Here is a 113,348-nt window from a genome sequence, read left to right on the forward strand (position 1 = left end):
TTTCGGCCGGGGGGGGGGGTCCGGGGGGGGGGGGGGGCCCCCCCCCCCCCCCCCCCGCGTCCGATCAACCCCCCAGCGGGACGTTCGTGGTCTGCACCGGCTCGTCGTAGATCTTCGCGATCTCGTCGGCGAAGTCCTTCAGGATCACGTTGCGCTTGATGGACATCTTCGGTGTGAGGTGACCGCTCGCCTCGGTCCACTCCTGGTCGAGGATCGTGAACTTGCGGATCGACTCCGCCCGCGAGACGTGCTTGTTCGCGCGGTCGATCGCCCGCTGCACCTCGGCGCGGACCGTCTCGTTGCGCGCGGCATCCGCCAGCGACATGTCGGCGGGCAGGCCGTTGTTGCCCAGCCAGGTCGGCAGCATCTCGGGGTCCAGGGTGATCAGCGCCGAGATGAACGGTCGCTGGTCTCCGACCACCACCACCTGGCCCACGATGGGGTTGGAGCGGATGGGGTCCTCGAGCACCGCGGGCGCCACGTTCTTGCCGCCGGCGGTCACGATGATCTCCTTCTTGCGACCGGTGATGGTGAGGAAGCCCTCGGCGTCGATGCTGCCGATGTCGCCGGTGCGGAACCAGCCGTCGCGGAACGCCTCGGCGGTGGCCTCGGGGTTCTTCCAGTACTCCTTGAACACGTTGATGCCGCGCACCTCGATCTCGCCGTCCTCGGCGAGGCGGATGCCGACGCCGGGGAGGGCCGGCCCCACGGTGCCGATCTTGGACTTGTCGGCGAGGTTCACCGTCGCCGGGGCCGTCGTCTCGGTCAGGCCGTAGCCCTCCAGGATCACCACGCCGAGGCTGTGGAAGAAGTGGCCGAGACGCGGGCCGAGCGGGGCTGAACCGGACACGGCGTACTCGACGTTGCCGCCCATGGCGGCACGCAGCTTGGAGTACACCAGCTTGTCGAACAGCGCGAACTTGACCTTCATCCCGAACGGGATCTTCTTGCCCTCCTCGAGCAGCTGCGAGTGCTCCACCGCCACCGCTGCGGCGGCGCGGAAGATCTTGCCCTTGCCGCCCGCCTCGGCCTTCTGCTCGGCCGAGTTGTACACCTTCTCGAACACGCGGGGGACCGCCAGCAGGAAGGTGGGCTTGAACGATCCGAGCGCCGGGAGCAGTTGCTTGGTGTCGGGCTGGTGGCCGGTGCGCACGCCGGCGTGGATGTTCAGGATCGAGATGAACCGGGCGAACACGTGGGCGGTCGTGATGAACAGCAGCGTCGACGCGCCCCCGGGGGCGTCCAGCACCTGGTGCAGCGCCTTCGCGGCGTTGCGGCACAGCTCGACGAAGTTGCTGTGCGTGAGCACGCATCCCTTGGGGCGCCCGGTCGAGCCCGAGGTGTAGATGAGGGTGGCGATGTCCTCGCCGCGGGCAAGGTGGCGGCGCCGCTCGATCTCGGCGTCCTCCACGCTCGCACCCTGCGCGGTGAGGGTGTCGATCGCACCGAGGTGCAGCTGCCACACCTCGCGCACCAACGGCAGGTCGCTGCGCACCTCGTCCACCCGCGCGAAGTGATCGGGGGACTCGACGATCAGCGCGGTCGCGCCGGAGTCCTCGAGGATCCACTGGATCTGCGCGGGCGAGCTGGTCTCGTAGATCGGCACCATGACCGCGCCGGCGTAGAACAGGGCGAAGTCGACCAGGGTCCACTCGTACGTGGTGCGCGCGATGAAGCCCACCTTCTCGCCGGGCTGGACGCCGCCGGCCACGAAGCCCTTGGCGAGCGCGATGACCGCGGTCTGGAAATCACGGGCGGACACGTCGCGCCAGCCGGCGCCGTCCGGCACCGAGAACAAGGCCCGGTCGGGGGTCTGCGCGACGCGATCGGCGAGCAGATCGGTGATGTTCGCCTCCGGGTCGGCGGGGACGATCGCGGGGACTTCGAACTGGACCACGGCAGCTCCTTCGGTACCGGAAGTACGGATATGCAACGAGTCTAGGCTATGGGATTCAGTCGCAGACAAAATGAAACTCAGTCGCAGGGACGGGGGCGGCGCTAGACTGCGAGGCGATGTTCTACTGGCTGATGAAGTACGTCGTTCTCGGCCCGCTGATCAAGGGGATCTTCCGCCCGTGGGTCGTGGGACGCGACAACGTGCCCGTCAGCGGCGCGGCCATCCTGGCCAGCAACCATCTGTCGTTCGCCGACTCGATCTTCCTGCCCCTCATGATCGACCGACCCATGTCGTTCCTGGCGAAGAGCGACTACTTCACCGGGCGCGGCCTGAAGGGCTGGGCGACCCGCTTCTTCATGAGCGCCACCGGCCAGATCCCGATCGACCGCTCCGGTGGCAAGGCATCGGAGGCGTCGCTGAACACCGGCCTGCAGGTGCTCGGGCGCGGGGACCTGCTGGGCATCTACCCGGAGGGCACCCGCAGCCCGGACGGCAAGCTGTACCGCGGCAGGACGGGGCTGGCGCGCATGGCGCTCGAGGCTGGGGTCCCGGTGATCCCGGTCGTCATGGTCGACACGGACACGGCGATGCCGATCGGCACCCGCATCCCGAAGGTGATGCGCGTCGGCGTGGTGATCGGCGAGCCGCTGGACTTCTCGCGCTACGCAGGCATGGAGAACGACCGCTACATCCTGCGGTCGGTCACGGACGAGATCATGGTCGCCCTGCAACGGCTCGGCGCGCAGGAGTACGAGGACGTGTACGCCTCGACCGTCAAGGACCGCCTGCCGGTCAAGCCGTCGCGACGCCGCTGAGCGAGCGGCTCGCACCTGTCGTCACAGGGCGCTGGGCGCGTTTCTGCGCCCACTAAGCTGGAGGGATGCTTCCCTCGCACCCTGATCTCGACGCGTGGCGGTCTCTTCCCATCAAGCAGCAGCCCCAGTGGCCGGACGCCGAGCGGGTCGCCGAGGTCTCCTCCCAGATCGCCGCGCTGCCGCCGCTGGTGTTCGCCGGTGAGGTCGACAACCTCCGCGACCGCCTGGCGCGCGCTGCCTCCGGCAACGCCTTCCTGCTCCAGGGCGGCGACTGCGCCGAGACGTTCGCCGGCGCCACCGCCGACCAGATCCGCAACCGGATCAAGACCGTGCTGCAGATGGCGGTCGTCCTCACCTACGGCGCCTCGATGCCCGTGGTGAAGATGGGGCGCATGGCCGGCCAGTTCGCCAAGCCGCGCTCCAGCGACACCGAGACCCGCGGCGACGTCACCCTGCCCGCGTACCGCGGCGACATCGTCAACGGCTACGACTTCACCGAGGGCTCCCGTCAGGCCGACCCCGGCCGGCTGCTGCAGGGCTACCACACGGCCGCGTCCACGCTGAACCTCATCCGCGCCTTCACCCAGGGCGGTTTCGCGGACCTGCGCGAAGTGCACTCGTGGAACAAGGGCTTCGCGCAGAACCCGGCCAACCAGCGCTACGAGCGCATGGCTGTGGAGATCGACCGCGCCATCAAGTTCATGGAGGCGGCCGGCGCCGACTTCGACGAGCTCAAGCGCGTCGAGTTCTACACCGGCCACGAGGGGCTGCTCATGGACTACGAGCGCCCGATGACCCGCATCGACTCCCGCACGAGCACGCCCTACAACACCTCGGCGCACTTCCTGTGGATCGGTGAGCGAACCCGCGACCTGGACGGCGCTCACGTCGACTACTTCTCGCGCATCCGCAACCCGATCGGTGTGAAGCTCGGCCCCACCACGACGCCCGAGACGGCGCTGGCGCTGATCGACAAGCTCGACCCGGAGCGCGAGCCCGGTCGCCTGACGTTCATCACGCGCATGGGAGCCGGCAAGATCCGCGACGCGCTGCCGCCGCTGCTCGAGGCGGTCAAGGACTCCGGCGCGACACCTCTGTGGGTCACCGACCCGATGCACGGCAACGGCATCACGACGCCCACCGGCTACAAGACCCGTCGCTTCGACGACGTCGTCGACGAGGTGCGCGGGTTCTTCGAGGCGCACCGCGCCGTGGGCACGTTCCCCGGCGGCATCCACGTCGAGCTCACCGGCGACGACGTCACCGAGTGCCTGGGGGGCTCGGAGCAGATCGACGAGGCCGGCCTCGCGACCCGCTACGAGAGCCTGTGCGACCCGCGTCTGAACCACATGCAGTCCCTGGAGCTGGCGTTCCTGGTCGCCGAGGAGCTCGAGCGGCGCTGACCGGCACACGACAGCGGCCGTCCCGGTGATCGGGGCGGCCGCTGTCGTGTGCGCGGGAGCGGGGAGCCGGCGCGGGTCAGAACGGGTTGCTGCGGATCAGCAGGCGGACCTCGGCGCCCTTGCGGCGCATCTCGCCCTCGCCGGGATCCGACCCGGTCACCTCGGTGAAGTCGTTGGGGAAGGCGCCCCACACCGCGCTCCAGGTGGGCTCGAAGCCGGCGTCGCGCAGCTTCTGCGCCGCCTCGTCGCGGGTGAGCCCCTCCACGCCCGGGACCTCGAACAACTGCGGGCCCTTCGACACGATCAGGGTGACGGTGTCGCCCGTCTTCCAGAGACCCTCCTGCTCGCGGTCCGCGATGCCGATGACCAGGCCCTCGTCGAGGTCGTTGTGGAACTGTTCGATGCGCTCCTCGTTCACGACCAGTTCGGCATCCGTGAGCACGTTCGTCGCGTCGCCCACCGACTTGCCGGTGACGTCCGGAACGGGCCCGACGGAGATCTGCACCAGGGCCGAGTCGGCCTCGTGCAGCGTGCAGCCGCCACCGCACGCGAACGGGTCGCCGCCGTCGCGCGGTGTGACGCGCACGTTCAGCACGTGACCGGCGTCGAGCTTGTCGAAGTACTTCTCCGGCTCTTCGGCGACCTGGACGTTCGCCTCGGCGAGGATGTCGCGCACCTCCTGCTCGGTGCGGCCGGTGAGCTCGGGGATGGTGTGCTCGGCCGGCCCGGCCGACACGATCACCGCCACCTCGGCGCCCTTGTCGAGGCGCTCGCCCTCACCCGGCTCGGTGTCGATCACAGTCCCGGCCTCGACCTCCGTCGAGTTGCGCTCCGTGCGGTGCGGAGCGAAGCCCTCGGCCACCAGTTCGGCCGCGGCGGCCTCGTAGGTCATCCCGGCGACGCCGGGGACGGCGATGAGCGAACCGGGGCCGGAGCCGAACCACCAGCCGACGCCGCCGGCGAGCACGGCCAGCAGCAGCACCAGGGTGAGCAGGAAGGCGCCGCGCGCGCGGCGACGGGCGGTGCGCCGACGCAGCAGCGTGGCGTTGTCGGAAGCCTGTCCGACCTCCGCCGTCGCGTCGGCGGTCATCAGCGACGCGCCGGGCAGGATCTTCGTCACCGCCCCGGAGTCGTACTCGGCGGAACCGGGGGAGGTGGTCGTGACGACCGGTGTGACGCCCAGTTCGCGCTCGATGTCGCGCAGGCGCTCGAGCATCTCCCTCGCGTCGACGGGGCGCTCGTCGGGGGACTTCTCCGTCGCCCAGAGCACCAGCTCGTCCAGTTGCTCCGGCACCGACGGGTTGCGCACGCTCGGACGCGGCACCTGCTCCGTGGCGTGCTGGAACGCGATCTGCATGGGCTGCTCGCCCTGGTACGGCTGCTCCCCGACGAGCATCTCGTACAGCATGATGCCCAGGGCGTAGATGTCGCTGCGGGCGTCGGCGGTGCCGCGCGTGACCAGCTCTGGTGCCAGGTAGGCGATCGTTCCGAGCAGTTGCGCGCCGGTGGCGGTGTTCGCGGTCGTGGCGCGCGCCAGGCCGAAGTCGCCGATCTTGATGCGGCCGTCCTCGGCCAGCAGCACGTTCTCCGGCTTCACGTCCCGGTGCACGATGCCGGCCTTGTGCGCGGCGGCGAGGCCCGACAGGATCGCGTCCATGATCGTGATCGTCTGCGCGACGGTCAGCCGCTTCTGCTCGCGGAGCAGTTCACGCAGCGTGATGCCCGGCAGGTACTCCATCACCAGGTAGGCGAGCTCGCCGTCCTGGCCCTGGTCGAACACGTTGACCACGTGCGGGTCCGCGAGGCGCGCCGCCGCTCGAGCCTCCTGGATGAAGCGGCTCTGGAAGGCGGAGTCGTCGCTGAGATGCGCGTGCATCACCTTGAGGGCGATGCGACGCTCCAGGCGCATGTCCGTGGCGACGTACACCGTCGCCATGCCGCCGCGCGCGATGCGCGCCCTGACCCGGTATCGACCGTCGACAAGCCGCCCGATGAGCGGGTCGGCCTGCTGGTTGGTCGTCACAGGGAGAGTCTATGAAGAAGCGGCTGTGAGCCCGGGGAACGGCTCGCCCCCGTCGCATCTCGAAACGGTGACGACTGGCGTGTCATCCCAGGGTGGCGAGCCACTGCCGCGCCTGCTGCTCCCACTGCCCGTAACGGTCGGGGAACGCCGAGATCTGCACGGCCTGCGCGGCGCCGGTGAACGACTTCGTCTGCCAGCCGGGGATGTCGAGCAGTCCCCGCGTGGTCGAGCCGTTCGGGTCCTGCGCACCGCCGTAGAACACTCGGATGCTGCGGTCCGCGTCGAGGATCTGCGCAGCGGTGCCCCAGCCGTAGCTCGGCCGCTGCTGGAACAGGCCCAGCGAGTCGCGGTCGCCGTAGTCCAGGTTGCGCAGCGACGACTCCACCATGGCGGTGGCGAGCGCGATGGCGATGCCCCGGTCAGGGACGCCGAGCTCGCGGCCGATGCGGATGATGCGCACCGCATTCGCCTTCTGAGCGGCGTCGAGCGACGCGAAGCGCTGGCCGGGCGTGGGCGGCGCGAGGCGCAGCGTCTGTCCGGGGTAGATGATGCTGCCGTTGCCCAGGCCGTTCGCGGCGAGCAGGGCCGAAACAGTGGTGCCGTACTTCTTCGCGATCCCGTACAGGGTGTCGCCCGCGACGACCTTGTGCGCACCGGTCGCCGCGGGAGGTGCGGCCGGCTTCGAGACCGCCGCGGCGGGCACGGGGGCGGCGGTGGGAGCGGCGGTCGAAACCGTGAGCTTCTGGCCGGGATAGATGATCGCGCTGCGTCCCAGGCCGTTGGCGGCGATGATCTTCGCCACGGTGGTGCGGTACTTCTTGGCGATCGCGTACACGGTGTCGCCGCGCACCACCGTGTGGGTGGTGGCCGCGGTCGACGTCGCGGCTGGGCGCGGCGCAGGAGCGGATGCCGGTGCCGCGGCCGCCCCGGTGAGGCGCAGCCTCTGGCCGGGGTAGATGACCGAGCGCGGCGTCAGTCCGTTCCAGCTGAGCACGTCGGCGGTGCGCAGCCCGTACTTGCGGGCGACCGCCCACACTGTGTCACCGGGCTTCACGACGTGGGTGGCGGGCGACGCGGTCGCCGCGGGGCGCACGGCCACGGCCACGGCCTGCAGGGGTCCGGCGGCAGCGGGCGTCGAGCGCGGAGTCATCGCGGAAAGGGCACCGCTGCGCGGCTCCTGCGCCTCGGCCGGGGCCGCGGTGAGAACAGCCGCGAGCGTGCCGATCACCGCCGCGGGTGCCGTCATCGTCGCAGTCATCGTGCGTACTCGTGCTGCCGTGGAACGTGTGCTCATATCGCCTTCTCCCCCTGGATCGCTGTTGACACGCTGGCACGGTTGTAAAGAGTTGTCAACAGAAGTGACCTCTGATGCCGATGTGATTGGTGTGGTTTGCCCCGTCACACTGCGTCCTTCACGCTCGCCCGGTGTCGTGGGGTCGATGTGGGAGTGAGATAGTGGAGGCGTGTCTGAGAACGTCAGTGACCCCACCGCTTGGCTGACCGTCCCCGATCTCGTCGAGGTGCTCGGCGAAACGCCGGGCCGGGTCCGCCGGCTCCTCGACGAGCACCACCTGATCGGCTCCCGGCGTCACGGCGCCTTCGCGGTGCCGGCGGTGTTCGTCGTCGACGGTCGCCCGCTGTCCTCGCTTCGGGGCACGGTCATCGCGCTGAAGGACGCCGGCTTCACCGACGACGAGGCGATCGACTGGCTGCTCGCCGAGGACGACACGCTGGGACGCACGCCGATCGCCGCCCTTCTGGACGGGCACAAGAGCGAGGTCCGCCGCATCGCGCGCACGCTCGCCTGAGCCGTTCCGCTCTCAGGCGGTGCGGCTGATCGCGGCGTCCGCGAGCGCCTGCAGCTCGGCCACGGCCGACCCGTGCAGTTCCGAGGACCGCAGCGCGGCGTCGGCCTGCGCGGTGTAGTCGGCGATCATGGCCTCGACACGCTCCAGCGCTCCGGTGCGCCGGATCACCGCCTGCAGCGTCTCCACCTCGTCGGGGGAGAGCGCGGGGTCTCCGAGACGGGTGTCCAGCCGGTCGCGTTCGTCGGGCGCGAGCCGCTCCCGGGCGAGCGCGATCAACGCGGTGCGCTTCCCCTCGCGGAGATCGTCCCCCGACGGCTTGCCGGTCACGGCGGAGTCGCCGAAGACACCGAGTACGTCGTCGCGCAGCTGGAACGCCATGCCGACCGGAGCGCCGAACGCGCGCAGAGCGCTGAGCTGTCCGGCATCCGCGCCGGCGAGCAGCGCGCCGAGCGCGAGCGGCTCCTCGACGCTGTATCTCGCCGACTTCAACGACACCACCCGCAGCGCGCGCTCCAGCAGGTCGGCGGGAGGGCTCACGCTCCACGCCGACTCCTCCGTGATGTCCAGCAGCTGGCCGACGGTGACGTCCCGGCGCATACGCGCGTACTCCGCCCGGACAGCGCCGGCATGCGGATGCCCGGTGACGGACTCCTCGAACAGATCGTCGCTCCAGGCCACCAGCAGGTCGCCGAGCAGCACCGCCGCGGATCGGCCGAACGCCTCGGCATCGCCGGCCCACCCGGCCGCACGGTGCGCCTGCTCCAGAGCGCGATGCGAGGCGGGGCGGCCCCTGCGGGTGTCGGAGTTGTCGATGAGATCGTCGTGCACCAGTGCGGCGGACTGGAAGATCTCCAGCGCCGCGCACAGCGACCACAGACTGTCCGGCTCGCCGATCGCGGGGTCGGCGCGGCGGGCGACGGCGGCCCAGCCGGCGTGACAGAAGCGCGCACGCAGGCGCTTGCCGCCCCGGAGGGTGTCGCTCGCGGCATCCAGGAACAGCACGGCGTCGGGGCCGTATTCCGCACCGGCGCGACGGGTGCGCTCGAGGAAGTCGCTCAGGCGGGAGGCGACGGCGTCTGCGACAGGGGAGGAGGCCACGATTCCCAGCCTAGATGCAGGTATCCGACCGCCTTCCGGTAGCCGCCCGGCTCGAGCGCGAGTAGACTGGAATGATCGAGACGAGGGGGACGGAATGCCTCTTTCCGAACAGGAGCAGCGTCTGCTCGACGAGATGGAACGCCATCTCCTCAAGAACGATGCCGATGTCGTGACGGCGCCGTCGGGTGACCGTGCGCTGAGCTACCGCAACCTGGTGTACGGCGCGCTGCTGTTCCTGGCGGGCATCGGCGGACTGATCGCCGCGGTGGCCGCCCGCGAGTCCCTCGGAGCCGCCGGCAGCATCGTGCTCGGCGTCATCGCATTCCTCGCCATGCTCGGCGGTGCGATGCTCGCCTTCACCCCCGTGCGGCGTCCGCAGGCCGCCGCCGAACCTTCGCGACGATCATCCCGCTCCAAGGACTCGTCCTTCATGGACCGCATGAACGACCGATGGGACCGCCGCCAAGAGGATCGATGATCCCGCAGAGCGCCCTCCGCTCGCACTGAACTCGAAAGCCCGGATGCCATGCATCCGGGCTTTTCGCATGTCCGGCATCCGAGCGGCGCGTCTTCCTCCACCCGCCCTCCACCACCCCTCCACCACCCTCCACCCCCGTGTTTCCGCGAGAACACGGGGGTGCGCTGCGTCCGCACGGGCCGTTGGCAGGAACTCGGGGAGATTGTGCGTAGGAAAGTGGGGGGAAGTGGAGTAAAGTGGTGCGCACCTCGAGTCAGGCCGGAACACAGAGGGGGTGATGGCCGATGTTGCTGGGTACTCACACGCCGAAGCTCGACGACAAAGGCCGTGTGATCCTCCCGGCGAAATTCCGTGAAGACCTGGCAGGCGGCATCGTCGTCACTCGAGGGCAGGAACGCTGCCTGTACGTGTTCAGCACGGCGGAGTTCGAGACGCTGCACGAGCGCATCCGCCAGGCGCCGCTGAGCAACAAGCAGGCCAGGGACTTCCTGCGCCTGTTCCTCTCCGGCGCCAGCGCCGAGATGCCGGACAGCCAGAACCGCATCACCATTCCCGCGCACCTTCGCCAGTACGCGGGGCTGGAGAAGGAGCTGGTGGTCACCGGCGTCGGAGCCCACGCCGAGATCTGGGACGCGGCCGCCTGGAACGCGTACCTGGAGAGCAACGAAGAGACCTACGCAGATCTGGAACAGGAGGTGATTCCCGGATTGTTCTGACCACGGCTGTGATGCCTCGCCGCTCCGCCCCGACACACTTCCCCGGTGCCGGGTCGAGCGGAGAGGAATCAGAGCCGGAGGTCACGGGAAGAGATCATGAGCCTCCGCGACATCCACACCCCCGTCCTGCTCGACCGCTGCGTCGAGCTGCTCGGCCCCGCCCTCCGGCGCGACGGCGCCGTGCTCGTCGACGCCACCCTCGGCATGGGCGGTCACTCCGAGTCCTTCCTGGAGCGCTTCCCGAACATCCGGCTGGTCGGTCTGGACCGCGACACCGACGCTCTTCGCATCGCGGGGGAGCGGCTCGCGCGGTTCGCCGACCGGGTGACCCTGGTGCACACCGTGTATGACGAGATCGGCCTGCACGCGCAGGGCGCGTCCGGCATCCTGTTCGACCTCGGGGTGTCGTCCCTGCAGCTCGATGAGGCCGACCGCGGCTTCGCCTACTCGAAGGACGCGCCGCTGGACATGCGGATGGACCAGACCCGCGGCATCACCGCCGCGCAGATCCTGGCCGAGTACAGCGAGGGGCAGCTGCGTCGCATCTTCGAGCGCTACGGCGAGGAGAAGCTCGCCGCCCGGTACGCGCGGTTCATCGTTCAGGCGCGGGAGACCCGGCCGCTCACTCGTTCCGGCGAACTCGTCGACCTGCTCGTCGAGGCCACCCCCGCGGCCGCGCAGCGGGCGGGGCACCCCGCCAAGCGCGTGTTCCAGGCGCTGCGAATCGAGGTCAACACCGAGCTGAGCGTGCTGGCCGACGCGATCCCCGCGGCGATGGATGCACTCGCGGTCGGCGGGCGCATCGCCGTCATGTCGTACCAGTCGCTGGAGGACCGCCTCGTCAAACAGGCGTTCGCCGCCGCGTCGTCGTCGACGGCACCCGCCGGCCTCCCCGTGGAGCTGCCGGAACACGCCCCCCGCTTCCGCGTCCTCACCAAGGGTGCCGAGCTGGCGGGCGAGGAAGAACGGGCGCGCAACCCGCGCGCCATCCCGGTGCGTCTGCGCGCCGCCGAGAAGCTGAGGGAGACGGCATGAGCCTCCAGGCACTGCGCGCACAGCCGCGCACCGAGCCGGCGAAGGCACCGGAGCGACGCCTGCGCCCGGTGATCGAGCCGGACCGTCGGCACCGTCCGAAGCTCGCATACGCGGTGGTCGCCCTCGGCGGCGCCCTCGCGATCGGCGTGGCGCAGATGGCGCTCTCGCTCGCCGCGACGCAGGACTCGTTCGTGCTCGCCGAGCTGAATGCCGAACACCGTGCGCTCGGGCTGGAGAAGCAGGCGCTGAAGGACCAGATCGTCGGGCTCAGCTCGCCGCAGTCGCTGGCCAGCAAGGCCGACGCCCTCGGCCTGGTGGTCGCGGGGTCGGCATCCTATCTGCGACTCAGTGACGGCACCGTGCTGGGCGCGGGGGAGAGCGCCGACTGGACCTCCACCGTCGACCCGAACGGCGCGAGCGCGGTGGGCAACGCCCTGCTCGTGCCGCCTCCGGAGCCGGAGAGCAGCACCCCCGCCGACTCGACCGCGCAGGAGGCGACCGCAACGCCGCTTCCTCCGGCCGTCACCGACGGCCTCCCCTCACCGACCACCCGCTAGAGACCGCTGAGAACCAGGACGGAGAACCGGCATGACGACACGAGCCGACAGAGGTCCGCGCCGGCGCACCGTCGCGGCTCTCGCCGTCATCCTGGTGGTGCTCGCCGCGTTCATCGTCCGCCTCGTCGACATCCAGGTGGTGAGCGCCGCCGAGCACGTCGCCGACTCGGTCAACACGGGCAAGCTCGGCGTCACGCAGCCCATCCACGGCGCGCGCGGCGACATCGTCGACGCCACCGGCACGGTCATGGCATCCACCGTGCTCGTCTACGACGCCCAGCTCGACCCCAAGCTCATCCAGGACAACGAGGACGAGGACGACTCGGCGAAGAAGATCGCGCCGCCGTGGTCCGAGGTGAGCGATGAGATCGCGCACATCATCGGCAAGAACGGCGACGACGTCCGAGCCCTGGTCGCCGACGCACTCGCCGAGAACGAGTCGTCACGCTACGCCCAGCTGGCACGCGGGCTCTCCACGGCGCAGTACCTCGAACTGAAGGACCTCGGCCTGCCCTACCTCGCGATGCCGTCCCGCTCGGTGCGGGTGTACCCGAACGGCGCCGTCGCCGGCAACACCATCGGCTTCCTGAACGGAGAGGGCGCCGCACAGTACGGCGTGGAGCGGATGGCCGACGAGTGCCTGGCGCCCACGAACGGCGAGGAGTCGTACCTGCGCGGAAAGGGCGGCGTGAAGATCCCCGGCAGCGAACGGATCACTCCGGCCGTGGACGGCGGCACCGTGCAGCTGACGATCAACAGCGACCTGAACTGGTACCTGCAGCAGATGATCGCCGAGGAGGCGCGCCGTCAGGGCGCCAAGGCCGGCACGGTCACCGTCGTCGAGGCGAAGACCGGCAAGATCCGCGCCGCCGCGGAGTACCCGGCCGTGGACCCCAACGACATCAACGCGGTCGATCCGGCCTACTGGAAGTCGCACATCTTCTCCGATGAGTTCGAACCAGGCTCGACGTTCAAGGCGATCACCGCCGCCACCGTGATCGACCAGGGCGCGGCGACTCCGACCTCGCACGTGACCGCCCCGAGCCGCGAGCGGTTCCCGAACGGTGCCGTGATCAACGACCCGTTCGGGCACCCGGTGTACGAGTACACGCTCGCCGGGGCGCTGATCGACTCCTCGAACGTGTCGCTGTCGAAGTTCGGCACCATGGTCGATCCGCAGACCCGGGTCGAGTATCTCAAGCGGTTCGGCGTCGGTGAGAAGACGGCAGTGCACTTCCCCGGCGAGGCGGACGGCGGTGTGCGCGACGCGAAGACCTGGGACAACCAGACCCTCTACACGACCACGTTCGGGCAGGCCTTCACCGTGACCACCGCTCAGCTCGCCGGCGCCTACCAGGCGCTCGCCAACGACGGCACGAAGATCGATCTGTCGCTCATCGAGTCGTGCACGGACGTGGACGGCACCGTCAAGAAGGCGCCGGAGCCGGACTCCCACCAGGTGATCAAGCCCGACACCGCCGCGCAGGTCCAGCGGATGCTGGAGAACGTGGCGGTCCAGGGCGGACTGTCCAAGACCATCGACGTCCCCGGTTACCGGATCGGGTCGAAGACCGGAAGCGCGCAGAAGTCGAACGGGCACGGCGGGTACAAGCAGGGCGTCTATTTCACCAGCATCGTCGGCATGGCCCCCATCGAGGACCCCCAGTACGTCGTGGTGGTCACCATGGACGAGCCGACTAAGATTAGGTCTTCCGCCGCGACCGCGGTCGCCTTCCAGAAGGCCATGACCCAGGTGCTGAAGACCTACCGCGTCGCGCCGTCCTCGCAGCCCATGGACGAGCTGCTCCCCAAATTCGACTAGCCGGCGATCCGCCGCGCATGGAGATGTCACATGATCGCCCTGTCGCTCGCTGAGATCGCCGCCATCCTGGACGGCGAGCTGCGCCTCGCCGCGGCGGATGCGCCGGACACCGTCGTGTCCGGATCCGTCGACACGGACTCCCGCGCCATGCAGCCGGGATCGATCTTCGTCGCCAAGCCCGGTGAGACGACCGACGGCCACCGCTACGTCGGCGCCGCCGTCGACGCCGGCGCCGTGCTGGCCATCGTGGAGCGTCCCGTCGACGTCGAGGTGTCCCAGATCGTCGTCACCGACGCCGTCGAGGCGCTGGCCGCCCTGGCCCGCGCGGTAGTGGCGCGGGTGCGCGCCGCGGGGGAACTGCGCATCGTCGGCATCACCGGTTCGAACGGCAAGACCACCACCAAGAACTTCCTCGCCCGCATCCTCTCCGACGAGGGCGAGACGGTCGCGCCCATCAAGTCCTACAACAACGAGGTGGGTGCACCGCTCACCATGCTGCGGGTCACCCCGACCACCCGTTTCCTGGTGTGCGAGTTCGGCGCGGCCGGGGTGGGCAGCATCGCCCGGCTCGCCGGCCTGGTCGAGCCCGACGTGGCGGTGGTGCTGATGGTCGGCATGGCGCACGCCGGCGGCTTCGGCGGCATCGAGCAGACCGCTCTCGCCAAATCCGAGCTGGTGAGCGCCACGCGCCGCGGCGGCACCGCAGTGCTGAATGCCGACGACCCGCGCGTCTGGGCGATGCGCGCGATCGCCGAGGAACGCGAGATGGACGTCGTCGGCTTCGGGCAGGGCACCGCGGCCGACGTGCGCGCCGAGGCGATCGAGGTCTCCGCATCCGGCACCTCCTGCACGGTCGTCGTCGACGGCGTGTCCGCTCCGCTGCGGCTGAGGGTGCTCGGTGCGCACCACATCGGCAACGCGCTGGCCGCGATCGCCGCCGCACGGGTCCTGGGGGTCGCCGCGCCGTCGTCGATCGCTCGTCTGGAGACCGTCGAGATCGCCGAGCGGTGGCGGATGCAGCCGATGGGCAACGACCGCGTGCGCATCATCAACGACGCCTACAACGCCAGCCCGGACTCGATGGCGGCGGCGCTGCGCACGCTCGCCCAGATCACCAGCCCCGAGGAGCGCACCGTCGCCGTCCTGGGCGCCATGAGCGAGCTGGGGGATGCCGCCGGCGAGGAGCACGACCGCATCGGCCTGCTGGCCGTGCGGCTCAACATCCAGCGCATCGTCGTGGTCGGCCCCGAGGCACGCCGGCTCTACCTCTCCGCGATCGGCGAGGGCTCCTGGGACGGCGAGGCCGTGCACCTGCCCGACCAGGACGCCGCGTTCGAGTACCTGAAGGGCGAGCTCCGCGACGGCGACCGGGTGCTGGTCAAGTCGTCCAATTCCGTCGGGCTCCGGCACCTGGGCGATCGTCTGGGAGAATTGTTCTCGTGAAGTCCCTCCTCATGGCGACGGCGATCTCGCTCGCCTTCTCGCTCTTCCTCACACCCGTGTTCCTGAAGGTCTTCCGCAGGATCGGGTGGGGACAGGTCATCCGCACCCCGGAGGACATCGCGAACCCGAGCCACGAGGCCAAGCGCGGCACCCCCACGATGGGCGGCGTCATCTTCATCGCCGGCACCATCGTCGGCTACTTCGCCGGCGTCCTGTTCGGCGGCAGCACCCCGGCGCTCTCGGCGATGCTGGTGCTGTGGCTGATGGTCGGCTTCGGCATCGTCGGCTTCATCGACGACTACATGAAGGTGCGCAGCCAGCGCAGCCTTGGTCTGTCCGGCTGGCGCAAGATCGTCGGCCAGCTGCTCGTGCTCATCCCGTTCGGCATCCTCGCCCTGAACTTCCCGAACCGGTTCGGCCAGTACCCCGCCAGCGGGTACGTGTCGCTGTTCCGCGACATCCCTTGGCTGAACCTGTTCGCCTTCGGCGCCGTGCTGGGCTGGATCCTGTACCTGATCTGGATCTCTGTGATCGGCGTCGCCACCTCGAACAGCGTCAACCTCACCGACGGGCTCGACGGACTCGCGGCGGGCGCCGGCGTCGTCGTGGTCGGCGCGTACAGCCTGATCGCGTTCTGGCAGTTCCAGCAGTCGTGCGTCGGCTCCGACACGGTCCTGGCCGGATGCTACGAGGTGCGCGAACCGCTCAATCTCGCCACCGTCGCGGCGGCGTTCGCCGGCGGCCTGGTGGGGTTCCTGTGGTGGAACGCGCCCAAGGCGAAGGTGTTCATGGGCGACGTCGGGTCCATGGCCATCGGCGGCGTCGTGACCGCGATGGCCATCCTCACCCGCACCGAGCTGCTGCTGTTCGTGATCGCGGGCATCTTCGTGATCTCGTCCGGTTCCGTCATCCTGCAGCGGCTGTACTTCAAGATCACCCGCGGCAAGCGCCTGTTCCTCATGAGCCCCTTCCACCACCACCTGGAGATGCGCGGCTGGCAGGAGGTCACGATCGTCGTGCGGCTGTGGATCATCGCCGGCCTGCTCGCGGTGTCGGCCGTCGGGCTCTTCTACGTCGACTGGCTGAGGCTGGCCGAGGGATGAACGCGAACCGACTGGACACGCTGACCAGCTGGCACGCCGACTGGTCGGGGCTGCGGGTGGCGGTGCTCGGGCTGTCGATGACGGGCTTCTCGGCGGCCGACACCCTCACCGAGCTGGGTGCCGAGGTGCTGGTGCTCTCCGAGGACGCCTCCGAGGAGTACGCCCGGCTGATCCCGGTGATCGGCGCACGCCTCGAACTCGGTGCGCTCGATCCGGTTCCGGCGGCCCTGATCGACTTCGCCCCCGACGTGGTGCTCGCGTCGCCCGGCTTCGCCCCCGCGCACCCGGCGATCCGCTGGGCGCAGGAGAACGAGGTCCCGCTGTGGGGTGACGTCGAACTCGCCTGGCGGGTGCGCGACAAGGTCACCCGCGCCGACGGCACCCCGGCGGACTGGGTGCTGATCACCGGCACCAACGGCAAGACCACCACCACTCAGCTGACCGCGTCGCTGCTCGTCGAGGGCGGGCTGCGCGCCGCACCGTGCGGCAACATCGGTGTGCCCGTGCTGGACGCGGTGCGCGACCCGGCCGGGTTCGACGTACTCGTCGTCGAGCTCTCCAGCCACCAGCTCTGGTACATCGGGCAGTCCTCGCAGGCCGGACAGCTCGTCCCGCACGCCTCCGTCTGCCTCAACCTCGCCGACGACCACCTGGTGTGGCACGGCAGCGCCCGCGCCTACCGCGACGCGAAGGCCGTCGTCTACCGCAACACCCGCGTCGCGTGCGTGTACAACAAGTCCGACGCCGCGACGATGGAGATGGTCGAGGAGGCCGACGTCGTCGAGGGCGCCAGGGCGATCGGATTCGACCTCGGCACACCAGGTCCGAGCGACCTCGGCATCGTCGACGGCATCGTGGTCGATCGCGCGTTCCTCGACGACCGGCGCACCAGCGCGCTCGAGCTGACCACCCTCGACGAGCTGCGCGCCGCGGGGCTCGCCGCGCCGCACATCGTGCAGAACATCCTCGCCGCCGCCGCGCTCGCCCGCTCGCTCGAGGTCGCGCCCGAGGCGATCCACCGGGCCCTGCAGGGCTTCCGGCTGGACGCCCACCGCATCCAGGTGGTCGCCGAGCACCGCGGCATCCGGTGGGTGGACGACTCGAAGGCGACCAACCCGCACGCCGCCGCCTCGTCGCTGCGGGCGTACCCCGGCGCGGTGTGGGTCGTCGGCGGGGATCTCAAGGGCGTCGATCTGTCCGAGCTGGTTGCGACCGCCGGGGGCACCGCGCGCGCCGCCATCGTGATCGGGGTGGAGCGCGAGCCCGTGCTCGGCGCATTCCGGCGACACGCGTCGCACGTGCCGGTCTTCGAGGTGGTCCCTGGGGACACTGGAGAGGTCATGGACCGTGTCGTGGAACTGGCGACCGGGATCGTCGACGGCGAGGGGACGGTGCTGCTGGCTCCCGCCGCGGCCTCCTTTGACCAGTTCACCAGCTACGCGGACCGGGGAGAGCGCTTCGCCCAGGCGGTGCGCGCATGGATCGAGCGGGGGAGCGCGGATGACGCAGACGGCTCACCCGCCGCGGACTGACGGCGGCGGTCTCGCCGCGCGGGTCTCGCTCGGACGGCTGTTCACGCTGCCGTCCAGCGAGTTCGTCCTGATCGGCTCGACCGCCACGCTGCTGACCGTGTTCGGCCTGGTGATGGTGCTCTCCGCCACGAGCGCCAACCCGACCGCCCCGTTCGAGGGTGCCATCCGCCAGGGCATGTTCGCGCTGGCCGGCATCCCGCTGATGCTGGTCGTGAGCCGGATGCCGGTGGCGTTCTTCCGCAGGATCGCGTGGTTCGCGCTGATCGGCGCCATCGCGTTCCAGCTGCTCGTGTTCGTCCCAGGACTCGGCGTCTCCTCGTACGGGAACCAGAACTGGATCCGCATCGCCGGCACCCAGCTCCAGCCCTCCGAGTTCCTCAAGCTCGCCCTGGCGATCTGGATCGCCGCGGTGCTGCTGCGCAAGCAGGCCCGGCTCGGGATCTGGCACCACGTGTTCATCCCGGTCGTCCCGGTCGCGGCTCTCGCGATCGGCACGGTCATCGGCGGCGGCGACCTCGGCACCGCGATGATCCTGGTGCTGGTCGTGCTCGGCAGCCTGTTCTTCTCCGGCGTCAGACTGCGCCTGTTCATCCTGCCGCTGCTGATCGGCGGTGCCGCCGTCGCCGCGTACGCGCTGTCCAGCGAGAACCGCATGAACCGTATCATCGCGGCGTTCAACCCCGACGACTGCGACTACTTCCGGGAGTGCTACCAGTCCACGCACGGAATCTGGGGCATGGCCAACGGCGGGTTCTTCGGCGTCGGGCTGGGCAACTCGCAGGAGAAGTACGGCTGGCTTCCCGCCGCCGCGAACGACTACATCTTCGCGATCGTCGGCGAGGAGCTCGGGCTCATCGGCTGCCTGCTCGTGCTGGCCCTGTTCGGATGCTTCGCCGTCGGCGCCTTCCACATCATCCGCAAGACCGCGGACCCGTTCATTCGCGTCGCCACCGGCGGCATCGTAGTCTGGATCATCGGCCAGGCGCTGATCAACATCGGTGTGGTGCTGCGGGTGTTCCCGGTGCTCGGCGTGCCCCTGCCGTTCATGTCCCAGGGCGGCACGGCGCTGCTGTCTGTGCTGCTCGCCTGCGGAGTGCTGCTCGCCTTCGCCAGGACGATCCCCGCACCCGAGAAGGGCAAGGTCGCCAGGTGACGACGTACCTCCTGGCCGGCGGAGGCACCGCCGGCCACGTCAATCCGCTGCTCGCAGTCGCGGACCTGCTGCGCCGACGCGACGACGCCACGGTGCTCGTGCTGGGCACGAAGGAGGGCCTCGAGGCCCGGCTGGTTCCGGCGCGCGGCTACGAGCTGCTCACCGTCGACAAGGTGCCGTTCCCGCGGCGACCGAACCGCGCAGCGCTGGCGTTCCCCGGACGGTTCCGTCGGGCGGTGGCGCAGGCGCGCGCGCACATCCGCGCGCACTCCGTCGACGTGGTCGTCGGTTTCGGCGGCTACGCGTCGGCTCCGGCCTACGTCGCCGCGCGCCGCGAGCGGGTGCCGTTCGTGGTGCACGAGGCGAACGCCAGGCCCGGACTCGCGAACGTCCTCGGCGCGCGCCGCGCCGCCGCCGTCGGCGTCGCGTTCGAGGGAACGCCGCTCAAGCGCGGAGAGGTCGTCGGGATGCCGTTGCGCCGTGAAGTCGTTGACCTGGACCGTCGGGCGGCGCGCGCCGATGCCGCCGCGGAGTTCGGTCTGGATGCCGACAGGCCGGTGCTGCTGGTGTTCGGCGGCTCGCTCGGCGCGCAGCGGCTGAACGACGCACTGGCCGACTCGTGGGGTGATGTGCTCGCCGCCGGCTGGCAGCTGCTGCACGCGACAGGGGAGCGCAGCGAGCAGGTCGATCCTGGAGTCCCCGGCTACACCATGCGCCGCTACATCGATCGCATGGACCTCGCCTTCGCGCTGGCAGACGTCATCCTGTCGCGCTCCGGCTCCGCCACCGTGAGCGAGGTCAGCGCGCTCGGCATTCCCGCCGTGTACGTGCCGTACTCGGTCGGCAACGGCGAGCAGCGTCTCAACGCGGCATCCGCCGTCGCCGCCGGCGCTGCGATCCTGCTCGACGACCCCACCTTCAACGGCGACGCGGTCCGGACCGAGGTCATCCCGCTGCTGCGCGACCGGGAACGGCTGGCGCGGATGACCGCCGCGGCCGAGCGGGTCGGCACCCGCACGGGCACCGAGAACCTGGTGGCGCTCATCGACCGGGCCCTGGCCGGTGGAAAGTAGACTGAACCGGACATGATCAGACCCGACCTCTCCCTCCCGATCCCCGAGTCCATCCGCTGCGCCCACTTCATCGGCATCGGCGGTTCGGGCATGAGCGGACTCGCCCGGATGTTCCTGGATGCCGGCATCCGCGTCTCCGGCTCCGACCGCGCCGACAGCGACAACCTGCGCGCTCTTGCGGCGGCCGGCGCCGAGGTGCACGTCGGGCACGACGCCGCCCACCTGGGCGACGCGGACACCGTGGTGCACACCGGCGCGATCTGGCCGGAGAACCCGGAGTTCGTCACCGCCAAGGAGCGTGGCCTGCACGTGATCCACCGCTCGCAGGCACTGCACTGGCTGGTCGGCGGGCGACGCCTGGTGTCGGTGGCCGGCGCGCACGGCAAGACCACCTCCACCGGCATGCTGGTCACCGCGCTGCAGGTGCTCGGCGCCGACCCGAGCTTCGTCAACGGCGGGGTGATCGAGCAGCTCGGCACGTCCAGCGCCACCGGAACCGACCCGCTGTTCGTCATCGAGGCCGACGAATCCGACGGCACGTTCCTGCTGTACGACACCGCCGTCGCTCTGATCACCAACGTCGACCCCGACCACCTCGACTTCTTCGGCTCCGAGGGCGCCTTCTACGACGCGTTCGTGCGCTTCGGGAACGAGGCGTCCGAGGCGGTCGTGATCTCCAGCGACGACCCCGGCGCGCAGCGCGTGCGCGCGGGTCTCACGCACGGCACCGTCGTGACGTTCGGCCGGGCGGCGGACGCAGACCTGCGCATCGACGACATCGTCACCCGCGGCCCGGTCTCGGCGACCCTCGTGCACGGTGAGGAGAGCGTCCGCATGCAGCTGCGGGTGCCAGGCGCGCACAACGCGATCAACGCCGCCGGCGCCGTCGCCGTGCTGCTCACCCTCGGCCACGGGCTCGCCGACTCGGTGCGCGCCGTGGAGGGATTCGGTGGCACCGTGCGTCGGCTGGAACTGCACGGCGAGGCGCGCGGCGTGCAGGTCTACGACGACTACTCGCACCACCCCACCGAGGTGCGCGCGGCGCTCGAGGCGATGCGCACCGTCGCCGGCGACGGCCGCATCATCGCCATCCAGCAGCCGCACACGTACTCGCGCACCCAGCACATGTACCGGGAGTTCGCCGAGGTGCTCGAGGAGCTCGCCGACCACACCGTCATGCTCGACGTGTACGGCGCCCGCGAGGACCCGGTGCCCGGGGTCACCGGCGAACTGGTCAGCGGCGCGTTCGGCGACCAGGACAAGGTGCACTACGTGCCCGACTGGCAGGAGGCCGCCGACTACACTGCGCGGGTCGCGCGCGACGGCGACTACGTGGTCACGCTCGGCTGCGGCAACGTGTACCAGATCATCCCCCAGGTGCTCGAGTCGCTCCGGCGCACCCCCGAGGACTGACATGCGACGCCCGGCACCGCTCCCCGCGTCCGCGGACGAGCCCGAGGAGGCCGGTGACCGGCCCGCGGCACCCGCGCGGCGCACCGCCGCGGCGCGGGAGCGCGTCGCGCCCCGTCGGCCGGTGCATGAGACGTCCGTCGAGTCCGCCGACCCGGCGCACCCGACCGTGCCGATCGACGAGGCGCTGCCGCCGCGCGTCACCGTGCCGGCGGCGGAAGCGTCCGCAGGCCCCGCCCGCGCGGGCAGCACGGCCGGCGCCGGAGCGGATGCCGTCGCGGGACCCGCCGCCGCCGCGCAGGACCTCCGCAGCATCGACGTGTGGCGCGCGGCGCGTGCCAGGCGCAAGGCGCTGCGCGCCGAGATCCGCCGGTTCACGCAGCGGTCTCGCCGTCGTCGCCTCGTCTGGTGGGGCTCGCTGGGGGCGGTGGTCGCCCTCATCGTGGGCAGCGTCGTCGCCGCGTACAGTCCGCTGTTCGCTGTCGAGAAGATCACCGTCGCGGGCACGAGCACCCTCGACCCGGCATCCGTCGAGAAGGCCCTCGACGAGCAGCTGGGTGCGCCGCTTGCGCTCGTGGACGCCAGCGAGGTGAAGGCGGCGCTGGTCGCCTTCCCGATCATCGAGTCGTACGCACTGGAGGCCAGGCCCCCGCACGAACTGCTGGTGCGCATCGTGGAGCGCACCCCCGTCGGGGTGATCCGGTCGGACGCCGGGTACTCGCTCGTCGATGCCGCCGGTGTCGTGCTGGCGACCACCGAGCAGGTCCCGCAGGGTCAGCCGGTGCTGAAGATCTCCGGCGGCACCGGCTCCTCGGCCTTCCACAGCGCCGGCCTCGTGGTGCGTTCGCTCCCCGCCGATCTGCGCACCGCGCTGGTCGAGGTGCACGCCTCCTCGGCGGACGACGTCACCCTCGCACTGCAGGGCGGGCGCACCGTGGTGTGGGGGAGTGCCGACGACTCCCCGAAGAAGGCCGCCGCTCTCGTCAAGGTCATGGCGGCGGCACCGGACGCCCGCTCCTTCGACGTCTCGTCGCCCTCCGTCGCCGTCGTCCGCTGACGCGCACGCCCCGCCGTGGATCGGATGCCGGAGGGATCGGCCCGACACGCCGTGTCGCTGCAGGCGCGCGCGACCGGCTGGCCTACCGTCGATCAAAGAACGCAATACCGGGAAATAGTTTAACCCTCTTCTTGAGGTTTAAGGTTTATCCCTCGTCAGGCTCGAATAACGGAGGCCGGCCATGAGCCAGAACCAGAACTACCTCGCCGTGATCAAGGTCGTCGGCGTCGGCGGTGGCGGCGTCAACGCCGTCAACCGCATGATCGAACTCGGCCTGCGCGGCGTCGAGTTCATCGCCGTGAACACCGATGCCCAGGCGCTGCTGATGAGCGACGCCGACGTCAAGCTCGATGTGGGCCGCGAGCTCACCCGCGGGCTCGGCGCGGGAGCCGACCCCGAGGTGGGTCGCCGCGCCGCCGAGGACCACGCGGAGGAGATCGAACAGGCGCTCACCGGCGCCGACATGGTCTTCGTCACCGCGGGCGAGGGTGGTGGCACCGGCACCGGAGGCGCCCCCGTGGTCGCCCGCATCGCGAAGTCGATCGGCGCGCTCACCATCGGTGTTGTCACGAAGCCCTTCTCCTTCGAGGGTCGCCGCCGGCAGAGCCAGGCGGAGGCCGGCGTCGCCAAGCTGAAGGAAGAGGTCGACACGCTCATCGTCGTGCCGAACGACCGTCTGCTCGAGATCAGCGACCGCGGCATCTCGATGATCGAGGCGTTCGCCACGGCCGACCAGGTGCTCCTCGCCGGTGTGCAGGGCATCACCGACCTGATCACCACGCCGGGTCTGATCAACCTCGACTTCGCCGACGTGAAGTCGGTCATGCAGGGCGCCGGCTCGGCGCTCATGGGCATCGGCTCGGCCCGCGGCGCGGACCGGGCGATCAAGGCCGCCGAGCTCGCTGTGGAATCGCCGCTGCTCGAGGCGTCCATCGAAGGCGCGCACGGCGTGCTGCTGTCGATCCAGGGTGGCTCGAACCTCGGCATCTTCGAGATCCACGATGCGGCCGACCTGGTCAAGGAGGCCGCGCACCCGGAGGCGAACATCATCTTCGGAACGGTCATCGACGACACCCTCGGCGACGAGGTCCGCGTCACGGTCATCGCCGCCGGCTTCGACGGCGGCGAGCCTGCTCCGCGCCTGGAGCCCATGGTCGTCGAGCGTCCCGCCGCGAACCCGCTCCCGGAGGTGCGCCTCGAGGAGGCAGAGCCTGCACCGAAGCGCGAGGAGCCCAAGCCCGTGGCATCCGCTCCGGTGTCGTCGAGCATCGAGCCGGCGTTCGCCGACGAGGATCTGGACATCCCCGAGTTCCTGAGGTGAGGCGCACGACCGGCACCACGGGGCACACCGGCCATGACTGATCCGACCCTGGCGGAGCGGCTGTCGGCGATCGACGAGCGGATCGCCGACGCCGCCCGTCGTGCCGGCCGCGACCCGCGGAGCATCACGCGCATCGTCGTCACCAAGTTCCACCCCGCCTCGCTGGTGCGCGACCTCGCGGCGCTGGGCGTCACCGACGTCGGCGAGAACCGCCAGCAGGAGCTCAGTGCGAAGCGTGCCGAACTCGGCGACCTCGCCGTGCGCTGGCACTACATCGGCCAGGCGCAGACGAACAAGGCGGCGGCGATCCGACGCGACGCGGATGCCGTGCACTCGGTCGACCGCACGCGGCTCGCCGATGCCCTGCATCGGGCCGCGGCGGATGACGTCCTGGATGTGCTGGTGCAGATCAACCTCACCCAGGACCCCGGTCGCGGAGGAGCGGCACCCGACGACGCGGAGGCCCTGGCAGAGCACATCCTCGGTCTGCCGAGCCTGCGGCTGCGCGGCGTGATGGCGGTCGCACCGCTGGACGAGCCGCCCGCCCCGGCCTTCGCGCGACTGCGTGAGGTGGCGGATCGGGTGCGGCTGCTCGCCCCCGATGCCGCCTGGATGTCCGCCGGGATGACCGGCGACTTCGTCGAGGCGATCGATGCCGGTGCGACACACCTGCGGATCGGCTCGGCAATCACAGGACCCCGGCCCGCCCGGGGTTAGCCTTTCAACCAGACCAGCCCGACACGTTCGAACCGGAGGACACGATGGGTAACCCGCTGAAGAAGACCATGGTGTATCTCGGCCTCGCCGACGAGGAAGAGGTCTACGAGGAGCAGCCGGCTGCGGCGCCCGCCCGTGCCACCCGGGAGCGCGAGGAGCAGGCGCCGGCCCCCGTCACGCCGCTGCGCCGTCCCGTCGAGGTCCGCCAGCCCGCCGCGGGTGCCGTGAACGAGATCCTCACCGTGCACCCCAAGCAGTACCGCGACGCCCAGGTGATCGCCGAGAACTTCCGCGAGGGTGTCCCGGTGATCATCAACCTGTCGCAGATGAGCGACGCCGACGCGCGTCGTCTGATCGACTTCGCGAGCGGACTGTCGCTCGGCCTGTACGGGCGCATCGAGCGGGTCACCAGCAAGGTGTTCCTGCTGTCACCCGAGAACATCGCCGTGTCCGGACAGGGCACTCTTGCGCAGGCGGAGTCCGCCTCGTTCGATCACTCCTGATCAACGGTGGGCTCCGTTCTCAGCATCATCGGCGGCATCGTCGAGCTGGTGCTGACTCTGTACATCCTGGTGCTCATCGCGCGGTTGATCCTGGACTACATCCCGCTGTTCAACCGCGAATGGCGTCCCAAGGGCTTCGGGCTGGTCGCCGCTGAGGCCGTGTACACCGTGACCGATCCGCCGATCCGGTTCTTCCGACGGCTGATCCCGCCGCTGCGCATCGGCACTCTGGCGCTCGATTTCGGTTTCGCGCTGACCATGCTGTGCGTGCTGATCCTGATGTCGATCGTCCGCGGCCTGACCTGAGCCGTGCACCGGGGCGACATCGCGTCGCACAGACTGGGGGACTATGCTTGGCTCCCAGGCGCGCGCCCCGGGTTCGCGTCGAACGAACCACCCGCGCCATCTCTCAACGACTGGCCACCGAACTCATCGAAAGAGGAGCCGCACATGGCACTGACCCCGGATGACGTCGTCCACAAGGAGTTCCAGCACGTCCGCTTCAAGGACGGCTTCGACCCGGAAGAGGTCGACGACTACCTCGACGAGATCGTCGTTGAATGGCGCAAGACCATCGAGGAGAACAACGAGCTGAAGGCCAAGCTCGCCGCGTACGAGTCCGGTGAGAACGCCCCCGCGGCCGCCGCCGCACCCGCTGCCCCGGCCGCCTCGGGCCCCGTGGAGGCCACCAGCGCCACCGCCGGCATCATCGAGCTCGCCCAGCGTCTGCACGACGAGCACGTCGCCGAGGGCGAGGCCAAGCGCAAGCAGCTCATCGAGGAGGCGGAGGCCGAGGTCAGCCGCATCCGCAGCGAGGCCGAGGCGAAGCAGCGCGAGGAGACCGCTCGTCTCGAGCGCGAGCGCAACACCCTCGAGGGTCGCATCACCGAGCTCCGCGAGTTCGAGCGCGACTACCGCGGCAAGCTGCGCGCGCTGATCGAGGGTCAGCTGCGCGAGCTGGACCAGAAGGGTTCGTCCAGCGACGCGACCCCGGTGTCCGCCATCGGCCTGTAGGTCGTCTTGGCAGGACGTCGCCCCATTCGTCGGTCGGCGGCCGGTGCCATCGTCGCGGTTCTCGCGGCGATCGTGCTGGCCGCCGATCAGTTTGTGAAGCACCTCACGGTGCAGAATCTGCCCGAGAACGAGGCCGTGCCCGTGCTCGGCGAGTTCCTGCAACTGCACTTCGTGCGCAACTCGGGTGCAGCGTTCTCGATCGGCGCCGGCATGACATGGATCTTCACCATCGCGCTGGCGGTCGTGACGGTCATCATCGTCTGGAAGGCGCTCGACATCCGCTCGCGCATCTGGGCGGTCGTCCTCGGCTGCCTGCTGGGCGGCGTACTCGGAAACCTCACGGACCGACTGTTCCGTGAGCCGGGCTTCGCCGTCGGTCACGTGGTGGACATGATCTCCATGCCCTGGATGATGCCCGCGATCTTCAACGTGGCCGACATCTTCATCGTCTGCGGGATGATCGTCGTCGCGCTCCTCGTCGTGATGGGGCTGCGGCTCGACGGCACCCGCGAGCGCGATCACGTCGCGCCGGCGGATGCCGCACAGGAGAGCTGACGGTGGATCACCGCACACTGCCCGTCCCCGACGGTCTCGACGGCACGCGCGTGGACGCCGCGCTGGCGAAGATGCTGGGGTTCTCGCGCACCTTCGCCGCGGAGGTCGCGGAGGCCGGCGGGGTCAGCCTCGACGGAGTCGTGCTCGGCAAGTCGGACAGGCTCCGCGCCGGCGGTTGGCTCGAGGTGAGCTGGCAGCCGAAGGAGGAGCCCCGCATCGTCCCGATCGCCGTGCCTGAGCTCGGCATCGTCCACGATGACGACGACATCGTGGTGGTGGACAAGCCCACGGGCGTGGCCGCGCACCCCTCGCTCGGCTGGGAAGGCCCGACCGTGGTCGGAGCCCTCGCCGCGGCCGGCTTCCGGGTCGCCACCAGTGGCGCGCCGGAACGACAGGGCGTCGTCCACCGGCTGGACGTCGGCACCAGCGGCCTGATGGTGGTCGCGAAGACCGAGTCGGCCTACACGGCGCTGAAGCATGCGTTCAAGGACCGCACCGTGGAGAAGATCTACCACACGGTGGTGCAGGGGCACCCCGATCCGCTCGCCGGAACCATCGACGCGCCCATCGGCCGGCATCCGCACCACCAGTGGAAATTCGCGGTGACCCCCGACGGCAAGCCGTCGGTCACCCACTACGAGACGCTCGAGGCGTTCCCCGGCGCCTCGCTGCTCGAGATCCATCTCGAGACCGGACGCACGCATCAGATCCGTGTGCACATGGCGGCCCACCGGCATCCGTGCGTCGGCGACCCGCTGTATGGAGCCGACCCGACCATGTCGGCCCGGCTGGGTCTGAGCCGTCAATGGCTGCACGCGCATCAGCTCGCCTTCGCCCACCCGGCCACGGGGGAGTGGGTGCAGTTCACCTCGCCCTACCCGGACGACTTCCAGCACGCGCTGCGGCTCCTGCGCGGCGACTGATTCGGCCCCGGATGTCGGATGCCGGTGGCACACTTTCGGCATGAGTATCGAGGTGCGGCCCGCGACGGTCTTCGAGGACGTCGCCACGCTGGTCGGCCCGAAGAAGCCGACCTCGAACGTCTGCTTCTGCCTGAGCTACCGCCTCGGCAGCAAGGAGAATCTCGCCCTGCGCGGAGAGGCCAGGGCCGAGAAGGTCCGCGAGCTGTGTGCGCAGGATCCGCCGCCCGGCGTCATCGCGTACCTCGATGGCGAGCCGGTCGGCTGGGCGGCCCTGCATCCGCGTCGTGAGACGAGTTTCGCGCGCAACCGGCTGATCCCGCACGTCGACGATCTCGACGTCTGGTCGCTGTGGTGCTTCCGGGTCCGGCCCGGGTATCGCAAGCAGGGCGTGACGCATGCGCTGATCGACGGCGCCGTGGCCTACGCCGGTGAGCGCGGGGCTCCGGCTGTCGAGGGGTACCCGGTGGACAACCGTGGCGAGAAGGTGGATCTGACCATGGCGTACGTCGGCACCCGAGCGCTGTTCGAGCGGGCGGGTTTCGTGAAGGCGGCCGACACCGGATCCGTGCTCAGCGGGTTCCCGCGCGTGCTCATGCGGCTGGATCTGCGCAAGGGGTGACGGCTCTCAGCGCCTGACGCGTCCGCCGCGGAAGTGTGCCGGGTCGTCCTCGGCGACGGCGAGCGCGATCCTGCGCACCTCGGACTGGTCGAGATCGCCCATCGCGGCGAGGTCGTAGAAGCCCACTTCGGAGAGCTCGCCGTCGACCGGGCGCGGGTCGCCGGAGACCCAGCTGCACCGGAACACGAGATCCAGGTAGTCCACCTGGTCGCCGTTCGCGTAGGTCACGCGAGGCAGTCGATGAACCAGCGCGAGCCGGTCGACGGACACGACCACCCCGGCCTCCTCCAGGCACTCCCGCGCGGCGGCGTCCGCCGGCTCCTCGCCGGGTTCGACGATGCCGGCGATCGGCTGCCACGCGCCATTGTCGGCACGCCGGCCGAGCATCACCTTCTCGTCGCGGAACACCACGGCCGTCACACCCACGAGGGGCAGCGGTTCGTGACCGACGCGCTCACGGAGACGGAGGACGAACTCGGGGGTGGGCATACGATTCAGCGTATCGGCGATCGATCGAAGTGCCGTGAACCGGATTCCGGCGCGAAGGCAATACAGAGTGTGAGCACAGACAGCGACATCATCGCCCGGTCGATCGACGAGCCAGAGGCCTTCTCGACGATCTTCGAGCGGCACGTCCGGCCGGTCGGCGGCTATATCCGCAGACGGGTCGGACCGGATGCCGTCGACGATGCGCTGAGCGAGACGTTCCTGGTGGCGTTCAACAAACGCGCCGCCTTCGATCGGAGCGTCGGATCAGCGCTGCCGTGGCTGCTCGGCATCGCCACGCGGATCGTCCGCAAGCATCGAGCCGATGAGGCCCGGCAGTGGCGATCGTTCCAGGCGGCGGCAGGTGCGTCGCCGCAGCCGGAGAGCGTGCACGGCGCGGCGGACGAGCGACTGGACGCGGATGCCGCTGTGCGTTCGCTTGCGCCGCGCATCGCGGCGCTCGCGTCGCGCGACCGCGACACCCTGCTGCTGTATGCGTGGGCGGACCTCACCTACGAGCAGATCGCCATCGCGCTCGGCATACCCATCGGCACGGTCAGGTCGCGGTTGAACCGTGTCCGGCGCAAGCTCGCACCTCCGGGTTCGCACACGGCGACCCGGCTGACCTGGATGGCGAAGGAGGAGAGCGATGTCGCTTATGGAACGCGTGCGTGAGATCGGCGCAGCAGAGAACGAGGTGTCGGAGCAGACGGTCGCAGTCGCCCGGCGGACGCTCATGAACGAAGTGACGCGTGCGACGCGCCCCGCCCACGCTCGGCGCCGTAGGCATGCCTGGGCGGGTGTCGGCATCGGCGGTCTCGTGGCCGGAACGGCGGTCACGGCGATCGTGGTGGGGTCGGTGATCGCGCCGCCCGCAACATCGAGCGCATCGGCAGCGGAGGCGCTGAATGCGGCGGCGAAGGCGACGCTCTCGGCGACGGTCCTCGACCCGGCGCCGGGGCAGTACCTCCGGATTCAGGAGGTGTCGACGCAACGCCTCGGCTGGCGCGCGGACGAGACCAGTCCCGACGGCGGCTACTGGGACAGTCAGGATTCGGCGACGACCGCTGTGGTGCGCCAGTCCCGGTCGCTGTACGTGCCCGCCGACCGCTCCGGTGACTGGGTCGAGGACTACGGCGAATCCACGGAACTGCTCGAGATCTCCGGTCCCGACGCCGGGACGGCGAAGAACGCCGTCGATCAGCTCGAGTTCGGCACGCGCGTCGAGGTGTATCCGGGGGGTCTCCACGGCGTGACCGGCGTCGGCGCCGAGGGTGTCGATCCGGCCGACGTCCACCAGTTCGCGCGGAACGCGCTGTCCTGCTACTACGACGAGATGCCGCGCGATCCGCGCGCACTCGTAGAGTGGCTGGACAACTCGTCGTACGAGTACCTCTCGGAATGCGCCCCACCGCAGCTCGGCGATCCGGTCGGCTTCAACCTGGCGCCGGCAGATCTCCGAGCCGCGATGTTCCAGGCGCTCGCGCTGGTCGAGGGTGCACGCGTGGAGCGCGTCGACGGCGACATCACGACGATCGCCTTCCCCGAGGGTGGCGAGAGCGATTGGATGCAGACCGTCGATGTCGACACCGCACAGGGCTTGATCGTGGGCCGAGGCGGACTCGATGACGACCGCTGGTCCAGCCGGGTGTACGTCACGGTTGTCGATGCGATCCCGACATTCGTGCCGGTGCCTTGACGCGGCGTGAGGCTTCGTCCGCCCGCCTGACCGGTGTGAGCCCCGCCGATGTCGGCCCCCCTCGTAGACTCGAACCATGGCATCCGACTCCTTCGTGCACCTCCATGTCCACAGCGAGTACTCGATGCTGGACGGCGCCGCGAAGATCAACGCGATGACCCAGGCGGCGGCCGACTACGGGATGCCGGCCATCGCGGTCACCGACCACGGCAACACGTTCGCGGCCTTCGAGTTCTACAAGGCCGCGAACGCTTCCGGCGTGAAGCCGATCATCGGCCTCGAGGCGTACGTCACGCCCGGCACGCACCGCAGCGACAAGTCGCGCGTCGCTTGGGGCTCGCCAGACCAGAAGAGCGACGACGTGTCCGGCTCCGGCGCCTACACCCACATGACCATGTGGAGCGAGAGCACCGAGGGCATGCACAACCTGTTCCGGTTGAGCTCCCGCTCCAGCATGGAGGGGTACTACTTCAAGCCGCGCATGGACCGCGAGTTGCTGCAGACGTACAGCAAGGGCCTGATCGCGACGACCGGCTGCCCGTCCGGCGAGATCCAGACCCGCCTGCGCCTCGGCCAGTACGACGCGGCGCGCGCGGCGGCGGCCGAGTTCCAGGACATCTTCGGCCGCGACAACTACTTCGCCGAGATCATGGACCACGGCCTGTCCATCGAGCGCCGGATCATGACCGATCTGCTGCGGCTCGCCAAGGATCTGCACATCCCACTGGTCGCCACCAACGACTCGCACTACACGCACCAGCACGAGGCCGATGCTCATGCCGCTCTGCTGTGCGTGCAGTCCGGCTCGACTCTCGACGACCCGAACCGGTTCAAGTTCGACGGCGACGGCTACTACATCAAGACCGCGCAGGAGATGCGGCAGCTGTTCCGCGATCACCCCGACGCCTGTGACAACACGCTGCTCATCGCCGAGCGCTGCGAGGTCGAGTTCAACATCTCGGCCAACTACATGCCGCGCTTCCCGGTGCCGGACGGCGAGACGGAGGACAGCTGGCTCATCAAGGAGGTCGAGAAGGGGCTGCACTACCGGTACCCGAACGGCATCCCCGACAAGGTCCGCAAGCAGGCCGAGTACGAGACCGGCATCATCCTGCAGATGGGGTTCCCGGGCTACTTCCTGGTGGTCGCCGACTTCATCAACTGGGCCAAGGACCACGGCATCCGCGTCGGCCCCGGCCGCGGCTCCGGCGCCGGCTCGATGGTGGCCTACGCGATGCGGATCACCGATCTCGACCCGCTCGAGCACGGCCTCATCTTCGAGCGCTTCCTGAACCCCGACCGCGTCTCGATGCCCGACTTCGACGTCGACTTCGACGACCGCCGCCGTGGCGAGGTCATCGAGTACGTGACCGAGAAGTACGGGTCCGAGCGGGTGGCGCAGATCGTCACCTACGGCACGATCAAGTCCAAGCAGGCGCTCAAGGATGCCGGACGCGTGCTGGGTTTCCCGTTCAGCATGGGCGAGCGCCTCACCAAGGCCATGCCGCCGCCCGTGATGGGCAAGGACATGCCCCTGGACGGCATGTTCGACCCGCAGCATCCGCGGTACAAGGAGGCCAGCGAGTTCCGCACCCTCATCGAGACCGACCCGGAGGCGAAGACCGTCTTCGACCGCGCCGTCGGCCTCGAGGGACTGAAGCGGCAGTGGGGCGTGCACGCCGCCGGCGTCATCATGTCGTCCGAGCCGCTGCTGGACATCATCCCGATCATGCGCCGCGAGCAGGACGGCCAGATCGTCACGCAGTTCGACTACCCGGCGTGCGAGTCGCTGGGCCTGATCAAGATGGACTTCCTGGGGCTGCGCAACCTCACGATCATCTCCGACGCCCTCGACAACATACGCTCCAACCGCGGCGAAGAGCTCGACCTCGAGCACCTCGACCTCGACGACCGCGCCGCGTATGACCTGCTGGCACGAGGCGACACGCTGGGCGTGTTCCAGCTCGACGGTGGCCCGATGCGCTCGCTGCTGCGACTGATGAAGCCGGACAACTTCGAGGACATCTCCGCCGTCATCGCGCTGTACCGGCCGGGCCCGATGGGTGCGAACTCGCACACCAACTACGCGCTCCGCAAGAACGGGCTGCAGCCCATCACACCGATCCATCCCGAGCTCGAGGAGCCGCTGCGCGACATCCTCGACACCACCTACGGCCTGATCATCTATCAGGAGCAGGTCATGGCGATCGCGCAGAAGGTGGCCGGGTTCAGCCTCGGACAGGCCGACATCCTGCGCCGAGCGATGGGCAAGAAGAAGAAGTCCGAGCTGGACAAGCAGTACGAGGGCTTCTCGGGCGGCATGAAGGAGCGCGGCTTCGGCGAGGCCGCGATCAAGGCGCTGTGGGACATCCTGCTGCCCTTCTCGGACTACGCGTTCAACAAAGCGCACTCCGCCGCGTACGGCCTGGTGTCGTACTGGACCGCCTACCTCAAGGCGCACTATCCCGCCGAGTACATGGCGGCGCTGCTGACCAGCGTCGGCGACTCCAAGGACAAGATGGCGCTCTACCTCAACGAATGCCGCCGCATGGGCATCCGGGTGCTGCCGCCCGACGTCTCCGAGTCGATCAACTTCTTCGCCGCCGTGGGGGAGGACATCCGCTTCGGCCTCGGCGCCGTCCGCAACGTGGGCGGCAACGTGGTCGACGGCATCGTCGCCGCCCGCAAGGACGGCCCGTTCACCTCGTTCCACGACTTCCTCGACAAGGTGCCGCTGCACGTCGCCAACAAGCGCACGGTCGAGTCGCTGATCAAGGCAGGCGCGTTCGACTCGATGGGCGACTCCCGTCGTGCGCTGATGGAGGTCCACGAGGATGCCGTCGAGGCGGCCGTCGACCGCAAGCGCAACGAGGCCCAGGGGGCGATCGGCTTCGACTTCGACAGCCTGTACGACGAGATGGAGGAGGCGCCGCCCGCGAAGGTGCCCGACCGGCCGGAGTGGACGAAGAAGGACAAGCTGGCGTTCGAGCGCGAGATGCTCGGCCTGTACGTCTCTGATCACCCCCTCGCGGGTCTCGAGGTGCCGCTGGCGAAGCACGCGTCGATCTCGATCAACGACCTGCTCACCTCCGAAGACCTGCAGGACGGCGACCAGGTCACCGTCGCGGGCCTGGTCACCAGCGTGCAGCACCGGGTCGCGAAGGCGAGCGGCAACCCGTACGGCATGATCACCGTCGAGGACTTCAACGGCGAGGTGACGGTCATGTTCATGGGCAAGACCTACACCGAGTTCCAGCACGTGCTGCAGCAGGATGCCATCCTCGCGGTCCGCGGCCGGGTGTCGCGACGTGACGACGGCCTGAACCTGCATGCGCAGTCGGCGTTCGCGCCCGATGTGGGCTCGTTCGATGCCGCCGGTCCGCTGTCGCTGCTCGTCGCCGAGCAGCGGGCCACCGAGCGGGTCATGACCGACCTGGCCGACGTGCTGCGACGTCATGCCGGCGACACCGAAGTCATGCTGCGCGTGCACCGCGGTGCCACCGCGAAGGTGTTCGAGGTGCCCATGCCGGTGAAGGTGTCGGCCGACCTGTTCGGGGATCTGAAGTCGCTGCTCGGGCCCAGCTGCCTCGGCTGACCATCCCGGCTGTCTCGGCTGACCGCCCAAGTCGTGTCCCGGGCGGCTCCCGGACTGGCTCGGTAGGATCGGGTTTCGCACGCGGACCCGACTGCGATGAAAGGACTGCTCCGATGAGCACCGAATGGACCAGCGACGAGCCGGATGCCGGCGTGCCCGCCGCCGACGCGCCGACGGACGGGACGCGGGCGGACCAGGATCCCGCCGCGGACGGCATCCTCTACGAGGAGCAGGTCCAGCCCGAGTACGGGATCCTGGGTCTCACGCTGCGCGAACTGCTGATCGTCGGCGCGTGGGCGCTCGCATTCATCGCAAGCTTCTTCCCGGTCGTGCCCGGCGGCTCGTCGGTGTGGTCGCAGGGGATCGCGTGGGTGCTGTCGATCGGCGTGCCCACCGCGGCCGTGTTCCTCGTCGTGCTGCGTCGCTTCTCTCCAGACGGCATCCGCCGGGTCGGCTCGCTCGGCATCGACCAGTTCGCGTCGGTCGCGTTCTCGGTCGCCTCCGTGATCTGGCTGCAGGCGCTGTGGGCGGGCATCGCCCGCTCGATCGAGTTCGAGCAGTACCTGGCGGGTTGGGTGCCGATCCTCGAAACGCTCCTGATGCTCGCGCTGGTGACGTTCACCGTCGCGGCACCGCTGATCCCCGGTCTGCGTGAGGACTTCCACGGACGACTTGAGACCCTGGCGCACCGCAACGCCAATCCCGTCCGTCCGGTGATCGCGCGCCCTCGCCCCGACAAGCCGGCCGCCGCCGCGCAGCCTGCGCCCGCGACGGTGGCAGCCCCTCCTGTCCACCCGGACACGGATGCCGATGAGCCCGCCGACGACCTGACGCGTGAGCACCCGGTGCTGGACGACGGAATCGGCGACGTGCACGAGCTCATCGCGCCGACTCTCGAGGAGCCGGCGCGACCGGCCCAGCCGGGTGACGACGAGGCGCCCGCCGCGGCACAGCCGCGGATGGACACCGAGACGACGATGGTCATCCAGGACGGCGACGACGACGCACTCGACTCCGACAACGACGCCGTCGACGCGGACAGGAGCGACGTCGACAAGGGCGACGCCGACGAGAACGGCGCACGCCTCCCGGTCTCGTCGCACGCCTCCGGCGGCGACACCGGCACGTCCACGACGGTGTCGCCCGGTGACTACGCGCCGTCGTACTCGCGTCGCAGCACGGCACGCGACCCCGAGACGGATGGACAGCCCGCACCGTTCTGGATCCTGGTGCCGACCGAACGCGACGTCCTCGACGAGAACGGTCGCCCGCTGTTCCGGATCGGCCCGACGGCCTGGGCCCTCGCGATCGAGGACCGCGGCGGCGCATACGTCGTGCGCCATGACGACGGCCGCATCGGCTACCTCCACGACATCACCGACGTCACGAAAGGCTGAGTGCGTGCGCACCATCGATCTCCGCGGCAAGAACCTGGACCGCGCCGGCATGCTCGCAGCCGTCCCGCGTGCGACGCAGGCGCGCGCCGAGGCGCTGGACGCGGCGACCCGCATCGTCGACGACGTGCGCCGGCGCGGGGAGGACGCGCTGCGCGAGCAGGCGGAGCGCTTCGACCGGGTGAGCGGTCACGATATCCGGGTTCCCGCCGCACACCTCGCCGAAGCGCTCGCCAACGTCGATCCCGAGGTGCGCGCAGCCCTGGAGACGGCGATCGACCGGGTGCGGCAGGCCTCGGCGGCACAGGTGCCCGCCCCGCAGGTCACCGACATCGGCCCCGGTGCGCGCATCCGCCAGCGGTGGCAGCCGGTGACCAGAGCCGGCGTGTACATCCCCGGTGGCAAGGCCGTCTACCCGTCCAGCGTGATCATGAACGTCGTGCCCGCGCAGGTCGCCGGGGTCACCGCCATCGCCCTGGCATCGCCGCCGCAGGCCGAGCACGGCGGTCGTGTCCACCCGACGATCCTCGCCGCGGCCGCGCTGCTCGGCGTGGACGAGATCTACGCTATGGGCGGCGCGGGCGCGATCGGCGCCCTCGCGCACGGCGTCGCCTCACTGGGGCTGGACCCCGTCGACGTCGTCTCCGGGCCCGGCAACAACTACGTCGCCTCCGCGAAGCGTGCGGTCGCCGGCGTCGTCGGCACCGACTCCGAGGCGGGCGCGACCGAGATCCTCGTCGTCGCGGATGCCGGAGCCGACCCGCGCCTCATCGCCGCGGACCTCATCAGCCAGGCGGAGCACGACGAACAGGCGTCCGCCGTGCTCGTCACCGACTCGGCCGAGCTCGCCGAGCGCGTCGCCGCTGACGTCGCCGAGCTCGCCGCCGCGACCCGCCACCGGGAGCGCGTCGCTGCCGCGCTCGAGGGCCCCCAGTCCGCGATCGTGCTCGTGGACGACCGGGCGGCCGCGGAGGCGTTCAGCAACGCGTACGCCCCGGAGCACCTCGAGCTGCACCTGGCGGACGCGGCGTCGGCCGCAGCACACTTCACCAGCGCGGGGGCGGTGTTCGTCGGCGACCAGACGCCGGTCAGCCTGGGCGACTACATGGCGGGCAGCAACCACGTGCTCCCCACCGGCGGGCAGGCCCGGTACGCGCCCGGACTCGGCGCCTACACGTTCCTGCGCCCGCAACAGGTGATCGAGTACGACCACGCCGCTCTCGCCGAGGTGCGGGCGGGGGTGGTCGCCCTCGCCGAGGCCGAGGTCCTTCCCGCGCACGGGGAGGCCATCGAAGCCCGCTTCCAGGGGAATCCGGGGTCGCGCTGATCGCAGCGCGTACGCTTAGAGATCATGCACTGCCCCTTCTGCCGGCATCCGGACTCTCGCGTCATCGACTCGCGCACCAGCGACGACGGTCTGTCGATCCGCCGCCGGCGGCAGTGCCCCGAGTGCGGCGGACGATTCTCGACCACCGAAACCGCCAGTCTCATGGTGATCAAGCGCTCCGGTGTGATGGAGTCGTTCAGCCGTGACAAGGTGATCGCCGGAGTGCGAAAGGCGTGCCAGGGCCGTCCCGTCACAGAGGCGGATCTGGCCGTGCTCGCGCAGAAGGTCGAGGAGGCGGTGCGTCAGACCGGCGTCTCGCAGCTGGACACCAACGAGATCGGCCTCGCGATCCTCGGCCCGCTCCGCGAGCTCGACGAGGTCGCGTACCTCCGCTTCGCGAGCGTGTACCAGGAGTTCGATTCGCTGGAGGACTTCGAGGCTGCCATCAGCGAGCTGCGCGCAGACCATGCCGGGACGCCGGGCTCCGACCGGTAGCCTGGCAGTGATGTATCCGCTGCTCTTCCGCCACGTCCTGTCGCGCCTCGACCCCGAGTTCGCCCACCACGCCGGCATGGCCGTCGTCCGCGTGCTCGGCGTGCCACCCTTCTCGTGGGTGACCAGGGCGCTGTGCGCGCCGGCATCCGATCTCCAGGTCCGCGCCCTCGGTCTGACGTTCCCGTCGCCGTTCGGTGTCGCCGCGGGCTTCGACAAGAACGCCGTGGGGGTGCGCGGCCTCGCCGCGCTGGGCTTCGGCCATGTCGAGGTCGGGACGATCACTGCGATCCCGCAGGAGGGCAACCCGAAGCCGCGACTGTTCCGCCTCGTTCCGGACCGTGCGGTCATCAACCGGATGGGCTTCAACAACGCCGGCGCGGACGCCGCCGCCAGGCGGCTGAGGCGACTGCGTCGCCGTGCCCCGCACGCGGTGATCGGCGTGAACATCGGCAAGAGCCGCGTCGTCGACGTGGAGAACGCGACCGCCGACTACGTCACCTCGGCGATCGTGCTCGCCCCGCTCGCCGACTACCTCGCGGTCAACGTGTCGTCGCCGAACACCCCCGGCCTGCGCGGTCTGCAGGCCGTCGAGACGCTCGCGCCGCTGCTGCGTGCCGTGAAGACGGCGGCGGGGGACACCCCGCTGCTCGTCAAGATCGCGCCCGACCTTCCCGACGACGAGATCGCTGCGATCGCGCGCCTCGCGGTCGTCGAGGGACTGGACGGGATCATCGCCCACAACACCACGATCTCGCGCGACGGCCTGCGCACCGACCCGGCGATCGTCGAAGCCGCCGGAGCCGGTGGGCTGTCGGGAGCACCGCTGCGGGAGCGCTCGCTCGAGGTGCTCGCCGTGGTCAAGGCCGCCGTCCCCGACGACTTCTGCGTCATCGCCGTCGGGGGAGTGGAGACCGCCGAGGACGTGCAGAAGCGGCTGGATGCCGGCGCGACCCTGGTGCAGGGCTACACAGGGTTCCTCTACCGGGGTCCGCTGTGGGCGCGCCAGATCAACCGCGGACTGGCCCGGCGCTGACGCCAGCGCGGCCGTCGACCCCCGCGGAACCGCGCCCGCGCCGCGAGGCGGCGAGGATCAGGCGGGGTACTGGCCGCGCTTGACCTGCGGCTTCGGCAGACGCATGAAGCGCATCTGCAGGGCGCGCATGGCGGCGTACCAGCCGAGGCCCTTCTCACGCCGCTCCGCACCGAACTTCGCGGCAGCCTTCCGCTTGACCCGGAGGCCGAGCAGGACCATGTCGCCGATCGCGAGCAGCATGTACGCCCACAGGCCGAGCATGGACCAGTACTGCACCTCCGGCACCGGGATGATCGCCGCGATGATGACGATCAGCATGGCGGCCATCACCCACTCCGAGATGTGCCAGCCGGCGTCGACGTAGTCGCGCACCCAACGGCGCTGCGGGCCCTTGTCCCGCGGCGGGAGGTACTTGTCCTCCCCGTTCTCCATGCCGATGCGGGCACGCTCGCGGCGCGCCTGCAGTTCGGCCTTCGCTGCCGCGCGGGCCTCCTTCGTGTTCGCGACGAGGGGGCGGCGGCGGGCGGCCTCGCGCTCGGCGCGCGTCGGCGTCGCACGTCCCTTGCCCGCAGCCGGGGTCTGGGGGGCGTCGTCGTTCGTCGGAGAAGAGGGAGTGGGCACGGGGGTCCTCAGTTTGAAGTCGGGGTTCACCTTAAGATTACCCGCATGACCTCTTCTGCAACGCCGGCATCATCCGACCTCGAATCGGCCGTGCTGGAGGCGGTCGCGCTGGGTGCGCCCGCCGCTCTCAACGACCTCGGCACGCTGGTCCGGATCCCGGGCATCGCCTGGCCGGCGTTCGATCAGACGCAGCTGGAGCGCAGCGCCGAGGCGGTCGCCGCCCTGGCGCGCGACACCGGCGTGTTCGACGAGGTCAGAGTGCTGCGCGCGCACATCGACGACACCGACGAGCTGGGACAGCCGGCCGTGCTCGCCACCAGGGCGGCCCGCAACGGCAAGCCCACCATCCTGCTGTACGCGCACCACGACGTGCAGCCGCCCGGCGCCGAGGAGCTGTGGGACAGCCCGCCGTTCGAGCCGACGGTGCGCGACGGGCGGCTGTACGGGCGGGGCGCGGCGGACGACAAGGCGGGCATCATGGCGCACATCGCCGCGCTGCGCGCCGTGGCCGAGACGGTCGGCGACGACCTCGAACTGGGCATCGCCCTGTTCATCGAGGGGGAGGAGGAGTACGGCTCCCGCTCGTTCGCCCGCTTCCTCTCCGACAATGCCGATGCGCTCCGAGCGGATGCCATCGTCGTGGCCGACTCGGGCAATCTCGACTCGCACACCCCTGGTCTCACCGTGTCGCTGCGCGGCAATGCGCGGTTCACGCTGACCGTCCGCACGCTCGATCACGCCTCGCACTCCGGCATGTTCGGGGGAGCGGTGCCGGATGCCATGATGGCCGCCGTCACGCTGCTCGCGACGCTCTGGGACGCGGACGGTGCCGTCGCCGTCGACGGACTCGCCGTCCGCGACGCCGACACGCCGCCGTACTCGGAGCAGACGCTGCGGGAGGAGACCGGGCTGCTGCCCGGGGTGTCCCCGGTCGGGCGCGACAGCATCCTGAGCCGGATCTGGAACAAGCCGTCGGTGACGATCACCGGCATCGACGCGACCAGCGTGGCCGAGGCGTCGAACACGCTGCTCCCGGAGGTCAGCGTCGTGATCAGCGCGCGCGTCGCCCCGGGCCAGAGCGCGCACGACGCGTACCGCGCCCTCGAGGCGCATCTGCGGGCACACGCGCCCTTCGGAGCGGAACTGACATTCTCGGACGTCGACCTCGGCGACGGATTCCTGGTGGACACCGCTGGGTGGGCGGTCGCCATGACGCGGGATGCCATGGCCGACGGCTACGGGGTCGAGCCGGTCGACCTGGGGGTGGGCGGATCCATCCCGTTCATCGCCGATCTCGTCCGGGAGTTCCCGGGCGCGCAGATCCTCGTCACCGGCGTGGAGGACCCGCACTCGCGCGCGCACAGCCCCAACGAGTCGCTGCACCTGGAGACGTTCCGCAACGCCGTGCGCACCGAGGCGCTGCTCCTCACGCGCATGAACGCCGGCGTCCCGGCATCCTGAACCATTGCCTGCGCCGGGTCGTCGACGGCGCGCGGGGCGCCAGGCCGCCCGCTTCCCGCCCCCGGCTCAGGCCCCGACGGTAGAATCGGTGCTGAGCAGCATGCCGCTGCCGCCGTTCCAAGGAGTGACATGAGCGACACCACACTGACTGCCGAGACCACGCGCGCTCACGGAGTCTCGCTGACGGATGCAGCCGCCCAGAAGGTGAAGAGCCTTCTCGAGCAGGAGGGCCGCGACGACCTGCGCCTGCGCGTCGCCGTCCAGCCCGGCGGATGCTCCGGCCTGATCTACCAGCTCTACTTCGACGAGCGCTTCCTCGAGGGCGACCAGACCGTCGACTTCGACGGCGTCGAGGTCATCGTCGACAACATGAGCGTCCCGTATCTCGACGGCGCCTCGATCGACTTCAAGGACACCATTTCGGAGCAGGGGTTCACCATCGACAACCCCAACGCAGCGGGCAGCTGCGCGTGCGGAGACAGCTTCCACTGAGACCCGCCAACCTGCGTGGTTGGCATGAATCGGGTGTGAGGTTGCCCTAGACTTGAGGCCGCCCCTGTCCGTGATCTGAAAGGTGCATCGTGCCGTCGAATCGCCGCCTTCGTTGGGCCGCCCTCCCTCTGGGAGTCGCGGCAGCTGTGGCCCTGGCGGGATGTACTCCCACCGAACTCCACGGCTTCCTCCCAGGCTTCGTCGAGGATGGCACTGCCACCACGAACCAGACCGAGCGCGTCGCCGGCCTGTGGGTCACCTCCTGGGTGGTCCTGCTCGCCGTCGGCCTCATCACCTGGGGCCTAATGGGGTGGGCTGCGGTCGTGTACCGCCGTCGCAAGGGGCAGACCGGTCTGCCGGTGCAGCTGCGTTACAACATGCCGCTGGAGATCCTCTACACGGTGGTCCCGCTGATCCTGGTGCTCGGCATGTTCTTCTTCACCGCGCGCGATCAGACCGCGATCGAGACACAGTGGGACGAGCCCGACGTCGAGATCACGGCCATCGCGAAGCAGTGGGCGTGGGACTTCCAGTACAACGGCCAGGACGACGACAACGAGGACGCCGTCTGGACGATGGGCATCCAGGCGCAGCCGAACGCCCAGGGCGACATCGACAAGAGCCAGCTGCCCACCCTAGTGCTGCCGGTCGACCAGAAGGTCACCATCCACCTGCAGTCGCGCGACGTCATCCACTCGTTCTGGATCATCGACTTCCTCTACAAGAAGGACATGTACATCGGGAAGGACAACACCTGGTCCTTCACCCCGACCCGTGTCGGCGAGTACGACGGCAAGTGCGCCGAGCTGTGCGGTGAGTACCACTCGATGATGCTGTTCAACGTGAAGGTCGTCGAGCAGGACGAGTACGAAGCCTACCTCGAGTCGCTGCGCGAGCAGGGCAACACCGGCGACATCAACGACGCCTACGACCGACTCGCGAACTTCCCCGGTACCGGAAGCAGCTCCGACGGTTCGGACAACTTCGAGGGAGATGAGGAGTAACCCATGTCCACCACAGAGGCACCCCGCACCGACGAGGCTCCGCGCTCCCGTCCCACCACCCTTCCGCCGCGTCAGGCGGCTCTGCTCACGTCCTCGCGCGTCGAGCAGAAGGGCAACATCGTCGTGAAGTGGATCACCTCCACCGACCACAAGACGATCGGGTACATGTACCTCATCGCCTCGGTGCTGTTCTTCCTCCTCGGCGGTGTGATGGCGCTGGTCATCCGCGCAGAGCTGTTCGCCCCCGGCATGCAGATCGTGCCGACCAAGGAGCAGTACAACCAGCTGTTCACGATGCACGGCACGATCATGCTGCTGATGTTCGCGACGCCGCTGTTCGCCGGGTTCGCCAACGCCGTGCTGCCGCTGCAGATCGGCGCCCCCGATGTCGCGTTCCCTCGTCTGAACGCGTTCGCCTTCTGGCTGTTCCTGTTCGGCTCGACGATCGCGGTGGCCGGCTTCCTGACCCCGCAGGGTGCGGCCTCGTTCGGATGGTTCGCCTACCAGCCGCTCGCCAACGCGACCTTCTCGCCCGGCGCCGGCGGCAACCTGTGGATGCTGGGTCTCGGCCTGTCCGGTTTCGGCACCATCCTCGGTGCGGTGAACTTCATCACCACGATCATCACGATGCGCGCCCCCGGCATGACGATGTGGCGGATGCCGATCTTCTCGTGGAACACGCTGATCACCAGCCTGCTCATCCTGATGGCGTTCCCGGTGCTGGCCGCCGCGATCTTCGCGGCCGGTGCCGACCGAGTCCTGGGTGCGCACGTCTACGACGCGGCCAACGGCGGCGTGCTGCTGTGGCAGCACCTGTTCTGGTTCTTCGGCCACCCCGAGGTGTACATCATCGCGCTGCCCTTCTTCGGCATCGTCTCCGAGGTGTTCCCGGTGTTCAGCCGCAAGCCGATCTTCGGGTACAAGACGCTGGTGTACGCGACCATCGCGATCGCCGCCCTCTCCGTGGCCGTGTGGGCGCACCACATGTACGTCACCGGTTCCGTGCTGCTGCCGTTCTTCGCCCTGATGACGATGCTCATCGCGGTGCCCACGGGTGTGAAGATCTTCAACTGGATCGGCACCATGTGGCGCGGCTCGGTGACCTTCGAGACGCCCATGGTGTTCGCGCTCGGGTTCCTGGTGTCGTTCGTGTTCGGTGGTCTCACCGGCGTCATCCTCGCCTCGCCGCCGCTGGACTTCCACCTCAGCGACTCGTACTTCGTCGTCGCACACTTCCACTACGTGGTGTTCGGAACGGTCGTGTTCGCGATGTTCTCGGGCTTCTACTTCTGGTGGCCGAAGTGGACCGGTCGCATGCTGAACGAGCGCCTCGGCTACGTGCACTTCTGGATGCTGTTCATCGGCTTCCACATGACGTTCCTCATCCAGCACTGGCTGGGCGTCGACGGCATGGTGCGTCGCTACGCCGACTACTCGGCCGCGGACGGCTGGGCGTGGCAGAACCAGGTGTCGACGATCGGTGCCGTCATCCTCGGCGCGTCGATGCTGCCGTTCTTCCTGAACGTGTGGATCACCGCGCGCAAGGCGCCCAAGGTCACCGTGAACGACCCGTGGGGCTACGGCGCGTCGCTCGAGTGGGCGACCTCCTGCCCGCCCCCGCGCCACAACTTCACCTCGATCCCGCGCATCCGCAGCGAGCGGCCGGCGTTCGACCTGAACCACCCCGAGGCCGCGGAGCACCCCGTGCCCGCGCCGGTCGGTGGTTACGCAGACGGAGAGGGCAAGTAAGTCATGCGCGACAACGTCATCCTGTGGTGGATCGTCTGTGCGTTCTGCACGATCGTCGCGATCGGGTACACGGTGTGGAGCATCACCGAGTACTCCGAGCGCCCGGTGACCGTGGCCATCGAGTGGGTCGGCTCCATCGCGCTGCTGTTCGGCGCGGCGATGAGCGCGATGATCGCGTTCTATCTGAGCAAGACCCACAAGGCGCAGGGCGGCGAGCTGCCCGAGGACGTGCTCACGGCGGACATCGACGACGGTGACCCCGAGCTGGGCGAGTTCAGCCCGTGGTCCTGGTGGCCCATCGTGCTGGCCGCCTCCGCCGCGATCTTCCTCATCGGCCTGGCCGTCGGGCACTTCCTGCTGCCGATCGGCCTGGCGATCTTCGCCGTGGCGATCGTCGGTTGGGTGTACGAGTACTACCGCGGCCACTTCGCTCGCTGAGACATCCACGAAGGCCCCTCAGGACGTGGGCGGATTCAAGGGGTGGTCGCAACACCGAGTTTCGGGAGGTTGCGACCACCATTTGAAATCCGCCCGGCCTGTCCTGAGGGGCCTTCGTCATACTTTCATGTCCGCGCCCGGCGAATGACGACAGGACCGGCTCAGGCGCGCATGCGCACGCGGGGAACGCCTGTGAGCGGGTCGATGGGGCGGCGATGCACCCCGTCGGCGTCCTCGACCGGATAGCCCTCCCGCCCCCAGTACTCGAAGCCGCCGATCATCTCGCGCACCGCGTACCCGAGCGCGGCGAACTCGAGCGCGCCCTTGGCGCCGGCGTTGCAACCCGGGCTCCAGCAGTAGACGATGACCTCGGCCGTCTGCGGGATCTCTTGTGGTGCACGCGTGGCGATCTCGCTGTAGTGCATGTGGATCGCCCCGGGGACGCGTCCCTGGGTCCAGGCCTCGTCGGAGCGCACGTCGACGACGACGAGAGGAGTCCCGGCCTTGCGTGCGGCGTGCACATCACTGGCATCCGTCTCGTAGGCGAGCTTGGCGGCGAAGTAGTCGTGGCGGTCGATCATGAACCCAGGGTACGCCGTGCCGGTCACGGGTCGCGGCCGTATGGCATCCGCTCGGGGGAGTGCGGGGTATGCCAGAGGCCCCGCCGGTGCTGAGACGAGCTCAGCGGCCGACGGGGCCTCCGGTGGGGGAGCGGCGGGTGTTACTCGCCGTCCTCCGACTTCTTCTTGCGCGGCCGCTTGACGGGCTCCTTCGCGATCACCGAGGTCGGCACGTTGCCCGTCTCGGGCACATGCGGATCCACGGGAGCGATGTCGTCTTCGGCGACCCCGGCGCGCTCGTGCGCTCCGGCGATCTCCTCGGCCTCGATCTCTGCCATGCTCGCGAGAGCGTGGTGCTGGTGCGCGTCCGCGGCGAGCAGCTCCGCCTGGGTGAGCGGCTGCAGGCGGTCCTCGAAGAACCAGCGCGAGATCGAGGAGCGCAGGTTCTCGTGCCACGGGATGCGGCCCTTCGCGTTCGGGCGCACGACCAGAGGCTCGTACGTCTCGAAGTCGATCAGCTTCCAGCGGTCGTAGATGTCGACCGGCTGGTGCACCTCGATGAACTCGCCGCCGGGGAGGCGCACGATGCGGCCCGACTCGTAACCGTGCAGGACGATCTCGCGGTCCTTCTTCTGCAGCGCGATGCAGATGCGCTTGGCGATGAAGTAGCCGAGGATCGGGCCGACGATGAGCAGGATCTGCAGGGCGCGGATCACACCCTCCATCGTCAGCATGAAGTGCGTCGCGATGAGGTCGGACGAAGCCGATGCCCACAGCACCGCGTAGAAGATCACGCCGGCGACGCCGATTCCGGTGCGGGTCGGGGCGTTGCGCGGACGGACCGCGATGTGGTGCTCGCGCTTGTCACCGGTGATCCACGCCTCGATGAACGGGTACAGCGCGACCAGCACGATGAACAGACCCAGAACCACGAGCGGGATCAGGATGCCGAACGACCAGGTGCGGTCGAGGAACACGATGTCCAGGTTCGACGGCGCCAGTCGCAGCGCACCGTCGGCGAAGCCGATGTACCAGTCGGGCTGGGTACCCGCGGACACAGGGGACGGGTCGTACGGACCGTAGTTCCAGATCGGGTTGATCTGGAAGAGCGAGGCGATCAGCACGATCGTGCCGAACACGATGAACAGGAACCCGCCCATCTTGGACATGTACACCGGCATCATCGGGTAGCCCACGACGTTGTCGTTGGTGCGGCCAGGCCCGGCGAACTGGGTGTGCTTGTTGATCACCATCAGCATCAGGTGCAGCACGATGAGCGCGAGCACCAGCAGCGGCAGCAACAGGATGTGCAGGGTGTACAGGCGTCCGACGATGTCGGTACCGGGGAACTCGCCGCCGAACAGCAGGTACGAGGTCCAGGTGCCGATCAGCGGGATGCCCTTGATCATGCCGTCGATGATGCGGAGGCCGTTGCCCGAGAGCAGGTCGTCGGGGAGCGAGTAGCCGGTGAAGCCCTCAGCCATGGCCAGGACGAACAGCACGAATCCGATCACCCAGTTCAGCTCGCGCGGCTTGCGGAACGCGCCGGTGAAGAACACACGGAGCATGTGCACGCCGATGCCCGCGACGAAGGTCAGCGCCGCCCAGTGGTGGATCTGTCGGACCAGCAGACCGCCGCGCAGGTCGAACGAGATGTGCAGCGTCGACTCGAGGGCCGCGGACATCTCGATGCCGCGCATCGGCTCGTACGCACCGGTGTAGTGCGTGGGGACCATCGAGGCCTGGAAGAAGAACGTCAGGAACGTGCCCGACAGGAACACGACCACGAAGCTCCACAGCGCGATCTCACCCAGCATGAACGACCAGTGGTCGGGGAAGATCTTCCGGCCCAGCTCCTTGACGAAGCCGGAGAGGCTGGTGCGCTCATCGATGTAGTTCGCGGTCGCGCCGATGAACCGGCCACCGAGAGGCGCCTGCCTGGTGTCGGCGTTCGTGGTGTCCTGGTGAAGAGTTGCGGTGCTCAATGACGCTCCCAGAAGCTCGGGCCGACGGGTTCCTTGAAGTCGCTCTGCGCGATGAGGTAGCCCTCATCGTCGACGGCGATGGGCAGCTGCGGCAGCGGGCGGGCGGCCGGGCCGAAGATGACCTTGGCGTGCTCGGTCACGTCGAACTGCGACTGGTGGCACGGGCAGAGCAGGTGGTGCGTCTGCTGCTCGTACAGCGCGACCGGGCAGCCGACGTGCGTGCAGACCTTGGAGTAGGCGACGATGCCGTCGTACGACCAGTCCTTGCGGTCCTCGTCCTCGATCAGATCCTCGGGACGCAGGCGCATGAGCAGGACGATGGCCTTCGCCTTCTCCTCGAGAAGACCGCCCTCGTGGCCGAGGTCGTTCAGACCGTCGGGGATGACGTGCACCGCCGAGCCGAGGGTCACATCCGCCGCGCGGATCGGCGTGCCGTCGGGGTCGCGGACCAGACGGGTGCCCTTGTCCCACATGGTGTGCTTGAGAAGCGCCACGGGGTCGCCGGCGGTGGGGTGCTCGGCGGTGGCGTGCGGGGCGAGGCCGCGGAACAGCGTCACGCCGGGCACGATGGATGCCACCACGGCGGCGATCAGCGAGTTGCGGATCATGGTACGGCGACCGAAGCCGGATTCCTCGTTGGCGTCCGCGAATGCCTTCACGGCGGCCTCACGCGTGCTGTCGCGCCCGCGGGTCGGGTGGCGGTGCTCGATGTGCTCGCGGTCGGACATGAGCGCCTTGGACCAGTGGATGGCACCGAGGCCGAGCGCGAGGAGGGCGAAGCCGATGCCGAGGCCGACGAACAGGTTGTTGTTGCGCACGTCGATGAGAGCGCCGCTCTCGATCGGGAACAGCATGTAGGCGGCGACGGCCCAGATGCTGGCGGCGAGCGACAGGTAGAACAGCGTGTAGACCGTGCGGGCGGCGGTCTTCTCGGCCCGCGGGTCCTTGTCGGTCATCCGCTCACGATGCGGCGGCAGTCCCGGGTTCTGTGCGGGATCGCTGACTGCGACGCCCAGCCCCGGCGAGGGCTGGTAGGCCCTGTCAAGAGCCTGCGTGTCGACGTCGTGTGCCATGGTGCTCCTCGTACGTAAGTCTTCGATGTATGTGCGTCAGTTGGACTTCGCCGTGATCCACACGGTGAGGGCGACCAGGGCGCCGATACCGAAGATCCAGATGAAGAGGCCCTCCGAGACGGGACCCAGCGAACCGAGTGTGAACCCGCCGACCTGGACGGCCTCCTGCTGGTACAGCAGGGCCGAGATGATGTCGCGCTTGTCCTCGGTGCTCAGGTTCATGTCACCGAACACCGGCATGTTCTGCGGACCGGTGACCATCGCCGCGTAGATGTGCAGCGCGCTGGTCGATGTCAGCGCGGGGGCGTACTTGCCCTCGGTGAGCGCACCACCGGCGGCGGCGACGTTGTGGCACATGGCGCAGTTGATGCGGAACAGCTCCGCACCGTGCGACACGTCGCCCTTCCCGTCGAGAACCTCGTCGTCGGGGTAGGTCGGTCCGGGGGCGACGGACTGCACGTAGGCGGCCATCGCGCGGATCTGCGCGTCGGTGAACTGCGGCGGCTTCTGCGGAGCCTGCGGTCCCTGCATCTGCAGCGGCATCCGACCCGTCGCGAGCTGGAACTCGACGGACAGCTCACCCACGCCGATGAGGCTGGGGCCGTTGTCGGTGCCCTCCAGGTTCATGCCGTGACAGGTGGCGCAGTTCGCCGTGAACAGCTTCTCGCCGTCCTCGACGGTCAGCTCGGAGGATGCGGCGGTCTGCACATCCGACGACGCCATCGCAGCAGACGCACCGGCGTACGCGCCACCGGTGATCAGCAGGCCGGCCCCGATCAGGGCGGCGGCGGCGAGGGGACTGCGACGGCCGCGGGAGCGGCGCTTCTTCTCTCGTGCCATTTCGTGAAATCGCTCCGCTCTTATTTCAGGAAGTAGATGACGGCGAACAGCACAAGCCAGACCACGTCGACGAAGTGCCAGTAGTAGGACACGACGATCGAGGACGTCGCCTCCTTGTGCGTGAAGTTCTTGACCGCGAACGCGCGCCCGATGACCAGCAGGAACGCGATGAGGCCGCCGGTGACGTGCAGGGCGTGGAAGCCGGTGGTGAGGTAGAACGCGGAGGCGTACGAGTCGGCCTGGATCGGCATCCCCTCCATGACGAGCTGGGCGTACTCCCAGACCTGGCCGCAGACGAAGATCGCGCCCAGCACGAAGGTGAGCCAGAACCACTCGACCATGCCCCAGCCGAACAGGCGGCGGCGGCCCATGGCGTTCACCTGGCCGCGCGCGATGCGGTACGGCTGCAGGTCCTCCGCGGCGAACACGCCCATCTGACAGGTGAACGAGGACGCGACGAGGATGGCGGTGTTCACCGCCGCGAAGGTCACGTTCAGGAGGCCGGTGCGCTCACCCCACAGTTCGGGGGATGTGCTGCGGAGGGTGAAGTAGATCGCGAAGAGTCCCGCGAAGAACATCACCTCGCTGCCGAGCCACACGATGGTGCCGACAGCTACCGGGTTGGGCCGCTTGATCGTTCGGGCAGCCGGGGCATACGTCGCTGAGGTGGTCACCCGTCCATTATGGCCGAAACGCGGTGCCGATTCTCGCACCGGCATGACCCGTTTCGCTGGTTCCGCACTTAGGGGAACCTAAGAACTGCCTGCGAATCTGCCGCCGGTGCAGGGTCGATAGGATCACTGGCATGGCGGACACTCTCACCTGGCCCGATGTTCTCGCTTCTCTGCTGCAGCGGCGCGATCTCAGCGTGTGGGAGTCCACCTGGGCCATGCGTCAGGTGATGCAGGGCAAGGTCGGCGAGGCCCAGCTCGCTGGTTTCCTCATCGCGCTTCGGGCGAAGGGCGAGACGATCGACGAGATCGTCGGGTTCCGCGACGCCATTCTCGAGGCGGCCGTGCCGCTGCCGGTTTCCTCGGACGTGCTGGACATCGTCGGCACCGGTGGCGACCGGGTGGGGACGGTCAACGTCTCCACGACCGCCGCGATCATCATCGGTTCGATGGGCATCCCCGTCGTCAAGCACGGCAACCGCGCGGCGAGCTCCTCGTCGGGATCCTCCGACGTGCTCGCGGCACTCGGCCTCGACATCTCTCTGGATCCTCAGCGCGTGGCATCCGTCCTCGACCGCACCGGCATCACGTTCGCGTGGGCAGCGGCGTTCCACCCCGGGTTCCGGCACGCCGGCACGGTCCGCTCCGAGCTGGGTGTGCCGACGGTGTTCAACATGCTCGGCCCGCTCTGCAATCCGGCGCGCGCCGAGGCGAACGCCGTCGGCGTCGCGCAACTGGATCGCGTGCCGCTCATCACGGGCGTGTTCCGCACCCGCGGCGCGACTGCGTTGGTGTTCCGCGGGGACGACGGGCTGGACGAGCTCACCACGACCGGTCACAGCCGCATCTGGGAGGTGGTCCGCGGCGACATCCACGAGCACGACCTCGACCCCCGCGATCTGGGCATCCCGCTGGCGGAACTCGACGACCTCATCGGCGGATCGCCCGAGCACAACGCCGCGGTCCTGCGTCGCACACTCAGCGGCGAGAAGGGCGCGGTGCGCGACATCGTGCTGTTGAATGCCGCGGCAGGAATCGTCGCGTACGAGCTGTCGCATGATGCGATGTTGACGCAGGTTCCCATCGTCGAGCGACTGAAGGACGCGTTCCATCGTGCGGCGGTCGCGGTCGATGACGGACGCGCGTCGGCGAAGCTCGACGAATGGGTGCGCGTCACGCAGGAGCGCGAGGGCTGAGCCATGGATGCCGTCGACGCGCTGCTCGAGATCGCCACACTGCTGGAGCGCGAGCGCGCGTCACGGTATCGGGCGCGCGCGTTCCGGCAGGCGGCCGCCGTGCTCGGGGAGCTGCCGACCGACGTGATCGCCGATCCCGTGCGGCTCCGTGCCGCGAAGGGCATCGGCTCGTCGACGTTCGAGGTGATCAGGCAGGCGCAGGAGGGCCGCACCCCCGATTACCTGGTCGAGCTGCGCGCGGCGGTCGAACCGGAGCACGAGTCGGCGCTGCGGCGGAAGCTGCGCGGCGACCTGCACTCGCACACCGACTGGTCCGACGGGACCACACCGATCGAGGCGATGGCCCGGACGGCCGCCGCACTCGGGCACGAGTACCTGGCGATCACGGACCACTCGCCGCGACTGAAGGTCGCCCGGGGGCTCTCGCCGGAGCGCCTGCGCGAACAGATCCCGCTGGTGCGCGCCGCAACCCGGCGCGAGCTGACGGTGTTGGCCGGGATCGAGGTCGACATCCTGGAGGACGGCGGCCTCGACCAGGAGCCGGAACTGCTTGAAGAGCTCGACATCGTGGTCGCCTCGGTGCATTCCCTGCTGCGAATGGATGCCGGACCGATGACCGCCCGCATGATCGCCGCCGTGTCGAATCCGCACGTGAACGTACTCGGGCATTGCACGGGCCGCCTCGTGCAGGGGTCGCGTGGCACCCGCCCGCGGTCGCAGTTCGACGCCGCCGCGGTGTTCGCCGCGTGCGCCGAGAACGGAGTCGCCGTGGAGATCAACTCTCGTCCGGAGCGGCAGGACCCGCCGGACGATCTCATCGCGATCGCCCTGGCGGAGGGATGTCTGTTCTCGATCGACTCCGACGCGCACGCCCCTGGACAGCTCTCACTGCTCGATCACGGCGCCGAGCGCGCGGAGCAGAACGGGGTGCCGCCGGAGCGGATCGTCACGACCTGGAGCCTGGAGCGGCTCACCGCCTGGGCGTCGGGATAGCGCTGCCGTTCAGGAGTTGCTCGCGAGGGCGGCGATCGCGCGGTCCATCGACGACCCGAGATTCCACAGTTCTGCGAGCGACCGGGCCGCGTCAGCCTCGGTCTGGTCGAGGGGGCGCAGGGGAGTGGCCGGCGCGCTGATGTCGAGGTCGGTGGCGACACGGACCACCTTGGGTGCCACATCGAGGTATGCGGACGCCTCTGCGAAGCGGGCGCTGACTGCCGCGCTGAGCTGACCGGCGGCAGCGGCGGCGCGGATGCCGTCCAGATCGCCGTGCGCCTTGAGCAGAGTCGCGGCGCTCTTCTCGCCGATGCCCTTCACGCCGGGTAGGCCGTCGGAGGCGTCGCCGCGCATGGTCGCGAAATCGGCGTACTGCTCGGGAAGGACGCCGTACTTCGTGACGACGGTCTCGTCGGTGACGATCTCGAGGTTGCTCATGCCACGCGCGGTATAGATGACGCGGACGCCGCGCGCGTCGTCGACGAGCTGGAACAGGTCTCGGTCGCCGGTGACGATGTCGACCGACTTGTCGGCGTGGGTGGCGAGCGTGCCGATCACGTCGTCCGCTTCGTGCTCGGCTGCGCCGATGATCGGGATGCCGAGAGCGCGCAGCGTCTCGCGGATGAGCGGAACCTGCTGCTCGAGCGGGTCGGGGACCTCTTCAACGTCTGTGCCGCCGGGGATGACCTCGACGACGCGGTGCGCCTTGTAGCTGGGGATGAGGTCGACGCGCCACTGCGGACGCCAGTCGTCATCCCAGCAGGCGATCAGATGCGTCGGGTGATACGTCGACACGAGCTTCGCGACGATGTCGAGCAGACCACGGACGGCGTTGACGGACATGCCGTCCGGCGCCTTCACTTTGTCCGGCACACCGTAGAACGCGCGGAAGTAGAGGGACGCGGTGTCGAGCAGCATCAGGCGGTCGGTCACGGACTCATCCTGGCACGGCGGTCTGGTTTCTTCTGCGAGCGTCAGCAGCCGGGGGAAGAGGGTCGTTCGGTGCAGGTGTGCGCGACGAGTGCGGTGTGCGCCTCGAAGACCCGGATCAGCTGACCAGGGCCGGTCGCCGTGAGTCGGCCGGAGATCGGGAACCAGCCGACACCGAGGTCTATCTCGGCGGAGTATGCGACATCGACGCGGGCGGTGTACTCACCGCGCTCGGCGTAGGTGTGGCTCGTGTCAGTGGGGGTGAACTGTGCCTGGCCGAGATCGGCCCAGGTCGAGCCGCCGTCGCCGGTCGTCGTGCTGGCGCCGTCGCCGTAGTGGAAGGTGAAGGATGCCGGCGTGAACCGCACGCTGATCGGGTAGCCGAAGAGCTCTCCCTGCTGAGTGACGGCGGATGCCGTCGCCACGAAGTTCGTCGGCAGGCCGGCGACGCCCAGATTGTTCGGCTCACCGGCGACCGCGGTCCCGGGAGGGGAGAAACGTGCAAGGTCGGTGATCGTGATCTCGGGGATCGCCGGCGTGGTATCGCCTTCGGCCCGTGGCGTCTCGCCGTCAGGGTTCCAGCGGTAGCAGCGGATGTAGTTCCACGCGTCTCTGCACTCCTCGAACGTGGGAGGAGTCCAGGCGATCGGGTTGTAGACCGGGTTCGTGGAGTGGTTGCCTCCGCGTTGCCTTTGGGCGCCGTCGGTACGGGATCCTGGCGAGCCATTCTGATGCTTAGTACCGCTCGCGTATAGATTGCCTGCGTCGGTTGTGACCGTTGGGCATCCGATCCGCGCGTTTGAGCTGCACGTCGGAGGTGTGCCCGCCGCGGCGCTCACTGGTGACAAAACGATGACCGCGAAGCATAAGAGCATGGCGGTCAGGATGCGCATGATTCGCCTTCCCGAGGGGTGGAATTTGCCAAAAGCACACTGTCCTCTGACACCTCAAACTGGAGCGCGAGCACGTACTGGTCGGGTCGATCCGCTGGCACAACGGAAGAGCCTGAAGCGTCCTTGATGTCGAGATCGGCTTGGTCCAAGCAGGCCTCGGCCTGAATTAGGGCATCGTCCGCGGCGTACTTCGTACCCCGGAACCAGACCACCGCTGTCTTTCCCGTCTGTGAGTACCCGTTCGCGTGCATTTCACTTAAGAACTCTTTGTCGGTTGAGCGGACTTCGCCCGTGGTGTATGCGAGCGCTGGCTCGAATGACCCCGGATCCGAGAATGAGACAGAATCCAAAGCCTTGATGTACTCCCGGTATGTCTTCTCGGCTGCCGCGAAGGCCTCTTCCTCGGTCTCGAACAGGGCCGTCTTCGTCGGCGTCGGCTCGGGCTGGGGTGTGCAGGCGGCGAGCAGCGAGAGCGTCACCGCTCCGGCCGCCGCGGCGGTGAGAAGGCGCAGGGGAGCGGTCGAGACAATCACCCCGTCACCGTAGCCGCGACCCGTCCTGCTCCGCAGAAGTTATCCACAGGGAATGCCGGCTGTGCGGCATCCGTTGTCTCTGATAGCCTGAAGTGTCACTCGTGGCGAGCATTCGCCTGCCCTCGTGACATCGCAACCCCAATCCACCTGCTTCGAGGCGAACATCCGGCGCTGCCGAGTGCTCGAAGCCCGATCATCCATTCACAAGGACAACCCACTACATGACTAGCGCAACGACCGCCCCGGCCACCAAGCAGGTCGCGATCAACGACATCGGCTCTGCTGAGGACTTCCTGGCCGCGGTCGAGAAGACCCTCAAGTTCTTCAACGACGGCGACATCATCGAGGGCACGATCGTCAAGATCGACCGCGATGAGGTTCTGCTCGACGTCGGATACAAGACCGAGGGCGTCATCCCCTCCCGCGAGCTCTCCATCAAGCACGACGTGGACCCCAACGAGGTCGTCACCGTCGGCGACCAGGTCGAGGCCCTCGTTCTCCAGAAGGAGGACAAGGAAGGCCGTCTGATCCTCTCCAAGAAGCGCGCCCAGTACGAGCGCGCCTGGGGCGACGTCGAGAAGATCAAGGAGAACGACGGTGTCGTCACCGGCACCGTCATCGAGGTCGTCAAGGGCGGTCTCATCGTCGACATCGGCCTCCGTGGCTTCCTCCCCGCCTCGCTCATCGAGCTGCGTCGCGTCCGCGACCTCACCCCGTACCTCGGCCAGGAGCTCGAGGCGAAGATCCTCGAGCTCGACAAGAACCGCAACAACGTGGTTCTGAGCCGTCGCGCCCTGCTGGAGCAGACGCAGTCCGAGTCGCGCACCACGTTCCTGAACAACCTGCACAAGGGTCAGGTCCGCAAGGGTGTCGTTTCGTCGATCGTCAACTTCGGTGCGTTCGTCGACCTGGGTGGCGTGGACGGCCTCGTGCACGTCTCCGAGCTGTCCTGGAAGCACATCGAGCACGCCTCCGAGGTCGTCGAGGTCGGCCAGGAGGTCACCGTCGAGATCCTCGAGGTGGACCTCGACCGCGAGCGCGTCTCCCTGTCGCTGAAGGCGACGCAGGAGGACCCGTGGCAGGTCTTCGCCCGCACCCACGCCATCGGCCAGGTCACCCCGGGCAAGGTCACCAAGCTCGTTCCGTTCGGCGCGTTCGTCCGCGTCGCGGACGGCATCGAGGGCCTCGTGCACATCTCCGAGCTGTCCAGCAAGCACGTCGAGCTGGCCGAGCAGGTCGTGTCGGTCGGCGAAGAGGTCTTCGTCAAGGTCATCGACATCGACCTCGAGCGTCGCCGCATCTCGCTGTCGCTGAAGCAGGCCAACGAGTCGGTCGACCCGTACGGCACCGAGTTCGACCCGGCCCTGTACGGCATGCTCGCCGAGTACGACGAGAACGGCGAGTACAAGTACCCGGAGGGCTTCGACCCGGAGACCGGCGCCTGGAAGGAAGGCTTCGAGGCTCAGCGCGAGGCATGGGAGCAGGAGTACGCCGCTGCCCAGGCTCGCTGGGAGGCTCACAAGGCTCAGGTCGCCAAGGCTCTCGAGGCCGAGGCTGCCTCCGGCGACGACTTCGGCGCTCAGACCTTCTCCAGCGACACCGCTGGTGCGGGCACCCTCGCCGACGACGAGGCTCTCGCCGCTCTGCGCGAGAAGCTCTCGGGCGGCAACGCATAAGCACGCCTTTCAAGAACGGGCCGTCACCTCGCCTTCGGGCGGGTGGCGGCCCGTTCCGCGTCTCCGGATGCCGGTGAGCCGCGTGCCAGGATGGAGGCATGCCCCTCATCGCGCTCACCGGCGGCATCGCGTCGGGGAAGTCCACCATCGCCCGGCGCCTCGCCGAACACGGGGCGGTGATCGTGGACGCCGACCAGATCGTCCGCGATGTGCAGGCGCCGGGAACGCCTGTGCTGCGGCGCATCGCTGACACGTTCGGGGACGACGTCATCCAGCCGGACGGTTCGCTGGACAGGGCAGCCCTGGGGTCCAAGGTGTTCGGCGCACCCGAATCGCTCGCCCGCCTGAACGCGATCGTTCATCCCGCGGTCCGGGAGGAGTCGCAGCGTCGCTTCCGGGAGGTGCTCGACGATGATCCCTCCGCGGTCGTGGTGTACGACGTGCCGCTGCTCGTCGAGGCGCGAGTCGACGACCCGTGGGACCTGACCGTCGTCGCGCACGCCCCAGCCGGCATCCGTCGTCGCCGCCTCGTGGAGCTGCGCGGTCTCGACGAAGCCGCAGCGCAGGCGCGCATCGACGCGCAGGTGACCGACGAGCAGCGGCTCGCCATCGCCGACGTCGTCATCGACACCGGCGCCGACCTCGCACACACCCTCGCGCAGACGGATGCCCTGTGGGAGCGGATCCGCGCGCAGTGAGCTTCGCCGGTCACGCCCCCGGCTCGCCGGCGTACCGGCGGCTCATCGCCGGGCTCTTCCTCGCTGGAGTGGCCACCTTCGCGCAGCTGTACTCGTCGCAGGCGGTGCTGCCCCACATCGCCGCGGACCTCGCCATCGGCCCGGCCACGGCCGCCCTCACCGTCTCGGCGGCGACGATCGGGCTGGCCGCCGCCGTCATGCCGTGGTCGCTCGTCGCCGACCGCATCGGCCGCGTCCCGGCGATGGCGATCGGGATCCTCGCGGCCACAGCACTCGGCCTCGTCGCCCCGCTGAGCGGCGACATCGCAGTGCTTCTCGTGCTCCGGTGCGTCGAGGGCGCGGCGCTCGGGGCCGTGCCCGCGGTGGCGCTCGCCTCAGCGAGGAGGTGGCGGCGCGGCATGCTGCCGCCGCGGCCGGGAGCTACATCGCGGGGACGACCGTGGGCGGGCTCTCCGGCCGCATCGTCTCGGGACTGATGGGCGAGGCGATCGACTGGCGCGCCGGCATGTGGGCTGTGGCTCTGCTCTGCGGCGTGTCAGCGCTGCTCTTCCTCGCCCTCACCCCGAAGTCACGTGGTTTCGTGCCGCAGCGCGCCCGGGGAGCGACCGGTCACGGCATCCTGCCGCGCCTGCTCGCGCTCCTGCGCTCTCCGCAGCAGTGGGCGCTGTACGCGCAGGGCTTCCTGCTGATGGGGGCTTTCGTCGCCGTCTACAACTACCTCGGATTCCACCTCGTCGATCGGCCGTTCTCGCTGCCGGTCTGGGTGGTGACCCTGCTCTTCCTGGCTTATCTCTCCGGCACCGTCTCGTCGCCGTGCGCGGGCGCGCTGGCTACGCGCCACGGCCGGTATCCGGTGCTCCTCGCATCGATCGCCGTCATGGCGGGCGGTGCGACGCTGATGATCGCGCCGCTCACGGTCGTCGTGCTCGCGGGCCTGGTGCTGTTCACCGCCGGGTTCTTCGGCGCGCACGCCGTGGCGTCGGGGTGGGTGCCGGTGTCCGCTCCGCCGGCGAGTCGCGCCCAGGCGTCGTCGCTGTACTACTTCGGCTACTACGCCGGCTCGAGCGTGTTCGGATGGCTGCTCGGCCTGGTGCTGACGAGCGCCGGCTGGACCTGGTTCGTGGTGGTGACCCTGCTGCTTTGCGTCGCGTCCGCTTCGGCTGCGGCCGCGGCGCTTCACAGCGCGCCGAACGGTCGGGCCTGACGGCTAGCCCGTGGCGGGAGGACCCGCGGGGCGCGGCCGCCGCCGACGGGTCGCACGCCTGACGACGAGGACGATGCCGACCAGCAGTCCGATCAGCAGGAGCGCGGCCAGGGCCGGCAGCAGGATGGCGGCGGCGGCGAGCGCGAACGACGCGCCGTCCTCCGCGGTGCTGAGCACCGGCGCCGCCACGCCGCCGGTGGTGGCGTTCGCCGCCACCCGGATGGTCGCCTTCGCCACGTGCACGACGAGAGCGATCCCGATCCCGACCGCCACCGGGACCCAGGTGTTGTCGGTGAAGAACGGACTGGGATCCTCGACGGCGACCGTCTGGGCGCCCGACCCGGCGCCGAACGCGATCCCGCCGGCCGCCGGTCGGAGGATGCTCTGGATCACGTCGTTCACCGAGTCCAGTGCGGGGATCTTGTCCGCCACGATCTCCAGCACCAGTAGGGCGCCGGCGATCCACAGCGCAGGATCGCTGGACAGCCACGCCCAGCCCGCCGGCAGCGACATGGCGGGAAGCAGGCGATCGGCGAGACCGAGCAGGAACAGCGGCATCCACGCATTCAGGCCGGCGGATGCCGCCAGGCTGGAGCCGATGAGGAACTCGATCACGCCACCACTCTAGGGGTGCGGCCCGTCGCGGAAGCGGCACCTATCCCGGCATCCGACCCCGACCCCGATGCGGTGCGCTGAGCGGGCGCAGCGAGCCGAGTGTCCCCACCCCCTCTTAGGCTGGAAGCATGCAACCCACGCGCAGCGTCCGCCCTTTCGAGGTCGTCAGCGAGTACAGCCCGGCCGGCGACCAGCCGCAGGCGATCGCCGAACTCGCCGCGCGCATCAACGCCGGTGAGACGGATGTCGTGCTGCTGGGTGCCACCGGTACCGGCAAATCCGCCACCACGGCCTGGCTCATCGAGCAGGTCCAGCGGCCCACACTGGTCCTCGCGCACAACAAGACACTGGCGGCGCAGCTCGCCAACGAGTTCCGTGAACTGATGCCGCACAACGCCGTCGAGTACTTCGTGTCGTACTACGACTACTACCAGCCAGAGGCGTACGTCCCGCAGACCGACACGTTCATCGAGAAGGACTCCTCGATCAATGCCGAGGTCGAGCGACTGCGGCACTCCACGACGAACTCCCTGCTCTCACGGCGGGATGTCGTCGTGGTGTCGACCGTGTCGTGCATCTACGGACTGGGCGCGCCCGAGGAGTACCTGCGCGCGATGGTGGCTCTGCAGGTGGGGGAGCGGTACGACCGTGACGCGCTGATCCGCCAGTTCATCGCGATGCAGTACAACCGCAACGACGTCGACTTCTCGCGCGGCAACTTCCGCGTCCGCGGCGACACGATCGAGATCATCCCGGTGTACGAGGAGCACGCGATCCGCATCGAGCTGTTCGGTGACGAGATCGAGGCGCTGTACTCCCTGCATCCGCTCACCGGCGAAGTGATCGCCAAGCTCGACTCCGTGCCGATCTTCCCTGCTTCCCACTACGTCGCCGGCACGGATGTCGTGCAGCGGGCGATCGGCACGATCGAGCACGAGCTCGCCGAGCGCCTCGCCGAGCTCGAGCGTCAGGGCAAGCTCCTCGAAGCGCAGCGGCTGCGAATGCGCACCACGTTCGATCTCGAGATGCTGCAGCAGCTCGGGTTCTGCTCCGGCATCGAGAACTACTCGCGGCACATGGACGGCAGGCAGGCGGGCGAGCCGCCGCACACCCTGCTCGACTTCTTCCCCGACGACTTCCTGCTCGTCATCGACGAGTCGCATGTCACGGTTCCGCAGATCGGCGCGATGTACGAGGGGGATGCCTCACGCAAGCGCACCCTGGTCGAGCACGGTTTCCGGCTGCCGAGCGCGATGGACAACCGTCCGCTGCGGTGGGACGAGTTCAAGAACAGGATCGGTCAGACCGTGTACCTGTCGGCGACGCCCGGCAAGTACGAGATGGGAATCGCCGACGGCGTCGTCGAGCAGATCATCCGCCCGACGGGACTCGTCGACCCCGAGATCGTCGTCAAGCCGTCCAAGGGGCAGATCGACGATCTGCTGGAGGAGATCCGCCTGCGCGTCCAGCGTGACGAGCGGGTGCTCGTCACCACGCTGACCAAGAAGATGGCGGAGGAGCTCACCGACTTCCTCGGCGAGCACGGGGTGCGCGTGCGCTACCTGCACTCCGACGTCGACACGCTCAGGCGCGTCGAGCTGCTCACCGAACTGCGAGCAGGCGTCTACGACGTCCTCGTCGGCATCAACCTGCTCCGAGAGGGACTCGACCTGCCGGAGGTGTCGCTCGTCGCGATCCTGGATGCCGACAAGGAGGGCTTCCTGCGCTCCGGCACCTCGCTCATCCAGACGATCGGACGCGCCGCCCGTAACGTCTCCGGTCAGGTGCACATGTACGCCGACAACATGACGGACTCGATGCGCAAGGCCATCGAGGAGACCGAGCGGCGTCGCGAGAAGCAGATAGCGTACAACCAGGCCAACGGCATCGACCCGCAACCGCTGCGCAAGCGGATCGCCGACATCACCGAGGTGCTCGCCCGCGAGGCGGCCGACACCGCCGACATGCGCGCCGGACGCAGCAAGGCCGGGAAGTCGGGTAAGGGCAAGTCGCCCACACCGAACCTGCGGCGCACCGGCATCGCGGCGGAAGGAGCGACGCAGCTCGAGGAGACAATCGCCGACCTGTCGGATCAGATGCTCGCCGCGGCGGCCGAACTCAAGTTCGAGCTCGCGGCCCGGCTGCGCGACGAGGTCCAGGACCTCAAGAAAGAGCTGCGGGCGATGGAGCGAGCAGGCCACGCCTGACGGCCTCGCTCGCGGCCGCCCTCACGGGCAGTGCATCAGGGGCTTCGGGCCCGTCCGGTCGATCCGGTGCCGGTTCATCGGCTTCCCGCACAGCGGGCACGCGCGTTCGGCGCGCTCGGCCGCGGTGGGCGGCGGCGTCTTCTCGTACGGGCCGACGGACGCCGGCCCGGCGTACCGGATCAGGCGTGAATTGAACCAGGCGTAGAAGCCTCCGGCGTCGCGGATGCGCTCGCGCAGCGGAGGGCGGGTCGGTTCGTCGGGGGAGGTCGCCTTGGACATATTCATTAGCGTACTAACTATTGGCGTTCGGATAAACTTCGGGCATGACCGATGAGGACGATCTGCTCCGGCTGGAGAACCAGCTGTGCTTCGCGATGGTCACCGCCGCGCGCAACGTGCTGAGCGTCTACCGGCCGATCCTCGAACCGCTCGGCCTGACCCATCCCCAGTACCTGGTCATGCTCGCACTGTGGGAGCGCTCGCCGCGCTCGCTGAACGACCTCGCTCGCGAACTCGCGCTGGAGCCGGCCAGCGCCTCACCGCTCGTGAAGCGGCTGGAGGCCGACGGCCTGCTCGTCCGGCAGCGCAGCGCGGGTGACGAGCGTCGCCTGGACATCGCCCTGACCCACGCGGGTCGGGCGCTGCGCACGCGAGCGCTGGACGTGCCACGCCGGGTGATGGAGCGCACCGGCCTGGATTTGGAGTCGGTCGCCGCCCTGCGGAACGCCCTCGCCGATTTCGCGGGGCGCACTCGGCCCTCCTGAACCGAGTTGTCCACAGATCGGCAGCGGTCGGGTCCGGTGCGCCTCGGCTCGCCTAGGGTGACAGCATGCCTGCCGATCCCGCCGCCCGCGAACGGGAGTCGTCGCCTGAGGTGGGCGGCGCATCGGCACGGCGCAGCCGCGTGCTCCTGTCGGCGGTCACCGCCGGACTGTTCCTCATCATGATGATCGCGGCGTCCGTCCAGGGGACGCCGCGGATCGAGGTCCCGAGCTTCGGATCGCCCGAGCGGGCCACGCAGACATCGTCCCCGCCGCCGTCGCCGCTCCCGCTGCCGCCGTCCCAGCCGCAGGACGGCCGGATCTGGGGCACCATCATCCTGATCCTTCTCCTGATCGTCGCGGCCGCAGTCGTCATCCTGCTTGTCGTGCTCGCAGTGCGGCTGGTCACCGCCTGGTGGCGTGCCCGGCCGCCGCGGCGGCGCATCGGCGACCCGGTCGACGTCGCCGGCGCAGAACCCGCAGCCGCGGCATCCGCCCCCAGCGCCCCGGTGATCCGCCGGGGCATCGCCGCCGCCCGTGCGGTCGTGCAGGGACGCGCCGATCCGGCCGACGCGATCATCGCCGCCTGGGTGGGGCTGGAGGAGACGGCCTCGGATTCCGGCATCCCGCGGGGAACCAGCGAGACGCCGTCGGAGTTCACCGTCCGCATTCTGCTCCGTCGGCCCGGAATCGACGCGGCGACGCACACACTGCTCGGCCTCTACGAGTCGGTCCGGTTCGGGAGCAAGAAGGCGAGCGAGGACGACCGAGCCGAAGCAGCCAGGGCGCTCGCCGAGATCGAGGAGGGATGGCGGTGACCGGGTGGAGGCGCGTCGTCGCCGCCGCCACCGCGGGCCTGGCGGCGGCGATCGCCCTGCTGCTGCTCGGCGTGCAGATGGAGTTCGCCTGTGCATGGGGTGCGGTGGCGGCGTCCGTCGTCGCCGTCGTCAGCCATCCGATGCCCGACGACCCCCGCGACGACGCACCGATGAACGAGGCCGAGCCGCGCTACCGGGGCTCGGACGTCGCCCGTCTCGCGTGGGCGGTCGACCTGAAGGCGGGTACGGTGGGCGAGGTCATGACCCGGCGGGTGCGGGCATCGCTGCGCCGTCGTCTGCAGCACGCCGGTCTCGACCCCGATTCGCCCGCCGACGCGGCCGCCATCGACGCGCGACTCGGAAGCGGCCTGTGGGAGCGGCTCAGCGCGCGACGGGTGACGCCCGCCGACATCGAGGACGCCCTCGCCGCCGCCGAACGGCTCGAGCACGACGCACCCGTTCCCGGGCAGTCCCATCGGTCGCACATCCATCACCAGCCGGCCGCGCCGCGGTCGATCCACGCCGAGGAGAGCAGATGAACGTCACCCTGATCGCCGAGACCGGCCAGCGGATCCGCGCCGCCGTCGGCACCGCCGTCGTCGGCATGACCGGACCGCTCGAGATCGCCCTGGCCACCATCCTCGCCGGAGGACACGTGCTGTTCGAGGACGTACCAGGACTCGGCAAGACACTCGCCGCCCGCAGCCTCGCAGCCGCGCTCGGGCTGTCCTTCCGGCGGCTGCAGTGCACGCCCGACATGCTGCCGGGCGACGTCACCGGCTCCTACGTCTACGCGCCGGACACCGGTCAATTCGTGTTCCGCCCAGGACCGATCTTCACCGGTCTGCTGCTCGCCGACGAGATCAACCGCACCACGCCGAAGACCCAGTCCGCGATGCTGGAGGCGATGGCCGAGAGGCAGGTGACGGTGGAGGGCAACAGCTTCCCCCTGCAGGCGCCGTTCCACGTCATCGCGACCGCCAACCCGATCGAGAACGAGGGCACCTACACCCTTCCCGAGGCGCAGCTGGACCGCTTCATGGTGCGGCTGTCACTCGGCTACCCCGACGGGCAGGACGAGACCGCCATCCTGCTCGGTCGCGTCCGGCGCCAGCGTGAGGCGACCCAGGTGGAGGCCGTGATCGGCCAGGCGGAGCTGCTGGAGCTGCAGGCGGCGATCGAGCAGATCCACGTCGACCCCGACATCGCCCGATACTGCGTCGAGCTGACCGCGGCGACCCGCACCGCGCAGGGCGTCGCGGTGGGCGCGTCGCCGCGCGGATCGCAGTCGCTGGTACTGCTCGGGCGCGCACTGGCGGCCCTCGACGGTCGCGAGTACGTGCGCCCGGACGACATCAAGCGCATCGCGGTGCCCGTGCTCGCCCACCGGCTCACCCTCACCCCGCAGGCCTGGGCACAGGGCGTCGACCCGGCGCACATCGTCGCCTCGCTCGTCGAGACGGTCCCCGTTCCGCCCACGGTCGCGGCCGTCCGCGCCTGACCATGGCGCAACGGACACGTCGCCGCGATGCGCCCTGGCGCGCCGGACCGGCCGTGTGGTTCGCGGTCACCGGCGCGCTCGGACTCGCGGGAGTCGGCCTGATCGGCTCGCGACCGGATGTCGTGGCGGTCGGGCTTCCGCTCGGCCTGTGGGCGGTCGTCGCCCTCACGACGACCGCGCCCGGGCCGGTGAGCATCGGGATCGCCTCCCGGCCGGATGAGCACGGGCGTCTCCGCGACGACATCCAGGTGCGATCGGAAGCCGAGATCGTGGAACTGCTCCTCACCCAGTCCGCGCGAACCCGCACACGGATACTCCTCCCCGGGATCTCGACGGTGCGCGCGAGCAGCCGTGCGCTGCACTCCGGCCCCCTCCGGGCGGTCGAGACACGCGCGCGGCCGCTCGCGGCGGATGCCGGGATGCTGGGCCGCCGCACCCCGCCGATGGGCGTGACCAGGACTGTGCATCCCGTGCGCACCCGGCTTGCCGCGCTTCCGCTCGCCCCACGGCTCACCGGCCTGCACGGCGCGCACGAGGGCGCACGCACTGGTCCGGGCGGCGACTTCCGCGACATCCACCCCTTCGCTCCCGGCGACGAGCTGCGGCGCGTGGACTGGAAGGCGACGGCGCGGGCGGCCCGACGGCCCGGCGACCTGCTCGTCCGCCGCACCAACGCGCTGAGCGACGCCTCGGTCGTGATCGCCATGGACACCGCAGACGACCTGGGTGCCGTGGTGGCCACATGGGGGACCACCGATCGGGAACGCTGCGGCGTCACATCGCTGGACCAGGCGCGCGCAGCGGCGCGCTCGATCGCGGAGGCCACCATTGCGGAAGGCGACCGGGTCGCCTTCCACACGCTCGCGCACGGCGGTCGATCGGTGCGTGGCGGGAGCGGTCCACGACACCTGGCACGACTTGTCGACGAGATCTCTGCCTGCGGTCAGGGCGGCGACGACGCCCGGTTCCGGCGCACGCCCGTGGTGCCGCACGGATCGCTCATCTACGTGCTGTCGACCTTCTTCGACGGCGCGGCGGCCGAGATCGCCCTCCGCTGGCGCGCGGCGGGACACCGTGTGATCGCGGTGGACGTGCTGCCCGAGCTGGACCGCACGCGCCTGACCGCGGAGAAGACCCTCGCCCTGCGCGTGCTGCTCACCGAACGCCGGGACATGTTCCGCGAGCTCGCGGCATCGGGCGTGGACACCGTCCCCTGGGATGAGGGGGCGGCCGTGGCACTGGGTGCGCTGGCGCGCTCGGCCGGGGCGCCGCGTGCGGGAGCGAGGCGGCGATGAGCTCCCTCGACCGGGTCTCCACCGGGCCGTCGGCGCCCGGCGCCGTGTTCGCCGCGGCCGCGGTGCTGGTCGCGTTCGCCGCGGCGCACCTGCTCGGCGCCCCCGGGTTCTGGCTGGCCGCGGCCCCCGCGCTGTGCGCCCTCGGCACGCTCGTGCCCCGCACGTGGGGTGTGTGGCTGGGTGCGGTGGCGCTGCTGGTCGTGTTGATCGTGCGCGAGCCGGATGCCGGCCGCGCGGCCGCGGCTGTCGCCGCCGTGCATCTGCTGCACGTCCTCGGCGCTCTGCTGCAGGTGGCCGGACCACGGGACCGGATCGTGCTGGCGGCCCTGGCTCCGACGGCGGTGCGGTTCGCGATCGTGCAGGGCGTGTCCCAGGTCGCGCTGTTCCTGGTGACCGTCGCCAGCGATGCGGCGCCCACCGTGCCCCTGGCCGCGGTCGCCGGCGGCGGAGCCGCCCTCGCGCTGGCGGGTGTTCTCTCGCGGATGCTGCACAGGCAGCGCGTCGACGGCTTCGCCTCGCCGCCTTCGCCCTGAGCGAATACCAGCGCCGTTCCCGGCGCTCTCGGAGCCAGTGTCGGTGGCCGCTCATAGACTTGACGGGTGCCCATCGTTCCCGTCGCCAGCCCAGGCAAACTCAGTGTCCGCGGTGCCCGCGTGCACAATCTCAAGAACGTCGACATCGACATCCCCCGGGATTCGCTGGTCGTCTTCACCGGGCTGTCCGGCTCCGGCAAGTCGAGCCTCGCGTTCGACACGATCTTCGCCGAGGGGCAGCGTCGCTACGTCGAGTCGCTGAGCGCGTACGCGCGCCAGTTCCTCGGCCAGGTCGACCGGCCGGACGTCGATTTCATCGAGGGGCTGAGCCCCGCCGTCTCGATCGACCAGAAATCGACGAACCGCAACCCGCGATCGACCGTTGGCACCATCACCGAGATCTACGACTACATGCGCCTGCTCTGGGCGCGCATCGGCGTGCCGCACTGTCCGGAGTGCGGTGAGCGCATCCAGCGGCAGACGGTGCAGCAGATCGCCGACCAGCTGATGGAACTGCCCGAGCGCACCCGCTACCAGATCGTCGCCCCCATCGTGAACCAGAAGAAGGGCGAGTTCGTCGACCTGTTCCGCGAGCTCGGGGCGAAGGGCTACTCACGCGCGATCGTCGACGGCGAGCTCATCCAGCTCGCCGAGCCGCCCGTGCTCAAGAAGAGCTACAAGCACGACATCGCAGTCGTGGTCGACCGACTGGTGGCATCCGGCGACAACCTCGGCCGCGTCACCGACTCGGTCGAGACCGCCCTGGGCCTGGCCGGCGGGGTGATGCAGGTCAACTTCGTCGACGAAGAGGGGGATGCCGCCTGGCAGTCCTTCTCCGAGAAGCTGGCCTGCCCGAACGGCCACGCGATCACCCTCACCGAGGTCGAGCCGCGCACATTCTCGTTCAACGCGCCGTTCGGCGCCTGCCCGGCGTGCTCGGGTCTCGGCACCCGGATGTCCGTCGACGTCGATCTCATGCTCGGCGACGAGGACCTCTCCATCCGCGAGGGCGTCATCCTGCCATGGACGACTCAGGGCAAGGGCCTGTTCCAGTACTACGAGCGCCTGCTCGAGGGTCTCGCCCGCGATCTGGACTTCTCCCTCGACACGCCCTGGCGCGAACTGCACTCCGACGTGCGCGAGGCCATCCTGCGCGGCGACAACTACAAGGTCACAGTCAAGTGGAAGAACCGCTACGGCCGAGAGATGCGGTACAGTTCCGGCTTCGAGGGCGTCGTGCCCTACATCGAGCGGCAGTACCTGCAGGCCGAGAGCGACACCCAGCGCAACCGCTGGGGCGAGTACCTGCGCGAGGTGCCCTGCCCCGTCTGCAACGGCGACCGGCTCAAGCCCGAGGTCCTCTCGGTGCTCGTGCACGGGCACTCGATCGCCGAGGTGTCGCACCTCAGCCTCGCCGAGGCCAGGGCGTTCATGGAGAAGCTGGTGCTCACCGACCGCGAGGCGAAGATCGCCGCGCAGGTGCTGCGCGAGATCCGGGTGCGGCTCGACTTCCTCCTGCAGGTGGGCCTGGCCTACCTGAACCTGAGCCGCTCGGCCGGGTCGCTGTCCGGTGGCGAGGCGCAACGCATCCGTCTCGCCACGCAGATCGGCTCCGGTCTGACGGGAGTGCTCTACGTGCTCGACGAACCGTCGATCGGACTGCACCAGCGCGACAACCGCCGCCTCATCAACACCCTGGTCAAGCTGCGCGACCTCGGCAACACGCTGATCGTCGTCGAGCACGACGAGGAGACCATCGAGGCGGCGGACTGGGTCGTCGACATCGGCCCCGGCGCGGGTGTCGGCGGGGGAGAGGTCGTGCACTCCGGCCCGTACAACGCCCTGCTCGGCGACACCAACTCGATGACCGGCGACTACCTCGCCGGCCGGCGCGAGATCGCGACCCCGAGCAAGCGACGGAAGATCGACCGCAAGCGGATGCTGAGCGTCGTCGGCGCGCGGGAGAACAACCTCAAGAACGTGACCGCCGAGTTCCCGCTGGGCGTGCTGACCGCGGTCACCGGCGTGAGCGGCTCCGGCAAGTCGTCGCTGGTGAACGACATCCTCTACCAGGTGCTCGCCGCGCGCCTCAACGGTGCACGCACAGTGCCGGGCAAGCACACCCGCGTGACCGGCCTGGACAACCTCGACAAGGTGGTGCACGTCGACCAGGCGCCGATCGGCCGCACTCCGCGCTCGAACCCCGCCACCTACACGGGCGTGTTCGACCGGATCCGCGCACTGTTCGCGGAGACGCCCGAGGCGAAGGTGCGCGGCTACCAGCCGGGACGCTTCAGCTTCAACGTCAAGGGCGGGCGATGCGAGGCGTGCTCCGGCGACGGCACGATCAAGATCGAGATGAACTTCCTGCCCGACGTGTACGTCGACTGCGAGGTCTGCCACGGAAAGCGCTACAACCGCGACACCCTGGCCGTGCATTACAAGGGCAAGAACATCGCCGAAGTGCTGGAGATGCCCATCGAGGAGGCGGCCGAGTTCTTCGAGCCGATCCAGGCGATCCACCGCTACATGAAGACGCTCGTCGACGTCGGCCTCGGCTACGTCCGCCTCGGGCAGGCCGCCACCACGCTCTCCGGCGGTGAGGCGCAGCGCGTCAAGCTCGCCACCGAGCTCCAGCGCCGCAGCAACGGCCGCAGCATCTATGTGCTCGACGAGCCGACCACCGGTCTGCACTTCGAGGACGTCCGCAAGCTGCTCGAGGTGCTGAACGGACTGGTCGACAAGGGCAATACGGTGATCGTCATCGAGCACAACCTCGACGTGATCAAGTCCGCGGACTGGGTGATCGATCTCGGCCCGGAGGGCGGCTCCGGTGGCGGCGAGATCATCGCCGTCGGAACGCCCGAGCAGGTCGCGCGCGTGGAGGAGAGTCACACCGGCCAGTTCCTCGCCGAGATCCTCGGCTCGACCGATTCAGTGACCCGGACGCGTATGGAGCGCAAGGCCGGCTGATGGCGGACGTCCTGCCCTACAAGCCGCGGGTGGGGGAGATCCCGACCGACCCCGGCGTGTACCGGTTCCGTGACTCCGACGGCCGTGTGCTCTACGTCGGAAAGGCCAAGAACCTCCGCCAGCGGTTGTCGAACTACTTCGCGCCGCTGCACACCCTGCACGAGCGCACCCGCCGGATGGTCACGACTGCGGCATCCGTGGAGTGGACCGTGGTCGCGACCGACGTCGACTCGCTGCAGCTCGAGTACATGTGGATCAAGGAGTTCGATCCGCCCTTCAACGTCCGCTACCGCGACGACAAGTCCTACCCGTTCATGGCGATCACGCTCGCCGACGAGGCGCCGCGGGTGATGGTCACCCGCAACCGGAAGATCCCCGGGGCCCGCTACTTCGGGCCGTACCCGAAGGTCTGGGCGGTGCACGAGACCATCGACCTGATGATCAAGGCGTTCCCCATCCGCACCTGCAGCGACGCCAGCTACAAGCGCGCCATGCAGACCGGGCGGCCGTGCTTCCCCGGCCAGATCGGCAAGTGCGGCGGACCGTGCTCGATGACGGTGACGATCGAAGAGCACAGGGCCATGGTGGACGACTTCATCGCGTTCATGGCGGGCGGCGACGAGCGGTTCACCCGCGAGCTCACCAAGCGGATGCTGGCGGCGTCCGCCGCCATGGACTACGAGGCGGCCGCGAAGTACCGCGACAAGCTCGCCGCGATCGAGGCCGTGCTTGGCAAGAGCCAGCTCGTGCTGCCGGCCGACGAGGACGCCGACCTGTTCGGCATCGCCGAGGACGAACTGGCCGCCGCGGTGCAGCACTTCGTGATCAGGGGCGGCCGCGTGCGGGGGGTCAGGGCGCTCACGCTCGACAAGGAACTCGACATCTCGGGTCCGGAACTGGTCGACCAGGTGCTGCAGCAGGCGTACGGCGAGTCCGCCGACGTGCCGCGCCGGGTGCTGGTGCCGAGCCTTCCCGACGACGTGCACGAACTGGAGCTGTGGCTGCGTGAGCGCCGCGGACGCAAAGTCGAGATCGCGGTCGCGCAACGCGGGCAGCGCGCCGAACTGATGCGCACCGCGACGCTCAACGCGCAGCAGGCGCTGCTGAGGCACAAGATGCGTCGCACCAGCGACTACGTGTCGCGCACGCAGGCGCTCACCGACCTGCAGGAGGCGCTCGGCATGGACGAGGCGCCGCTGCGCATCGAGTGCTTCGACATCTCGCACCTCGGCGGAACGAACGTGGTCGCCTCGATGGTGGTGTTCGAGGACGGGCTGCCTCGCAAGGACCAGTACCGGTCGTTCAACATCACCGAGACCACCGACGACACCGACTCGATGTATCAGGTGCTGATGCGTCGCCTCGCCTACCTCGACTCCGACCCGGTGCGGGGCATCGCCCCCGAGGGCGACGACCCGGAAGTCGGAGAGGTCGATGTCACCGGCGACGAGCTCGTGGAGACCACGCGACGCAAGCCGCGCTTCGCCTACCGTCCGCAGCTGCTCATCGTCGACGGTGGGCAACCGCAGGTGCAGGCGGCCGCCCGGGCGCTGCGCGACAGCGGACATCCGGAGATCGCGCTGTGCGGCATCGCGAAGCGACTCGAGGAGATCTGGGTGCCCGATGACGAGTTCCCGGTGATCCTGCCGCGCACCAGTGAAGCCCTCTACCTGGTGCAGCGCCTGCGCGACGAGGCGCACCGGTTCGCGATCACGCATCAGCGCAAGCGTCGCCGGCGCGACATCACCACCGTCCTCAGCGAGATCCCCGGCCTCGGCGAGGCGAGGATCAAGGCCCTGCTGAAGCACTTCGGTTCGGTCGCGGCGCTGCGGGCGGCGACGCCGGAGCAGATCACCGAGGTCAACGGGATCGGACCGGTCCTGGCGACGACCATCCACAACCGCCTGGTGTCTCAGCCCGTCCCCGCGAGTCGATAGGCTGGAGATCCAGGAAGGGAGACGACCATGACGGCCGCGAACGAGGGCGAGTTCCTGATCGTGACCGGCATGTCGGGGGCCGGTCGCACCACCGCCGCGAACGCCCTCGAAGACCTCGGCTGGTACGTCGTCGACAACCTCCCTCCTCAGATCCTGCGGCCGCTGCTCGACCTCACCGACATGGGTGGCGGAAGCCTTCCCAAGATCGCCGCCGTGGTCGACGTCCGCGGCCGCAACCTGTTCGACGACTTCCCCGGCGTGGCGCGACTGCTGCGCTCCCGCGGCGGCGTCAAGGTGCTGTTCCTGGACGCATCGGACGACGTCCTGGTGCGCCGCTTCGAGTCCGTCCGTCGACCGCATCCGCTGCAGGGCGACGGCACGCTGCTCGAAGGCATCCAGCGCGAGCGGTCCCGTCTCGGCCCGGTGCGCGAGGCGGCCGACGTGCTCATCGACACGTCGACGATGAACATCCATCAGCTGGCCACGCAGGTCTCCGAGCTGTTCGCGGAGGAGGGGGCGGCGCGGCACAAGCTGACGATCATCAGCTTCGGCTTCAAGTACGGCCTGCCGACCGACGTGGATCTGGTGGCGGATATGCGCTTCCTGCCCAACCCGTTCTGGAAGGAAGAGCTCCGCAACCACACCGGTCAGGACGCAGAGGTGCGCGACTACGTGCTCTCCCGGACCGGCGCCACCGAGTTCCTCGACGCCTACGCCGCCGCGCTGCGTCCGGTGCTGGAGGGCTACCAGCGCGAGAACAAGAGCCACTCGACGGTCGCGATCGGCTGCACCGGCGGCAAGCACCGGTCGGTGGCTACCGCCGAGGAGCTGGCCCGTCGGCTCGCCGACGTGCCCGGCGTCGCCGTGAACGTCCGCCACCGCGACCTCGGTCGCGAGTGATTCTCGCGCACGTCGACGGGCCGGCGGCCTTGTAGGCTATTCCCTTGCGCCGCGATCCGGCGCGCAGAGCGTGAGGGAGTCTCGTGGCACTAACCACCGACGTCAAGGCAGAGCTGGTCAGCATTCGCAACGCGCCGCCCACGGTGCGCGTCGCGGAGGTGACGACCATCCTCCGTTTCGCCGGTGGGCTGCACTCCATCGCCGGCCGCGTCGCGGTCGAGGCGGAGGTGGATGCCGAGCTGCTCGCGCGCCGTGTGGCACGCGACCTCGCTGAGATCTACGGCGTGCGTCCGGAGATCGCCCAGGTGAAGTCGAGCACCGCGCAGTCCGGCGGCGTGAACGACGGCGCCCGCTGGGCCGTCCGCGTCATCGGGGCGGGGGAGACCCTGGCCCGACAGACCGGCCTGCTGGACGCCCGGCGCCGTCCGGTGCGCGGACTGCCGAACCGGCTCACCACCGGGTCGCCCGACGAACTTGCGGGCATCTGGCGCGGTGCCTTCCTCGCCGCGGGGTCGCTCAGCGAACCCGGCCGATCCGCGATGCTCGAGGTCGCCTGCCCGTCCGGTGAGGCCGCGATGGCCCTCGTTGGCGCCGCCCACCGTCTCGGCGTCACCGCGAAGGCGCGCGAGGTGCGCGGCCTGCCGCGCGTGGTCGTGCGCGAGGGCGAGGCGATCCGCGGCGTGCTCAACGCCATGGGAGCGCGCCGCACCGCGACGGCCTGGGAGGAACTGCGTCAGCGTCGTGAGGTCCGCGCCGGCGTCAACCGCCTCGTGAACTTCGACGACGCGAACCTGCGCCGTTCCGCGCAGGCCGCGGTCGCAGCCTGCGCCCGCGTCGAGCGCGCCCTCGAGATCCTCGGGGACGACGTGCCGGAGCACCTCCGCACCGCGGGGAACCTGCGACTCGCTCACCGCGACGCCAGCCTGGACGAGCTCGGTCACCACGCCGACCCGCCGCTGACCAAGGATGCCGTCGCCGGCCGCATCCGCCGCCTGCTCGCGATGGCGGACAAGCGCGCCCAGCAGGAGGGCATCCCCGGTACCGAGGCCGCCGTGCCGGCCGGTCTCGACGACTAGCTTCGATCGTCATCCGGGGAAGGATCCCCTTCCCGGCCGTGTTCGCGTCAGTAGGATGTGAACGTCTGCCCTGCGGCGCACTTCGGCGGTGCAGGGAATCGGCAAGCGCCGCGGCGCGGCGCGGATTGGATGAAATCGACATGGCGACCTACACGCTCCCCGACCTTCCGTACGACTACGCGGCTCTCGAGCCCCACATCAGCGCGAAGATCATGGAACTGCACCATGACAAGCACCACGCGACCTACGTCGCCGGCGCGAACACCGCGCTCGAGCAGCTGGCAGAGGCCCGCGAGAGCGGCAACCTCGCGAACGTGAACAAGCTCGAGAAGGACCTGGCCTTCAACCTCGGCGGCCACGTCAACCACTCGATCTTCTGGACCAACCTGTCGCCGGAGGGCGGCGGACAGCCCGAGGGCGAGCTGAAGGCGGCCATCGACGAGTTCTTCGGCTCGTTCGAGAAGTTCCAGGCGCACTTCACCGCTGCAGCGACCGGCATCCAGGGCTCGGGTTGGGCCGTGCTCAGCTGGGACCCGATCGGCGCGCGCCTGATCATCCAGCAGCTGTTCGACCAGCACGCGAACACCGCGCAGGGCACCGTGCCGCTGTTCCAGCTGGACATGTGGGAGCACGCCTTCTACCTCGACTACCTCAACGTGAAGGCCGACTACGTCAAGGCGGCGTGGAACATCGCCAACTGGCAGAACGTCGCGCAGCGGTTCGAAACGGCTCGCGAGAAGACCGCAGGCCTGCTGGTACTGTCGTAAACAAGACGGGCGTCCCGATGAGCGGAGCGCTCGTCGGGACGCCGTTGTCCACATATCCCCCGAAGAGAACGCGCGTTTCGCGCACTGAGACACAGGAGATCTGAGTGTCTGTCAAGATCGGTATCAACGGCTTCGGTCGTATCGGACGCAACTACTTCCGCGCGGCCCTCGCACAGAACGCAGACCTCGAGATCGTCGCGGTCAACGACCTCACCGACAACGAGACGCTGGCGCACCTGCTCAAGTACGACTCGGTCAGCGGCGTCCTCGACGCCGAGGTGAGCTTCGACGACGAGAGCATCACGGTCAACGGCAAGGCGATCAAGGCGTTCGCCGAGCGCGACCCCGCGAACCTGCCCTGGGGTGAGCTGGGCGTCGACATCGTCATCGAGTCCACCGGTTTCTTCACCAAGGCGGAGCTCGCGAAGAAGCACATCGAGGCCGGCGCCAAGAAGGTCCTCATCTCCGCCCCCGCCACCGGCGACGACGCGACCATCGTCATGGGCGTCAACGAGGAGACCTACGACCCCGAGACCGATCACATCATCTCCAACGCCTCGTGCACCACGAACTGCCTCGCCCCGCTGGCGAAGGTGTTCAACGACGCGTTCGGCATCGAGCGCGGCTTCATGATGACCGCGCACGCCTACACCGCCGACCAGAACCTGCAGGACGGCCCGCACAAGGACCTCCGCCGCGCCCGTGGCGCAGCGATCAACATCACCCCGGCCTCGACCGGCGCAGCCAAGGCCATCGGCCTGGTGCTGCCGGAGCTGAACGGCAAGCTCAGCGGCTCGTCCTACCGCGTGCCGGTCCCCACCGGGTCCATCGTCGACCTGACCCTCATCACCGACCGTGACGACCTCACCGTCGACGAGGTCAACGAGGCCTACCGCAAGGCGGCGGCCGAGGGCCGCCTCGCCGGGTACCTGCAGTACAACGAGGACCAGATCGTCTCGAGCGACATCGTGCACAACCCGCACTCGTCGATCTTCGACTCCACGCTCACCAACGTCAGCGGCAACCTGGTCAAGGTGTCCAGCTGGTACGACAACGAGTGGGGCTACTCGAACCGCCTCGTCGACCTGACCGAGTACGTCGCCGAGCGTCTCTGATCGATGGCTCTGCGCACCCTCGACACGCTGGGGTCGCTTGAAGGCAAGCGCGTCATCGTCCGTTGTGACCTGAACGTCCCGCTCCGGGACGGCGTCATCACGGACGATGGCCGCGTCCGCGCCTCCCTGCCGACCCTCAACGCCCTCATCAACGCCGGCGCACGCGTCATCGTGTGCTCGCACCTCGGCCGCCCCGACGGCGCGCCCGACCCGCAGTACAGCCTCGCCCCGGTGGCGCAGCGCCTCTCCGAGCTGCTCGGCAAACCCGTCGCGTTCGCCCGCGACACCGTCGGCGAGTCGGCGCACGAGGCGGTCGACGCCCTGGAGGACGGCGGAGTCGTCGTGCTGGAGAACCTGCGGTTCAACGCCGGCGAGACGTCGAAGGACGACGCCCAGCGCGGCGCCTTCGCCGCGCAGCTGGCCGAGCTCGGCGACGCACTCGTCTCCGACGGCTTCGGCGTCGTTCACCGCAAGCAGGCGAGCGTCTACGACCTGGCGAAGACCCTGCCCTCCGCCGCCGGCCTGCTCATCGCGGCCGAGCTGGACGTGCTGGACCGCCTCACCGAGAAGCCGGAACGCCCCTACACGGTCGTGCTGGGCGGCTCGAAGGTCAGCGACAAGCTCGGCGTGATCTCGCACCTGCTCCCTCGCGTCGACCGTCTCCTCGTCGGCGGCGGGATGCTGTTCACGTTCCTCGCCGCGGAGGGCCACGCCGTGGCATCCAGCCTCCTCGAGCAGGACCAGCTCGACACGGTGCGCGGCTACATCGCCGAGGCGAAGCAGCGCGGGGTGGAGATCGTGCTGCCCACCGATGTGGTGGTCGCCTCGAAGTTCGCGGCGGACGCCGAGCACGAGATCGCCGCGGCGGATGCCATCGAGCAGACGTCGTTCGGTGCCTCGGGCATCGGACTCGACATCGGACCCGACACGGCTGCGCGCTTCGCCGACGCGATCCGCGCGTCGAAGACGGTCTTCTGGAACGGCCCGATGGGCGTGTTCGAGTTCCCAGCCTTCGCCGCCGGCACCAAGGCTGTCGCGCAGGCGCTCACCGAGGTGGACGGACTCGGCGTCGTCGGCGGTGGCGACTCGGCCGCCGCCGTGCGCCAGCTCGGCTTCGACGACGAGCAGTTCGGCCACATCTCCACGGGCGGAGGCGCCAGCCTCGAGTTCCTGGAGGGCAAGAAGCTACCCGGACTGGAGGTCCTCGGATGGCAGTGAACACCCGTACCCCGCTGATCGCGGGGAACTGGAAGATGAACCTCGACCACCTGCAGGCGGTCGCGACGGTGCAGAAGCTGCACTGGACCCTGAAGGATGCCGGGCACGAGGGCGACTCCGTCGAGGTGGCGGTGTTCCCGCCGTTCACCGACATCCGCAGCGTCCAGACGCTCATCGACGCCGACAAGATCCCGTTCGCCCTCGGTGCGCAGGATATGTCCGCGCATGATTCGGGCGCGTACACCGGTGAGGTGTCGGGCGCCTTCCTGGCGAAGCTCGGCGTGCGGTACGTCATCATCGGCCACTCCGAGCGGCGCGAGTACCACGCGGAGAGCGACGACGTCGTGAACGCGAAGGTCAAGGCCGCCATCCGCAACGGCCTGATCCCGGTGATCTGCGTGGGCGAGACGGCCGAGGACCTGGAGCGTTTCGGCGCCAGTGCTGTCCCGGCCGGGCAGCTCGAGAAGGCGCTGGAAGGCGTGTCGGCGTCGTCCGACATCGTCGTGGCGTACGAGCCGGTCTGGGCGATCGGCTCTGGGCAGGCGGCCACGCCGTCGCAGGCGCAGGACGTGTGCGCGGCACTGCGCAAGGTGCTCGCGAACATCCTCGACGAGGACGCCGCGGCCCGCACACGCGTGCTGTACGGCGGGTCGGTGAAGTCCGGCAACATCGCCAGCTTCATGCGCGAACCCGACGTCGACGGCGCTCTCGTGGGCGGTGCGAGCCTGGTGGTGGACGAGTTCGCCGCCATCGTCCGCTTCGAGAAGCACGTCGGCGTCTGAGCGCGGCGGGGCGGCCGTCCGGCCGCCCCGCCCTATAATTGACCGCTAGGCGGACCGTTCGGTCGGCCGTGAAAGGCTTCTCTCGTGCAGGTTCTCGAGTTCGTTCTGCAGGTGCTGCTGGGTATCAGCAGTGTGCTGCTGACGCTCCTCATCCTTCTTCACAAGGGCCGCGGTGGCGGTCTGTCCGACATGTTCGGGGGCGGCATGTCCGCCGCAGTGGGCTCCTCGGGCCTCGCCGAGCGCAATCTCAACCGGTTCACGGTCGTGCTGGCGCTGGTGTGGTTCGTGTCGATCGTCGCCCTCGGCCTCATCACGAAGTTCCAGGTGATCTGATGGCTACCGGAGGAAACGCGATCCGTGGCACCCGAGTGGGTTCCGGCCCGATGGGTGAGCAGGACCACGGTTACCACGCCGACCGCATCGCCGTGTCGTACTGGGACGGACTCGGCAACGAGACCGTCCGCTACTTCGCCGCCGGTCTGCCGGAGGAGGAGATCCCCGACATCATCGACCACCCGCACAGCGGGCTGCCGGCGGGGCGTGACAAGGACAACCCGCCCGCACTGGCGAAGGCGGAGCCGTACAAGACGCACCTCGCATACGTGAAGGAGCGCCGCACCGAGGAAGAGGCTGAGCAGCTTCTGCAGGACGCGCTCACGCAGCTTCGTGAACGACGCGGTCAGGTCTGATACGGCGAGAGCCGAGCACGGGGGATAGAGCACCGGAACACGACGACCATCTGGGGAGGGCGACGCAGCACTCAGGAGGAGACCCAGGTGGCGGGCGAAGATCCCTACGATCCCGATCGCGCGTTCGACGCGATGTCACAGGCTCTTGCCTCCGGAGACCCCGCCCGCATCGCGCAGGTGGTGGACGACTACGCGTGGACGTTGGCCGCTCACCATCACGGACTCCTCGAAGAGGCGCTCCGGGTGATCCCGAGCGAACTGTTCGAGCGGTTCGAGCGGCTGAAGCTCGTCCATCCCGTCGCCTCCGTGCTGGCGCGGATGTACCCGAAGCCGCCGGCCGCGCGTGACAAGGTGGACGTCCTCGCGCTGAGCGACGACGAGCTGAACGAGCACCTCCTCAAGCAGGTGATCGCTCGTCGTCTGAGCGGCGACGTGAAGTCCGCGGTGGACGTCGCGGAGCGGCTCGAGGAGCGGCTCGAGCGCGGGGGCGGCACGGGGCGCCTGGTTGAGCGGTGCCCGGTCGGGCAGGTCAGCTTCCAGCTCGGCGTGACCTATCTTCTCGACGGACAGACGCAACGAGCGCTCAGTTCGTTCAGCCTCGCCGGGCAGCTGTCCGCGCTCGCGCCCGGGTATCCCCTCCAGCGCGACTGCGTGGTGCGTTCGGCGGTCACGCACGCCCTGCGCGGAGCAGTGCGGCACGCGGAACGCGCGCTCACCGCCGCCAGGCAGCTGCCGTCTCCGCCGCCATTCTTCGCGTCGTACACCCAGACGGCGGAGAACATCGCGGCCGCGTTCATCGAGGTCGAGCGGCTCGGGCCGGACGCCGAGTCCCGAGTCGCCGCACTCGAGTCGTACGACGCCATCGATGAGCTGTGGCCGCTGATCGCGTTGGTGCGCGCGCGGTTCGAGCTCGCACGGGCACACCCGATGGCGGCACTGGAGGAGATCTCCATGGCCTTCGCGACGCATACCTGGAGCAAGGACACTCTCGCCGACGACGTCCGCGTGTCATGCACGGCGGAGTCGTTCCTGTCCCTCGGTGAGGTCGCGTCCGCGAGGTCGGTGTGCGAGGAGGCGTCAGGGCGGCTGCCGCTCTCGCAGATCGCGATGATCCGTGTTCTCATCCACGAGGGGCGCTTCGCGGAGGCGGCCAGGGCGTGCCGCAGGCTCAGAGGTGCACGCGAAGTGTCGCCGGCGACGCGCGCGCACGCGATCCTGCTGCGCGCCTGGGTCGCGTTCGAAGCCGACGGCGCGATCGATCCGTCCGAGGCTCTCGCGATCGCGCGCATCGCTTGGACCGGCGACTTCCGCCGCATGTTCACCACCGTCCCGCAGGCGCTCATCGAAGCCATCCACGAGCGGATCCCGGAGCAGGAGTCGGCGAGGCTGGCGAACGTGCTCGAGGGGCTGGAGTTCGCCGCTCCGCTGCCCGAGCGTCCACGGCTGTCGCCGAGCGAGATGAACGTCCTCAACGAACTGGCGCGGTCGACCAAGACCGCCGAGATCGCGGAGCGCCTGCATGTCACTCCCAACACAGTGAAGACGCAGCTCGCGTCGATCTACCGCAAGCTCGGAGTGCGCAGCCGAGCGGATGCCATCACCGCCGCCACCCGTATGAACCTGATCCGGGGTGAGGCGGATGAAGGGCATCGATCGCTGGACGCCGCAGGGGTGAACCGAGGGTGATCGCGGCGTGATCCGCGGGACGTGGGCGTGTGAAGTCCGTGGAGCCCGCAGCTCGGGGTGTCGCGCCGCGCGTAGCGTGGAAGTCCGGCCGGTGGGGAACCGTCAGCGTGCGGCCGCAGACCAACCCATCGAGTCGAGGAGTGTCAATGCCGCAGCAACCGTCGGGACGCCGGGAAGAGGCCGTGCTCTCCGCATGGGAGAAGCCCGTCGTGGCCTCGAGCGCGACCGTGCCCACGATCGCCGGGTTCGTCCTCACCCGTTCGGCGCTGCACCGCGTCGAGTACCGGTGTGATGACGGCCGCTGGCTGTTCGAGTTCTCGACGCAGACGAGCCGGATCACCAGCGTGGTGATGCAGTCCGGCTGGGCCGGGTCGCATTCGTTGCAGAGGCTGGGTGACAGCGACGACTGGGTCATCGTGTTGCCGAACGCCCGCGAGCATTTCGGCGCGCCCGGCTGCCACGGCGCCCTGCAACGACTCACGGACGACGGGACCGTGTTCACCATCACGTACGAGGGTGGCGAGGCGGAGGAGTTCGCGATCGCGAACTTCCACGGCCCGCTCCACCTGGGCAGGGGAGAGGGCTCCGACCACGCCGAGAGCCGGACCCGCCGTCGCAGTCCGGCCGTCCACAGCCGCGGGTTGCGTCCGCGGAGCGCGGCCAGGGTGATGACCGCCGAGTGACCGTGACGTGACGCCGTGGGTGATATCCGCCGCGCGCACCCCAGATGCACGACGAGCAGTGGTCGGATGAGGGTGCGACCGTCCGGTCGTGCGTCGCCGCGTGCGGCGCGGGTGCGCACCGTCCCCACGGTTCCCCGGGTGCGCACCCGAGGCGGGGTCGTCCCCAGCGACCCCGCCTCCCACACCGGCGCCGCGCGGAGCCTCTCGCGGCGTGGGCCCGCGAACCGCGTTCGCGCCGCCTGCGGCGGTGCTCGATCGACGACCGGACGTGATGCGACCCGTGGGGGCTGATGCGTTGCGTCTCGGGCGCGCTTCGCGCGTCCTCGCTCAACGACCGGGAAGCGGCGGGCTCGCTCAACGACCGAGAGTGTGGAGGGGCTGACGGGTCCCCACCGCTGCTCCACGCGTCGCTGCGCGCCGCGCGGAGCCTCTCGCGGCGTGGGCCCGCGAACCGCGCGGGCTGCGCCGCTGTTCGATTCCCGGCTCTGCCCGATAACGAAATCAAGGCCCCCGCCTTGCGGCGAGGACCTTGATTTCGTTGGAGGGGCTGACGGGAATCGAACCCGCGTCATTAGTTTGGAAGACTAAGGCTTTACCATTAAGCTACAGCCCCGCGTCGGCCCGACCCGTGAGCACGGCCGACGTGTCAAGCATAGCGGACGGCGGAGCGGGCTCCGTCCGTTAGACTCGTGGAGGCCGTTCCCGTGCGCGCGGGTTCAACCGGGGCGTAGCTCAGCTTGGTAGAGCGCCCGCTTTGGGAGCGGGAGGTCGCAGGTTCAAATCCTGTCGCCCCGACCAGTACCCGAGACTTCACGACCGCGCCGTCGCGCGGAAACCACAAGGAGAACACACCAGCATGGCCATCAGCACCGTCGAGAAGCTGTCCCCGACTCGGGTGAAGCTCAGCATCACGGTCACCCCGGAAGACCTCAAGCCCAGCATCGAGCACGCGTACGAGCACATCGCTCAGGACGTGCAGATCCCCGGCTTCCGCAAGGGCAAGGTCCCGGCGCCGATCATCGACCAGCGCATCGGCCGCGGTGCGGTCATCGAGCACGCCGTGAACGAGGGCCTCGACGGTTTCTTCCGCCAGGCCGCTGCCGAGCACAAGGTCCGCATGGTGGGCCGTCCGTCCGCGGACATCACCCAGTGGCCGAACGAGAAGGACTTCTCGGGTGACCTGCTCGTCGACATCGAGGTCGACGTCCGCCCGGAGATCGAGCTTCCCGCCCTCGAGGACATCACCCTCACCGTCGACGCCATCGAGACCGACGAGGCCGCGATCGACGCCGAGCTCGACCGCCTGCGCGCCCGCTTCGGCACGCTGATCCCCGTCGACCGCCCGGCCGCCAAGGGCGACTTCGTCGAGCTCGACCTGACCGCTTCGATCGATGGCAACGAGATCGACCGCGCCGACGGCGTGTCCTACGAGATCGGCTCCGGTGAGCTGCTCGACGGCATCGACGAGGCCATCGAGTCGCTGACCGCCGGCGAGCAGACCACCTTCCGCTCCAAGCTCGTCGGCGGCGACCACGCCGGCGAAGAGGCCGAGGTGTCCGTCACCGTCAAGGCCGTCAAGGAGCGCGAGCTGCCCGAGGCCGACGACGACTTCGCGCAGATGGCGAGCGAGTTCGACACCATCGCCGAGCTGCGCGAGAGCCTCGCCGAGCGCGTTGCCCAGCAGGGCGTCTTCACCCAGGGTGCTGCCGCGCGCGACAAGCTGATCGAGACGCTGCTCGAGAAGATCGAGATCCCCGTGCCGCCGCAGCTCATCGAGGACGAGGTGCACAACCACCTCGAGGGCGAGGGTCGTCTCGAGGACGACGAGCACCGCGCCGAGGTGACCGAGGCCAGCGAGAAGCAGTTCCGCACCCAGGTGCTGCTGGACACCATCGTCGAGAACGCCAACGTGCAGGTCTCGCAGGAGGAGCTCAGCCAGTACCTCATCCAGTCGGCCGCGCAGTACGGCATGGCTCCGCAGGAGTTCGTCGAGGCGCTGCAGGGTGCCGGCCAGCTGCCCGCTCTCGTGGGTGAGGTCGCTCGCAACAAGGCCCTCGCGACCGCGCTCGCCAAGGTGAAGGTCATCGACAGCAGCGGCAAGGCCGTCGACCTGTCCGAGTTCATCGGCGACGTCGAGGACGAGGAGTCCGCTGACGCCGCGGAGGAGGCAGCGGCCGACGAGACGTCGGCTGAGCAGAGCTCGACCGAGGAGTCACCGGCCGAGGCCGAGGAGAAGCCGGCTGCCAAGAAGAAGGCCCCGGCGAAGAAGGCTCCCGCGAAGAAGACCGCCGCGAAGAAGGACGACGCCGAAACGGCCGAGTGATCGCGGATCGATTCGATTCAGGAGGGGCGGATGCTGCGGCATCCGCCTCTCCGCTTCTCCGGAGGACTCATGGATGAGTGGCAGCTGCGCGTCGACGCCGTCTGGGCGGACGGCTCGCTGAGCGACCGGGATCGCATCGCGCGGATCGACGAGCTCGCCCGTGACTGTGACGACGAGGCCAGGGCCCTCTTCGAGCGTGCGGGTGCGCGCGACTCGGCGGGCCTGGAGGCCGAGGCTGAACCGCTGTACCGGAGTGCCCTCGAACTCGGGCTGCCCGAGGACCTGCGCTCTCAAGCGGTCATCCAGCTGGCCAGCACGCTGCGGAACCTCGGTCGCGTGGCCGAGAGCCTGGATCTGCTGCGGGCCGAGCGCGAGCGCGGCGGGCCGCTCGCCGACGCGGCATCCGCGTTCTACGCGCTCTCGCTCGCCACCGCCGGCGACCCGCTCGCCGCCACGTCGGTCGCCCTGGAGGCGCTGGCACCGCATCTTCCGCGTTACAGCCGGTCGGTGTCCGGCTACGCCAGGGAGCTGTGTCCGCCACGCTGATATGCCGACGGCGAACAACGACCGGGCGCCCCTGCCGACGCCGGTAGATTCGAGATCACCGAAACACGGAAACAGGAGCTGACATGGCTGAACCCCTGGTCGCGACGAGCGTCTTCGACAGGCTGCTCAAGGATCGCATCATCTGGCTGGGCTCTGAAGTGCGGGACGAGAACGCGAACGAGATCTGCGCCAAGATCCTGCTTCTCGCCGCCGAGGATCCCGAGAAGGACATCTACCTCTACATCAATTCGCCCGGTGGCTCGATCACGGCGGGCATGGCCATCTACGACACCATGCAGTTCGTGCCGAACGACATCGTGACCGTCGGTATCGGAATGGCGGCCTCGATGGGTCAGCTTCTGCTGACCAGCGGCACGAAGGGCAAGCGGTACATCACGCCGAACGCGCGCGTGCTCCTGCACCAGCCGCACGGCGGCTTCGGCGGCACCGCGAGCGACATCCAGACGCAGGCGCAGCTCATCCTGTCGATGAAGAAGCGCCTCGCCGAGATCACCGCGGCGCAGACCGGCAAGACGGTCGAGCAGATCAACGCGGACGGAGACCGTGACCGCTGGTTCACCGCCGACGAGGCGCTGGAGTACGGCTTCGTGGACCACATCCGCGAGCACGCCAGCGACGTCACCGGCGGCGGCGGAACCGGCGCGGACAAGTAAGGCAGGAACAGGACGCACATGTACACACCCACCTTCCGCTCTGCCGGCAACCTGCCCTCGAGCCGCTACATCCTCCCGCAGTTCGAGGAGCGCACCGCGTACGGCTTCAAGCGCCAGGACCCCTACAACAAGCTGTTCGAGGACCGCGTGATCTTCCTCGGCGTGCAGGTCGACGACGCCTCGGCCGACGACGTGATGGCGCAGCTGCTCGTGCTCGAGAGCCAGGACTCCGAGCGCGACATCACGATGTACATCAACTCGCCTGGCGGATCGTTCACCGCGATGACGGCGATCTACGACACCATGCAGTACGTGGCGCCGCAGATCCAGACCGTCGTCCTCGGCCAGGCCGCGTCCGCGGCCGCGGTGCTGCTCGCGGCGGGTACGCCCGGCAAGCGCCTGGCCCTGCCCAACGCGCGCGTGCTGATCCACCAGCCGGCAATGGGCGAGGCCGGCCACGGCCAGGCGTCCGACATCGAGATCCAGGCCACCGAGATCATGCGCATGCGCACCTGGCTGGAGGAGACTCTCGCCAAGCACACGCACAAGACCGCGGAAGAGGTCAACCGCGACATCGACCGCGACAAGATCCTCTCCGCCGAGGACGCGCGGGCGTACGGCATCGTCGACCAGGTGCTGACCAGCCGCAAGCGCGCCTGACCCGGCGCACGACGCCCCCTCACCTCCCCGCGAGGTGAGGGGGCGTCGTGCGTACCGCGGCGCTCACGCGGATGCGCGGCGCATCCGGCATCCGCTGCGCATATGCGCACGAAGGTGCGCGTGTGGGGGAATCCTCCTACGCTGGATGCGGGAAGGAGGATGCCGTGGACGACGAACTGCTCGCGGTGCGCGTGGCCGAGCTGTACTACGACGAGGGCAAGACGCAGGACGAGATCGGCGCCCTCCTGAAGATCTCGCGTTGGAAGGCCGGGCGGCTGCTCACACAGGCGCGCGAGCGCGGCATCGTGCGGATCGAGATCGTGCACCCGCGCGCGCGCCGGCTCGGGCTCGAGCGCGAGCTCGCCCAGCGCTTCGACCTCGCGGATGCCGTCGTCGTGCCGGCCGCAGATGACCCGGGCGCCGTGCTGGACCGCGTCGCCCAGGCGGCGGCCGACCACCTCGCCGCCTTCCGCCCCGTCCCGCGAACGCTCGCGGTGAGCTGGGGGCGCACGCTCACCGCTGTCGCCGAGGCACTCCCGGACGGTTGGGCCAACGGCGTCACGGTCGTCCAGGCGAACGGGGGAGTGAGCCTGAACCGCCGCTCCGGGGGAGCCGCGAGCCTGGCCGCGACCATCGCGCAGCGCGCATCCGGTCAGGTCGTGCTGCTTCCGAGCCCCGCGATCCTCGAGCGCGTGGAGACCAAGCGTGCCATCGAGTCCGACCGCACGGTGGCGGGCATCCTCGACCAAGCGGCGCACGCGGATGCGTTCCTGTTCTCGGCCGGACCGGCGGACCGTACGTCGGCACACGTGGAGCACGGCTACCTCACCGCGGACGACGTCGCGGAACTCGCCAGACGCGGCGCCGTCGGCGACCTGCTGGGCCGCTACATCGACGCGGACGGCAACATCGTGGACCCGGCGCTGGACGCCCGCACGGTCGGCATCGCACTGGACCGCCTGCGCGACGCGCGTCGTGCCGTGTTCGTCACCGCCGGCGCCGCCAAGCACGACATCGCGCGTACAGTCGTGAGCAACGGCCTGTGCACCGTGATCATCACAGACGAGAACACTGCCCGAGCACTGCTGGAGGAACGATGACGACCAAGGAACTCACCCGCCGCGGCGTGGTGGACGTGCTCGGCGGGGAGCCCGACGACGCGACGTTGCGGCGCTTCCTGCACGGACTGCCGGGCGTCGACGCCGTCGGCCTCGAGCAGCGCGCGGCCGCCCTGGGCACACGGTCCATCAAGACGTCCTCGAAGGCGTGGGCGCTGGACCGGATCATCTCGCTGATCGACCTCACCACCCTCGAGGGCGCCGACACGGCGGGCAAGGTGCGCTCGCTCGTGTCCAAGGCGAAGACCCCCGACGCGTCCGACCCGACCTGCCCGCGTGTCGCCGCCGTCTGCGTGTACGGCGACATGGTCGGCCACGCCGTCGACGCGCTCGGGTCGATGCACGGCGACCCCGACGACGGGCTGATCTCGGTCGCGGCAGTCGCCACCGCGTTCCCCTCCGGGCGCGCCTCACTCGACATCAAGCTCGCGGACACCGCGGATGCCGTCGCGGCCGGCGCCGACGAGATCGACATGGTCATCGACCGTGGGGCGTTCCTGGAAGGTCGCTACGGCTTCGTATTCGACCAGATCGCCCGCGTCAAGGAGGCCTGCCGACGGGAGGACGGCAGCTACGCCTCGCTCAAAGTCATCATGGAGACCGGCGAGCTCAACACGTACGACAACATCAAGCGCGCGTCCTGGCTGTCGATCCTCGCCGGGGGCGACTTCATCAAGACGTCCACCGGCAAGGTGCAGCCCGCCGCCACGCTTCCCACCACCCTGCTCATGCTGGAGACGGTGCGCGACTGGTATCGGTTCACGGGGGAGAGGATCGGCGTGAAGCCCGCCGGCGGCATCCGCTCGTCGAAGGATGCCATCAAGTACCTCGTGACCGTCGCCGAGACCGCGGGGGAGGAGTGGTTGCAGCCGCACCTGTTCCGCTTCGGCGCCTCCAGCCTGCTCAACGACGTGCTGCTGCAGCGGCAGAAGATCACCACCGGACACTACTCCGGCGCCGACTACCTCACCATCGACTAAGGACGAACATGTCATTCCTCGAATACGCGCCCGCGCCCGAGTCGAAGGCGATCCTCGCGCTCCGCGACAGCTACGGGCTGTTCATCGGCGGCGAGTTCGTCGACGGGTCCGGCCCCGCGTTCCACACCATCTCGCCCGCGGACGAGAGCCGCATCGCCGAGATCTCCTCCGCCTCGGAGGAGGATGTGGACCGCGCCGTCGCTGCCGCACGTCGCGCCTACGACAAGGTGTGGTCGAAGATGAGCGGACGCGACCGCGGCAAGTACCTGTTCCGCATCGCGCGCCTCGTGCAGGAGCGAGCGCGAGAACTGGCGGTCGCCGAGAGCCTCGACAACGGCAAGCCGATCAAGGAGAGCCGTGACGTCGATGTGCCGCTGGTCGCGGCCTGGTTCTTCTACTACGCCGGCTGGGCCGACAAGCTCGACTACGCCGGTCTGGGGGCGAACCCGCGCGCCCTCGGTGTCGCCGGTCAGGTGATCCCGTGGAACTTCCCGCTGCTGATGCTGGCCTGGAAAGTGGCCCCGGCGCTGGCCGCGGGCAACACCGTCGTGCTCAAGCCCGCCGAGACCACGCCGCTCACCGCGCTGATCTTCGCGGAGATCCTGCAGCAGGCCGATCTCCCGGCCGGCGTCGTGAACATCATCACCGGCGCCGGTGCGACCGGCGCGTCCCTGGTGCGGCATCCCGCCGTCGACAAGGTCGCGTTCACGGGATCCACAGCGGTGGGGCGCGACATCGCCAAGGCGATCGCGGGCACCGACAAGAAGGTCACCCTCGAGCTCGGCGGGAAGGCAGCGAACATCGTCTTCGACGACGCGCCGATCGACCAGGCGATCGAGGGCATCGTCAACGGCATCTTCTTCAACCAGGGGCACGTCTGCTGCGCCGGCAGCAGACTGCTGGTGCAGGAATCGATCCACGACGAGGTCATCGACCGCCTCAAGCAACGTCTATCCACGCTGCGGCTGGGCGACCCGCTCGACAAGAACACCGACATCGGCGCCATCAACTCCGCCGCACAGCTGGAGCGCATTCGCGAACTGAGCGACATCGGTGAGGCGGAGGGCGCCGAGCGGTGGACGGCGGAGTGCGCGATCCCCGAGAAGGGCTTCTGGTTCGCCCCGACCATCTTCACCGGCGTCGAGGCCTCGCACCGCATCGCTCGCGACGAGGTGTTCGGCCCGGTGCTCTCCGTGCTCACCTTCCGCACCCCGGCCGAGGCGATCGCGAAGGCGAACAACACCCCGTACGGGCTGTCCGCCGGCATCTGGAGCGACAAGGGTTCCCGCATCCTCGCCGTCGCCGACCGCCTGCGCGCCGGCGTGGTGTGGGCCAACACGTTCAACCGCTTCGACCCGTCGAGCCCGTTCGGCGGATACAAGGAGTCCGGTTACGGCCGCGAGGGCGGTCGGCACGGTCTCACCGCCTACCTGAAGGGAGCCTCGGCATGAGCAAGCGCCTCACCGTTCCGAAGACGTACAAGCTCGCGATCGGCGGCGCCTTCCAGCGCAGCGAGTCGGGGCGCACCTACCAGGTCGTCTCGCCCAAGGGCGCGTTCCTCGCGAACGCCGCCAAGGCGTCGCGCAAGGACGCCAGGGATGCCGTGGTCGCGGCGCGTGCGGCCGTGAAGGGGTGGTCGGGAGCGACCGCCTACAACCGCGGCCAGGTGCTGTACCGCGTCGCAGAGATCCTCGAGGGTCGTCGGGCGCAATTCATCGACGAGATCGTCGATCAGGAGGGCGTCTCCTCCGGCGCGGCGGCGACCCAGGTGGACGCCGCGATCGACCTGTGGGTCTGGTACGCCGGCTGGTGCGACAAGTACGCGCAGGCGACCGGCAACGCGAACCCCGTCGCCGGGCCGTACTTCAACATCTCGGTGCCGGAGCCGACCGGCGTCGTCGCGGTCATCGCGCCGCAGGACTCCGCCCTGCTCGGCATGGTGTCAGCCATCGCGCCGGCGCTGGTTACCGGCAACGCCGTGGTCGCCGTCGCCAGCGAGCGGTTCCCGGTCTCGGCCATCAGCCTCGCTGAGGTGCTCGCCACCAGCGACGTGCCGGGCGGAGTCGTCAACATCCTGACCGGCTCGCCGGCCGAGATGGCCCCCTGGCTCGCCTCGCACGCCGACGTGAACGCGATCGACCTCGCCGGTGCGGGCGACCTCGACTGGGTCGACCTCGAGGTCGCCGCCGCCGACACGCTGAAGCGCGTGCTGCGTCCCGGTCCGGTCGAGGTCAGTCTCGATCGGATCACGGCCTTCACCGAGACCAAGACGGTGTGGCACACCAAGAGCCTCATCTGATGTGTGAGTGCAGACTGAGGTGCGAGTGAGGATTGTGAAGCCCCCACTACCGGATCCGAGCCTCCGCGCGTTCGTCGATGGCCTTGGAGCGCTCTCGTTGGGAGGAGAGCCTGTCGGGCATGTCGCAACGACAGTCGGGGAGTTTTGGAGTCCGTTCAGTCCGCTTCGGATGCAGTGGTGGGTCTGGTACATCATCATCTGGTCCGACGGTACGCGTGAGCGCTCGACCGAGGACTATCCGCCTTGGTCGGCCGTGACCGAGATGCGGAACGGATACCTGGACGTGCAAGGCAGCAACCGAGACGGTCGATACGACTTCTCTTGGCTAGACGCAGACGAAGCTGCCGCGGAGCGGAAACGTCTCGACATCACCCCTGGGGACTTCTGATCCCAGACCGTGTGGCACACCGAGAGCCTGGAGTGATCCGAGCCGGACGTCTTCTGCTCAGGGCGGATCGGCGCGCCCCGGGCACGCCAATCCGCCCTGGTGTCCGACGGGGCGGTTAGGCTCGAAGCACGATCTCTTGATCCCTGAGGAGGACGCGCATGGCACGTATCGGTGAAAGCGCTGACCTGTTCAAGTGCTCATTCTGCGGAAAGAGCCAGAAGCAGGTGCAGCAGCTCATCGCCGGTCCCGGCGTGTACATCTGCGACGAGTGCGTCGAGCTGTGCAACGAGATCATCGAGGAGCGCATGGCGGAGGCAGGCAACGGCCCGGTCGCCGATTTCGACCTGCCCAAGCCGCGTGAGATCTTCAGCTTCCTCGAGGAGTACGTCGTCGGTCAGGAGCCGGCCAAGAAGGCCCTGGCGGTGGCGGTGTACAACCACTACAAGCGCGTCCGCGCTCGTGGGACGCTGCAGCCGGCCGAGCAGAAGGCCGACGACATCGAGATCGCAAAGAGCAACATCCTGCTCATCGGCCCCACCGGCTGCGGCAAGACGTACCTGGCGCAGACGCTCGCGAAGCGGCTGAACGTGCCCTTCGCCGTCGCGGACGCCACCGCGTTGACCGAGGCCGGCTACGTCGGCGAGGACGTCGAGAACATCCTCCTCAAGCTCATCCAGGCCGCCGACTACGACGTGAAGCGCGCCGAGACCGGCATCATCTACATCGACGAGGTCGACAAGATCGCCCGCAAGGCCGAGAACCCCTCGATCACCCGTGACGTGTCCGGCGAGGGTGTGCAGCAGGCGCTGCTGAAGATCCTGGAGGGCACGGTCGCCTCGGTTCCGCCGCAGGGCGGCCGCAAGCACCCGCACCAGGAGTTCCTCCAGATCGACACCACGAACGTGCTGTTCATCGTGGCCGGCGCGTTCGCCGGTCTCGAGGACATCGTCTCGTCGCGCGTCGGCAAGCACGGCGTCGGCTTCGGTGCTCCGCTGCACGACAAGGGCAAGGACCTCGACCTGTTCAGCGAGGTGCTGCCGGAGGATCTGCACAAGTTCGGTCTCATCCCGGAGTTCATCGGCCGTCTGCCGGTCGTCGCCTCGGTGTCCCCGCTCGATCAGCAGGCGTTGATCGACATCCTCACCGGGCCGCGCAACGCTCTGGTCAAGCAGTATCAGCGCATGTTCGAACTCGACGGCGTGCAGCTGGAGTTCGAAGAGGACGCGCTGCGGTCGATCGCAGACCTCGCCGTCGAGCGCAAGACCGGCGCCCGCGGCCTGCGCGCCATCCTGGAGGACGTCCTCGGACCGATCATGTTCGAGATCCCGTCCACCGACGACGTGGCGAAGGTCATCGTGACGAAGGCGGCTGTCGACGACGGCGCACCGCCCACCATCGTGATGGAGCGCAAGCGCAAGAGCGCCTGACCCGGCATGACCAACAGCCGGGTCCAGGGCACCGTCGTCGCGCTCGGCGGCGGAGGCTTCTCGATGTCAGACGACGGTCGCTCGGCGATCGACGACCACATCCTCGAGCTCGCGGACTCCTCGCGTCCGAAGGTGTGCTTCGTGCCGACCGCGAGTGGCGACTCCGTCGACTATGCGCGTCGCTTCGAGGCGGCCTTCGCCGGTCGTGCAGAGGCGCGCGTGCTCTCGCTGTTCGGCAATGCCGTCCACGACTACTCCGACCCCCGGGCTCTGCTCGATCAGGATGTCGTGTACGTCGGCGGAGGGTCGACGGCCAACCTGCTCGCCATCTGGCGGCTGCACGGAGTGCCGGCGATCCTGCGCGAGGCCATGGCCGCCGGAACGGTCGTCGCCGGGATCAGCGCGGGAATGAACTGCTGGTTCGAAGGATCGTCGACCGACTCGTTCGGCCCGCTCGCCCCGCTGCCCGACGGCCTCGGCTTCGTCGCCGGGTCGGCATGCCCGCACTACCTGGGTGAGCCGGGTCGCCGGCAGAAGTACCTGGACTGGGTCGGCTCGGGCACACTGCCCGAGGGCTGGGCCGCTGATGACTACACGGCGGTCGTCTTCCGGGACGGCGAGGTCGAGGAGGCGATCGCCGAGCGCGAGGGCCGCCACGTCCGACGGGTCGTGCGCGACGGCGATCGCGGGGTCGAGCAGGCTGTGGCCACCCGACTCCTGTCCGGGTCCCGGTGATGGACGACCATCGGAAGCCGGGGCTCTGGGTCACCAGGAGCCGGAGACAGGTGATCTCCGACCCGTGGATCACCCTCTGGTCGGACGAGTGCCTGACGCCGGACGGGATCGTCGTCGCGCCGTACTACGTGCTCGACCCGGCCGACTGGATCTCCGTGCTCGCCATGACAGCGGACGGTGATGCGATCGTCGTCGACGAGTACCGTCACGGTGCGGGCATCATCGCGCTGGGCACGATCGGAGGAGCCGTCGAACCGGGCGAGGAGCCCGTCGACGCCGCGGCGCGCGAACTCCTCGAGGAGACCGGCTGCCGCGCCGACGAGATCGTCGACCTCGGCGCGACCTGGGCGAACTTCGGCAACCACACCAACCGCGTGCACCATTTCCTCGCCCGCGGGTGCCGGGAGGTGGCCGCTCAGGCACTCGACGAGACGGAATCGATCGCCGTGCACAGGCTGCCACTGGGGAGCCTGGGCGGCAGGCTGGAGCAGAGTTTTCACCAGCTCACCTGGTACAAGGCCGTGGCGTGGCTCGCCTCCCAGTCGTAATGCGGTGGCACCCGCCGCGTCGGTGCTAGCGAACATCGGCGACGGAATCCAGGGGCTCCCTCGCCGTCTCGCGCATCCGTATCATCGGCGCATGCTCGGTGAGAAGTACACGGAGGCCTTTCACCGGTTGGCCGCAGAGGTCAACGCGGCTGGCCTCATGCGCAGAAGACACGGTTACTACTGGTTCCAGATCCTGTTCTGGATCGTGGTCACCGCGGGGGTGCTCGTGGGTGTGGCGGTGCTCGGCGACTCGTGGCTGCAGCTGCTGCTCGCGGCCGTGATGGGCCTCGCGATGGCGCAGCTGGGCTTCCTCGGCCACGAAGCGGCGCACCGGCAGGTGTTCCAGTCGGACCGTTGGAACGAATGGACGGCCAGGATCATCGCGGGGCTCGTGACGGGTCTCAGCTACGGCTGGTGGATCGGCAAGCACAACCGTCATCACGCGAATCCGAACAAGGAGCGGGAGGATCCCGACTCCGAGTCCGGCGTGCTGTCTTTCACACCCGAGGGCACCGACCGGCGGACGGGCCTGGCGGCGAAGCTCGCGCGCTTCCAGGGCTACTACTTCCCGCCGCTGCTGCTGTTCGAGGGGTTCTCTCTGCACGTCGACTCCGTGCGCAACATCCTGTTCGGCAAGAACGTGCACGTCCGGTGGCTGGAGGTCGTGTTCACCGGCATCCGTCTCATCGGGTTCGTCGCGTTCTTGTTCCTGATGCTGCCGCCGCTGCTCGCGGCGGGGTTCATCTTGGTCCAGGTCGGTGTCTTCGGGTTCCTGCTCGGCGGCGCTTTCTCCCCGAACCACATCGGCATGCCGACGGTGCCGCACGACGCCGACATCGACTTCCTCCGGCGGCAGGTGGTGATGTCACGCAACGTGCGGGGCGGGCCCGTCGTGCACTTCCTCATGGGTGGGCTGGAGTATCAGATCGAGCACCACCTCTTCCCGCGGGTGCCGCGGCCGAACCTGCCCGGCGTGCAGAGCATCGTCCGCCGATACTGCCGGGAGTACGGCATCCGCTACACCGAGACCACCCTCGGGGAGGCGTTCCGCACCATCATCGCGTACCTCAACCAGGTCGGACTGAAGAACCGCGACGCGTACCGGTGCCCGCTGGTGCAGGTGTACCGCGGCTGATGGGAGGGAGAGGTCATGAAGGTCACCGTGAACCCGACCACCTGCATCGCCTCCGGCAACTGCAGCCGCACCGCCCCGAACGTGTTCGCGAACCGGCCACAGGACGGCGGGTTCGTCAGCGTCCTCGACGAGCACCCGCCCGAGCGGGAGTGGTCTGCCGTCCGCGAGGCCGAGATGCTGTGCCCGTCGGCCACGATCCACGTCCGGGAGGACTAGGAGCCTCGGCGAGCACGTCCGAGGTCATCCTTCCAGCCCCCGGCGCTTCAGCAGAGGACCGATCTCGGCGTCGTGGCCCCGGAAGTCACGGTAGGCCTGCAGCGGATCCTTCGCACCGCCGACACCGAGCAGGCGGGACCGGAACCGGTCGCCGTTGGCGCGCGTGAGTCCGCCGTTCTCACGGAACCACTCCACGGTGTCGGCATCGAGCACCTCACTCCAGATGTAGGAGTAGTACCCGGCGCTGTACCCGCCGGAGAAGACGTGGGCGAAGTACGTCGACGAGTACCGGGTCGGCACGGCCGGGTCGTTCAGGCCGATGTCGGCGAGCGCGGACGCCTCGAAAGCGGCGACGTCGTTCACAAGCTCCTCCGGCGTCAGCCGGTGCCACGCCAGGTCGAGCCACGCGGCGGCGAGGTACTCACTGGTGGCGTGGCCCTGGTCGAACGTTCCGCTGGCGCGCAGCCGCTCGACGACGCCCGGGTCGAGCGGCTCACCCGTCTCATGATGGCGGGCGTAGTTGTCGAGCACCTCGTCCCAGAGGATCCACATCTCGTTCACCTGACTGGGGAACTCCACGAAATCCCGGAACACGTTCGTGCCGGCGAAGTGGGGATAGTCGACCCGGGCGAACAGGCCGTGCAGAGCGTGGCCGAACTCGTGGAACAGCGTCGTCACTTCGTCAAGCGTCAGCAGCGTCGGCTGCGCGTCGGCGGGCTGTGGGACGTTCAGGTTGTTCACCACGATCGGGAGTGTGCCGCGCAGCGCCGACTGGCTGACGATCGAGTTCATCCACGCCCCACCGCGCTTCGAATCGCGCGTGTAGAGGTCGAGCACGTACAGGCCCACCGCCGAGTCGTCCTCGTCGTGCACCTCGAACACGCGGGCGCCGGGATGATAGGAGGGGATGTCGGGCCGTTCGGTGAACGTCACCCCGTACAGGCGCGTCGCGGCGAAGAACACACCGTCCTGCAGGACCCGCTCGGCCTCGAACCAGGGGCGCAGCGCCGCGGTGTCGATGTCGAAGCGCTGCGTGCGCAGCCGCTCGGTGTAGAACGCCCAGTCGTGCGCTTCCAGCGCGAACGGCTCCGCCTCTGTCTCGTCGATGATGCGCTGCAGCGCCGCCCGCTCCGCCGTCGCGTTCCGCGCGGCGGCCGGCGCCAGTCCACGCAGCATCCGCTCCACAGCCTCGGGGGAGCCGGCCGTCTCGTCGGCGGTCACGTACGCGGCGTGCGAGGAGTATCCCAGAAGCGCCGCCCGCTCGGCGCGGAGGCGCACGATCTCCGCCACGACCTCCCGGTTGTCGTGCGCATTGCCACGCGAACCCCTGGCGCGTGATGCCGCCATGATGCGGCGCCGGCTCTCGCGCACCTGCAGGGCCGCGAGATACGGATGGCCGGTGAACAGCGGCAGTGTGACCAGATAGCCATCCAGGTCGCGGTCAGCTGCCGCTCGCCGCGCAGCGCCGACCTCACCGTCGGACAGTCCGCGCAGCTGCTCGATGCCGTCGAAGCGGATGGCCAGCTGGTTCGTGTCCTCGAGCAGGTTCCGCTCGAAGGTCGTGCTCAGCGACGACAGTCGCTGATTCAGGGCGGTGAGGCGCTCCTTCGCCGCCTCATCGAGTCCCGCGCCCGCGTGCGTCATCTCGCGGAAGTGTCGCTCGACGAGGTAACGCTGCTCCGGCGACAACTCGAGGGTGTCGAGCTGCGCGTGCAGCTGGGACACCCGCCAGTACAGCTCGGCATCCAGGCGGATGGCGTCGACATGGGCGGCCATCAGCGGCGCGAGCTGCTCGTCGACGGACTGGATCTCAGGCGTGGCGTCCGCCGAGCTCACTGTGTAGAACGCGTGCGACACCCGCTCCAGCAGTTCGCCGCTGCGCTCCAGCGCCTCGATCGTGTTGGCGAACGTGGGCGTCGAGCGCGCCGCGGTGATGCGCCGCACCTCGGCGAGGTGCTCCGCGAACGCGGCACGGAACGCCGGCAGGTAGTCCTCGGGGCGGATCGCCATCCAGTCGGGCATCCGATAAGGCAGGACGGGCGGAGCGAGCAGCGGATTGTCGGCGGCGGTCATCCTCCGAGCCTAGGACGACGGCTCGCCCCAGTACCGTCGCCGCAGACGCACCCAGTCGTGCCCGCGCAGCTGCGGATACAGCAGCGACGCGGCAAGGCAGTACTTGCTGACGCTGTGGGGCCGGATGCCGGCATGCAGCAGCATCCGATCGAGCTCCGACGCGCCTCCAGAGGTCTTCGTCTCGACCAGCACGTCGTCGGGCCCCGCGATCCGGCATCCGTTCCGCTCGAACGCGAGGTCGACGTCCAGAGTGAGGCGCTGATCGCCCACCACGATCGTGGAACGGCGGTAGAAGGTGTCGAGCACGGGATGCAGCAGAGCGGCGTCCTCCCCGAGGCGCCCCGCGACGAACGTGCGTCCGGCTGCGCCCAACGCACCGGATCGGTTCGGATCGTGCGGGATCCGCTCCTTAACCGTGAGACCGCGGAGTCCCTTCGATTTCACCTCGAGCCGGCACGCGCCGGAGTCGCTGTACGTGCGCGTGCGGACCTTGAAGCGGTGCCGCCGGCGCTGGGCGTGCTGACGATAGAGCGTGAACGACGGGGTGTCGAAGTAGGTGGTCGCGTAACGGAACGTGCGTCGTCCCGCGATCTCGAGCGCTCGCGGCCGTCCACTCAGCCGGGTGATCGCCGCGGCGAGCACCCGGCGCGGCACGAAGTACTTCCGGTCCACCCGGTTCAGCAGCTCGGCGGCATCCTCCAACTCCGCGAGCGAGATCGGCGGGAGTGCGTCGAGGGCGTCCGGTAGCGCGTTCACGCGGGCACCTCCTCCCGCTCCGCACGCGGCGCCTCAGCCCGGCGCGGCACGGCGGTCGGCCGCGCCCGGTCGAGAACGACCGTCTTGCTCGACGCCGCCCGGTACCGCACGTCGACCAGTGTCGTCTCGCGCACGAGATCCAGCTCCAGCACTTCCACGCGAACCAGCGACGCGTTCAGCAGGGCGGCCACTGCGGCCTCCAGGTCGCGCTCATCCGGGTACGCACGATCCAGCATCACGGTGTGATGCCGGGTCCGTCCCGCCGCCCAAGGTGCGTCGACGACGAACATGACCGCGAGCATCACCGCAGACAGTGCCGGGGTGACCCATTCCGGCGTGGGACGCAGGCCGGCCAGCAGCCCGAGCGCCAGCGCGACGAAGTAGTACGCGATCTCCTGCTGGGTGATCTGGTCGGAGCGCAACCGGATGATCGACAGGATGCCGAACAGCCCGATGCCGAGTCCGATGCCGACCTCCACAGAACCGAGCGCGATGGTCACCGCGAGCACGCCCACGTTGAGCGCGACGTACGACAGCAGCAGATCTCGGCGCCGGTGGCGGCGGAAGTACAGCGCGTAGGCGAGGACGACGATGGCGACCAGATCGGTGACGATGGCGATGACGAGTGACATGACGGCTCCTCCGAAGTCGATAAGCCGATCCTCGTGCTCGCCGATGAGGGCGGTATGAGCCGTGCATGAGAGAGTTCACATCCGGCGGGGCCGGTCAGTGCGGGGCCGAACGCAGCCGGTACCCGGCGCCGCGCACCGTTTCGAACCGGTCCGCGCCGAGCTTGGTACGCAGGTAGCGCACGTACACGTCGACCACGTTGGAACCCGGATCGAAGTCGAACTCCCACACCCGGCTGAGCAGCTGCTGGCGGGTGAGCACCTCGTCGGGGTGCCGCAGAAACGTCTCGAGCAGCGCGAACTCGCGCGTCGTCAACTCGACGGTCCGGCCGTCGACGGTGGCCCGCCGGGTGCGCAGATCGAGGGCGAGATCTGCGACGCGCAGCACGACGGACTCGACGGATGCCGCCGACGCGAGCCGCAGCCGGATGCGCGCCATCAGCTCGTCGAACGCGAAAGGCTTGCGCATGTAGTCGTCCGCTCCGCCGGACAGACCGGCGACGGTGTCCTCGACGGCGTCACGCGCGGTCAGGATGATGATCGGCAGATCGACGCGTTCGCTGCGCAGGCGACGCAGCACGGTGAAACCGTCCATGCCGGGCAGACCGATGTCGAGCACCATGAGGTCGAACTCGCCGGTGCGGGCAAGCTCCACCGCCGCGGCGCCGTCGGCGACCGTCTCGCACCGGAAGCCCTCCGCCCGGAGCCCCTTCTCGATGAACGATGCGATCCGCTCCTCGTCCTCGGCGAGCAGGATGCGGTTCATCGCCCACCCTCTTCGGCCGTCAGTGGCAGGTCGAGCGTGAACGTCGCGCCCTCGCCCGGCGCCGACACCAGACGCACCGCGCCGCCGTGCGCCTCGGCGATCCTGGCGACGATGGCGAGACCCAGCCCGGTGCCCGCTGCGCGTCGCGGCGCGGATCCGCGGGCGAAGCGCTCGAAGAGGTGCGGCTGCTCCGCCTCCGGGATGCCCCGCCCGTCGTCACGGACCCAGAGGGTCAGCCTGCCGGCCGCCGTCGCACCGCCGATGGCGATCGTCTGCCCCGGTCCGGTGTGGTCGACGGCGTTCGCCGCGAGTTGCAGCAGCGCCTGCGCCAAGCGCTGCCCGTCGGCGACGACCGTGCCTTCCGGCACGGCATCCAGCGACCAGGCGCGATCGCCGAGGGCCGTGGCCTTCGCCAGTGTCTCGACCACGAGGTCGGCCACGTCGACAGGCGTGCGCACCAGGAAGTCAGGGCGTTCGCTGCGTGCCAGCAGGATCAGATCGTCCACGAGCCGCGACGTGCGCCGCAGCTCGTCGTCCACCAGCCGCAGCGTCTGCGCCCGATCAGCGGGATCCTCTCCCATGACGTCCAGGTGCCCGCGGACGACGGTGATCGGCGTCCGCAACTCGTGGCCCACGTCGTCGAGGAACCGCCGTTGACCGTCGAACGCGGCCTGCACCCTGTCCAGCATCCGGTTGAAGCTGACGGCCAGCTGCGCGACGTCGTCGCTGCCGACGACCCCGATGCGGCGATCGAGGTCGCCCGCGCCGATCTCGGATGCCGCCCGCTGCACCTCCCGCACCGGGGTGAGGGCGCGCCCGGCCACGAGCCAGCCGGCGGCGCCGGCGAGGACGAGGGCGAACAGCGCCGCGGCCGACATGGTGAGGATCGTGGACCACGCCTCCGCACGAGCCGGGCCGAGGAACTCGACGATCACGAACACGCCGTCCGCCGGGTCCCCGGCGATCCGCACCGGGATCGCGGCGTACGCAACAGGGCCGGCCGCCGTATCGGCACGTCCGCTGCGCGGCGTTTCGGCGCGCGCGACCTCCGCGACGAAGCGATCGTCCAGGTCCAGCCGGGCGAGGGGCTCGGCGTGGCTCCGGCGGTCCGCCCTGCCGTCGATCACGGTGAAGAACGTCTCGTACTGCTCGGGCACGCTGCCGGCGAGATGCGCGGTCAGCATCTCGCGGACGCCGCCGACGCCGGTGGTCGCGGCGTCGAACGCGGACGCCCGCAGCTTCTCGGTCTCATGCTCCAGTTCGGCCGCCGCGTTCGCCTCGATGCGGGCGAACAGGGTGCGGCCGGTGACGAGGACGATGGCGCACAGCGCGAGGGCGACCACGAACAGCGTCGCCGCGAGGATCCGGGCGCGAACCGGCAGCCCGCGCGCGCCGTCACTCCGCGGAGTCATCGTCCTCCTCCGGGTCGTCCTCCACGTCGTCCGGATCGTCCCCGGCATCCGGCGGCGGTGGCGGCGCCACGGTCTCGGCGGGCGGAGGGGAGGGAACGGGCGGCTGCCGGCTCGGCGACGACGGTGCGGTCGGGGTCGGCGCCGGGGCCGTCGACTCCGCGGGGGAGGGGGTCACCACGATCTCGCCGCCGAGCCGAGGCTCCGGGGCAGCGAGCAGCTGATCGGCGGCCCACCACGTGCCCAGCAGCAGGGCGGCGCCGATCGGTGCGCTGAGATAGGCCCATCGTGCCACGCGTCCAGTCTGCTCGTTCGTCGCGCGGCACGGGGACGGATGAGAGAGTTCTCATGTTGCAAAGCTTCTTTTGCAAAGAGTCGCTTGCAAAGAATCATTTGCAAAGCTATCTTGGGAACATGACCGAACAGCAGCAGGGACGCACCCTCGACGCCGGCGCGTTGAAAGCGCTGGCGCACCCCATCCGTGTGCGGATCTACGACATCCTCAGCGAGCGCGGCCCGCAGACCGCGAGTTCGCTGGCGCAGCTGATCGGCGAAACCTCCGGGTCGACCAGCTACCACCTGCGCGCGCTGGCCGCGCACGATCTGATCCGGGAGATGCCCGGGCGCGGAACCGGGCGGGAGCGCTGGTGGGAGCGGCCCAAGGGCCGCGTGATGCTCCCAGGACCCGACGACACCATGTCGCCGGCGAACCGCGCGGCCGCGCAGATCGTGACCTCGGAGTTCTTCCGCCTGCGGCACAACACGCTGATGGAGTACTTGAACCGGGTCGACACGGACCAACCGGAGGAGTGGCGCGACGCGGGACTCGTCACGACCACGATGCTCGACCTCACTGCCGAGCAGATGACCGAGCTGAAAGCCGAGATCACCGCCCTCGTCGACCGGGCGGTGGAGCGCTACCGCGGGCAGGAGGAGCTGCCCGGCACTCGGCGCGTGTCCCTTCGTACCGAGATCTTCGACCTTCCCGCGGCGAACACCCGCGGTACGATCCCCGAGGAGCGACCATGACCGGTGCAAGCCTTCACCTGGCAACCCCGACCCGCATGGAGCGGGCACTGCAGCGCGTGGCCGACGCGCTCACCGGCTACGTCGAGCACCGCATCGCCGCACGTGCCGCGCGCCGTGCCCGCGCCGTGGAGCTGCTTCAGGAGCAGCGCCGGCACGCACCGGGTCCTCGCGAGCTGGACGCCGCGCTGCTGCTGATGGGGTCGCGGCCGCGCTGATCTCCGAGCGGTTCAGTCCTGGAACGGTCGCGCCACGACTTCGCCGGATGCCGTCAGCAGCACTTCCCATCCGGCATCCAGCTCGGCGATCGGCCGCCCCTCCAACCAGGTGAGCGTCCAATGCCCGGCGGCCGGGGCCAACTGCGCCTCCACGTCGGCGATCGCGGGGCGCAGGGCCGCAGGGACGGATGCCGGCGGCTCCGCCCCAGCGGCCCAGCGCGTGCCGAGCTGCATCACACCTCCACAGGGGCGAGCTCGATGTCGGTGACCGAGAACTCGTCCGCCTCAGCGAAGTTCAGTTCGGCGATGCGGCCCACCGCTCGCAGGTCGTCGCCGGCCGTGCGCAGCGCGTCGATCCGGTCGGCGGGTGCCGCGATCGTCGCCCGCGCCACCGGCGTCTTCTGCGAGGCCTTCGCCTCGGTCTTGGCACGGCGGATGCCGATCAGCGCCTCGCTCGCGGCGGCGAGCACGGCGGTGTCGCCCTCGATGCCCAGCGGCTCCGGCCAGGGCGCCGTGTGGATCGAACCCTCCTCGAACCAGGACCACGCCTCCTCGGTCGCGAACGACACGATCGGGGCGAGCAGCCGCAGCAGGGTCGACAGCGCCAGCCGCAGGGCGAGGGCCGCGGAGGCCTGCCCCACGTCGGCCTGGTTGTACGCGCGCTCCTTCACCAGTTCCAGGTAGTCGTCGCAGAACGTCCAGAAGAACGCCTCGGTGACCTCCAGCGCACGCGCCTGGTCGTAGCTCTCGTACGCCTTGGTCGCCTCGCGCACCACGCCGTCCAGCGCCGTGAGCATCGACGCGTCCAGCGCGTGCGTGATCTCCGCGCCCTCGGGAACGGGGAAGGAGAGCACGAACTTCGCGGCATTGAGGATCTTGATCGCCAGGCGGCGGCCGATCTTCACCTGCGTCGGGTTCTGCGGGTCGAACGCGGCGTCCATGCCGAGTCGGCTCGACGCCGACCAGTAGCGCACCGCGTCCGAACCGTGCTTGTCGAGGATGTCGGCCGGGGTCACCACATTGCCCTTCGACTTCGACATCTTCTTGCGGTCCGGGTCGACGATGAAGCCCGAGATCGCGGCGTTCCGCCACGGCGAACGGGCGTCCTCGAGAGTGGAGCGCAGCATGGTGGAGAACAGCCAGGTGCGGATGATGTCCTGTCCCTGGGGGCGCAGGTCGAACGGCGCCACCAGGTTCCACAGCTCCTCGTCGCGCTCCCAGCCGCCGGCGAGCTGCGGCGTCAGCGACGACGTCGCCCAGGTGTCGAAGATGTCCTTCTCACCGTCGAACCCGCCCGGCTTTCCGCGCTGGTCCTCGGTGTATCCGGTGGGGACGTCGCTGGTCGGGTCGACGGGCAGCTGCGAGGCATCGGGCACGATCACGCGGTCGTAGTCTCGCTCGCCGTTCTCGTCCAGCGCGTACCAGACCGGGATCGGCACGCCGAAGAAGCGCTGCCGCGAGATGAGCCAGTCGCCGGTCAGGCCGCCCACCCAGTTCTCGTACCGCACACGCATGAAGTCCGGATGCCAGGTGAGGTCGCGGCCGTTCTCGATGAGCGTGTCGCGCAGGTCGGCGTCGCGCGCGCCGTTGCGGATGTACCACTGGCGGGTGGACACGATCTCGAGCGGTCGGTCGCCCTTCTCGTAGAACTTCACGGCGTGGTTGAACGGCTTCGACACCGAGAGCAGCTCGCCCGATTCCTGGAGCAGCTCCACCACGCGCTTGCGGGCGCTGAAGACCGTCTTGCCGGCGAGCTCGGCGTAGGCGGCGCGCCCGGCATCCGTCGAGATGGCCTCGGGGGCGTCGGCGAGCACCCGGCCGTCCTTGCCGAGGATGGTGCGGTTCGGCAGGTCCAGCTCACGCCACCACACGATGTCGGTCACGTCTCCGAAGGTGCAGATCATCGCGATGCCGGATCCCTTGTCGGGCTGCGCGAGATGATGGGCGAGCACCGGCACCTCGACGTCGAACAGCGGGGTGCGCACCGTGCTGCCGAAGTACGGCTGGTAGCGCTCGTCGTCCGGGTGCGCGACGAGTGCCACGCACGCGGCGAGCAGCTCGGGGCGGGTGGTCTCGATCTCGATGTCGCCGGAGCCGTCCGTCTTGTGGAACGCGATGCGGTGGAACGACGCCTGCTGGTCGCGGTCCTCGAGCTCGGCCTGCGCGATCGCGGAGCGGAAGTCGATGTCCCACAGGGTGGGGGCCAGCGATTGGTACGCCTCCCCGCGCTCCAGGTTGCGCAGGAACGCCAGCTGGCTCTGCCGGATGGTGTCGTCGGAGATGGTGCGGTAGGTCTGCGTCCAGTCCACGCTGAGCCCGAGCTGGCGGAACAGGGACTCGAAGTGCTTCTCGTCCTCGACGGTCAGCTTCTCGCACAGCTCGATGAAGTTGCGGCGGCTGATCGGCACCTGATCAGCGGCGCGGCTGGACTTGTTGTCGCCGCCCTCGAACGGGGGAGTGAAGTCGGGGTCGTACGGCAGGGACGGGTCGCAACGCACGCCATAGTAGTTCTGCACGCGGCGCTCGGTGGGCAGGCCGTTGTCGTCCCAACCCATCGGGTAGAACACGTAGCGGCCGCGCATGCGCTCGAAACGCGCCTTGATGTCGGTGTGCGTGTACGAGAACACGTGCCCGATGTGCAGGCTGCCGGATGCCGTCGGCGGGGGAGTGTCGATCGAGTACACGCCGTCCCGGCCGGATGCTGCGGCGCGGGCGCGGTCGAACAGATAGGTCCCCTGCGCGGACCAGCGCTCACCCCACTTCGCTTCGAGACCTTCCAGGGCGGGCTTGTCGGGAATCGTGGACATGAAGGTCTCCTTGAGCGATGTGTGCGGCACTGTGTGAGCGTGCCTGAGTGTGGGTTGTCCGGACAGTCTAACGGGGGCCGGCGGCGGATAGCATGGAGAGTCATCCCTTCCGCACCGTCTCGAGGTACCCGCATGCCCGCATTCCCCGTGCGCCGACTCCTTCCCCTGGCCGCGATCGCCGCGGCATCCGCCCTGCTGCTCAGCGCGTGCGCCGGGCCGGCGACCGGCGGATCCGGCGAGGCCGACCCGGATGCCGAACTGGTGTGGGCCATCGAGGGCGCCAACCTCTCAGCGGGGCACATGGACCCGCAGATCAGTCAGCTCGACGTGTCGGCGATGGTGCAGCGGCAGGTGCTCGACTCGCTCGTCTTCCAGGAGAAGGACGGCACGTTCTCGCCGTGGCTCGCCGAGGACTGGACGGTATCAGAGGACGGTACGACCTACACGTTCGAGCTGCGCGACGACGTTGTCTTCCACGACGGCGAGCCGTTCGATGCGGCCGCGGTGAAGGCGAACTTCGACCGCATCATCGCGCCGCAGACGGCATCCGCGCAGGCTGCGAGCATGCTCGGCGGCGAGCTGTACGAGAGCACCGAGGTGCTCGGCGAGCACACCGTGGCAGTGCACTTCCGCAGCCCGTACGCGCCGTTCCTGCAGGCCGCCAGCACCGCTCAGCTCGGGTTCTGGTCGCCGAAGGCGATCGAGGAGTCCGGCGACGAACTCAAGGCCGGTGGCCCCGGCGTCAACGTCGGCACCGGTCCGTTCGAGCTGACTGAGTACACCCCGAAGCAGGAGATCGTCTACGCGCGCAACGAGGACTACGCGTGGGGTCCGCACGGCGAGAAGGCGCCGGAGTTCGCCACCCTCCGCGTGCAGCTGCTGCCGGAGGCGTCCGTGCGCGCCGGGGTCGTCGAGTCCGGCGAGGCCGACATGGCCAGCCAGCTGCCGCCGAACGTGGCCGCCGGGCTGGACGAGTCGCTTACCGTCGAGTCCATCGAGTACCCGGGTATGCCGTACTCGCTGTTCCTCAACGAGGCGTACGGCGTGTTCGCCGATCAGAAGGTCCGCCAGGCGTTCTCGCGCGCGATGGACGTGGATGCCGCAGTGGAGGAGATCTTCCACGGTCAGTTCCCGCGGGCGTGGAGCATCCTCAGCTCCTCCACTCCCGGGTACGACGCGGGTCTGGAAAAGTCCTGGCCGTTCGACCAGGATGAGGCGAACCGTCTGCTGGACGAGGCCGGCTGGACCGAGCGCGACGCCGACGGCATCCGCATGAAGGACGGCAAGCGCCTCTCCGCCCGCTGGATCGCGTGGACGCCGATCCCTGACGACCGCGCGGCGCTCGCCAACGCGATCCAGTCCGATCTGGCGCAGGTCGGCTTCGAGATCAAGCGGGAGGCCCTCGAACCGGGCGCGTACAACGAGCAGTACGGACCGAAGACCTTCGACATCACCGACTGGGGCTTCTCCGGGGTCGACCCGGACCTGCTGCGCAGCCACCTCGGCACCGACGGCTTCCAGAACGCGTCGCAGGTCGCGAACGCCGAGGTCGACGCACTGCTCGAGGAGGGCCTCAGCACCACCGATGTCGACGCCCGTAACGCGGTGTACACCGAGCTGCAGCAGTGGAACGCCGAGCACGTGGCGATCGTGCCGCTGTACACGCCCTCGCTGATCACCGCCGTGAACGACTCCGTCGACGGGCTCGAGTACGACCTGTACGGCCGCCCGCTGTTCTACGCGGCGACCGTCAGTCGCTGATCTCGGCGGGGCGTTGAGCGATCCGAGGGCGAGACGCAGGGCCGTGCCGGTCCGGGTCGGCGGGCTGCTGGCATCCGTCGTCGTGGTGCTGTGGGGTGCCGCGACGCTGGCTTTCCTCGCCTTCCGCGTGATCCCCGGCGACCCGGTGTCGGTGATGCTCGGACCCCAGGCGCAGGTCGGCGAGGAGACCAAGCAGGCCATCCGTGCCGAGCTCGGGCTCGACCGGCCGCATCTGGAGCAGTACGCCGACTTCCTCACCCGGCTGCTGCGCGGCGACCTGGGCGAGTCGTACCAGCTGCGGATGCCGGTCGCCGAGGTCATCGGCCGGCAGCTCGCGCCGACGCTGCAGCTGACCGCGGCGGCGCTCGTCATCGCCGGCCTCCTCGCGCTCGCCGGCGCCCTGCTCGCTCGTCGCGGCGCGGCGCGCGCCGCCGCCGTCACCGTGGAGTTGATCGTGCTCTCGTCTCCGGTGTTCTGGATCGGCCTGGTGCTGCTGGGGGTGTTCGCGTTCGGGCTGGGCTGGTTCCCGGTCGCGGGCAGCAGGACGCCGGCCACCCTCGTGCTGCCCGCGGTCACCCTGGCGCTGCCCGTCGCGGCGCTGATCGGCCAGGTGCTGCGCGACGGTGTCGACGAGGCCGAACGACAGCCGTTCGCCGAGACCGTCCGCGCCCGCGGGGCGGGCCCGGCGTGGCTCACGCTGCGGCACTCGCTGCGGCACGGAGCGGCCGGAGCGCTCACGCTCACCGCCTACCTGGTGGGCTCCCTGCTGGGCGGTGCGGTGCTGGTGGAGACCGTCTTCGCGCGCGCCGGGATCGGCAGTGTCACCCTGTCGGCGATCGCCGACCGCGACCTTCCCGTCGTCACCGGGGTGATCATGCTCAGCGCGCTGGTGTTCGTGATCGTCAACGTCATCGTGGAGCTGCTGCATCCCGTGCTCGACCCGCGGCTGCGCACGGCCGCGGCGTTCGTGGCGGCTCCCGAGCTCGGGGAGCGGCGATGAGTCGGCCGGCGGTCCGCAGCACGCGCCGCGGCGTCGATCCGCGCCGGCCCCTCGGCGTCGGTTTCTGGGCGTGCACGGCCTTTCTCGTGCTGGTCGCGCTGGCGGGGGTGGCTCCGGGACTGCTTTCCTGGCACGACCCGCTGCAGACCGAGGTGCGCGCGGCGCTCGAGGCGCCCAGCGCCACGCACTGGTTCGGCACCGATCAGAGCGGCAGGGACGTGTTCGCCCGGGTCGTGCACGGCACCCGAGCGTCGGTGGGCATCGGGCTGCTCGCCACGGCGCTCGCCCTCGGCACGGGGCTGCTGATCGGCTCACTGTCGGGGATCGCGCCTCGAGTCGTCGACGCGGTGCTGATGCGCGCCACCGACGTGCTGCTGGCGTTCCCCGAGTTCCTCACCGCCCTGGTCATCGTGGCGGTTCTGGGCCCCGGACACGCGAACGTGGCGATGGCCGTCACGATCGCCGCGGTCCCGGTGTACATCCGTCTCGCCCGCACCCGCACGCGCACCCAGCGGATCGCCGAGCACGTCGAGGCGGCGCGGATCCTCGGGGTCGGACCGGTGCGGGCGTTCCTGCGGCATGTCGTGCCCGCGGTGCTCGGCTCGCTGAGCGTGCTCGCGACGATCGGGATCGGATCCAGCATCCTCGCCGCGGCCGGGCTCAGCTTCCTGGGACTCGGACCCGCTGAGCCCGCGCCGGAGTGGGGGCTCATGCTGGCCGGCGGACGTAACGTGCTCGGCAGCGCATGGTGGGTGTCGGTGTTCCCCGGCGCGGCGATCACCGTCACCGTCATCTGTGCGACGGTCGTCGGACGAACGCTCCGCGCACGGAGCGAGGGGCGGGCATGACGGATGCGCTGAGGCTGGACGGGCTGCGGATCGTGATCGGCGGGCGGGCGGTGGTCGACGACGTCTCGTTCGCCGTTGCGCCGGGGGAGTGCGTCGCGATCGTCGGGGAGTCGGGGGCGGGGAAGTCGCTCACCGCTCGTTCCCTGCTGGGACTCCTGCCGGCGGGGGCGACCGTCGAGCGGCGCCGGCTCGAGATCGGCGGCGGCGACGCGACACGGTTCGGCGAGCGGGACTGGCGACGGCTGCGCGGACGATCGATCGCGCTGGTCTCGCAGGACGCACTCGCCGCCCTCGACCCGCTGCGGCGGATCGAGGCGGAGGTCGCAGAGCCGCTGGAACTGCATGGACTGCACCGCGACGATCGGCGCGCACGGGTGCTGGAGCTGCTCCGTCGGGTGTCGATGCCGGACGTCGAACGTCGGGCGCGCGCCTACCCGCACGAGCTCTCCGGCGGCCTGCGTCAGCGCGCACTGATCGCCTCGGCGCTCGCCGGTGAGCCCGCGGTGCTCGTCGCCGACGAGGCGACGACGGCGCTGGACGCGACCGTGCAGGCGCGGATCCTCACACTGCTGCGCGGCATCGCGGATGCCGGCACAGCGGTGGTCTTCATCAGCCACGACTTCGCCGCTGTGCGCCGCATCGCCGACCGGGTGCTGGTGATGCGGCACGGCCGGGTGATCGAGCACGGGCGCACGGCGGAGGTGATGAGCGCCCCGATCTCGGATCACACCCGGGCGCTGGTCGAGGCGGGAACCGCGCATCTGCGGCCGCGCGCACAGGTCACGGGCGACGCGCTGCTCACCGTGGAGCGCGTGACCAAGAACTTCGATCGGCCCGCCGTGCGCGACGCGAGCTTCGCATTGGCCGCCGGAAGCACGCTGGGGATCGTCGGGGAGTCCGGGTCGGGGAAGACGACTCTGGCCCGGATGCTGGTCGGCGCGACCCGCCCTGACTCCGGCGCGCTGCGGTGGACAGCCCCGCAGAGGGTGCAGCTCGTGCACCAGAACCCGCTCGCCGCATTCGATCCTCGTTGGACGATCGGCCGCTCGCTCGGCGAGGCGCTGGAGGCCGGCGGCGTGCCGCGCGCGGACCGCCGCCGGCGCGCAGCGGGGCTGCTGCGCGAGGTCGGCCTCGACGCCGACCTGGTCGGCCGGCGCCCTGTCGAGCTCTCCGGAGGGCAGCGCCAGCGGGCCGCGATCGCCAGGGCGCTCGCCGCCGATCCCACGGTGCTGGTGCTCGACGAGCCGGTATCCGCCCTGGACCCGACGGTGCGCGAGCGGGTGCTGGACCTGCTCGCCCGACTGCAGCGGGATCGCGCCCTGACCATGGTGTTCGTCTCCCACGACCTCGCCGTGGTGGCCCGCGTCTGCGACGACGTGCTGGTGATGCAGGACGGGCTCATCGTCGAGCAGGGGCCGGTCGCGGACGTGTTCGCCGCCCCGCGGCATCCCTTCACTCGGGAGCTGCTGGCCGCCGCAGGGTGACTATGGCGCTCAGGGCGGGCGCGCGCTATATTGCTAGCATGCAAGCGTCGGAAGCGAAGGTGCAGTTCAACGTCTATCTGCCGCCCGAAGTCGTGCGGGCCATCAAGCACCGCGCGATCGACGAGGGCCTCAGCCTGTCGGCGCTGGTCGAGAAGGTGCTGCGCGAGTACACGGGGGAGTCATGATCACCGTCCAGCAGATCCTGTTCACCGGCGACACCGAGCGGTGGTGGGCGCTCGCCGAGCAGCTCGGCTTCCGGCCGGCGTTCGAGCCGACCCCGGAGTGGGCGGAGTTCGACGCGGGCGGCGTGCTGGCCGTGCACGCCACCGCCGACCGGCATCCCGCGAACGAGGCGGACCTGCACCTGCTCGTGGACGACCTGGAGGCTGCGGAGCGGCGACTCGGCGACCTGGACGTGACCCGCTCGCACATGGACGGGGTCGGTGAGCTGCTCACCGTGCGGGCCCGCTCGGGCGTCGTCGTCACGGCATCCGCCGGCGCGCGCCGGGCGCACAGCGACACGATCGCCGTGCAGCCCATCTGGTTCCAGCCCGATGTCGGCGAGGCGCGTGCGATCCTCGAGGCGTTCGGACTGCGGGCGCACCTCGCCGCTGACCGCGGCGGATGGATCGAGATGCACGCCGATGGCGGCGGCACCGTCGGCATCCACTCCGGCGAGGAGGCCGGGATCGGCCGGTCCTTTGTCGCCCACGACCTCGACGCGCTGGCCGCATGCCTCGCGGATGCCGACTTCCCGGCATCCGTCATCGACGAGGCGCACGGCCGGAGCCTGCGCATCCTCGACCCCGACGGCGGCCAGGACATCTGGGTCAACGGCGTTCAGGACGACCTGTACGGCTACCACCGCGTGAGCTGACCGCCGGGCGTTCCGTCGGATTTGTGTGCTTCGCTCGGACCGGAACGCTGCTTCGGATCCGAGGGAACCGCACTTCTCCGAGGCAGGGTGCGCCCGGCATCCCTCTCCACAGTCGACCGAGTCGGGCGACTTGTCCACATCTCCCGGCTGGAAGGGGCGGATGCCGCAGGCGGGCGGGGCATGGTGGACGGATGCCGCACACCGACCTCATCGTCACCGCCGTCGCCCGCCTCGGCGGTGTGACCCGCACAGCCCGCCTCATCGAGCTCGGATTCAGCAGGCGGGATCTCCACGCAGCCGTGCAGGCAGGATCGCTGATCCGGCCACGGCGCGGCTGGGTCGCCTGCCGGGACGCCGATCCGCTGCTCGTTCGCGTTGCAAAACTGGGCGTGATCCTCACCTGCCGAACACAAGCCAAACGGCTCGGACTGTGGGTGCATGACGACTCCGGCGTGGCTCACGTCGCCGTCGATCCGAAGGCCACGGGCGGCAGACGCATCGGTGCGCGGATCCATTGGTCACAGCCGCTGGTTCCCCGCCACCCCGACGCGCTGGAGGACCCGATCGAGAACGTGCTGGCCAATATCGCGGAGTGCGAGCCGTTCGAGCAGGCACTGGCGACGTGGGACTCCGCCTTCCACGCGGGCCTCGTGGAGATCTCCGCCATGGCGCGGCTGCCGCTGCGACCGGCCGCCTGACGCGTCCTCGGGTGCGCGACTCCGTTCTCCGACGCCGGGCTGGAGACCTATCTGCGCGCGCGTCTGCGCTGGCTGCGCGTGCCGATCCGGATCCAGACCTGGATCGCGGGTCACCGGGTGGACGCACTGATCGGCGATCGGCTGGTGTTGCAGATCGACGGGGCCACGCACGTCGGTGCGCAGCGGTCGGAGGACATCCGTCACGACGCCGAGCTGAAGCTGATGGGGTACCACGTGATCCGGGTCTCGTACACGCAGGTCATGTTCGAGTGGCACGTGGTGCAGGACCTGATCATGCGCGCCATCGCTCAGGGACTGCACCGCGCCGCCTGAGCGCGACGCTTCCCTCGGATTTGTGCGCTTCGCTCGGACCGGAACGCGGGTTCGGATCCGAGGGAACCGCACATCTCCGAACGAACGGACCGGCCGACCACGCGCGACGAACGGATCCGCGTAGAATGGAGCAATCAGCATCGATCCGGCCATCACCGGGGAGCTCTCGGAAGAACACTTCGACAGGCTCAGTGCCAGCGCAGCAGGTCGAGGCAAGTAGAACCGAGCGGGTCAGGCCCGTCACAGCCGCAGTGAGAGTGATTGTTGGGCCCTTCGACAGGCTCAGGGACCCAACAATACGCGGGGTGGTACCGCGGTCCGCAAGGGTCGTCCTCGCAGCAGCATCCGCCCACGATCACTGCGAGAGACGATGACCTACCCCCGCCCTTCGACAAGCTCAGGGACCCAGCAAGGCGCCTCTTTCGGACCTGGCGCCGTCACGCCCAGCCCGCGTTTCCCCGAGATCGAGCGCGAGGTGCTCGAGTTCTGGAAGGCCGACGACACCTTCCGAGCATCGATCGCGCAGCGCGAGGACGCGGAGGAGTGGGTCTTCTACGACGGCCCGCCGTTCGCGAACGGCCTGCCGCACTACGGTCACCTGCTGACCGGCTACGCCAAGGACGTCTTCCCACGCTTCCAGACCATGCTCGGCAAGAAGGTGGACCGCGTCTTCGGCTGGGACACGCATGGCCTTCCGGCTGAGCTGGAGGCGATGAAGCAGCTCGGGATCACCGAGAAGAGCGAGATCGAAGAGATGGGCATCGACGTCTTCAACGCGAAGGCGCGCGGCTCGGTGCTCGCGTACACCCGCGAATGGGAGGACTACGTCACCCGTCAGGCGCGCTGGGTCGACTTCGAGCGCGGCTACAAGACGCTCGACCTCGGCTACATGGAGAGCGTGCTGTGGGCGTTCAAGACGCTGTTCGACAAGGGCCTCGCCTACGAGGGCTATCGGGTGCTGCCGTACTGCTGGCGCGACGAGACCCCGCTGTCGGCGCACGAACTGCGCATGGACGACGACGTGTACCAGATGCGCCAGGACCCGTCGGTCACCGTGGCCTTCCCGCTCACCGGCGAGCGCGCGCAGGCACTCGGCCTCGACGGCGTCCGGGCGCTGGCCTGGACCACCACGCCGTGGACGCTCCCGACGAACCTCGCGCTGGCGGTCGGCCCCGACATCGAGTACGTCGTCGTCCCGGCCGGCCCGAATGGCGCGTCGGATGCCGCCGGCGCTTCGACCGGCTCAGCGACTCAGCAGGGCGAGGGCCGCTATCTTCTCGCCCGCGAGCTCCTGGGCGGCTACGCCAAGGATCTCGGCTACGACAGCGCCGAGGAGGCGCTCGCCGCCGTCGAGGCGACGCACCGCGGTGCCGCACTCGCCGACGTCGAGTACGAGCGGCTGTTCGACTACTACGCGGACACCGAGACATGGGGCACGCAGAACGCGTGGCGGATCCTCGTCGACGACTACGTCACCACCGGCGACGGCACCGGCATCGTCCACCAGGCGCCCGCCTACGGTGAGGACGACCAGCGGATCACGGGCGCCGCCGGCATCCCGACCATCATCTCCCTCGACGACGGCGGCCGCTTCCTGCCGCAGGTGACCGACGTCGCCGGCGAGCTGTGGATGGACGCGAACACGCCGCTCGTCCGACTGATCCGCAACGCGGGGCGCCTGCTGCGCCTGCAGAGCTACGAGCACTCCTACCCGCACTGCTGGCGGTGCCGGAACCCTCTGATCTACAAGGCCGTGTCGAGCTGGTTCATCCGGGTCACCGACATCAAGGACGACCTGCTCGCCAACAACGAGCGGATCACCTGGGTGCCCGACAACGTCAAGCACGGCCAGTTCGGCAAGTGGCTCGAGGGTGCGCGTGACTGGTCGATCAGCCGCAACCGGTACTGGGGATCGCCCATCCCGGTGTGGAAGAGCGACGACCCCGAGCACCCGCGTATCGACGTGTACGGCTCACTGGAGGAGCTCGAGCGCGACTTCGGCATCCTGCCGCGCAACCCGGAAGGCGAGGTGGACCTGCACCGCCCCTACATCGATTCGCTCACGCGTCCCAACCCGGACGATCCCACCGGCAAGAGCACGATGCGCCGCATCGAGGACGTCTTCGACGTGTGGTTCGACTCGGGATCGATGCCGTACGCCCAGGTGCACTACCCGTTCGAGAACCAGGAGTGGTTCGACACCCACGCCCCGGCGGACTTCATCGTGGAGTACATCGGTCAGACCCGCGGCTGGTTCTACGTGATGCACGTGCTGTCGACCGCCCTGTTCGACCGCCCGGCGTTCACGGGCGTCAGCTGCCACGGCATCGTGCTGGGCAACGACGGCTACAAGATGTCGAAGTCGCTGCGCAACTACCCGGACGTCTCCGAGGTGTTCGATCGCGACGGCTCCGACGCGATGCGTTGGTTCCTGATGTCGAGCTCAGTGCTGCGCGGCGGCAACCTCGCCGTGACCGAGGAGGGCATCCGCGCCGGCGTGCGCGAGTTCATCCTGCCGCTGTGGAACTCGTGGTACTTCTTCGCCACTTACGCGAATGCCGCCACCGGCGCCCCGGTCGTTGAGCGAGCGGAGCGAGACGAAACGCCCGGCTACGAGGCGCAGTGGCGCACCGACTCCACCGACGTGCTGGACCGCTACATCCTGGCCCGCACCGGCGACCTCGTCCGCGAGGTGCGCGCGGACCTGGAGGGCCTCGACTCGACGACCGCCTCCGCGCGCCTGCGGGACTTCGTGGAGGTGCTCACCAACTGGTACATCCGCCGCTCCCGCGACCGGTTCTGGACCGGCGTGTCTGACGACCCGAAGAGCCGGGAGTGCTTCGACACGCTGTACACCGTGCTCGAAACCCTCACCCGTGTGGCCGCGCCGCTGGTGCCGCTGATCAGCGAGCACGTCTGGCAGGGGCTGACCGGCGAGCGCAGCGTGCACCTCACCGACTGGCCCGACGCCGACGCGTTCCCCGCCGCCGACGACGTGCGCGACGCGATGGATGCCGTCCGTGAGCTGTCCAGCGTGGGCAACGCACTGCGCAAGAAGGAGAAGCTGCGAGTCCGCTTGCCGCTCGCGCGGCTCACCGTGGTGTCGCCCCTCGCCGCCGACCTGGCGCAGTTCGAGGACATCCTCCGCGAGGAGCTCAATGTGAAGACCGTTGAGCTGGTGCCGCTGACCGACACCTCCGCCGCGGAGTACGGCATCAGCCACCGGCTCAGCGTGAACGCGCGCGCCGCCGGCCCTCGCCTCGGCAAGGAGGTGCAGCGCGTCATCCGCGCGGCCAAGGAGGGTTTCTGGACCGAGGAGAACGGCGTGGTGACCGCCGACGGCGTCGTGCTCGAACCCAGCGAGTACGAGCTGGTGCTGGAGACCACCGGCCGCCCGGAGGGGGAGGCGCTCGCGCTCGTCCCGTCCGGCGGCTTCGTGCTGCTCGACACGGCGACCACGCCGGAGCTGGAGGCCGAGGGGCTGGCCCGCGACGTCATCCGCGCCGTGCAGGACACCCGCAAGAACGCCGGCTTCGACGTCAGCGACCGGATCCGCCTCGAACTGCGGTTCGATGACGCCGCCGACAGGGATGCTGTCGCCGCGGCCTTCGATGTCGCGGACGTCGCCGGTGAGACCCTCGCCCTCGAGCACCGGATCCTGGGCGCCGGTGAGGCGCTGGCGGATGCCGAGCACACCGCCGACATCGCCAAGGGGACCTATGCGAACCGTGGCGCCTTCACGGTCGCCGTGACGCGGCGCGGCGCTGCGGCGCCCGAGGCACTGAGCGAGCGGAGCGCGGCACTGTGAGCGACGTGCAGCGAGCGGATGCCGTATACGACGCCCTGCTGGCCAGGGCGGGGGAGCGCTGGGTGCAGCCGCGCAAGGAGCGGGTCGCCCGCATCCTGACGCTGCTCGACGACCCGCAGCGCACCTACCGGGTGGTTCACATCACGGGGACCAACGGCAAGACGTCCACCGCCCGGATGATCGAGAGCCTGTTGCGCGCCCACGGGCTGCGCACCGGGCTGTTCACCAGCCCGCACCTCAAGCGGTTCACCGAGCGGATCATGATCGACGGCGAGCCGATCGCGGATGCCGCGGTCGCCGACGCCTGGGACGAGATCGAGCCGTTCGTGTCGATCGTGGATGCCGAGCTGGAGGCCTCCGGCGAGGCGCCACTGACCTTCTTCGAGCTGCTCACCGTCCTGGCGTTCGTGGCAGCGGCCGACGCACCCGTCGACGTGCTCGTGCTCGAGGTCGGCATGGGCGGGTCGTGGGACTCGACGAACACCGCCGACGGTGACGTCGCCGTGTTCGCCCCCATCGACCTGGACCACGCCGACCGCCTCGGCGACACGATCGAGGCCATCGCCGAGGTGAAGGCCGGGATCATCAAGGACGGCGCCGCCGTCGTCTCCGCACAGCAGACGCCGGAGGCCGCCGCGGTGCTGCGCCGGGTGGCATCCGACCGCGACGCGACGATCGCGTTCGAGGGGGAGCAGTTCGGCCTCTCCGAGCAGAAGCTCGCCGTCGGTGGGCAGCTGCTCTCGATCCGCGGTCTCGCCGGCGACTACGCCGACGAGTACCTTCCGCTGTACGGCGCCCACCAGGGGCGCAACGCCGCCCTTGCGGTCGCCGCGGTGGAGTCGCTGATCGGCGGCGCATCGCAGCCGATCGCCGGTGACATCCTCGCGGAGGGCCTGCAGAACGCGACCTCGCCCGGTCGTCTGCAGCTGATCGGCATCTCGCCGACAGTGGTGGTGGATGCCGCGCACAACCCGCACGGCGCCGCGGCGCTGGCCCGCTCGCTCGGCGACAGCTTCGACTTCGACGAGTGGGGCCTCGTGCTCGGCGTACTCGCCGACAAGGACGCCGCCGGCATCCTCGACGGCCTGCTGCCCGCCGTCACCGAGGTGTTCACCACCGCCCCCGGCTC

Annotated in this window: 108 protein-coding genes, 2 tRNA genes and 1 pseudogene (1 of these 111 cut by a window edge); 86 read left to right on the forward strand and 25 right to left on the reverse strand. The window is 69.5% G+C overall.

Annotation, left to right across the window (positions count from 1 at the left end; genetic code table 11):
• Positions 1-64: 64 nt before the first annotated feature.
• Positions 65-1,897, reverse strand: coding sequence for an AMP-dependent synthetase/ligase (locus RIF65_RS05315; protein ID WP_309066360.1), 1,833 nt, complete (start codon positions 1,895-1,897; stop codon positions 65-67).
• Between the two features lie 116 nt (positions 1,898-2,013).
• Between RIF65_RS05315 and RIF65_RS05320 the strand changes: the two genes are divergently transcribed.
• Both RIF65_RS05320 and RIF65_RS05325 read left to right on the forward strand, forming a co-directional pair.
• On the forward strand, positions 2,014-2,712 hold the full coding sequence (locus RIF65_RS05320) for a lysophospholipid acyltransferase family protein (RefSeq protein ID WP_309066359.1): 699 nt from the start codon (positions 2,014-2,016) through the stop codon (positions 2,710-2,712).
• A gap of 65 nt (positions 2,713-2,777) precedes the next feature.
• Positions 2,778-4,115 (forward strand): class II 3-deoxy-7-phosphoheptulonate synthase, encoded by a 1,338-nt coding sequence (locus RIF65_RS05325; protein ID WP_309066358.1) that lies wholly within the window; start codon positions 2,778-2,780, stop codon positions 4,113-4,115.
• Between the two features lie 76 nt (positions 4,116-4,191).
• Here the strand turns inward: RIF65_RS05325 and pknB are convergent, their stop codons facing one another.
• Entirely contained in the window at positions 4,192-6,138 is a 1,947-nt protein-coding gene (gene pknB / locus RIF65_RS05330) for a Stk1 family PASTA domain-containing Ser/Thr kinase (RefSeq protein WP_309066357.1), read from the reverse strand.
• Positions 6,139-6,220: 82 nt separating this feature from the next.
• Positions 6,221-7,384 carry a muramidase family protein gene (locus RIF65_RS05335; RefSeq protein ID WP_309066356.1) on the reverse strand — a complete coding sequence of 388 codons (1,164 nt, stop codon included), beginning with the start codon at positions 7,382-7,384 and terminating at the stop codon, positions 6,221-6,223.
• A gap of 217 nt (positions 7,385-7,601) precedes the next feature.
• Here RIF65_RS05335 and RIF65_RS05340 point away from each other — a divergent pair, with 217 nt between their 5' ends.
• Entirely contained in the window at positions 7,602-7,946 is a 345-nt protein-coding gene (locus RIF65_RS05340) for an Rv2175c family DNA-binding protein (protein ID WP_309066355.1), read from the forward strand.
• A 12-nt stretch (positions 7,947-7,958) separates the two neighbouring features.
• On the opposite strand, the gene RIF65_RS05345 is transcribed toward RIF65_RS05340, so the two are convergent.
• Positions 7,959-9,047 carry a polyprenyl synthetase family protein gene (locus RIF65_RS05345; protein ID WP_375142131.1) on the reverse strand — a complete coding sequence of 363 codons (1,089 nt, stop codon included), beginning with the start codon at positions 9,045-9,047 and terminating at the stop codon, positions 7,959-7,961.
• A 91-nt stretch (positions 9,048-9,138) separates the two neighbouring features.
• Between RIF65_RS05345 and RIF65_RS05350 the strand changes: the two genes are divergently transcribed.
• The 20 genes from RIF65_RS05350 to RIF65_RS05445 all read left to right on the forward strand — a co-directional run bounded on the left by RIF65_RS05350 (position 9,139) and on the right by RIF65_RS05445 (position 28,075).
• Positions 9,139-9,522 carry a DUF3040 domain-containing protein gene (locus RIF65_RS05350; RefSeq protein WP_309066353.1) on the forward strand — a complete coding sequence of 128 codons (384 nt, stop codon included), beginning with the start codon at positions 9,139-9,141 and terminating at the stop codon, positions 9,520-9,522.
• Between the two features lie 284 nt (positions 9,523-9,806).
• Positions 9,807-10,238, forward strand: coding sequence for a division/cell wall cluster transcriptional repressor MraZ (gene mraZ, locus RIF65_RS05355; RefSeq protein WP_309066352.1), 432 nt, complete (start codon positions 9,807-9,809; stop codon positions 10,236-10,238).
• Between the two features lie 96 nt (positions 10,239-10,334).
• Entirely contained in the window at positions 10,335-11,273 is a 939-nt protein-coding gene (gene rsmH / locus RIF65_RS05360; RefSeq protein ID WP_309066351.1) for a 16S rRNA (cytosine(1402)-N(4))-methyltransferase RsmH, read from the forward strand.
• Positions 11,270-11,830: a hypothetical protein gene (locus tag RIF65_RS05365; RefSeq protein WP_309066350.1), complete on the forward strand. Its 561-nt coding sequence runs from the start codon at positions 11,270-11,272 to the stop codon at positions 11,828-11,830. The genes rsmH and RIF65_RS05365 overlap by 4 nt, the downstream gene beginning before the upstream one ends.
• Positions 11,831-11,861: 31 nt before the next feature.
• Positions 11,862-13,652 carry a peptidoglycan D,D-transpeptidase FtsI family protein gene (locus RIF65_RS05370; RefSeq protein WP_309066349.1) on the forward strand — a complete coding sequence of 597 codons (1,791 nt, stop codon included), beginning with the start codon at positions 11,862-11,864 and terminating at the stop codon, positions 13,650-13,652.
• Between the two features lie 30 nt (positions 13,653-13,682).
• Entirely contained in the window at positions 13,683-15,095 is a 1,413-nt protein-coding gene (locus RIF65_RS05375; RefSeq protein ID WP_309066348.1) for a UDP-N-acetylmuramoyl-tripeptide--D-alanyl-D-alanine ligase, read from the forward strand.
• Positions 15,092-16,198 carry a phospho-N-acetylmuramoyl-pentapeptide-transferase gene (gene mraY, locus RIF65_RS05380; RefSeq protein WP_309066347.1) on the forward strand — a complete coding sequence of 369 codons (1,107 nt, stop codon included), beginning with the start codon at positions 15,092-15,094 and terminating at the stop codon, positions 16,196-16,198. The genes RIF65_RS05375 and mraY overlap by 4 nt, the downstream gene beginning before the upstream one ends.
• A complete protein-coding gene (murD, locus tag RIF65_RS05385) occupies positions 16,195-17,730 on the forward strand; it encodes a UDP-N-acetylmuramoyl-L-alanine--D-glutamate ligase (RefSeq protein WP_309066346.1) in 1,536 nt (511 codons plus the stop codon). Before mraY ends, murD begins: the two co-directional genes overlap by 4 nt.
• Positions 17,699-18,883 (forward strand): putative lipid II flippase FtsW, encoded by a 1,185-nt coding sequence (gene ftsW, locus RIF65_RS05390; protein ID WP_309066345.1) that lies wholly within the window; start codon positions 17,699-17,701, stop codon positions 18,881-18,883. The genes murD and ftsW overlap by 32 nt, the downstream gene beginning before the upstream one ends.
• Entirely contained in the window at positions 18,880-19,956 is a 1,077-nt protein-coding gene (locus RIF65_RS05395; RefSeq protein ID WP_309066344.1) for a UDP-N-acetylglucosamine--N-acetylmuramyl-(pentapeptide) pyrophosphoryl-undecaprenol N-acetylglucosamine transferase, read from the forward strand. The genes ftsW and RIF65_RS05395 overlap by 4 nt, the downstream gene beginning before the upstream one ends.
• Positions 19,957-19,968: 12 nt before the next feature.
• Entirely contained in the window at positions 19,969-21,369 is a 1,401-nt protein-coding gene (gene murC, locus RIF65_RS05400) for a UDP-N-acetylmuramate--L-alanine ligase (RefSeq protein WP_309066343.1), read from the forward strand.
• Position 21,370: 1 nt separating this feature from the next.
• The gene (locus tag RIF65_RS05405) at positions 21,371-22,423 is read left to right on the forward strand and encodes an FtsQ-type POTRA domain-containing protein (protein ID WP_309066342.1); all 1,053 of its coding nucleotides are present in this window, start codon (positions 21,371-21,373) and stop codon (positions 22,421-22,423) included.
• A gap of 181 nt (positions 22,424-22,604) precedes the next feature.
• A complete protein-coding gene (ftsZ, locus tag RIF65_RS05410) occupies positions 22,605-23,744 on the forward strand; it encodes a cell division protein FtsZ (RefSeq protein ID WP_309066341.1) in 1,140 nt (379 codons plus the stop codon).
• Positions 23,745-23,777: 33 nt separating this feature from the next.
• Positions 23,778-24,461 (forward strand): YggS family pyridoxal phosphate-dependent enzyme, encoded by a 684-nt coding sequence (locus tag RIF65_RS05415; RefSeq protein WP_309066340.1) that lies wholly within the window; start codon positions 23,778-23,780, stop codon positions 24,459-24,461.
• Positions 24,462-24,505: 44 nt separating this feature from the next.
• Entirely contained in the window at positions 24,506-24,964 is a 459-nt protein-coding gene (locus tag RIF65_RS05420; RefSeq protein ID WP_309066339.1) for a cell division protein SepF, read from the forward strand.
• A 6-nt stretch (positions 24,965-24,970) separates the two neighbouring features.
• Entirely contained in the window at positions 24,971-25,270 is a 300-nt protein-coding gene (locus tag RIF65_RS05425) for a YggT family protein (protein WP_309066338.1), read from the forward strand.
• 144 nt (positions 25,271-25,414) lie between these two features.
• Complete coding sequence (locus tag RIF65_RS05430) at positions 25,415-25,978, forward strand: DivIVA domain-containing protein (protein WP_309066337.1); 564 nt, start codon at positions 25,415-25,417, stop codon at positions 25,976-25,978.
• 48 nt (positions 25,979-26,026) lie between these two features.
• Positions 26,027-26,533 (forward strand): signal peptidase II, encoded by a 507-nt coding sequence (gene lspA, locus RIF65_RS05435; RefSeq protein ID WP_309066382.1) that lies wholly within the window; start codon positions 26,027-26,029, stop codon positions 26,531-26,533.
• 2 nt (positions 26,534-26,535) lie between these two features.
• Complete coding sequence (locus tag RIF65_RS05440) at positions 26,536-27,456, forward strand: RluA family pseudouridine synthase (RefSeq protein ID WP_309066336.1); 921 nt, start codon at positions 26,536-26,538, stop codon at positions 27,454-27,456.
• Positions 27,457-27,496: 40 nt separating this feature from the next.
• The gene (locus tag RIF65_RS05445; RefSeq protein WP_309066335.1) at positions 27,497-28,075 is read left to right on the forward strand and encodes a GNAT family N-acetyltransferase; all 579 of its coding nucleotides are present in this window, start codon (positions 27,497-27,499) and stop codon (positions 28,073-28,075) included.
• Positions 28,076-28,081: 6 nt separating this feature from the next.
• Here RIF65_RS05445 and RIF65_RS05450 read toward each other — a convergent pair whose 3' ends face one another.
• Positions 28,082-28,564: an NUDIX hydrolase gene (locus tag RIF65_RS05450; RefSeq protein WP_309066334.1), complete on the reverse strand. Its 483-nt coding sequence runs from the start codon at positions 28,562-28,564 to the stop codon at positions 28,082-28,084.
• Between the two features lie 69 nt (positions 28,565-28,633).
• Between RIF65_RS05450 and RIF65_RS05455 the strand changes: the two genes are divergently transcribed.
• The 7 genes from RIF65_RS05455 (at position 28,634) to RIF65_RS05485 (ending at position 38,104) form a co-directional block, all read left to right on the forward strand.
• The gene (locus tag RIF65_RS05455) at positions 28,634-29,236 is read left to right on the forward strand and encodes an RNA polymerase sigma factor (protein WP_309066333.1); all 603 of its coding nucleotides are present in this window, start codon (positions 28,634-28,636) and stop codon (positions 29,234-29,236) included.
• On the forward strand, positions 29,211-30,260 hold the full coding sequence (locus tag RIF65_RS05460; protein ID WP_309066332.1) for a hypothetical protein: 1,050 nt from the start codon (positions 29,211-29,213) through the stop codon (positions 30,258-30,260). The genes RIF65_RS05455 and RIF65_RS05460 overlap by 26 nt, the downstream gene beginning before the upstream one ends.
• Positions 30,261-30,336: 76 nt before the next feature.
• A complete protein-coding gene (gene dnaE / locus RIF65_RS05465) occupies positions 30,337-33,855 on the forward strand; it encodes a DNA polymerase III subunit alpha (RefSeq protein WP_309066331.1) in 3,519 nt (1,172 codons plus the stop codon).
• A gap of 113 nt (positions 33,856-33,968) precedes the next feature.
• Positions 33,969-35,252 (forward strand): hypothetical protein, encoded by a 1,284-nt coding sequence (locus RIF65_RS05470; protein ID WP_309066330.1) that lies wholly within the window; start codon positions 33,969-33,971, stop codon positions 35,250-35,252.
• A gap of 4 nt (positions 35,253-35,256) precedes the next feature.
• Positions 35,257-36,576: a histidinol dehydrogenase gene (hisD, locus tag RIF65_RS05475; protein WP_309066329.1), complete on the forward strand. Its 1,320-nt coding sequence runs from the start codon at positions 35,257-35,259 to the stop codon at positions 36,574-36,576.
• A 24-nt stretch (positions 36,577-36,600) separates the two neighbouring features.
• The gene (gene nrdR / locus RIF65_RS05480) at positions 36,601-37,071 is read left to right on the forward strand and encodes a transcriptional regulator NrdR (RefSeq protein WP_309066328.1); all 471 of its coding nucleotides are present in this window, start codon (positions 36,601-36,603) and stop codon (positions 37,069-37,071) included.
• A gap of 10 nt (positions 37,072-37,081) precedes the next feature.
• Positions 37,082-38,104, forward strand: a complete 1,023-nt coding sequence (locus RIF65_RS05485; RefSeq protein WP_309066327.1) for a quinone-dependent dihydroorotate dehydrogenase — start codon at positions 37,082-37,084, stop codon at positions 38,102-38,104.
• Between the two features lie 57 nt (positions 38,105-38,161).
• On the opposite strand, the gene RIF65_RS05490 is transcribed toward RIF65_RS05485, so the two are convergent.
• The gene (locus RIF65_RS05490) at positions 38,162-38,725 is read right to left on the reverse strand and encodes a DUF3043 domain-containing protein (protein ID WP_309066326.1); all 564 of its coding nucleotides are present in this window, start codon (positions 38,723-38,725) and stop codon (positions 38,162-38,164) included.
• Between the two features lie 45 nt (positions 38,726-38,770).
• On the opposite strand from RIF65_RS05490, the gene RIF65_RS05495 reads away from it, so the two are divergent.
• From RIF65_RS05495 to RIF65_RS05515, 5 genes are all read left to right on the forward strand, one after another.
• Positions 38,771-40,186, forward strand: coding sequence for a dipeptidase (locus tag RIF65_RS05495; RefSeq protein ID WP_309066325.1), 1,416 nt, complete (start codon positions 38,771-38,773; stop codon positions 40,184-40,186).
• 129 nt (positions 40,187-40,315) lie between these two features.
• Positions 40,316-40,678 (forward strand): iron-sulfur cluster insertion protein ErpA, encoded by a 363-nt coding sequence (gene erpA / locus RIF65_RS05500; RefSeq protein WP_309066324.1) that lies wholly within the window; start codon positions 40,316-40,318, stop codon positions 40,676-40,678.
• An 89-nt stretch (positions 40,679-40,767) separates the two neighbouring features.
• Positions 40,768-41,682: an aa3-type cytochrome oxidase subunit II gene (gene ctaC, locus RIF65_RS05505; protein ID WP_309066323.1), complete on the forward strand. Its 915-nt coding sequence runs from the start codon at positions 40,768-40,770 to the stop codon at positions 41,680-41,682.
• A 3-nt stretch (positions 41,683-41,685) separates the two neighbouring features.
• On the forward strand, positions 41,686-43,431 hold the full coding sequence (gene ctaD, locus RIF65_RS05510) for an aa3-type cytochrome oxidase subunit I (RefSeq protein ID WP_309066322.1): 1,746 nt from the start codon (positions 41,686-41,688) through the stop codon (positions 43,429-43,431).
• A gap of 3 nt (positions 43,432-43,434) precedes the next feature.
• Positions 43,435-43,869 carry a cytochrome c oxidase subunit 4 gene (locus tag RIF65_RS05515; protein ID WP_309066321.1) on the forward strand — a complete coding sequence of 145 codons (435 nt, stop codon included), beginning with the start codon at positions 43,435-43,437 and terminating at the stop codon, positions 43,867-43,869.
• Positions 43,870-44,030: 161 nt separating this feature from the next.
• Here the strand turns inward: RIF65_RS05515 and RIF65_RS05520 are convergent, their stop codons facing one another.
• From RIF65_RS05520 to ctaE, 5 genes are all read right to left on the reverse strand, one after another.
• Positions 44,031-44,450, reverse strand: coding sequence for a rhodanese-like domain-containing protein (locus RIF65_RS05520; RefSeq protein WP_309066320.1), 420 nt, complete (start codon positions 44,448-44,450; stop codon positions 44,031-44,033).
• Between the two features lie 140 nt (positions 44,451-44,590).
• A complete protein-coding gene (gene qcrB, locus RIF65_RS05525; RefSeq protein ID WP_309066319.1) occupies positions 44,591-46,414 on the reverse strand; it encodes a cytochrome bc1 complex cytochrome b subunit in 1,824 nt (607 codons plus the stop codon).
• Complete coding sequence (qcrA, locus tag RIF65_RS05530; protein WP_309066318.1) at positions 46,411-47,487, reverse strand: cytochrome bc1 complex Rieske iron-sulfur subunit; 1,077 nt, start codon at positions 47,485-47,487, stop codon at positions 46,411-46,413. The genes qcrB and qcrA overlap by 4 nt, the downstream gene beginning before the upstream one ends.
• Positions 47,488-47,523: 36 nt before the next feature.
• Entirely contained in the window at positions 47,524-48,327 is an 804-nt protein-coding gene (qcrC, locus tag RIF65_RS05535; protein ID WP_309066317.1) for a cytochrome bc1 complex diheme cytochrome c subunit, read from the reverse strand.
• A 20-nt stretch (positions 48,328-48,347) separates the two neighbouring features.
• Positions 48,348-49,046, reverse strand: coding sequence for an aa3-type cytochrome oxidase subunit III (gene ctaE / locus RIF65_RS05540; protein WP_309066316.1), 699 nt, complete (start codon positions 49,044-49,046; stop codon positions 48,348-48,350).
• Positions 49,047-49,132: 86 nt separating this feature from the next.
• On the opposite strand from ctaE, the gene trpD reads away from it, so the two are divergent.
• A complete protein-coding gene (gene trpD, locus RIF65_RS05545) occupies positions 49,133-50,194 on the forward strand; it encodes an anthranilate phosphoribosyltransferase (RefSeq protein ID WP_309066315.1) in 1,062 nt (353 codons plus the stop codon).
• Between the two features lie 3 nt (positions 50,195-50,197).
• On the forward strand, positions 50,198-51,187 hold the full coding sequence (locus tag RIF65_RS05550) for a PHP domain-containing protein (RefSeq protein ID WP_309066314.1): 990 nt from the start codon (positions 50,198-50,200) through the stop codon (positions 51,185-51,187).
• A 9-nt stretch (positions 51,188-51,196) separates the two neighbouring features.
• Here the strand turns inward: RIF65_RS05550 and RIF65_RS05555 are convergent, their stop codons facing one another.
• From RIF65_RS05555 to RIF65_RS05565, 3 genes are read right to left on the reverse strand one after another with little or no spacing between them, the layout of a single operon-like run.
• Positions 51,197-52,120, reverse strand: coding sequence for a 5'-3' exonuclease (locus RIF65_RS05555; protein WP_309066313.1), 924 nt, complete (start codon positions 52,118-52,120; stop codon positions 51,197-51,199).
• A gap of 41 nt (positions 52,121-52,161) precedes the next feature.
• Positions 52,162-53,010, reverse strand: coding sequence for a hypothetical protein (locus tag RIF65_RS05560; RefSeq protein ID WP_309066312.1), 849 nt, complete (start codon positions 53,008-53,010; stop codon positions 52,162-52,164).
• Positions 52,998-53,543 carry a hypothetical protein gene (locus RIF65_RS05565; protein ID WP_309066311.1) on the reverse strand — a complete coding sequence of 182 codons (546 nt, stop codon included), beginning with the start codon at positions 53,541-53,543 and terminating at the stop codon, positions 52,998-53,000. The genes RIF65_RS05560 and RIF65_RS05565 overlap by 13 nt, the downstream gene beginning before the upstream one ends.
• 221 nt (positions 53,544-53,764) lie before the next feature.
• Between RIF65_RS05565 and rpsA the strand changes: the two genes are divergently transcribed.
• The 4 genes and pseudogenes from rpsA (at position 53,765) to RIF65_RS15130 (ending at position 57,121) form a co-directional block, all read left to right on the forward strand.
• Positions 53,765-55,219, forward strand: coding sequence for a 30S ribosomal protein S1 (rpsA, locus tag RIF65_RS05570; RefSeq protein WP_309066310.1), 1,455 nt, complete (start codon positions 53,765-53,767; stop codon positions 55,217-55,219).
• 98 nt (positions 55,220-55,317) lie between these two features.
• Positions 55,318-55,917 (forward strand): dephospho-CoA kinase, encoded by a 600-nt coding sequence (coaE, locus tag RIF65_RS05575; RefSeq protein ID WP_309066309.1) that lies wholly within the window; start codon positions 55,318-55,320, stop codon positions 55,915-55,917.
• 104 nt (positions 55,918-56,021) lie between these two features.
• Positions 56,022-56,608, forward strand: a pseudogene (locus RIF65_RS15125) (MFS transporter); the annotation flags it as partial.
• Positions 56,606-57,121, forward strand: coding sequence for an MFS transporter (locus tag RIF65_RS15130; RefSeq protein ID WP_375142132.1), 516 nt, complete (start codon positions 56,606-56,608; stop codon positions 57,119-57,121). The pseudogene RIF65_RS15125 and the gene RIF65_RS15130, both read left to right, overlap by 3 nt.
• A gap of 3 nt (positions 57,122-57,124) precedes the next feature.
• Here the strand turns inward: RIF65_RS15130 and RIF65_RS05585 are convergent, their stop codons facing one another.
• On the reverse strand, positions 57,125-57,736 hold the full coding sequence (locus tag RIF65_RS05585) for a DUF4126 domain-containing protein (RefSeq protein ID WP_309066306.1): 612 nt from the start codon (positions 57,734-57,736) through the stop codon (positions 57,125-57,127).
• A 128-nt stretch (positions 57,737-57,864) separates the two neighbouring features.
• Here RIF65_RS05585 and uvrB point away from each other — a divergent pair, with 128 nt between their 5' ends.
• Entirely contained in the window at positions 57,865-59,943 is a 2,079-nt protein-coding gene (uvrB, locus tag RIF65_RS05590; RefSeq protein WP_309066305.1) for an excinuclease ABC subunit UvrB, read from the forward strand.
• Between the two features lie 21 nt (positions 59,944-59,964).
• Here uvrB and RIF65_RS05595 read toward each other — a convergent pair whose 3' ends face one another.
• On the reverse strand, positions 59,965-60,228 hold the full coding sequence (locus RIF65_RS05595; protein WP_309066304.1) for a hypothetical protein: 264 nt from the start codon (positions 60,226-60,228) through the stop codon (positions 59,965-59,967).
• 38 nt (positions 60,229-60,266) lie between these two features.
• Here RIF65_RS05595 and RIF65_RS05600 point away from each other — a divergent pair, with 38 nt between their 5' ends.
• The 18 genes from RIF65_RS05600 to RIF65_RS05685 all read left to right on the forward strand — a co-directional run bounded on the left by RIF65_RS05600 (position 60,267) and on the right by RIF65_RS05685 (position 78,677).
• A complete protein-coding gene (locus RIF65_RS05600) occupies positions 60,267-60,707 on the forward strand; it encodes a MarR family winged helix-turn-helix transcriptional regulator (protein WP_309066303.1) in 441 nt (146 codons plus the stop codon).
• 65 nt (positions 60,708-60,772) lie between these two features.
• The gene (locus RIF65_RS05605) at positions 60,773-61,522 is read left to right on the forward strand and encodes a DUF4129 domain-containing protein (protein WP_309066302.1); all 750 of its coding nucleotides are present in this window, start codon (positions 60,773-60,775) and stop codon (positions 61,520-61,522) included.
• Positions 61,519-62,061 (forward strand): hypothetical protein, encoded by a 543-nt coding sequence (locus RIF65_RS05610; RefSeq protein ID WP_309066301.1) that lies wholly within the window; start codon positions 61,519-61,521, stop codon positions 62,059-62,061. Before RIF65_RS05605 ends, RIF65_RS05610 begins: the two co-directional genes overlap by 4 nt.
• Complete coding sequence (locus RIF65_RS05615; protein WP_309066300.1) at positions 62,058-63,023, forward strand: AAA family ATPase; 966 nt, start codon at positions 62,058-62,060, stop codon at positions 63,021-63,023. Before RIF65_RS05610 ends, RIF65_RS05615 begins: the two co-directional genes overlap by 4 nt.
• Positions 63,024-63,025: 2 nt before the next feature.
• A complete protein-coding gene (locus RIF65_RS05620; RefSeq protein WP_309066299.1) occupies positions 63,026-64,318 on the forward strand; it encodes a DUF58 domain-containing protein in 1,293 nt (430 codons plus the stop codon).
• On the forward strand, positions 64,315-64,851 hold the full coding sequence (locus RIF65_RS05625) for a hypothetical protein (RefSeq protein ID WP_309066298.1): 537 nt from the start codon (positions 64,315-64,317) through the stop codon (positions 64,849-64,851). Before RIF65_RS05620 ends, RIF65_RS05625 begins: the two co-directional genes overlap by 4 nt.
• Before the next feature lie 66 nt (positions 64,852-64,917).
• Complete coding sequence (uvrA, locus tag RIF65_RS05630) at positions 64,918-67,824, forward strand: excinuclease ABC subunit UvrA (RefSeq protein ID WP_309066297.1); 2,907 nt, start codon at positions 64,918-64,920, stop codon at positions 67,822-67,824.
• Positions 67,824-69,761: an excinuclease ABC subunit UvrC gene (gene uvrC, locus RIF65_RS05635; protein ID WP_309066296.1), complete on the forward strand. Its 1,938-nt coding sequence runs from the start codon at positions 67,824-67,826 to the stop codon at positions 69,759-69,761. The genes uvrA and uvrC overlap by 1 nt, the downstream gene beginning before the upstream one ends.
• Positions 69,762-69,788: 27 nt before the next feature.
• Complete coding sequence (gene rapZ, locus RIF65_RS05640) at positions 69,789-70,661, forward strand: RNase adapter RapZ (RefSeq protein WP_309066295.1); 873 nt, start codon at positions 69,789-69,791, stop codon at positions 70,659-70,661.
• A gap of 83 nt (positions 70,662-70,744) precedes the next feature.
• The gene (gene whiA / locus RIF65_RS05645; protein WP_309066294.1) at positions 70,745-71,737 is read left to right on the forward strand and encodes a DNA-binding protein WhiA; all 993 of its coding nucleotides are present in this window, start codon (positions 70,745-70,747) and stop codon (positions 71,735-71,737) included.
• A gap of 140 nt (positions 71,738-71,877) precedes the next feature.
• Positions 71,878-72,504 (forward strand): superoxide dismutase, encoded by a 627-nt coding sequence (locus RIF65_RS05650; protein ID WP_309066293.1) that lies wholly within the window; start codon positions 71,878-71,880, stop codon positions 72,502-72,504.
• 104 nt (positions 72,505-72,608) lie between these two features.
• Entirely contained in the window at positions 72,609-73,619 is a 1,011-nt protein-coding gene (gap, locus tag RIF65_RS05655; protein WP_309066292.1) for a type I glyceraldehyde-3-phosphate dehydrogenase, read from the forward strand.
• A gap of 3 nt (positions 73,620-73,622) precedes the next feature.
• Positions 73,623-74,837, forward strand: a complete 1,215-nt coding sequence (locus RIF65_RS05660) for a phosphoglycerate kinase (RefSeq protein ID WP_309066291.1) — start codon at positions 73,623-73,625, stop codon at positions 74,835-74,837.
• Complete coding sequence (gene tpiA, locus RIF65_RS05665) at positions 74,828-75,619, forward strand: triose-phosphate isomerase (protein WP_309066290.1); 792 nt, start codon at positions 74,828-74,830, stop codon at positions 75,617-75,619. The genes RIF65_RS05660 and tpiA overlap by 10 nt, the downstream gene beginning before the upstream one ends.
• Positions 75,620-75,703: 84 nt before the next feature.
• Positions 75,704-75,952, forward strand: a complete 249-nt coding sequence (gene secG / locus RIF65_RS05670; protein WP_309066289.1) for a preprotein translocase subunit SecG — start codon at positions 75,704-75,706, stop codon at positions 75,950-75,952.
• A complete protein-coding gene (locus RIF65_RS05675) occupies positions 75,952-76,308 on the forward strand; it encodes an RNA polymerase-binding protein RbpA (protein ID WP_309066288.1) in 357 nt (118 codons plus the stop codon). The genes secG and RIF65_RS05675 overlap by 1 nt, the downstream gene beginning before the upstream one ends.
• A gap of 87 nt (positions 76,309-76,395) precedes the next feature.
• The gene (locus RIF65_RS05680) at positions 76,396-77,994 is read left to right on the forward strand and encodes a helix-turn-helix transcriptional regulator (protein WP_309066287.1); all 1,599 of its coding nucleotides are present in this window, start codon (positions 76,396-76,398) and stop codon (positions 77,992-77,994) included.
• A gap of 146 nt (positions 77,995-78,140) precedes the next feature.
• A complete protein-coding gene (locus RIF65_RS05685; RefSeq protein WP_309066286.1) occupies positions 78,141-78,677 on the forward strand; it encodes a hypothetical protein in 537 nt (178 codons plus the stop codon).
• A 539-nt stretch (positions 78,678-79,216) separates the two neighbouring features.
• Here the strand turns inward: RIF65_RS05685 and RIF65_RS05690 are convergent.
• Positions 79,217-79,290 (reverse strand) — tRNA-Gly (locus RIF65_RS05690).
• Between the two features lie 108 nt (positions 79,291-79,398).
• On the opposite strand from RIF65_RS05690, the gene RIF65_RS05695 reads away from it, so the two are divergent.
• From RIF65_RS05695 to RIF65_RS05760, 14 genes are all read left to right on the forward strand, one after another.
• Positions 79,399-79,475 (forward strand) — tRNA-Pro (locus tag RIF65_RS05695).
• A gap of 58 nt (positions 79,476-79,533) precedes the next feature.
• Positions 79,534-81,000, forward strand: coding sequence for a trigger factor (gene tig / locus RIF65_RS05700; protein WP_309066285.1), 1,467 nt, complete (start codon positions 79,534-79,536; stop codon positions 80,998-81,000).
• Positions 81,001-81,069: 69 nt separating this feature from the next.
• Entirely contained in the window at positions 81,070-81,546 is a 477-nt protein-coding gene (locus tag RIF65_RS05705; RefSeq protein ID WP_309066284.1) for a tetratricopeptide repeat protein, read from the forward strand.
• A gap of 83 nt (positions 81,547-81,629) precedes the next feature.
• On the forward strand, positions 81,630-82,220 hold the full coding sequence (locus RIF65_RS05710) for an ATP-dependent Clp protease proteolytic subunit (protein ID WP_309066283.1): 591 nt from the start codon (positions 81,630-81,632) through the stop codon (positions 82,218-82,220).
• Positions 82,221-82,238: 18 nt separating this feature from the next.
• Positions 82,239-82,880: an ATP-dependent Clp protease proteolytic subunit gene (locus RIF65_RS05715; RefSeq protein WP_309066282.1), complete on the forward strand. Its 642-nt coding sequence runs from the start codon at positions 82,239-82,241 to the stop codon at positions 82,878-82,880.
• 164 nt (positions 82,881-83,044) lie between these two features.
• Positions 83,045-83,980: a sugar-binding transcriptional regulator gene (locus tag RIF65_RS05720; protein ID WP_309066281.1), complete on the forward strand. Its 936-nt coding sequence runs from the start codon at positions 83,045-83,047 to the stop codon at positions 83,978-83,980.
• On the forward strand, positions 83,977-84,978 hold the full coding sequence (gene deoC / locus RIF65_RS05725; protein ID WP_309066280.1) for a deoxyribose-phosphate aldolase: 1,002 nt from the start codon (positions 83,977-83,979) through the stop codon (positions 84,976-84,978). Before RIF65_RS05720 ends, deoC begins: the two co-directional genes overlap by 4 nt.
• An 8-nt stretch (positions 84,979-84,986) precedes the next feature.
• Positions 84,987-86,429: an aldehyde dehydrogenase family protein gene (locus RIF65_RS05730; protein ID WP_309066279.1), complete on the forward strand. Its 1,443-nt coding sequence runs from the start codon at positions 84,987-84,989 to the stop codon at positions 86,427-86,429.
• Positions 86,426-87,277, forward strand: a complete 852-nt coding sequence (locus RIF65_RS05735; RefSeq protein WP_309066278.1) for an aldehyde dehydrogenase family protein — start codon at positions 86,426-86,428, stop codon at positions 87,275-87,277. The genes RIF65_RS05730 and RIF65_RS05735 overlap by 4 nt, the downstream gene beginning before the upstream one ends.
• A gap of 546 nt (positions 87,278-87,823) precedes the next feature.
• On the forward strand, positions 87,824-89,092 hold the full coding sequence (gene clpX / locus RIF65_RS05740) for an ATP-dependent Clp protease ATP-binding subunit ClpX (RefSeq protein WP_309066277.1): 1,269 nt from the start codon (positions 87,824-87,826) through the stop codon (positions 89,090-89,092).
• Positions 89,093-89,098: 6 nt separating this feature from the next.
• A complete protein-coding gene (locus tag RIF65_RS05745) occupies positions 89,099-89,827 on the forward strand; it encodes a peptidase E (RefSeq protein WP_309066276.1) in 729 nt (242 codons plus the stop codon).
• A 50-nt stretch (positions 89,828-89,877) separates the two neighbouring features.
• The gene (locus RIF65_RS05750) at positions 89,878-90,375 is read left to right on the forward strand and encodes an NUDIX hydrolase (RefSeq protein ID WP_309066275.1); all 498 of its coding nucleotides are present in this window, start codon (positions 89,878-89,880) and stop codon (positions 90,373-90,375) included.
• Positions 90,376-90,466: 91 nt separating this feature from the next.
• Positions 90,467-91,510, forward strand: coding sequence for a fatty acid desaturase family protein (locus tag RIF65_RS05755; RefSeq protein ID WP_309066274.1), 1,044 nt, complete (start codon positions 90,467-90,469; stop codon positions 91,508-91,510).
• Between the two features lie 15 nt (positions 91,511-91,525).
• A complete protein-coding gene (locus tag RIF65_RS05760; protein ID WP_309066273.1) occupies positions 91,526-91,726 on the forward strand; it encodes a ferredoxin in 201 nt (66 codons plus the stop codon).
• 24 nt (positions 91,727-91,750) lie between these two features.
• Here the strand turns inward: RIF65_RS05760 and RIF65_RS05765 are convergent, their stop codons facing one another.
• The 6 genes from RIF65_RS05765 to RIF65_RS05790 all read right to left on the reverse strand — a co-directional run bounded on the left by RIF65_RS05765 (position 91,751) and on the right by RIF65_RS05790 (position 97,654).
• The gene (locus RIF65_RS05765; protein WP_309066272.1) at positions 91,751-93,799 is read right to left on the reverse strand and encodes a M3 family metallopeptidase; all 2,049 of its coding nucleotides are present in this window, start codon (positions 93,797-93,799) and stop codon (positions 91,751-91,753) included.
• Between the two features lie 9 nt (positions 93,800-93,808).
• Complete coding sequence (locus tag RIF65_RS05770) at positions 93,809-94,555, reverse strand: polyphosphate polymerase domain-containing protein (RefSeq protein ID WP_309066271.1); 747 nt, start codon at positions 94,553-94,555, stop codon at positions 93,809-93,811.
• Positions 94,552-95,187: a DUF4956 domain-containing protein gene (locus tag RIF65_RS05775; RefSeq protein WP_309066270.1), complete on the reverse strand. Its 636-nt coding sequence runs from the start codon at positions 95,185-95,187 to the stop codon at positions 94,552-94,554. The genes RIF65_RS05770 and RIF65_RS05775 overlap by 4 nt, the downstream gene beginning before the upstream one ends.
• A gap of 94 nt (positions 95,188-95,281) precedes the next feature.
• Positions 95,282-95,950: a response regulator transcription factor gene (locus RIF65_RS05780; RefSeq protein WP_309066269.1), complete on the reverse strand. Its 669-nt coding sequence runs from the start codon at positions 95,948-95,950 to the stop codon at positions 95,282-95,284.
• Complete coding sequence (locus RIF65_RS05785; protein ID WP_309066268.1) at positions 95,947-97,362, reverse strand: sensor histidine kinase; 1,416 nt, start codon at positions 97,360-97,362, stop codon at positions 95,947-95,949. Before RIF65_RS05785 ends, RIF65_RS05780 begins: the two co-directional genes overlap by 4 nt.
• A complete protein-coding gene (locus RIF65_RS05790) occupies positions 97,346-97,654 on the reverse strand; it encodes a hypothetical protein (RefSeq protein ID WP_309066267.1) in 309 nt (102 codons plus the stop codon). The genes RIF65_RS05785 and RIF65_RS05790 overlap by 17 nt, the downstream gene beginning before the upstream one ends.
• Positions 97,655-97,773: 119 nt before the next feature.
• Here RIF65_RS05790 and RIF65_RS05795 point away from each other — a divergent pair, with 119 nt between their 5' ends.
• Positions 97,774-98,388, forward strand: coding sequence for an ArsR/SmtB family transcription factor (locus RIF65_RS05795; protein WP_309066266.1), 615 nt, complete (start codon positions 97,774-97,776; stop codon positions 98,386-98,388).
• Positions 98,385-98,603, forward strand: a complete 219-nt coding sequence (locus tag RIF65_RS05800; protein ID WP_309066265.1) for a hypothetical protein — start codon at positions 98,385-98,387, stop codon at positions 98,601-98,603. The genes RIF65_RS05795 and RIF65_RS05800 overlap by 4 nt, the downstream gene beginning before the upstream one ends.
• 12 nt (positions 98,604-98,615) lie before the next feature.
• Here the strand turns inward: RIF65_RS05800 and RIF65_RS05805 are convergent, their stop codons facing one another.
• Complete coding sequence (locus RIF65_RS05805) at positions 98,616-98,837, reverse strand: hypothetical protein (RefSeq protein ID WP_309066264.1); 222 nt, start codon at positions 98,835-98,837, stop codon at positions 98,616-98,618.
• Complete coding sequence (gene valS / locus RIF65_RS05810; RefSeq protein ID WP_309066263.1) at positions 98,837-101,410, reverse strand: valine--tRNA ligase; 2,574 nt, start codon at positions 101,408-101,410, stop codon at positions 98,837-98,839. Before valS ends, RIF65_RS05805 begins: the two co-directional genes overlap by 1 nt.
• Before the next feature lie 132 nt (positions 101,411-101,542).
• On the opposite strand from valS, the gene RIF65_RS05815 reads away from it, so the two are divergent.
• The 10 genes from RIF65_RS05815 to RIF65_RS05860 all read left to right on the forward strand — a co-directional run.
• The gene (locus RIF65_RS05815) at positions 101,543-103,171 is read left to right on the forward strand and encodes an ABC transporter substrate-binding protein (RefSeq protein WP_309066262.1); all 1,629 of its coding nucleotides are present in this window, start codon (positions 101,543-101,545) and stop codon (positions 103,169-103,171) included.
• Positions 103,172-103,214: 43 nt separating this feature from the next.
• On the forward strand, positions 103,215-104,171 hold the full coding sequence (locus RIF65_RS05820) for an ABC transporter permease (RefSeq protein ID WP_309066261.1): 957 nt from the start codon (positions 103,215-103,217) through the stop codon (positions 104,169-104,171).
• Positions 104,168-105,019, forward strand: coding sequence for an ABC transporter permease (locus RIF65_RS05825; RefSeq protein ID WP_309066260.1), 852 nt, complete (start codon positions 104,168-104,170; stop codon positions 105,017-105,019). The genes RIF65_RS05820 and RIF65_RS05825 overlap by 4 nt, the downstream gene beginning before the upstream one ends.
• Positions 105,016-106,503, forward strand: a complete 1,488-nt coding sequence (locus RIF65_RS05830; protein WP_309066259.1) for an ABC transporter ATP-binding protein — start codon at positions 105,016-105,018, stop codon at positions 106,501-106,503. The genes RIF65_RS05825 and RIF65_RS05830 overlap by 4 nt, the downstream gene beginning before the upstream one ends.
• A 38-nt stretch (positions 106,504-106,541) precedes the next feature.
• Positions 106,542-106,688, forward strand: coding sequence for a CopG family transcriptional regulator (locus tag RIF65_RS05835; protein ID WP_309066258.1), 147 nt, complete (start codon positions 106,542-106,544; stop codon positions 106,686-106,688).
• Positions 106,685-107,380 (forward strand): hypothetical protein, encoded by a 696-nt coding sequence (locus tag RIF65_RS05840; protein ID WP_309066257.1) that lies wholly within the window; start codon positions 106,685-106,687, stop codon positions 107,378-107,380. Before RIF65_RS05835 ends, RIF65_RS05840 begins: the two co-directional genes overlap by 4 nt.
• 191 nt (positions 107,381-107,571) lie before the next feature.
• Positions 107,572-108,078, forward strand: coding sequence for a type IV toxin-antitoxin system AbiEi family antitoxin domain-containing protein (locus tag RIF65_RS05845; protein WP_309066256.1), 507 nt, complete (start codon positions 107,572-107,574; stop codon positions 108,076-108,078).
• Positions 108,079-108,129: 51 nt separating this feature from the next.
• A complete protein-coding gene (locus RIF65_RS05850) occupies positions 108,130-108,411 on the forward strand; it encodes an endonuclease domain-containing protein (RefSeq protein ID WP_309082499.1) in 282 nt (93 codons plus the stop codon).
• Between the two features lie 370 nt (positions 108,412-108,781).
• Positions 108,782-112,219, forward strand: a complete 3,438-nt coding sequence (gene ileS, locus RIF65_RS05855; RefSeq protein WP_309066255.1) for an isoleucine--tRNA ligase — start codon at positions 108,782-108,784, stop codon at positions 112,217-112,219.
• Positions 112,216-113,348, forward strand: partial view of a bifunctional folylpolyglutamate synthase/dihydrofolate synthase gene (locus RIF65_RS05860; RefSeq protein WP_309066254.1) — the 5' portion only. The gene runs 220 nt beyond the window's last position; the window shows 1,133 of its 1,353 coding nt (coding positions 1-1,133); the start codon lies at positions 112,216-112,218; the stop codon falls past the right edge of the window. Before ileS ends, RIF65_RS05860 begins: the two co-directional genes overlap by 4 nt.

It is taken from the genome of Microbacterium sp. (assembly GCF_031180975.1).
Taxonomy (GTDB): domain Bacteria; phylum Actinomycetota; class Actinomycetes; order Actinomycetales; family Microbacteriaceae; genus Microbacterium.

Excerpts from the sequence above, each read along its gene's own strand:
- tpiA (WP_309066290.1), top strand. The coding sequence starts at position 74,828 with ATGGCAGTGAACACCCGTACCCCGCTGATCGCGGGGAACTGGAAGATG.
- RIF65_RS05705 (WP_309066284.1), top strand. The coding sequence starts at position 81,070 with ATGGATGAGTGGCAGCTGCGCGTCGACGCCGTCTGGGCGGACGGCTCG.
- RIF65_RS05685 (WP_309066286.1), top strand. The coding sequence starts at position 78,141 with ATGCCGCAGCAACCGTCGGGACGCCGGGAAGAGGCCGTGCTCTCCGCA.
- RIF65_RS05515 (WP_309066321.1), top strand. The coding sequence starts at position 43,435 with ATGCGCGACAACGTCATCCTGTGGTGGATCGTCTGTGCGTTCTGCACG.
- RIF65_RS05780 (WP_309066269.1), bottom strand. The coding sequence starts at position 95,950 with ATGAACCGCATCCTGCTCGCCGAGGACGAGGAGCGGATCGCATCGTTC.
- RIF65_RS05420 (WP_309066339.1), top strand. The coding sequence starts at position 24,506 with ATGGGTAACCCGCTGAAGAAGACCATGGTGTATCTCGGCCTCGCCGAC.
- ftsZ (WP_309066341.1), top strand. The coding sequence starts at position 22,605 with ATGAGCCAGAACCAGAACTACCTCGCCGTGATCAAGGTCGTCGGCGTC.
- RIF65_RS05550 (WP_309066314.1), top strand. The coding sequence starts at position 50,198 with ATGGATGCCGTCGACGCGCTGCTCGAGATCGCCACACTGCTGGAGCGC.
- qcrC (WP_309066317.1), bottom strand. The coding sequence starts at position 48,327 with ATGGCACGAGAGAAGAAGCGCCGCTCCCGCGGCCGTCGCAGTCCCCTC.
- ctaE (WP_309066316.1), bottom strand. The coding sequence starts at position 49,046 with ATGCCGGTGCGAGAATCGGCACCGCGTTTCGGCCATAATGGACGGGTG.
- ftsW (WP_309066345.1), top strand. The coding sequence starts at position 17,699 with ATGACGCAGACGGCTCACCCGCCGCGGACTGACGGCGGCGGTCTCGCC.
- RIF65_RS05805 (WP_309066264.1), bottom strand. The coding sequence starts at position 98,837 with ATGCAGCTCGGCACGCGCTGGGCCGCTGGGGCGGAGCCGCCGGCATCC.
- RIF65_RS05845 (WP_309066256.1), top strand. The coding sequence starts at position 107,572 with ATGCCGCACACCGACCTCATCGTCACCGCCGTCGCCCGCCTCGGCGGT.
- mraZ (WP_309066352.1), top strand. The coding sequence starts at position 9,807 with ATGTTGCTGGGTACTCACACGCCGAAGCTCGACGACAAAGGCCGTGTG.
- RIF65_RS05415 (WP_309066340.1), top strand. The coding sequence starts at position 23,778 with ATGACTGATCCGACCCTGGCGGAGCGGCTGTCGGCGATCGACGAGCGG.
- RIF65_RS05620 (WP_309066299.1), top strand. The coding sequence starts at position 63,026 with ATGGCGCAACGGACACGTCGCCGCGATGCGCCCTGGCGCGCCGGACCG.
- uvrC (WP_309066296.1), top strand. The coding sequence starts at position 67,824 with ATGGCGGACGTCCTGCCCTACAAGCCGCGGGTGGGGGAGATCCCGACC.
- RIF65_RS05735 (WP_309066278.1), top strand. The coding sequence starts at position 86,426 with ATGAGCAAGCGCCTCACCGTTCCGAAGACGTACAAGCTCGCGATCGGC.
- coaE (WP_309066309.1), top strand. The coding sequence starts at position 55,318 with ATGCCCCTCATCGCGCTCACCGGCGGCATCGCGTCGGGGAAGTCCACC.
- RIF65_RS05460 (WP_309066332.1), top strand. The coding sequence starts at position 29,211 with ATGTCGCTTATGGAACGCGTGCGTGAGATCGGCGCAGCAGAGAACGAG.
- RIF65_RS05800 (WP_309066265.1), top strand. The coding sequence starts at position 98,385 with ATGACCGGTGCAAGCCTTCACCTGGCAACCCCGACCCGCATGGAGCGG.
- RIF65_RS05350 (WP_309066353.1), top strand. The coding sequence starts at position 9,139 with ATGCCTCTTTCCGAACAGGAGCAGCGTCTGCTCGACGAGATGGAACGC.
- RIF65_RS05745 (WP_309066276.1), top strand. The coding sequence starts at position 89,099 with ATGACCAACAGCCGGGTCCAGGGCACCGTCGTCGCGCTCGGCGGCGGA.
- RIF65_RS05660 (WP_309066291.1), top strand. The coding sequence starts at position 73,623 with ATGGCTCTGCGCACCCTCGACACGCTGGGGTCGCTTGAAGGCAAGCGC.
- rapZ (WP_309066295.1), top strand. The coding sequence starts at position 69,789 with ATGACGGCCGCGAACGAGGGCGAGTTCCTGATCGTGACCGGCATGTCG.
- RIF65_RS05650 (WP_309066293.1), top strand. The coding sequence starts at position 71,878 with ATGGCGACCTACACGCTCCCCGACCTTCCGTACGACTACGCGGCTCTC.
- RIF65_RS05370 (WP_309066349.1), top strand. The coding sequence starts at position 11,862 with ATGACGACACGAGCCGACAGAGGTCCGCGCCGGCGCACCGTCGCGGCT.
- RIF65_RS05605 (WP_309066302.1), top strand. The coding sequence starts at position 60,773 with ATGCCTGCCGATCCCGCCGCCCGCGAACGGGAGTCGTCGCCTGAGGTG.
- murD (WP_309066346.1), top strand. The coding sequence starts at position 16,195 with ATGAACGCGAACCGACTGGACACGCTGACCAGCTGGCACGCCGACTGG.
- RIF65_RS05760 (WP_309066273.1), top strand. The coding sequence starts at position 91,526 with ATGAAGGTCACCGTGAACCCGACCACCTGCATCGCCTCCGGCAACTGC.
- RIF65_RS05335 (WP_309066356.1), bottom strand. The coding sequence starts at position 7,384 with ATGACGGCACCCGCGGCGGTGATCGGCACGCTCGCGGCTGTTCTCACC.
- RIF65_RS05835 (WP_309066258.1), top strand. The coding sequence starts at position 106,542 with ATGCAAGCGTCGGAAGCGAAGGTGCAGTTCAACGTCTATCTGCCGCCC.
- tig (WP_309066285.1), top strand. The coding sequence starts at position 79,534 with ATGGCCATCAGCACCGTCGAGAAGCTGTCCCCGACTCGGGTGAAGCTC.
- RIF65_RS05755 (WP_309066274.1), top strand. The coding sequence starts at position 90,467 with ATGCTCGGTGAGAAGTACACGGAGGCCTTTCACCGGTTGGCCGCAGAG.
- RIF65_RS05825 (WP_309066260.1), top strand. The coding sequence starts at position 104,168 with ATGAGTCGGCCGGCGGTCCGCAGCACGCGCCGCGGCGTCGATCCGCGC.
- RIF65_RS05615 (WP_309066300.1), top strand. The coding sequence starts at position 62,058 with ATGAACGTCACCCTGATCGCCGAGACCGGCCAGCGGATCCGCGCCGCC.
- RIF65_RS05815 (WP_309066262.1), top strand. The coding sequence starts at position 101,543 with ATGCCCGCATTCCCCGTGCGCCGACTCCTTCCCCTGGCCGCGATCGCC.
- ctaD (WP_309066322.1), top strand. The coding sequence starts at position 41,686 with ATGTCCACCACAGAGGCACCCCGCACCGACGAGGCTCCGCGCTCCCGT.
- valS (WP_309066263.1), bottom strand. The coding sequence starts at position 101,410 with ATGTCCACGATTCCCGACAAGCCCGCCCTGGAAGGTCTCGAAGCGAAG.
- RIF65_RS05325 (WP_309066358.1), top strand. The coding sequence starts at position 2,778 with ATGCTTCCCTCGCACCCTGATCTCGACGCGTGGCGGTCTCTTCCCATC.
- RIF65_RS05795 (WP_309066266.1), top strand. The coding sequence starts at position 97,774 with ATGACCGAACAGCAGCAGGGACGCACCCTCGACGCCGGCGCGTTGAAA.
- dnaE (WP_309066331.1), top strand. The coding sequence starts at position 30,337 with ATGGCATCCGACTCCTTCGTGCACCTCCATGTCCACAGCGAGTACTCG.
- RIF65_RS05560 (WP_309066312.1), bottom strand. The coding sequence starts at position 53,010 with ATGCGCATCCTGACCGCCATGCTCTTATGCTTCGCGGTCATCGTTTTG.
- RIF65_RS05595 (WP_309066304.1), bottom strand. The coding sequence starts at position 60,228 with ATGAATATGTCCAAGGCGACCTCCCCCGACGAACCGACCCGCCCTCCG.
- RIF65_RS05430 (WP_309066337.1), top strand. The coding sequence starts at position 25,415 with ATGGCACTGACCCCGGATGACGTCGTCCACAAGGAGTTCCAGCACGTC.
- RIF65_RS05365 (WP_309066350.1), top strand. The coding sequence starts at position 11,270 with ATGAGCCTCCAGGCACTGCGCGCACAGCCGCGCACCGAGCCGGCGAAG.
- nrdR (WP_309066328.1), top strand. The coding sequence starts at position 36,601 with ATGCACTGCCCCTTCTGCCGGCATCCGGACTCTCGCGTCATCGACTCG.
- RIF65_RS05320 (WP_309066359.1), top strand. The coding sequence starts at position 2,014 with ATGTTCTACTGGCTGATGAAGTACGTCGTTCTCGGCCCGCTGATCAAG.
- qcrA (WP_309066318.1), bottom strand. The coding sequence starts at position 47,487 with ATGGCACACGACGTCGACACGCAGGCTCTTGACAGGGCCTACCAGCCC.
- uvrB (WP_309066305.1), top strand. The coding sequence starts at position 57,865 with ATGCAACCCACGCGCAGCGTCCGCCCTTTCGAGGTCGTCAGCGAGTAC.
- deoC (WP_309066280.1), top strand. The coding sequence starts at position 83,977 with ATGACGACCAAGGAACTCACCCGCCGCGGCGTGGTGGACGTGCTCGGC.
- RIF65_RS05730 (WP_309066279.1), top strand. The coding sequence starts at position 84,987 with ATGTCATTCCTCGAATACGCGCCCGCGCCCGAGTCGAAGGCGATCCTC.
- RIF65_RS05710 (WP_309066283.1), top strand. The coding sequence starts at position 81,630 with ATGGCTGAACCCCTGGTCGCGACGAGCGTCTTCGACAGGCTGCTCAAG.
- clpX (WP_309066277.1), top strand. The coding sequence starts at position 87,824 with ATGGCACGTATCGGTGAAAGCGCTGACCTGTTCAAGTGCTCATTCTGC.
- RIF65_RS05765 (WP_309066272.1), bottom strand. The coding sequence starts at position 93,799 with ATGACCGCCGCCGACAATCCGCTGCTCGCTCCGCCCGTCCTGCCTTAT.
- RIF65_RS05470 (WP_309066330.1), top strand. The coding sequence starts at position 33,969 with ATGAGCACCGAATGGACCAGCGACGAGCCGGATGCCGGCGTGCCCGCC.
- RIF65_RS05715 (WP_309066282.1), top strand. The coding sequence starts at position 82,239 with ATGTACACACCCACCTTCCGCTCTGCCGGCAACCTGCCCTCGAGCCGC.
- RIF65_RS05600 (WP_309066303.1), top strand. The coding sequence starts at position 60,267 with ATGACCGATGAGGACGATCTGCTCCGGCTGGAGAACCAGCTGTGCTTC.
- ileS (WP_309066255.1), top strand. The coding sequence starts at position 108,782 with ATGACCTACCCCCGCCCTTCGACAAGCTCAGGGACCCAGCAAGGCGCC.
- erpA (WP_309066324.1), top strand. The coding sequence starts at position 40,316 with ATGAGCGACACCACACTGACTGCCGAGACCACGCGCGCTCACGGAGTC.
- RIF65_RS05495 (WP_309066325.1), top strand. The coding sequence starts at position 38,771 with ATGACCTCTTCTGCAACGCCGGCATCATCCGACCTCGAATCGGCCGTG.
- trpD (WP_309066315.1), top strand. The coding sequence starts at position 49,133 with ATGGCGGACACTCTCACCTGGCCCGATGTTCTCGCTTCTCTGCTGCAG.
- murC (WP_309066343.1), top strand. The coding sequence starts at position 19,969 with ATGATCAGACCCGACCTCTCCCTCCCGATCCCCGAGTCCATCCGCTGC.
- RIF65_RS05485 (WP_309066327.1), top strand. The coding sequence starts at position 37,082 with ATGTATCCGCTGCTCTTCCGCCACGTCCTGTCGCGCCTCGACCCCGAG.
- RIF65_RS05675 (WP_309066288.1), top strand. The coding sequence starts at position 75,952 with ATGGCTACCGGAGGAAACGCGATCCGTGGCACCCGAGTGGGTTCCGGC.
- RIF65_RS05450 (WP_309066334.1), bottom strand. The coding sequence starts at position 28,564 with ATGCCCACCCCCGAGTTCGTCCTCCGTCTCCGTGAGCGCGTCGGTCAC.
- RIF65_RS05445 (WP_309066335.1), top strand. The coding sequence starts at position 27,497 with ATGAGTATCGAGGTGCGGCCCGCGACGGTCTTCGAGGACGTCGCCACG.
- RIF65_RS05840 (WP_309066257.1), top strand. The coding sequence starts at position 106,685 with ATGATCACCGTCCAGCAGATCCTGTTCACCGGCGACACCGAGCGGTGG.
- RIF65_RS05775 (WP_309066270.1), bottom strand. The coding sequence starts at position 95,187 with ATGTCACTCGTCATCGCCATCGTCACCGATCTGGTCGCCATCGTCGTC.
- rsmH (WP_309066351.1), top strand. The coding sequence starts at position 10,335 with ATGAGCCTCCGCGACATCCACACCCCCGTCCTGCTCGACCGCTGCGTC.
- RIF65_RS05375 (WP_309066348.1), top strand. The coding sequence starts at position 13,683 with ATGATCGCCCTGTCGCTCGCTGAGATCGCCGCCATCCTGGACGGCGAG.
- RIF65_RS05785 (WP_309066268.1), bottom strand. The coding sequence starts at position 97,362 with ATGACTCCGCGGAGTGACGGCGCGCGCGGGCTGCCGGTTCGCGCCCGG.
- RIF65_RS05520 (WP_309066320.1), bottom strand. The coding sequence starts at position 44,450 with ATGATCGACCGCCACGACTACTTCGCCGCCAAGCTCGCCTACGAGACG.
- RIF65_RS15130 (WP_375142132.1), top strand. The coding sequence starts at position 56,606 with ATGGGGGCTTTCGTCGCCGTCTACAACTACCTCGGATTCCACCTCGTC.
- rpsA (WP_309066310.1), top strand. The coding sequence starts at position 53,765 with ATGACTAGCGCAACGACCGCCCCGGCCACCAAGCAGGTCGCGATCAAC.
- RIF65_RS05830 (WP_309066259.1), top strand. The coding sequence starts at position 105,016 with ATGACGGATGCGCTGAGGCTGGACGGGCTGCGGATCGTGATCGGCGGG.
- RIF65_RS05405 (WP_309066342.1), top strand. The coding sequence starts at position 21,371 with ATGCGACGCCCGGCACCGCTCCCCGCGTCCGCGGACGAGCCCGAGGAG.
- RIF65_RS05625 (WP_309066298.1), top strand. The coding sequence starts at position 64,315 with ATGAGCTCCCTCGACCGGGTCTCCACCGGGCCGTCGGCGCCCGGCGCC.